Raw genomic sequence first — 109,891 nt, 5'->3', positions numbered from 1 at the left:
GCCTGACCGCATTCCGCCCGGATGCTTTTCTCTCTAAGGTGCGGGTGATCGTTTCATCAGCACACGGTGTCGGGATGCTGCCTTTCAATCGCGCTCGTGCTTGGTTGCCGGTCGCCGTCTCTCTGGCCGGCTTCATCTTGGGACATTCTCCCGCGTGGGCTGATGGGCCGTCCTTTGATTGCCGAAAGGCCGTCTTGCCAGCGGAAAAGACAATCTGCGCGGACCCTCAACTGTCGGCCATCGATCTACTGGTTTCCAAGGCCTTCAAGGATTTCGAGCCGGCATTCGGCGGCGACAAGCGCAAGATAGCGCGCGCGTTGATTGTCGACCGCAACGCCTGCAGGGATGATGCGGCCTGCATCGCCAGCGCGCAGAACAACGCGTTGCAGACCTATGGCAGCGCGCCATCATGGGTGCAGGATTACAACGTTGCTCTCATCGGCAAGAAAGCGCTCGAGACGGCGTCACGCGCGCCCAAAAACGCGGAACAGCCCCTGCCCGGCTCGATCGGGCAATGTGGCCTCACGCACGTCAAGTCGCTGACCGCGCGGCTCGGTGACGACCCGCTGGAGACCGCCGGCCCGGAAAGCGGAAGTGCGGCAACCTTTGTCAACGGTGGCACCGCGGTATCCTATGACCGCGAGCCTGGCCTTGTAAGCTCGAAGGTGAGCGACGCGGTTGTCATGTGCCTGATGTCAATCCCGAGAGATTGCCCCGATGGCGATGAGCGGGGCCGAATTTATTACGGCATCGATCTCGCGGTTAAGGGCTCGTGGGCGTTGCCCGATTCGCAGCATATGTGCGGCGGCGCCTGAGCACGCGCCGGAACCTCCTTGCGCCACTTCGTCTTTGATGGCTGACTGCGCCGGCAACGCACGGGGGTGGGTATGGCGGCCAAACATGTAATCAAGCGCATTCTTTTGATGCTGGCCGGCTATTTCGTCGCCGTGCTCGTTGGCTTGATCGCCATCTAGGCGATCTATCTTATCTTGAGCACGCTGCCCGGTACGCCCGAGTATTTTGGTGTCCTGGCGACCATGACCCCGGTTGCCCTTTTCTTTGTGGCCGCACTCGTCCCGTTCATCTTTCTCCTGGCAATCGCGCTGACCGGGGCCCAAGCCTTGATCTTCGCGCTGATCGCGGAGTTTTTCTCGCTGCGAAAGGTCTGGCTGCACATGCTGTTCGGCGCGGCAGCCTCGGCTGCCGGCTTCGCCCTGATCTGGCCAACGACCGTGTCGGACGTCAATATTTATCGCTGGGCGGACTATGGCGTCATCGCCGGTGCCGGCCTCGTCGCCGGCCTGGTCTATTGGCTGATTGCCGGGCGGGACGCCGGCTTTCGGCGGCCGCTGCCAGAGCTGTAGTTCAGCTCGAGGGCGTACGCACCGCTTCGGTGGCGTCCAGCGCCTGCTTCAGCCGGGAGTCGCGATCATAGACATCGCTGAAATATTCGACATTGCCCGACATGTCCGGCCACGCGGTGAAATAGGCGACATAGACCGGGATCTTGCGTGTCACGTCCTCGGTGGAATGTCCGTGCTTCAGCTTCTCGGCGACATAGTCCACCGATTGTCCAAGCACGGCAGCCGCCATGCCGCGCGGATCTTGCAGCCGCACGCAGCCATGGCTGAGCGCGCGCATGTCCTGCTTGAAGAATGACTTCTGCGGCGTGTCGTGCATGTAGATGGCATGCTTGTTGGGGAACAGGATCTTCAGTTCGCCCAGCGCGTTGGCCTCGCTTGGCTGCTGGCGCACATTGTAAGGAATATTGGCGCCATAGCCGCCCCAATTGACCGCCGAAGACGGGATGCGCTTGCCTTTCGCATCGGTCACTTCGTACCCGGCGCGATCGAGATAGCCGGGGTCATTGCGCAACCTGGGCAGCATCTCGTTGACGATGATCGACTGCGGCACGCCCCAGTAGGGATGGAAGTCGACCTGCTTGATCTGGTCATAGAAGAACGCCGTCTGATTGGTCGTCCTGCCGATGACGGCACGGGTCTTCAGCTTCTCTTCGCCATTGTCTATATAGCTCGCCGTGAAGGCTGGCTGGTTGATGAAGACACGCGGGCTGCCGAGATCGGAAGGCAGCCAGCGCAGTTCTTCCAGCGCCACTTCCACCTTCAGCAACCTGTCGGCCTTGGACGTTCCGGCCAGCGATGCCACGGTGCGCGGCCCGATGACGCCGTCGCCCTTCATGCCGGCTTTCTGCTGCACCATCTTGATGACCGGCACCAGTTCCGGATCGTAGAACTCGCTGGTGCCCAGCCTTGCCAGGATCTCGCCATAAGCGCCGCCCGTATCATCATCGAGATCGCGCGCGATCAGCTTCAGCAACTTTGGCAGTTCAGGGCTGGTTTCGCCGGGCTTCAGCAAAAGCTTGGGGTCGACGACGATTTCGTTCTCGGCGCTGGCCTGCAACGATTCCAGTTCGACGCGCAGCGCCTGGTATTCTGGGTTCTGCGGATGCCGTGATTCGAGATAGGTGCGGACTTCCTGGGTATGGGCCAGCGTCTTCAGCACCCCTTGCAGGTCGAGCGGCTTGGCCGGGAAATCGTAATAGCCGGTCATGCGGTTCGGCTCGACGCGGCCATTCTGCGCATCTTGCGCATAGCGCAGCACGCGCGCCGAGAGCGCCATCTCGAAGCGGACGAGTTCCTTCAGTTGCGCATTGGCGTCAGTCGCTGACGTGCCGGTGGCGGGCACGTCGACGGTGTAGTCGGCTGGCGCCAGACCATAGCTGGCGGCCTCGCCAAGCACGCGCACCGCATCCTGCGCGCGGGCATTGAGGCTGGTTCCCGACAACCAGATGAAATCCGGATTGGCCGAATAATAGGCGACAAGCGCCTTGGCGATGTCTGGTTCGGCATAGAGCTCGTAGTCACTCAAACCGGCAAGCGCGTCGCGGAACGCTGTGCCTGTGGCCGATGGCACGAAAGCGGCATCCTGCGGCGTCGCGGGTTGCGGTGCTGCCGCCAATGCCGAAAAGTCGACGCGCACCAGCTTGTCGGCCTTGTAAGTGTAATAGGACGGGCTGCTGATTTTCACACCGCCGCCGCCCCCTGCGGGCACCTTCGGCTTGTGCTTGGGCGGCGGGGGAAATTCACCTTGCGGTGCGTGTTTCACGCCACCGCCGAAAAGCATGTCGAACAGCCCTTGCGCACCCGCCTGAGGCGCACCGAAAGCCAACGTTGCCGTTATCGCCACGAGCGGCATCACGATTGCTTTTTTTCCGAGGAATTTCATCGATCACCCGCTCCGGCCATAGCCGGTTCCCGTTCCGCGCTGCTAGGAGCCTGTCCGAGTAGTCGCTGTTCAATTGGGCACGAGTCTGATTCTAATTGCGACCATGAGCAAGCATTTTCGCGCGTGGAAGATTGATCAGCCGCAGTTGTTGCCGCCGAGCGTGCAGGATTTTGTGCCGAGGGACCACCTGTCACGGTTCATCGTGGATCTGGTGCGGGAGAGCCTCGATTTGAGCGAGATTACCAGCAGCTATAGGAGTGCGCTTGGCCAGCCGCCGTTCGATCCGCGGCTGATGGTGGCGCTGCTGCTCAACGGCTATGCGAGCGGCCTCTATTCCTCCCGGCGCATCGCCAAGGCGTGCGTTGAGCGCGCCGACTTCATGATGATCGCGGCGCTGGATGCGCCGGATTTCCGTACCATTTCCGAGTTCCGCAAGCGGCACCTCAAACAGCTGGCCGGGCTGTTCGTGCAGGTGTTGAAGCTGGCCGAGAAGGCCGGGCTGGTGCGGCTCGGGCATGTCGCGCTCGACGGCACCAAGATCAAGGCGAACGCGTCCAAACACAAGGCGATGAGCTATCAGCACATGAAGAAGCGCCAAGCCGAGTTGCAGGCGGAGGTCGATCGCTGGCTGGCCGCCGCTGAGGCGGCGGATGCCGAAGAGGACAAGCTGCACGGCAACAAACGAGGTGACGAACTGCCCGGCTGGGTCGCCGACAAACAGAGGCGGATCGCCAGGATCGCCCAGGCCAAGGCTGAACTGGAGGCCGAGGCGAAGGCCGCGGCCGACGAGGAGCGCCGCATCGAGGCCGAGAAGCAGAAGAGCCGCGAGGCCGAGGGCCGCAAGAAGACCGGCAAGCCCGCGGCTGCGCCATCCGACGAGCCCGCCGCGAAGGCCCAGCGCAACTTCACCGATCCTGAAAGCCGCATTCTCAAAACCAAGGATGGTTTCATCCAGGGCTATAACGCGCAGGCGGCCGTCGACGGCAAAGCGCAGATCATCGTTGCACACGGGTTGACGCCGAGCACGAGCGACTATGGCCAGTTGGTGCCGCTGGTCGATGGCATCCAAGCCAATCTCGGCCGCAAACCGGAGCAAGCGTCCGCCGACAGCGGCTATCTGAGCGAAGTCAACCTCGCCAGCCTCGACCAACGCGGGATCGATGGCTACATCGCCACCGGACGCGCCAAACACCCCACCGCCGACAACGGCAAGGGCGGCGGACCGTTGACACAGGCAATGAGAAAAAAGATCGCCGACGGCGGCTTCGAGACCCCCTACCGACTGCGAAAGCAGATCGTGGAGGCGGTGTTCGGGCAGATCAAGCAGGCACGCGGCTTCCGCCAGTTCCTGTTGCGGGGACTGGCAAACGTGCGTGCCGAATGGGCGATTATCTGCACCGCCCACAACCTCGTGAAGCTGGGAAGCCTCCTCAGGGCCTCCTGACCAGGCTATCGTCACCCGAGAGCCTGTCGCAATCAGACTATCTAATGAAATGAACCCGACCGGAACGCTAACTGGACGGGCTCCTAGACGATCTCGCTCTCCGCATGGCGGATGTAAGGCGTGACTATACCGATTCATACTGATTTCGTTAAGCTTCCATAAATTTTGGAACGCCTGTTGCAGAACGGTTTCACAACATCGTGACGGCCGGAGCGGTTATGTTTCCGCCCCGGTCCGGAAATTCCTAGCGGATCAGGCGTTGGCGCCACCATCGATGGTCAAGGCGGCGCCGGTGACAAACCGTCCCTCCGGACCCGCGAGCCAGGCAACCATGCCGGCGATATCATTGGCATCGCCAAACCGCGGCGTCGCCATTTTCCGCCGCTGATGTTCAGCGTGCGGGCCACCTTGCGGGTTCATGTCTGTGTCAGTCGAGCCAGGATGAACCACATTGGCGGTGATGCCGCGTGGGCCGAGGTCGCGAGCCAGCGCCTTGGTCAACCCGACCAATGCCGCCTTGCTGGTCGAGTAGGCGGTCAGGTTGGCGTCGGTCACCCGCTCGGCGAGGTTGCTTCCGATTGAGATGATCCTGCCGCCCTCGCCCATATATGCCGACGCTGCCTTGGAGGCGATGAACGGGGCTCTCAGGTTGACTTCCATGGTCTCGTCAAAATCGGTGAGCGACATGGTTTCGAGCGGGGCGGCTCGCCAGATGCCGGCACTGTTGACCAGGATGTCGAGCCGGCCGAAAGCGGCCACTGTGTCGTCAACGGCTTTCTCGATGGCGGCAGCGTCCCGATTGTCGGCCTTGATCGCGATCGCCGAACCGCCGCCGCTCTTGATCCCGTCGACGACAGCGCGAGCCTGCTCCTCGCCATTCACGTAGGTCAAAGCGACACTTGCACCATTGGCCGCCAGCCGTCGCGCAATCGCTGCGCCTATGCCTCTGCTGCCGCCGGTGACCAGCGCGGCCCTGCCGCTCAATTCATTTGCTGACATCGATGTATCCTTTTCTGTAATAATCGATACATAAATACCTGTCAGGCTTGCCTGGCTGCGTCAACTGATTTATGTATCGATCAACACAGAAAAGAGCGCCATGCCCGAACGAGGCCGCCCCCGCACCTTTGACCGGACCGCAGCCTTGCGGCACGCAGTGGATGTGTTTTGGGCGCGCGGCTATGAAGGAGCTTCAATCAGCGACCTGACCGCGGCAATGGGCATCAATTCCCCCAGTCTCTACGCTGCGTTCGGCAGCAAGGAGGCACTGTTCCTCGAGGCGACCGATCTCTACACGCGCATTGAGGGTGCCGATATCTGGCTTGCGTTGGAGGAAGCACCAACAGCGCGGCTGGCGATCGAACGTTTCCTGCAAAGGACCGCCAGGGCCTATTCGCAGACGGATCGTCCGCAAGGGTGCCTGATTACGCTTGGCGCCCTGCACCAGGACAGCACCCGCGGCGCCATCTGCGACGATCTGCGCCGCCGCCGCGCTGAAAATCACACAGCCCTGCGCCAGCGTCTCGAGCGGGGCGTTGCCGAGGGCGAATTGCCGTCCGGGTTTGATTCTGCCGCCGCCGCCACGTTCTTCGCCACGGTTCAGCACGGCATGTCGATCCAGGCACGCGACGGCGCCTCCTGCACGGCCCTGCTGGCGACGGTAGCCGGAGCGATGGCGGCATGGCAGACAATGGTCGGCACTGGTGCGGCGTGACAAACGCCGGCAGGTATGATCGAAATTCGTCTGCCAGCCAGACACGCTGCCCCAGAGATGCTGCGATCGAGAGGAATGACCGGTGAAAAAGGGATATCGCGAGCTGCTGGACGAGGCCAATGCCGAGATAGAAGTGGTTTCACCGGAAGAAGCTGCTGATCTGCTCGACGATGACGGCACTATTTTCGTCGACCTGCGCGATCCCCGCGAAGTCGAACGAGACGGCAGGATCCCTGGTGCTCAGCACGTCACGCGCGGCATGCTGGAATTCTGGATCGACCCGGAAAGCCCTTACCACAAGCCATTCTTCGCCTCGGGCAAAAGCTTTGTGTTCTTCTGTGCCGGCGGTTGGCGCTCGGCACTCGCCACCAAGACGGCGCAAGACATGGGACTGTCGCCGGTGAAACATATCCTTGGTGGCTACACCGCCTGGAAGGCCGCCGGGCTGCCGGTCGAATCCGCAGCCAGGAAGAAATAGACCTGGTTGTCGGGAGATTCAGTGCAGCAGCGCCGGCTCCCGATGATCGGCTACAAAGCCCACGGCGTGTCCGACAACACTCTTGTCGGCGAGAATACGGCGGTGGCCGAGCCCGTCCGCCCAGTAAAGCCGGACGTGATCGCCGGCGGCGGCGTAGTTCCTAGCATGCTCCGCCGATACTTCGCGGTCGTCAGGTGCATGAATCACCAGCGTCGGCACCAATGTACGGGCCAGTTGGCGGTCGCCAACGAACTCCTTGAGCGGCCGGCCGGCAAGACGCTCAACCCGGTCAGCCATGGCCACCTGCGAGCGCGGCCCGACATTGAGCATGCGGCTGAAGTCAGCGAAGATTGCCGGCAATGAGCTTGGTGCCGCGATCAGCACCAGCCGCTCGGCAGCCAGTGGCGGAATGTCTTTTACCGAACCGACCAACGCATTGGCGGCAACGGCGCCGCCGAATGAATGGCCGACGACCGCCGCGAAGGGTCCGAACCATTCGCCCGCATGGCTCGCCGCATCCACCGCATTGACCATGGTCAGCCGGCGGCCAAGCGAATGGCCATGGCCAGGCAGATCGAGTGAGACGACCCTGTAGCCCGCCGTGCGATAGCCTTCGATCAGCGCGCGCATGTATTCGGTGCGCGAACGCCAGCCGTGAATGACAAGGATGGTGCCAGCCGCCGTCCTGCCCGGCTCCGGACGGAATTCGTGCACCATCACGCAGCCGGTCTTCGTTTTCAGCCGGTGATGACGCGCCTCAGCCATGAAATCGGCGGCGCGGTCGACAGCGCGGCGTTCGCCGTCACTTAGCGCCTTGACATTGGGCGTGCGGCAGAACAGTTCGAACGCAGCGCGCCCTGTCAGGCGCGGCGCGACATGTTCAGCTGCACCGAATACACCCCGGATGACCTTCAATCCGAATGATGCCATAGTGATAATCCATCCATTCGTTCAAGCATGAACATAATAGTTCAAAGATGAACAATAAACAAGAGCTACCTTGGGACAACCCGCGCTTTCGCAACTGGGTCGCGGTGGCGCGCGCCTGCCATGCGCTGGAACGCGCATTGGCGGTGAAGCTCGCGCCGCTGGATCTGAAGCCGGCGCAGCTTGACGTGCTGATGAACCTCTATCGCCATCCCGGCATGTCCCAACACGACCTCGCGCGAAAGCTGCTGGTCGGCCGCTCCAACATCACCATGCTGTTGCCGCAACTCGAGGCACGCGGGCTGCTGCGCCGTGAGGGGGACGAAAAGGACAAGCGTGTGTTGCGGCTGACGCTGACGCAACCAGGCGAAGCGCTGCTGATGCAGGCGCTGAAGGTTCATATGGCGCTGATCGAGAAGGCGATGAGCCAGTCGACACCGGAGCAATGCGACATGATCGGTGAGCAGATGCGCAGGATCACCGATGTGTTGAAGGAGGCGTGACCGTCATCCGGTCCCGGCTCTCCCTACCACATCGTTTTCTTCGCCCGCTCCGGCCATTCCTTGTCGTAGGCCTCGCCGTTGATATTCTTGCGGCTGGTGACTTCTAATATCTGCCCGGCTGTCGGCAGCGACTTCGGGTCGACATGTTTTGCCGGGTTCCACAGGTCCGATCGCACGATGGCGCGGGCGCACTGGAAATAGACCGAATCAACATCGACGACGGTTACAGAACGCGCCGGCTTGCCATCGACAGTGAACGAGCCGCAAAGCGCTGTATCCGTCGAGATATGGGCGCGGCCGTTGACGCGCAGCGTCGTTCCGGAGCCCGGCACTAGGAACAGAAGGCCGACGCGCGGATCGCGAATGATGTTGCGCAGCGAATCGGCCCGATTGTTGCCGCGTCGATCGGGCATCATCAGCGTCTTCGGATCGAGGATACGCACGAAACCGGCAAGATCGCCGCGCGGCGAGCAGTCCAGCCCTTCCGGCCCGCTGGTTGCCAGCGCCACAAAGGGCGAGGCCTCGATGAAGGCGGCATATTCGGGGATTACATGGTCGAGTTCCTTGACCAACGAGGCCTCGCCAGGCACGCCATATAGGGCCTCGAGCTGTTCGATCGTGGTGATGACGGACATTGTTACCTCCGAAGGCTATCCGCCGTTACGCCCCATCCATGACGGTTTCACGACGCCCGCCGGCTAAAAACTAGCGGTCCCTGCTCAGCCCCTTTTCCGCAAGCTCGGCGAGATAGGCGGCCCAACGCGCCTCTTTCTCATGGCCAAGCGTATGCAGGTAGTTCCAGGTAAAAATGCCGGTGTCATGAAAGTCGTCGAAGGTGATGCGCACGGCGTAGTTGCCGACGGGCTCGATCTTGAGGATCGCAACGTTGCGCTTGCCGGGAACCGTCACGCGCTGTTCCGGCGAATGGCCCTGAACTTCAGCCGATGGTGAGGCAACACGCAGCAACTCCGCCGGCAGTTCGAACGGCCGGTGATCGGGAAAGGTGACGGAGAGCAATTTGCGGTCTTTCGAGACCCTAAGTTCTTTCGGCGCCGTCATGCTGTTCCATTCCGCATCAATTCCCCCTTCCCTACGCCGCTTCGCGTTGCGGGAAAAGCGCTTTTGGGCGGGCGACACCGGGTGTCGGCGGCGGGATGTTACCAAAGATCAACACCAGCTATCTTGAATGGCAGGCTGGATCGTATCACATAGCAGTATATAACGACGCCATTCGCGGCCACGGGAAGCGCTTGAAGCATGGACATGATCGATCCATTCGGTCGTACGATCAGCTATCTCAGGGTGTCGGTCACCGACCGCTGCGATTTCCGCTGCACCTATTGCATGGCCGAAGACATGGCCTTTCTGCCAAAGAAAGATCTCCTGTCGCTCGAGGAGCTCGACCGGCTATGCACCGTCTTCATCGAAAAGGGCGTGCGGAAACTGCGCCTCACCGGCGGCGAGCCGCTGGTCCGCAAGAACATCATGCATCTTGTGCGCCAGATATCGCGCCACCTCGAAAGCGGTGCGCTTGAAGAGCTGACGCTGACCACCAACGGTTCGCAGCTGTCGCGCTTCGCCGCCGAGCTTGCCGATTGCGGCGTCAAGCGCATCAATGTCTCCTTGGATACGCTGGACGCTGACAAGTTCCACGCCATCACCCGCTGGGGCCATCTCGGCAAGGTCATGGCGGGCATTGACGCAGCCCAGGCGGCCGGGCTGCAAGTGAAGCTGAACGCGGTGGCGCTGAGGGGCTTCAACGACGCCGAGCTGCCGGAGATGATGCGCTGGGCGCATGGCCGTGGCATGGACCTGACGGTCATCGAAACCATGCCGATGGGCGAGATCGAAGCCGACCGCACCGACCAGTATCTGCCGCTGTCGCTGCTGCGTGCCTCTTTGGAGCGCCAGTTCACGCTGGCCGACATTCCCTACAAGACCGGTGGCCCTGCCCGCTATGTTCATGTTGCCGAGACAGGCGGCCGGCTCGGCTTCATCACCCCGATGACGCATAATTTCTGCGAAAGCTGCAACCGCGTGCGGCTGACCTGCACCGGTACGCTCTACATGTGCCTCGGCCAGGACGACGCCGCCGATCTGCGCGGCCCGCTGCGCGCATCCGAAGGCAACGAGCTGCTTGCCAACGCCATCGATGAAGCCATCGGCCGCAAGCCGAAGGGGCATGATTTCATCATCGATCGCCGCACCAGCCGCCCGTCCGTTTCGCGGCACATGAGCGTCACCGGCGGCTGACGTTTTCGGCGATTCATGCCAGGATCGCTCCGATCATCGGATGGAGCAGTCGATGCAATCGCGCCTTTCCATTTTCGTCTCTCTGCTCGCGACCGCCACGCTGGCGGCTGGCGCCAAGGCCGCGCCCTTCACCTATGTGAACGAGCGCTTTGGCACGGTGTGCACCTTTCCCGACGATATCTTCACCGATCGCCAGCCGGAGCCGGACAATGGCGACGGTCAGCAGTGGCTCAGCGGAGACGGCGCCAGCCTGACCTGCTCCGGCATACTCAACATCGATGATGACACGCCGAAAGGTTTCGTCGCGGCGGAGAAAGCCAGCAAGGAGCAAGGCTACAAGGTCACCTACAGCAAGGCCGGCAAGGACTGGGCGGTGTTGTCGGGCCTCAAGGATGGAAACATCTTTTACGAGCGCCGCCTGTTCGGCAAGGATGGCGTCATCCGAACCGTCTTTGTCGAATATGCGCCGGCCCTGAAGTCGAAATACGATCCGCTTGTTGGTGCGATCGCCGGCAGCCTCAAGGGCCCCTGAGCATTTCGGCAACACCGCGAAGAAACTTTATCGGCGGGTGGCTGACCGATTTACCGGCGGCGTGTTCCAGCCTAGCCTCTGGCGCAGCGACTTCTCAACTCGGTGGGGGAATAAACCATGCGCAAACTCGCTCTTTCTCTGGCATTGCTTGGCTTAACAGTGTTGCCGTCGGCGGCGCAGTCAATCGGCGGTACCTACACAGTCGCGGGAACCAATTTCGACGGATCATCCTATGGTGGTGAAGCAACCATCACACTGACCAGCGAGACCACCTGCACGATCCACTGGGAGACCGGCGGTTCGTCCTCCGACGGCATCTGCATGCGCAACGACGATGCGTTCTCGGCAGGCTACGTCTTGGGCAAGGATATCGGCCTTGTCGTCTACAAGGTGCAGGAAGATGGGTCACTGCATGGCCTGTGGACAATCGCCGGCAAGGAAGGCAATGGCACCGAGGTGCTGACGCCCAAGAAGTAGGCCGACCCTGCTATTCAGGCTCCACGGTTGAAGCCAATCGCGTACCGGGTGTTGCGTGTGGTGAAGCCACCGCACGGGCCGGTGCGTGGCCCAGCCCTTTGAGGTTGCTGTTTCATGCCCGGCTGCTACAGGCTTGATGCAAAGCTCAACCGGTAGTCGCCTTGCCACGTTCACCCAACCTTCGCGGCGCGCTGTTCATGATCGTGGCGATGGTCGGCTTTACGCTGAACGACGCGATCACCAAATTCTCTTCGGAATCGATGAGCATGGCGCAGGTCATGCTCATCCGGGGCGTGTTCGCCTCACTTTTTGTCGGCCTGCTCGCCTGGCAGCGCGGCGCGCTCGCGTCCCCTAGGTCCATGCTGCAGCCGTTGGTGGCGATACGCGTCATCGGCGAAGCCGGCGGCACGGTGAGCTTCCTGATCGCGCTTTCTCACTTGCCGATCGCCAGTGTCTCGGCCGTGCTTCAGGCGTTGCCGCTGGCTGTCACGATGGGAGCGGCACTGGTGTTCAATGAAGGCGTCGGCTGGCGGCGCTGGCTCGCCATCGCCGTCGGTTTTGCCGGTGTGATGATCATCGTGCGGCCGGGCTTCGAAGGGTTTAGTGTCTACTCGCTGCTGGCGCTTGCCTGCGTCGGCTTCTGCGCCGTGCGCGACCTTGCCACGAAGCGCATTCCGCAAGCCATCCCGACACTGCTGGTATCGACTGCGACGGCGCTGGCGATGACTATCGTGGGTGCCGCGCTGTTGTCGCCAATGGGCGGCTGGGCGCCAATGACCGGGAAGAGCGTCGCCTTGTTGGCGCTGGCTGCGGTGCTGGTGCTCATCGGCTATCAGTTCATCATCATGGCAATGCGGGCGGGCGATATCTCCTTCATAGCCCCCTTCCGCTACACTGCCCTGATCTGGTCCATCCTGCTTGGCTTGACCATCTTCGGCGACATCCCCGATCCGCCAATGATCATCGGCGCCACGATCATCATCGCCTCCGGTCTTTATGCCTTGTATCGCGAGCGGATCGTCGGCCGGCGAAAGATCGTCGCCGAAAGTACCGGCCCGGCCATGGCCCCGGATGGGATGTAACGCGGTTTCAAAGCTTGTGATTTCCAGCCGCTGGCGTACAGGCTCCATGCGATGAAGCGGAATGTTGCAGGGGTCGTTCTGGCCGGCGGCCAGTCAAGACGGATGGGCGGTGGCGACAAAAGCCTGTTGCCGCTCGGCAGCGGTTGCGTGCTGGATCAGGTGCTTTCGCGTTTCACTATTCAGATTGAAGCAGTGGCGCTCAGCGCCAATGGCGATCCCGCACGGCTTTCGCGTTTCGGGTTGCCAATTCTCGCCGATTCGGTGGCGGGTTTTGCCGGTCCCCTGGCTGGAATTCTGACCGGGTTGGAATGGGCGTCGGCGAATACGGACTGCAAGGCAATCGTCACTGCCGCCGGCGACACGCCGTTTCTGCCGATGGACCTCGTCGAGCGACTTGTCGAAGCGACGGATCAGAACCCCGGCGCCATCGCGGTTGCTTGCTCGGCTGGCAAGCGGCACCCGACATTCGCGCTCTGGCCGCTACGACATCGTGATGCCTTGCGGCACTTTCTTGTCGATGAGGACAACAGGCGGGTTTCGGCCTTCATCGACCGGCACGCATTCGTCGACGTGGAATTTCCAACCCTGGACCTGGCGGGACAGGCGCTTGATCCGTTCTTCAACATCAACATGCCCGACGATCTTGCCGAAGCCGAGCGTCTGTTGCAGAGCATGACGTCATGAGCAGACGCGTTTTCGGCATCACCGGCTGGAAGAACTCCGGCAAGACGACACTGACCGAGAAGCTGGTCAGCGAACTCGTTGCGCGCGGCTGGAAAGTATCGACTGTAAAACATGCTCATCACGATTTCGATATCGACAAGCCCGGCGCTGACAGCTTCCGGCATCGTCAGGCCGGAGCCATGGAAGTCGCTATCGTGTCCGGCAACCGCTGGGCGCTGATGCACGAACTGCGCGGCGAGGATGAGCCGGTGCTGGAGGCTATCCTGTCACGCCTAGCGCCTTGCGACCTGGTGCTGGTCGAGGGCTACAAGCGCGAAGCGCACCGCAAGATCGAAACGCGGCGACGTGGGGCAAAGGACGGCACCCCACTGTCGGCAAACGATCCTAATATTGTCGCCGTTGCCGCCGACTTCCTGGTCGAAGGCGAGCAACTGCCGGTATTCGATCTCGATGATGTGAAATCGGTAGCCGACTTCATCGAGCGTGCAACCGGACTTGTTGCTTGAGCAAGTAACGCAAGGGCAGAATAGCCTTGCCTATTTTTGTGGTTTTGCAGTTGCTTTTTTCTTGGAAAGAGTGGGAGTATCGCCGTAGCGGGCGGTCAAAAGCACCGCCCCACAGAGCCGTTTTGGAACGACGGCCGGGACCATAAAGAGAGGACTATCATGCGTATTGCACTGCGTATCGCGCTTGCCGCATCGGCTGCGTTGCTGACGCTCGGCGTAGCCCAGGCACAGGAAAAGACCCTGAAGATCGGCACCGAAGGCGCGTACCCACCGTTCAACAACCTCACCTCCGACGGCAAGCTCGTCGGTTTCGACATCGACATCGCCCAGGCGCTTTGCGATCAGATGAAGGTGAAGTGCACCTTTGTCGCCCAGGATTGGGACGGCATCATTCCGGCACTTCAGGCCGGAAAGTTCGACGCCATCGTCGCTTCGATGTCGATCACGCCGGAGCGCATGGAAAAGGTCGACTTCACGCACAAATACTACAACACGCCTTCGGCCCTCGCCGCACCGAAAGACACCACGCTCAAGGGCGTGACCAAGGCGGACCTCGCGGGCAAGACGGTCGGCGTCGCCACCACCACGACCCACTTCAACTATGCTTCGAAGACCTTCACCGACAGCACCGTCAAGGGCTACCCGAGCAGCCCCGAGGAACAGGCTGATCTGGCCAACGGCCGTCTCGACGCCATCGAAGACGATATCGTTGTGCTGAGCCAGTGGCTGGATACGCCGGATGGCGCCTGCTGCAAGATTCTTGGCACGCCGTCGCCGCAGCCGGTTGAAATCTTTGGACCCGGTGCCGGTATCGCCGTACGCAAGGGCGAAACGGATCTGGTCAACCAGCTCAACGCGGCCATCGACGCCATCCGCGCCAACGGAAAGTACAAGGAAATCAACGACAAGTACTTCAAGTTCGACGTCTTCGGCGGCGGTGCCTGATCGATAAGGTCAAGACGGCGGGGAACTTCCCCGCCGTCTTTCATTTCTTCTCAGGAACACCGTGGAGATAAGATCACTCAATGCCAGCCCAAAGCATATGGACGCTTCTCACTTGGGGACCCGACGGCTGGCTTGACGATATAGCGTATGGCGCAATGGTCACCGTCGCGCTCGCGCTCGCCACGCTTCCCATTGGCCTGGCAATTGGGTTTTTCATAGCGCTGGCCAAGCAGTCCGAGGAACCCTCGCTGCGCTTGGCCGCCAACATCTACACAACGGTCTTCCGTGGCCTGCCGGAACTGGTGACGCTGTTCCTGTTTTTCTTCGGCGTGCCGATTCTGCTGCAACATCTCGTCAGATACTTTCGGCCCGATGCGACCATCGACGTCAACGGCTTCGTCGCCGGTATGATCGTGCTTGCGCTGATCTTTTCGTCCTACGCCAGCGAAGTTTTCCTGTCCGCGTTCCGCGCCATTCCAAAAGGCCAGTATGAAGGCGGTTATTCCATCGGCCTCTCCTACGGGCAGACGATGCGCAAGGTGATCCTGCCGCAACTGCTTCGGATCGCCTTCCCAGGTCTTGAAAATTGCTGGCTGAGCCTGCTCAAGGACACATCGCTGGTATCGGTGGTTGGCCTCGCGGAAACGCTGCGCGCCGCCGGTGTGGCCGCGCGCGTCACCAAGCACGCATTCCTGTTTTACAGCGTGGCTTCGCTGGTGTTTCTCGGTCTCGCTGTTGTGTCCTCTTTCGCCACCGGCGCTATCTTGCGCTCGCTCGGCCGTCGGGAGGCGCAACGATGAGCGTCGCAACCACCCTGGTCGAACGTCCACCGCCACGCGTGCGAGGCTGGCCGAGGTCAAGAATCATCGGCTATGCGCTGGTTGGCTTCTGGATTGCGTTCGGGCTTGGCATCGTCTCCTATCTGGTCTTTGCCTGGAATGCCGACTTCTTCGCCAAATATGCACCGGCCTATCTCAAGGGCCTCGGCGTTACCCTGTCACTGGTCGCCATCTCGATGGTGCTTGGCGCGATCATGTCGCTCCCGGTCGCCTACGGGCGTATGTCGAAGAACCGGATTCTGTCCGGTCTGGCCTATTGCTACGTCTATTTCTTCCGGGGCACGCCGCTGCTCGTCCAGACCTACCTCGTCTATTACGGCTTGGGCTCATTCAGGGTGGAACTCCAGGCGGTCGGCCTCTGGGACTTTTTCAAGGACGCGTTCAACTGCGGCGTCTTCGCCTTTGCCCTCAACACCGCGGCTTACCAGGCCGAGATTCTTCGCGGTGCCATCGAAAGCGTTCCCAAGGGGCAATGGGAGGGTGCCGCTTCAATGGGCCTGCACAAGCTGCAGACGCTGCGCAAGATCATCCTGCCCCAGGCGCTGATCGTTGCCTTGCGGCCCTACGGCAATGAACTGATCCTGATGGTCAAGGCTTCCGCCATCGTCGCCATCATCACCGTCTATGACTTGATGGGCATGGCAAAGCTCGCCTTCGCCAACTCGTTCGACATTCAGGCCTATATCTGGGTCGCGCTTGTCTATCTGGTGATGGTCGAAATCCTGCGCCACGCAATCGAATGGATCGAACGCCGGATCACCATACATCTGAAGCGCTGACCGGGCTCACCCGGTCTGCACCAGTCGTTCAGCCCGCGCGTGCCTTGACGAATTCGGCGCAGGGCCTAGAGCTTGCCTCGGCAAATTCCGTTTCCGTCTAAAGGGGCAAGTCCATGGCATCAGTGGCATTTCTCGGTCTTGGCGTCATGGGCTATCCCATGGCCGGGCACTTGAAGAACAAGGGCGGCCATGACGTTACGGTCTACAACCGCACCAAGGCCAAAGCCGAGCAATGGGTTGCCGAGCATGGCGGCGGCCTCGCTCTGACCCCGGCAGCGGCGGCTGATGGCAAGGACTTTGTCTTCTCCTGCGTCGGCAATGACGACGATCTTCGTTCCGTGACGACAGGCGCGCAAGGCGCGTTCCAGGCAATGAAGAAGGGTTCCGTCTTCATCGACAACACCACCGCATCGGCGGAAGTCGCGCGCGAACTGGCGCAAGCAGCCGACGCACACGGCTTTTCGTTTCTCGATGCGCCGGTCTCAGGCGGTCAGGCCGGCGCAGAGAACGGTGTCCTGACGGTCATGGTCGGCGGTGAGCAGCACGCCTTCGACAAGGCGAGGCCAGTCATTGATGCCTTTGCCCGCATGGTCGGCTTGATGGGGTCGGCGGGTGCCGGCCAGCTTACCAAGATGATCAACCAGATCACCATAGCCGGGTTGGTGCAGGGGCTGGCCGAAGGCATTCATTTCGGCAAGAAGGCCGGGCTCGACATCGAAAAGGTGATCGAGGTGATTTCCAAGGGCGCCGCCGGTTCCTGGCAGATGGAAAACCGCCACAAGACGATGAATGCCGGCAAATATGATTTCGGTTTCGCCGTCGACTGGATGCGCAAGGATCTCGGCATCTGCCTGGCCGAGGCCGACCGCAACGGCGCCAAACTGCCGGTGACCGCACTTGTCGACCAGTTCTACAAGGATGTGCAGGCCATGGGCGGCAAGCGCTGGGACACGTCCTCGCTGCTGGCGCGCCTGGAGAAATAGGACTTTGCTTGACCGAGCTTTCGCCCGAATCCAGCGCTGAGGAGATCGTCGCGCACCTGCGCGAGATCGGTTCGGAGGAGAACCGGCTTGGCATGCTGCGCTATGGCATCAAGATCGATCGGGCGCTCGGCATCTCGCATGGTGTGCAGCGGCAGATAGCCAAGCGAATCAAGCGCAATCATGAGCGTGCTTTCACGCTTTGGGAAACAGGCATCATGGAGGCGCAGTTCATTGCTTCCGTCACGGCTGACCCGAAGCGTTTTTCCGCTGCGGATGCAAAGCGATGGGCGGCGACTTTCGACTCCTGGGATATCGTGGATGGCGTCTCGGACCTGTTTGTCGATACGGATTCCTGGAGGCAGCTGATCGACGCCTTCGCGGCCGACGAACGGGAATTCGTTCGGCGCACTGCCTTCGCTATGATGGCTTGGTCGGTCGTCCACCGGAAGAAAGAGCCGGAAACAACCTTTCTAGAGTTTTTGCCAATTATCGAAGCCCATGCCAACGACAGGCGCAATTTCGTGAAGAAGGCCGTGAACTGGGCACTTCGATCGATCGGCAAGCGGTCGACGAGCTTGCACGCCCCTGTCCTTGCGCTGGCGGAGAAACTCGCAAACACCACCGACAAGACCGCGCGCTGGATCGGCAAGGATGCAATTAGGGAATTGAGCCATCCCAAAACGCTTGAGCGGCTGGCGGCAAAGACAAGGCCCAGGACATGACCGAGCTGGATTTTTTTCCTGTCACGCAAAAGACGTGGCCTGATTTCGAGACGCTGTTCGTGCAGCCAGGCGGTCCCAAATACTGCTGGTGCATGAGCTGGCGCGAACTCGCCGATCGTCAGTCGGCCAGCAGCCCGGACAAGAAAAAGGCTATGGCCGCGATCGTGGCTGCCGGCACGCCGGTAGGCATCATCGCCCGCTCGGGTGCCGAGGTCATCGGCTGGTGTTCGGTTGCACCCCGAGAGACCTTTCGGAAACTCTCGCCGCATCAGGATGACAGCGAGAAGGGCATCTGGTCGATCGTTTGCTTTTTCGTTACACGCCCTCATCGCAAAAGCGGCGTTGGTGCCGCGTTGCTCGACGCGGCTATAGAGTACGCCCACAACAACGGGGCTTCCGCCGTGGAGGCCTATCCGGTCGATCCGGACTCGCCGAGCTTCCGCTTCATGGGCTTCAAAGCGATGTTTGCCGCGCGCGGATTCCGGGCAATTGGCATGGCCGGCTCACGCCGGCACGTGATGCGGCTTGAGGGTTGACGTGCGTTGCTCGGACAGTTTTATGTTGTCTTGATGAGAGGAGGCGCTCGATGTGCAAACGTCTCAAATCGACAATCGCCCTGACGAGTATGGTTGTCCTTTCCGTTGCCTCTGCCAACGCTTCCGTCGAGACCATGCACATTTTCTGGAAGGATCTGCGGCCGGCAACGCAGGTGGCGGCGGAAAGTGCCGGACTGCCGATGATCGCGGCAAAAATGCCCGACCATGGCGAGACGCTATCCCTCAACTTTCAGGGCAAAACCATTCAACTGGCCGGTTATGCGCTGCCGGTCGATCGCGAAGGCGATCTCGTCTATCAGTTCCTGCTGGTGCCGTGGACAGGCGCGTGCAGCCACATGCCGACACCGCCGCCGAACCAGATCGTGCTCGTTACCCCTGCCCATCCCTACAAGATGTCACAGGCCTATCAGGCGGTCGCGGTTACCGGTGCACTGACGCCCGACATGGAGAAAAGCCAGCTCTTCATCCTCGATGGCGTCAGCGTCATCCAGTCGGGCTACACCGTGCGTAAGGCTGAGGTGATCAATGTCGACACGGTGCCGGACACCATCATCTTGCCGGTAAACTCGCCTTGGAGTTTTCTCAACAAGAAGAACTGAGCCGGCTGGCTCGCTCATGCGGCGTTGGCGCCGGACTCCTTGTCCAGAACCATGTAATCGAGCGGCATCTCTGTCGTGTACTTGATCTGCTCCATGGCGAAGGAGGACGAGACGTCGCGGATTTCGATCTTCGCGATCAGCCGCTTGTAGAACGCATCGTATGCCGCAATGTCGGGCACCACCACGCGGAGAAGGTAATCGACGTCGCCGCTCATGCGGTAGAACTCGACCACTTCCGGAAATTCCTGAATGACTTCCGAGAAGCGCCGCAGCCATTCGTGGCTGTGCGAATTGGTGCGGATCGACACGAACACCGTGACGCGCACATTGACCTTCTCGTGATCGAGAATGGCAACGCGCCGCTTGATGACGCCCTCTTCCTCAAGCTTCTGGATGCGCCGCCAGCAAGGCGTCGTCGACAGCCCGACTTTCTTGGCGACATCGGCGACGGCAAGTGTCGCGTCCTCCTGCAAAAGGCGGAGAATTTTTCTATCGAGGCGATCCATTTCGTGCTCCCTGCCGGATGTCGCCCCAAATGCGCAGCGGTTTGGGATGACGACATACACAACGCTTGTGGAATAGATTGGGCTTGTGGAATAGATTGGGCTTGTGGAATAGATTGGCTATATTCCGCCTTATAGCCCCCTTTCACAAGAAAGAAATTCTGCCAAATGACACAAATGCGAGCGATTTCTTGCTGAAAGATCAGCCGAGGCGATAGCGGATTTCTGATCTGAGAAACGGCAGCAAATCCATTTCAAACCATGGATTCTGCTTCAACCAGCCGCTGTTGCGCCAGGATGGATGCGGTAGCGGCAGCACTTTCGGACCGGCGGAACTGTCCCAGATGGCGCGCCAGTCCATCACCGTCTCCGTTAATGTAGAGCGGCGCAAGGCACCCATATGCCAGGATTGCGCATAGATGCCGATCGTCAGCACCAGGTCGATCTGCGGCATCAACGCCATCAAGGGCGCACGCCAGGCAGGCGCGCATTCGCGGCGCGGTGGCAAATCACCGCCCTTGGCATCCTGGCCGGGAAAGCAGAAGCCCATTGGAACGATGGCGAATTTTTCGATGTCGTAGAACTCTTCGCTGGTGACATCGAGCCAGCGTCGCAGCCTGTCGCCGGAAGCGTCCGTGAAGGGCATGCCTGAAATATGGACTTTCGTGCCCGGGGCCTGCCCGGCGATCAGGATGCGCGCGGTCGATGACGCCATCAGAACAGGGCGCGGCTCGTGCGGCAGCGGCCGGCCAACCGGGTTCTCCACGCAGATCCGGCAAGCACGAACCGCCGCGGCAAGGTTCTCGAGTTCGGCACGCATTGTCAGGCGGCAGCGCTCGGCCGACCCGACACCGCCAGATACCAGCGCAGCACATTGGTGCATTCATCCGGCACTTTGATGCGTGCCGGCTTCATGAAATCGACAGCGATCATCCCGGTGATGTCGGCGATTGAATAGGCATCGCCGGCAACGAATTCTCGCGTTGCCAGCTCACTATCGAGCAATCGCACGAACTCGACCGCCTTCGGCTTGTTGGCCTCGCCCCATTCCGGGATTTGAGGGATTTCCCACTCCTTCATCGCCGGATGAATGTGGCGAAAGGCTTGCGCGACGCTGCTGAGCAGGTTCAGTTCCATCCGTCTTTGCCACATCTCAACCTGTGCCTTGCCGAGCGCTCCGCGTCCAAACAGGGCCGGTTCAGGATGCAGTTCTTCGAAATAGCGGCAGATGGCGACCGATTCGGTGATGATGGTGCCGTCATCCAGTTCGAGCACCGGCAAGCGCTGCAGCGGGTTGCGCGAGCTGACGCTCTCTCGCTTGTGCTCCAAAGCGCCCATGTCGACGGGCACCAGCGGTACGCTGAGACCTTTCTCGGCAAGGAAAACGCGAACCCGCCGCGGATTGGGGGCACGCCCGCCGTCAAAGAGTTTCATATTTTCCTCCGGGTCGTTTTGGCCTCGATAGACCATGGGATGCTCATAGGCTCGTTCCGTGTCACCAGAAGCGAAATATCTCGCGCAAGGCATCGCCCATGGAAGCCAGCGTACCGTGCTTCCTCTCCACGACGCCACCATGATGGCTGTCGCGCCAGTCTTGCGGCCGCTCGAACGTTCCAGCCCAGATGCCGGCCCTGGCAGCCCGCGCGGCCGCTTCCTCGGCTTCGAAATCACCATAGGCGACCGCCCATCCGGCCTCTACCTGCGCACGATTAAGATCCTTGCCGCCGGCCGAGCAGGTGCCGAGCAACCGGCCGTAGCGGTCATGTTGCCAGCCGGCGCAGGATACGGGGTTACCGGCAATCAACCGCACCAGTGCCTGCCGCGAAAGCTGCCCGCAGGGATAGTCGGCGCTATCCTTGCGGCAGATCTGCGAATATTCCGGCGCATCGATGCCGCGCATGCGGATGCGCTCGGCGCCGAGCGTGATGGAGTCACCGTCGTTGATGACGGCCCTGCCCTCAGCCTTGCGTGTCTCCACGCGGTCGAGGCGCGCCGCTAGGAGGATCAGCAGTCCCAGGAGGACGATTGTCAGGCCATAGTCGAGAAGCTTGTGCCAAAGGCTTCGCGGAGGCGGAGCCGCATACCGCCGGCGCGACCACGAGCGGCTCATATGGCAAACGGTTGGTTAATCATTCGAACGTAGCTTAACACTTTGAAACCGCTGCCTGCATAAATCGAAGTTTCCATGCCCTTGCAACGCTCGAACACAGCGGACAAGTTTATTGTGGACCGCCGAAAACGCCATCGCAACAGCGATGTCGCGCGCGCGGTGCGCAAGACGCGCGACCGTCTTTCGCAGCAGGCGGGCAATCCCGATTTCGACCGTGAGCTCCTGAAACTCCATGCGCGTGCGATGATAAGCGGCGCTATAGCTCTCCCACTTCTCGTCCTCGCGATCGCCGCACTCGGCCGGTTTGCCGGCGTCGGCAACGAAATCGGTCTTTGGGCGCTGTTCACGCTGACCTGCTACACCATCGTTACATTCATGGCGAGCCGCGTTGAACGCACTGCGGCTTCCGAACTCAACCCATTGCAAACGCAAAGAGAATTCTTGGTTGGCCACTTCCTTTGCGGGCTCGGCTGGGCATGGTTTGTCTGGCTCGGCTGCGATGCATGCCAGATCAATCAGCTGCAGGTGGTCAAAGCGGTGGTGCTGATGGTTGCCATGGCGGCAACCGCGGTGATGGCCTCTTCGCTGCGCGGCGCCCTGCTGGTGACCTTTGCGGTGCCCGCGACGTTCTATGCCTATGCGGGAGCCAGACTGTGGATGCCGATCGAGGTAATCATGGTCGTGCTGCTGCTCGTGTCGCTGCCCTTCTTCGATTATGTGGCGCGCCATCTCAACCATTCATCCCTGATGCTCCTGTCGTTCCGCTCAGAAAAGGATGCGTTGATCGCCGAACTGGAGACGGCGAAGTCGATGTCCGATGAGGCGCGGCGTCGAGCCGAAGACGCCAATCTGGCAAAGTCGCGTTTCCTCGCCTCGATGAGCCATGAATTGCGCACGCCGCTCAATGCCATCCTCGGTTTCTCAGAAGTAATGTCGAATGAAGTGCTGGGGCCGATGAGCAATCCCACCTATCGCGACTACGCACACGACGTGCATGAATCCGGCCAGCATCTGCTCGACCTGATCAACGAGATCCTCGACCTGTCGCGCATCGAGGCCGGCCGCTACCAGCTCAACGAAGAGCCGGTGATGCTGCTCAACATCGTCGAGGATTGCTGCCACATGATGGAGCTCAGGGCGCGCAACAAGGATATCCGCGTCATCCAGGATTTTGAAAACGTTCTGCCACGCCTGTTCGCCGACGAACGCGCTGTGCGTCAGATCACCCTCAACCTCCTGTCCAACGCGATCAAATTCACCGCGACCGGCGGCGAAATCCGTGTCCGTGTCGGCTGGACGGCAGGCGGCGGCCAATACATTTCGATCAAGGACAACGGTCCCGGCATTCCCGAGGACGAGATTCCGATCGTGCTTTCCGCTTTCGGCCAGGGTTCGATCGCCATCAAGAGCGCCGAGCAAGGCACCGGACTTGGCCTGCCCATCGTGCAAGGCCTGCTCGCCATGCATGGCGGCGAATTCGAGCTTCATTCCAAATTGCGCGAAGGCACCGAGGCGCTCGCCATTTTCCCGCTGAGCCGGGTGATGGAGGAGTTGCCGGCGCTGCCGACGGCGGTCGTTGCAGCACGGCGGCGTTGACGCCTATCTGACGGCAGCAGCCATGCCCGAACTGGTCAATGCCGCTGCCTTGACCAGACCAGCCGCAAGCGCGGCCCCTACTCCTTCGCCGTGGCTGACGCCAAGATCGAGAACCGGACGAAGGCCGAGCCTCTCCGCTGCCTTGGTATGCGCTGGCTCGCTGGATATGCTGGCGAGCAGGCAGTGATCGAGCACGGCCGGATTGACACAATGAAGAGCCGCGGCGGCGGCGGTCGCCACCAAGCCGTCGAGCAGCACCGGGATCTTCTGCATTCGCGCCGCCAGGATAGCGCCGGCAATGGCCGCGAATTCGCGGCCGCCAACCCGCCGCAACGCTTCGAGCGGGTCGCTGAGATGCGCGCCATGAAAGGCCAAGGCCGCATCGACCACCTCCGCTTTGCGCGCGCGCATAGCCGCATCGGCTCCAGACCCGGCACCAACCCAGTCGGCGCCCTCGCCGCCGAACAATGCAGCAAGCAAGGCGGCGGCGACGGTGGAATTGCCAACGCCAAGATCGCCAAGGCAAAGCAGGTCGGTGCCGCCGGCTATGGCCTCCATGCCAAAAGCCATCGTGGCGGCACAGCCGCGCTCGTCGAGTGCTGCATCCTCGGTGATGTCGGCGGTCGGAATGTGCAAGGCGAGATCGAAGACCTTCAGCCCGAGATCGTTGGCGATGCACACCTGGTTGATTGCCGCCCCGCCAGCGGCGCACTGTTCGACCGCGTTGGCGGTGGCGGCCACCGGCCGTGGCGAAATGCCGTGACGGGTAACGCCGTGGTTGCCGGCAAAGACGGCGACCAGCGGGCGTGTCACCGCTGGCGGCGCACGGCCGCTCCAGCCCGCCAGCCAGGCCGCGATATCCTCGATGAGGCCGAGCGATCCCACAGGCTTGTCGGCTTTGGCAAACAAGGTCCGAACCCGGTTCTCGGCGTCAGCGTCGGCCGGCGGCAGGTTGGCCAGCAGGTTGCGAAAGTCATCGAAAGGCAGCGCGCTGGTCATGTCGTTCCTGATCGTCCTTGGCCTGATCGTCCCTGAAATGCACCAGCGGCATAGCCGCGTTGACCGGCCGGCACAACCTCCTGGCACAACGCCGCGGCATTGACGCGAAAACGGTTGCCCACGGCGCATTCCGGAGGGCTTGCATTGGCTTGGCCGTTGCACCATGTGGAGACAAGAAGGGAATCCTTTGGCGATGGGAGAGCCCGAGAGAACATCATGACGGGCATCGAATCCCCCTGCATCCTGGTCTGTTCGATCGACATGAAAACCGGCTTCTGTTTCGGTTGCGGCCGCACACGCGAGGAAATCGGCGGCTGGATCGGCATGACACCGGAAACACGCCGCAATGTCATGGCGGAACTGCCTGCCCGGCTGGAGACGGTAGAGCGCCGGCCGCGCCGGGAAACACGCCGCACCCGCATGGCGCGAGAGCGCGATTCACTGTCGTGATGGGTGGCTGACATGAACCGACTGTTGTGGATTTTGTTGCTGCTGATCGGGGTGAGTGTCGCCCTGCTCATGTTCAACGATTCCGCCGGTAGCACGCTCGGCGTTGAGAATTACGATTTCGGCCGGCTGGTCTGGCTTGGCGCGATCGCGGCCCTCGTTGGTGCCGGCCTGTTGCGTTCAGGCCGCCCCGTTGGTGCCATGGCCCGCAATCTTGGCGCCTGGGCGGCAATCGTGTTGGTGCTTATCGCCGGCTACCAGTACCGCTACGAATTGCAGGATTTCGCGAGCCGCGTAACCGCAGGCCTTGTTCCAGGCAGCCCGCTTGCGTTGGGCGTGGATGACGGCCATGCCACGGTGACCCTGGACAAGGCCGATAACGGCCATTTCGAAGCGCGCATCCTGGTCAACGGCAAGCCGATCCGCACCGTTGTGGACACCGGCGCCACCAGCACGGTGCTGACCGCCGAGGACGCGCGCGCTGCCGGCTACGATCCGGACACCCTCAACTTCACCATTCCAGTCTCGACCGCGAACGGCATAGCACGCGCCGCTGGCGTGAAAACGAACGAACTCGCGATCGGTGGCATCGTACGCAGGAACATGCCTGTGATGGTTGCTGCACCCGGTGCGCTTGGCCAGAGCCTGCTTGGAATGAATTTCATCAGTTCGCTGTCGGGTTTCGACGTCCGAGGCGACCGCATGATCCTCAGGGACTGAGATCACGCAGCTTCGGCAGCGCCATTCAAATCCAAGGCGGCAAAAGCCGTCCGAAGCACATCCGGCCCAGCGCCAGGTTTGGTTGCATCGGTGGACAGGATTTGCCGATAACGGCGAGCGCCCGGAAGCCCGTGGAACAGCCCAACCATGTGACGAGTGACATGGCCAAGCCGCCCACCCTGTTCGATATGCCGCGCCGCGTAGCCTGCCATGGTGTCGATCAGCCCGGCGAAATCGAACGCTTCCGCCTGTCCGTTGTAGAATGCGGCATCGACGCCAGCCAGGATGCCTGGCGTGTGATAGGCAGCGCGGCCGAGCATGGCACCGTCGACCTGATCAATGTGGCGACGGGCCTCCTCGATGGATTGAATTCCGCCATTGATACCTATGAATTGGTTCAGTTTTCCGGCCTTCAATCGATAGACCCTCTGATAGTCGAGCGGCGGGATGTCGCGGTTCTCCTTCGGGCTCAATCCTTCCAGCCACGCCTTGCGCGCATGCACCCACAGCGCATCCGCGCCCGCATCGAAAACACCATCGGCGAGCGCATCGAGCGCCGGCTCGGGATCCTGCTCGTCGACGCCGATACGGCATTTGACCGTGACCGGGACTTTCACCGCTGCTTTCATCGCCGCGACACAATCGGCGACGAGCACCGGCACCTTCATCAGGCAGGCGCCGAATGTGCCCGACTGGACACGGTCGGATGGGCAGCCGACATTGAGGTTGATTTCGTCATAGCCAAAGGCCTCGCCAATCCGCGCCGCCTCGGCAAGCTTCCGCGGGTCGGAGCCGCCGAGCTGCAGCGCTACAGGATGCTCCGCGTCATCGAAGCCGAGCAGCCGTTCGCGCGTACCGTGGATAACGGCATCGGCCACCACCATCTCGGTATAGAGCAGCGCACGGCTGGTCAGTTGGCGATGGAAGAACCTGCAATGCCGGTCCGTCCAGTCCATCATCGGGGCCACGGCCACTCTATGATCTTGATTTTTCAGCATTTTTTCTTTAACATCAAATCGTTAGTACCTGCCGAGTGCACACGAATTTACGCCAGAATACGACCCTTTTCGCCACGTTTCGATCTCTCAGTGCACATGGAGCGCACACGAAAAAATGGCCACCTACACAAAGCTCTCGTCCGGTTCCTGGCGTGTCCAGGTCCGTCGCAAAGGTCGCTACGTCAGCGAGACCTTCCTGCGCCGAGGCGACGCACGGCGCTGGGCGACCGAAACCGAGCGCCAAGTCGATCGCGGTGAGACGCCGACCAAGTCCCGTATAGCGCGCCTGAAAACTTTCGGCGACCTCATCGACCTTCATATCGGCGACATGAGCGATGTAGGCAAGTCCCCTCGCCGCTCCAAGGCCGCAGCCCTCAATATGCTCCAAAGACATCTGGGGAAGTGCAACGTCGCAACTCTTGATCGCGAGCGCCTCATTCGTTTCGGCCGCGAACGTGCCTCCCAGGGCGCCGGGCCGATGACTCTTGGTATCGACATCGGCTTTATAAAACTCGTCCTGTCTCATGCCGCCGCAGTTCACGGTCTTTCGGTCAAGGTCGAACCGGTCGACCTGGCGCGTATCGCTCTGACAAGACTTGGCCTTGTCGGTAAAGGGAACGAGCGAGACAGGAGGCCCAGCCAAGATGAGATCGACAGGCTCATCGCCCACTTCAATTCAAATCCTAGGCAGATAGCGCCTGTTGATCGCATTATACGTTTTGCCGTTGCTACGGCCATGCGCCAGGAGGAGATTTGCAAAGCGCGTTGGTCTGACGTCGATTCTCGCATGCGGATGCTGCTCATCCGCGACCGAAAAGATCCTCGAAACAAGAAGGGGAACAATCAGCGCATACCGCTGTTCGCTGCAACCGGATACGATGCTTGGGCGGTTGTCGAGGAGCAGCGCGAAAGGCGCAGCAACGACGATGATCGAATTTTCCCTTTCAATCATCGGTCAGTCGGCACCGCCTTCCGCCGAGGGTGCGCTGGCCTTGGCATCCAGGACCTTCATTTTCATGACTTGCGCCACGAAGGGACAAGTCGCCTGTTTGAAGCTGGGTTCACGATTGAACAGGTCGCGCTGGTCACAGGGCACAAAGATTGGAAGATGCTACGACGATACACGCATCTAAAGCCGGAGATGCTTCATACTATCCACGCGACGAAGGCTGCATAGCTAATTGAGGAGTGGCAGCAGCAGTCAACCATCAAGCCTGGATTTGCAGACCGATGTCGGGGGACATCTCGTTCATCCATTTATGCAGGAAGTTAACCCTGCACGTCCTCATTGGGCCATAGTCGCTTAGCGCTGGGTTCTGCTTTTTCCCTCGCCAACCTCTGCTGGCGCAGTCGCGCTGTTTTTGCTTCTCGAACCAAGCGCTCACCTTCAATGGCGATTTTCGCCTCTCGTGTGGCGCGTTCAATTTTTTCTTTGTCGACACGGCGCTGGGTCAAATGAGCCTCCATCATCGAAGGCCGGTAAAATGGCTAAGGCTCACAAAAGTTCCTCGTGGAACGTTGGCAATGTACTTGGTTAGAAACGTACATCAGAATGCCCTTGCGTCATGCGGCTGAGAGAGCATATGACTCCATTTTCATCAGCCTGAGCACTGCAGGTTTCGTAGGAGCTCCGCCATGAACCAGAACCAAAGCTATCCGCTGTTCGCACTTGATTTTGATATCGTTCGTGAGGCCTTCATAAAGTCGGTTGTTGAATTAGCTATCCCAGAGGACCGTTGGGCAGCACAGGCCAGACGGCTGTTGATGGAACTGGCCGATAACGAGCCCGACGAAGAGATGATCGGCAGCATTATTGGCCAGCGGTCGCATTCCTAGACGGCTCAATAACCGCTGCCTCATCAAGCTCGGCCTCCAACTGGTCGCCGACGGGCTTTGTTCTTGAGCCCGGCGCCGACTTCCCGTCAAAGCCGTCGAGCCACGCGCCGGCCTGCTCTTGCCAGAAGTCGGGGACGGCGCGTTCCTTTCCGTCCTTGCGGGCTTGAGCCCCGTACATAGAAGCGTATGTCTCGCGCTCCTGGTCCTTTTTAGCGACCGCCATTTGAGTTCGCCTTTCAATAAATCTGCACCCCTAGGCGCTCGTTCTTCCGCCACCGCACTACGGCACGATAACTCGCCTCATCCGCAGGTACATGTAGGACGAACCGGTCAGGAACGACGGTGCCTGGCCTCACTCGTAGTTCCGCGCCGTGGGCGTGCTGGTTGCTGACCGAGCAAGGGATGTTCGCATCTTCGGTGACGATGATCGCATCCTTTAGCACGATCTCCCGAGAATGGGATCGTCGCTCAATTGGCGGATCCGTGGGGCTCATTCCAATTCCTCCCGAAAATCCTGAAATAAAGCGTGCCGCAGTTCATCCTCGCCGCGCAAGCTCTTTACGCGGCCGATGATCGTGCCGGGCTTGACCCATTCCGTCGGCATTGGCCTGGACGCGGTGCCACAACCGCTCACGGATCGCGCGGCTGGTATTGAGGAAGGCCGAGCCGACGTACTTGCCTGTCTTTCTGTCCGCATCAGTGCGAACGCCGGCTTGCCCATCTCGCGCTCGACGCCCAGCAGGTCGTATTCTTCGACCGCGTAGCTCTTGATCTTCAGCCAGTTCGTCGATCGGCCGCTGCGATATTTGCTTTCGCGCCGTTTCGAAACGATGCCCTCGACACCAGCCTTGTCGACCAGTTCGAATATCGCCTTCGCCTCACTTGGCAACGCCTGGCTGAATTGGACGTGGCTGTCCGGTTGGATGATGCCTTCGAGAACCTCGCGACGGTCCTCCAGAGCCATGTCGCGCAGATCATGGCCGTTGAGATGGAGAAGGTCGAAGGTGACGAAATAGAGGTCGTGCTGCCGGCGTGCAATCGCCTTGCGCAGTGTTGCGAAATCGGACAGGCCTGCCTCGTTGAGTACCACGACTTCACCGTCGATGATCGCGTTGTCGAGCCCAAGCCGCTTTGCGGCGCCGGCAAGGTCACTATATTTGGCCGTCCAGTCGAGGCCATTGCGCGTGAATATCCATACGTCGTGGTCGAGAAGGATCTGGGAGCGATAGCCGTCGAACTTGATTTCGTAAATCCAGTCATCGCACTCGGGCGGGTGCTCCGCGAGCGTTGGCATCAAAGGCTCGATGAATTTCAATCGCATGCACAGAACCCGCAAACCGCGATTAAATTAGCTTGCGCTGAAATGGTTCCCAAAATGCGAAGTGTCAGTTCGTCGGAAGTTGCGAGGCTGAGTTGTTGAAGGCGACGGCCTCTTAATTGAGAAGAACGGGCGCGCGACAACGGAGCCGTCCGGCCTTAGAAGAACCGCCAGAAAGGGCAAGCCGTGCAGAGGCGGCGGTTAGATAACATATGGCGGACCAACCTGCTTTTTAGGTCGCCCCTTCACTCTGGCGAGCCCGGCTCATTGTGCATGATGGCATCGAGCACCGTTTCATAAACGCTGCCGGTTTCCTCCTCAATCTCCTCCATCCCGATGCCGCGCAGTTTCGCAGCACGCGTCATCCTCTGGATCGCGTCCGCGACCGAGATGATATCCGGCCCGGTCATTGTTGGCAGGTTTTCACCCAGCCATTCGTGGAGGAAGTCGGTGCCGCGTGTGCTCATGGCAGAAATAAGCTCGCAACCCTCCGTCGGTTCCAAAATGCAAAACGGCCCGCCACCTTTCGGCAGCGGGCCATGTAGAATTGTGGGCAGCAATCGTAATTACGTAACTTTGACCTGAGAATTGTTCGTTGCAGCCGTCACGGTCGAAAGTCGCTGCCGCTTAGAAAATGCCGGCTTCTGGTATATCTTTTTCATGTGATCTGCTCGATTTTGATTGATAATAATTATGGAAATCAGGCGTTCATCGTCCACGAAATGGGCTGCTCAGCCGTAACGCTGGACAACCGATCCCGCTTTTCGAGTGTCGGCTTGATATAGATCTTCTTCATAATGTATCCCCTAGCTCTACCCTCAACCCCAAATTGTTGCATTTCGATCCGGTGTCAAGCGCATGGCAGCCACACTGGCGTAGCAAAAGCCCGCCGGCCGGAGCCAGCGGGCGGGTATCATTTCGGGTTAGCTTTTTCGGGTGACGAGATGCTGCCAAACGGTGTTTAGTTGGGCACCCGAACCGCTCGTTTGAAGCAAGCCAACGCGTCAAGCGGCTTGAGTGCAGCCCGGCCTATTTGCAGGCCGGCTCGCCCGGATGGCCGCAGACCGGCTTCTTGCCACCTTGCTGTTGCTTCGGCTGCGGTGGCCTTGGCTGTGCCTGCCGCTGCACCTGCTGCATCTGCTGCTTCGGCTGGGCGTGGAACTCCGGCCTCTGCGGCTTCGGCTGTTCCAGCACCTTCAGTTGCGGATTGCCGTTGTTGACCTTGAATTTCTGCTGGACATTGCCGCCACTGTTTCCGTTGGCAGGCAATTTTTGGACTTTCAGCCCGTTGCCATTGGCCTTGGCCCCATTGCCTTGCCCATTGGCCTGACCGTTCGTCTGACCGCTGCCCTGATTGTGAAGCTTCTTGAACTTTCCGTTGGGCGGGTTCTGGCCTGATTTCTCTCCACTGAGCGCCGATGGGTTGTTCACTCCATTCGCCGCAGGCTTGCCGTTCGCGCCCCGGATCTTGCGGAACTTGGCGTCCTTGCCGGTCTTGCCTATGCCGCTCTGACCCTGGCTATTGGCCCCGTTTTGCCCGTTCACCACCGGGGTGTCGGTCGCGGCGTTTCCAGCTGCCGTGCCCTGCTTGTTCAGGAGTTTCCTGGACTTGTTCATGGGCAGGTTCGAGTTGTTGGGCGGGTTCTGTCCATTCAGCACCGGCTTGCCGTTGACGAGCGGCAGCGTCTTGCCGTCGGCACCGGGCAAGGCATGGCCTGTCAGCTTGTCGGCAGGCAGTGTTTTCGACAGCGGCTTGGCACCGCCCGGCTGCTGGCCACCCTGCCCCGGCTTCACCGGCAGGCCGTCCGCGTTATGCTTGGACAGCACGGCCTCCTTTTTCTGCAGGAAGGCCGGCAACGCCACCTTCGTCGCCAGCGCGGCCGCGCCAAGGCCCACGGCGCCGGCAGTCAATTTCTGGCCGGTGGTGAGACCATCGCCCTGGTTGTTGTTCTCGTTGATCGTCGTGTTGTTGACGATGGTGGTGTTGTGGATGTTGTTGAAGATGACGTCGTTCGGCGGCGGGAAGATGTCATGCGGCGGATTCACCCAGGACGGCACAGGTACGAAGACAGGCGTCGGCAGAAGGAAGATTCCGGCCGGCGGCGGCGGTGGCGGCAGTTCGATGAAGTCGCGCGGCCGCGGCTGCAGGAAGATCACCGTTACGGGCGGAGGCGGATCGAAGTCGAACTCGGGGTCGTCGAAATAGAGCACGGGCCGGTCGACATAGACGATCTCTTCGGGCGGCGGTGGCGGCACGTCATAATCATAGACGGCAAAACTCTGTGGCGGCTCCAGCGCGGCGTCGAAATGCTCGAGCCGTCGGCGGGCATCCCAGGCATGGGGGCCGTGCGGATAGCGATCGAGATAGGACCAATAGGCTTCGGGCGTATCCCTGAGCCAGGTCTGGCGCCAGGTGATCGCCTCCCGCCGCGCCGCCAGAATGGCGCGCACGCGCCTGGCCATCGGGTCGTGCGGATAGGCGACGATGAAATCTTCGTAGCCGCGCATCGTGTCGCGATCGAGGGCCGCGATGTAGGCGTCATGCGCATCGAAGTCGCGGATCTCCTTGGTCCGGTTTGTCCGCACCTCGTCGGCCGAAACCTGTGGCCCCGGAGCATCGGGGCCGCGGTCGAAGAAGACAAAAGGACCGGTGATCTTGGAGGCATTCCAGGGCACCTCCGCGCCCTGTGTCACGTCGTTGACGCGCAGCCGCGTGCGGTCGAAAACGTCGCCCAGTTGTAGCCCGCCATCCCTGATCATTTCGGCGAGCGCCTGGGCATAGGCACCATACGGTCCCTTGCCTTCCGGCGCGACCGTACCCGGCGCCGCGTTGAAAGCGATCAGCATGTTCGGGTCGGGATCGACCAAAGCGAGGCCGCCGGCCAGCGGCTGGTTCGAGCGTGCGAAGGAATTCGGCCGCGCCGCGTCGAGCACGACGATGTTGACCTTCGTCGGCAGCGCGGCGAGCGGCTTGATGAGGTCGGAAACCCGCACAGCCGCCATCGGTACGTCTGCGGCGTTTGTGATCTGGGCATCGATGGGCGCAAAATAGTTCTCACCCTCAAACTGCAGACCCTGTCCGGCCAGATAGACAAACACCACCGCGTCTGGACCGGCTGCTGTCACCTTGGCGAGGAAATCGCGGTAGGCGCCCCGCAGCGATTCCTGGTCGACATCGCGCGCACCGACCACGTCGAACCCCGCCGCCTGCAATGTCTGAGCGATCAGACCCGCATCATTGGCGGGCGTCGCCAGCACGCCAGCGGGGTAGGCGGCGTTGCCAATGACGAAGGCAAGGCGTTTTTCGCCTTGCGCCAGCGCCCCGGCCGTCGACCCGAACGCGAAGGCGGCCAGAGTGAAGAAGAAGATGAGGTATTTCGAGATATTCCACATTTCGACTACCTATCGATTGAGAGCGAAAGTGACCGCCGTGACAGTGATTATCGCTCTCAAATTTTGTCCTCGGTATTTCTAGAGCGTAGAATTTTGTTTCTGGATTGCAACGTTTAGAAAGTCGCAACAAGGCGGCTCTGCGGCGCAGTTCGCTCTTTCCACCCGAGGGGCGGGACATTGGGCCTTTAGGGAACGGAACGTGATCGGGCGTGGCCGGGTCGGCTATGGCGTCGATGCCGAAGCAATCACCTGCTTGTGGACTTCGGTCGTCAAGGTCTCGACACGCTCCGTGAGCGCCTTGATCGTCTCAGTCAACTTGGTGTTCTGCCTCACCAGATCGACGAGCATAGTCGTCTGGTGGGCAGCGAGAGCCAGCCGCTCGTCACTGGCGCGTGCGAGATACTCGCGATGCAATGCATCAGCTTCGGCGTGCGCTTTGTCGCTGCCTGACTGGCGCGTCTGCGCAAGCAAATTCATTGGCGCCGCATAGGCGGCCTGAAGGCTGAATGCGAGGTTCAGCACAATAAAGGGGTAAACGTCGAACTGGGTCACGCCGAGTATGTCGACGAGGATCCATGCACCGACGATCGCGGTGCGATAAGGAAGGTTAGCGTGCCGAAGAAGCGGGCGAATCTCTCCGGGCGGATTTTGCCGTTATCTCGTTGATCTCATTTGACGTGTGCCGCGGCACCGCGATGCTGAGCTAAAGCTATTTCTTAGTGTTGGTGGGGGCCTCTGGCTTGGCGGCGGTATTGGTGTCGGTGTTTGTATTGCTGCTGATGCTCTGCGAGACGTTGATACCATCCGCCTCGATCGTGAGCGTCTCATTCAATTCTGAACCACTGGCTTCCAGTGACCGGGCAAAACCAACCAATTTAGCGCCCGGGTCGGAGGGACGTTTCATGCCCGGATTATCGATTATATTAAAAGAGTTTCGGGCGACCCACAACTGTTTATCTGGGCGCACAGATCCCCAAGTATTTGTATTCTTGACGTGCTTGCGTACGTAGTAAGCATTGGTTTCTGCATAATACCAAAACACAGAAAGGTGGAGCGCGCTATCGAATTCGTCACAGCCACCATTGGGAGCCAGTACAAGCCACCCGCGAGACATGAACGAATCATACCCCGGCTGATCATAACCTATAGAAAAGTAAACCGTTTGCGGGAAGTTATTGCATATCTTGATCTCTGCAGAGGCGTGCTCTGCAAACATTGGCAAGGTAAGGGCCAGCGTTAGAACCGAAATGACACGTCGTGAAGCGGACATGCGGACACCATCGGAACGGAGCTACCCCAACAGTCCTACTGTCGTTCCCTTGAGTCAAGAGAGACCAGATCGGCCGCCATCGCCTGGTAGCGCCTACAGTCTGCATGAACGGCCGATCGGTCGGGCCGCTCCGATGGCAGGCTCCCGGCGATTTCCTTCAAGTCATCAAGGACAGACGCTATATGCGGCCAGGGAAAGTCTGTCGGATCGTCGATTTCGCGATCTGCTCCTGCGATCATTTCGAGCTTGGCGACAATGCCAAGAAGCGACAACGCAGGCGTTTGAGGCAGTTTGTCCTGAAGTTTCAAAACCGCCGTCATAGCCTCGAATTCCGCCCGACATGCAATTGAGTAGTTAGCCCTCTCCTCCGTCGCTTCCCGGTGCGCTGCGTCGAGAACGCGCCTCTCCAAACGCTGTTGGAGACGACACAGAATTCGTGAAGCATCCTGCGCCCTCACCCACTCGCTTAGAAGCGTAAAAGCAGGGTCCACTTCGTCCGAGCTACCAGCCCGATGCACGTTCGCCCGACAGCCTGTCTCGCGGGTGACGGAAGACAAAGTCGTGCTATTGTCGGAATCAGCCATGATCCGAGCTCCAGACAGCTTTGGCGTGGTCAGGCTAGGCACGGTGCGTCAACACTGCGTCTAGCCGCCCCCCGACAACAGGCCAAGGGTATCCACTGATACCTTCGGACCATAGCGCAATGATCTAAAGGGATCAACAGAAATTGGTGACAGCAGCACAAATGAGGGCGGCCCGAGCTTTGATAAGTCTGTCACAATCGGAGCTTGCCAATCGGGCTGGCGTTTCTATTCCGACGGTAAAACGCTGTGAGAGCGACAGTGGGCGCGTCGCTGCAGTGTCTGCTGAAACCCAGGACAAAATCCGTGCCGTTCTTGAGGCAGACGGTGTGGAATTCACGAACGGCAATCATCCGGGCGTTAGATTGCGGCGACCCTGACTGACGACAGATCGACGAACGTTTGGTAGCCTTAGGTTTGGTCAGCGTCGGTTTGGCCTGCTGCCGGTTTCGTGGACACAGGCGCGTTGCTAACCCTCTGGTCCCAGGATCGCGTCATTCGTTCCACATCGCCGATCGGAGAACAGCTTGCATCATCAAAGGCCAATGTTGCAGCGAGAGCAAAGCTGGCGAATTCAGCATGCTCTTTTTGCTCCTCACTCATATATTTTCCCCTCCTGCGCAGTATTGACGCGAATTCCGAATGCTCATTGACAACAAAATCGACGAGAATCCAAGCAACCAATATCCGGAAGAAACTAGAAGACATCTCTTTATCGTATACACAACAACTCCGTCATATAAAGATACTGATAGCACAGATTGCGAATTCTCGAAGATGAAAGATAAGAAAAGGAATAATATAAATGACGTAGATGTAATAAGCAGTGTAATAGCCAAAAATTTGCTGCGTAAATTCGCAATTCCGCTCTCATCGTCGCCGGGGAAATAGACACCCCTATCGGACACATCTCTATATATTCTCCAGAATAGCCACAGAATGCAAATAAGACTCGCAAGCCCACAGGAATCGAGTAGAATATTATATCTTTAACTGTCGAATGTGTATGAATTTGATAAATATTTAGCTGCGAAGCGGTGTTGGCATCATAGTATGTTGGCGACCAAAAAAAGGAAAAGCAGCTTACGTCAGCGCATATAGCCGAAAATTATACACATAATACATTTTATAAAATACAAGCAACGCAAAAACTGTGACAATCAATGGAATTATCCACGTTCGTGCAAACACTGTAAATCGATAAACGGTTAGATAACGCTCCTTTCTGCATCCGGCAACCGGTTCGGCGCCGTATTGCTGCCATTCGTGACGAAAGGCATAATCGTTCTATGGTCGGAATCAGCCATGATCCGAGCTCCGCAAAGCGTGTGCGTGGTTAGACTGTCGGAAGCGGGGAATCACTTCCAAAAGCCGAGAGAACTGACTGCACGTGGCCATGATGTGCGGCTGCTGCCGGCACAGTATGTGAAGCCTTATCTGAAGCGGCAGAAGAATGATGCCGCAGATGCAGAGGCGATCTGCGAGGTGGTCACTCGGCCGACCATGCGCTTCGTGCCTGTGAAATCACCCGAGCAGCAAAGTGTGATGATGCTGCACCGGCTCCAGTTTGATGCTCAACCGCCAGCGCACGCAGATATCGAACGCGTTGCGGGCACACCTATCCGAGTTCGGGATCGTAGCGCCGATCGGGCGGAATGAGATTGAGCAACTGCTCGTGGTCGTCAACGACGAGAACGAGACTAGGATACCAGCTGACGCGCGGCTATGCCCAGATCCTCGAGAACGTCGTCGGGTTCGGGCGAATGCGCGTGAGACCGAGCTTGGTCGTAGGTTGATGGAAATCCCAGGCGTCGGCCCGCTGCTGGCAAGTGCATTCGTGGCTACGGTCACCGATGCGCATGCGTTCAAGTCGGGGCGCTCTGTCGGCCTGGATCGGACTCGTGCCGACGCAGAACTCTAGTGGCGGAAAAGAGAAGCTTGGCAGCATCTCCAAGGCCGGCAATCGCTACTTGCGACAGTTGCTCGTGGTGGGTGCGATGGCGGTCATCCGCTATGCCGAGCGCAACGGGACCAGGAGGCCATGGCTCGTGCAGTTGATGGCGCGGCGAACAGCCAAGGTTGCGGCGGTTGCGTTGGCCAACAAGACCACCCGGATGGTTTGGGCATTGATGACGAACGGCGAGCGCTACAGAGAGCCGGTCATCGCTTAAACTGAGACAAGGCGAGCAGTCGCCGACGAAATTGGAAAGGGCGGACAGGAGCTAATGCACAAAGCCGGTTGAAACCGCCGGATCAGGAAAAACCCACTGGGGCCGTGCACTTCGAGTGCGAGCTTTCGATCGGGACCTGAGCCGCGCGAATGGCATTATGGCCAGCGGCATATGGAAGGCCGCACCTACAGGTCGGTTACATGGCCGCACCAACCAGCAATGCAAAGCTCAAAGACCCCCTTGCCAACGGAGAACTGTCCATACACGGCCCCTTTCCAGTCATTGAACTTGCCTCATAGAGAAGTGCTCAACGGTGGCAGCAACGTGCCATTCGACCGCCATTAGCCGCTGTCCTTTCCTCATGCTCTGGTGTGCCATGCAAGAGGATCGGCGATCCACCGATTAACATCGGATTCACGCCAGCCAGCGCCGTTTATGCTGATCCTGATCTGAGCCGGGAACGTCCCTTCGGCGATCTTGCGATAGAGGGTTGAACGGGACAGGCCAGTCCGGGCAAGGACGGTTCTGAGGCGTATTATACGATCCGGCTCGGACATAGCGCGCCTGCTTCTCACTGGTTGTTGCCGGTATCTGTTGGGATAGACACGACGAACCGATCCTAGAGACAATCATGTTTGTCGCTTCGGCTGCCTGCGGCGTGGAAACGGCGGCAAATTGGCATGGCTTAGATCCCAATGCCACGGCCCCTACCGATGCCATGGCTGAATGCGAGTTCCGAGGCGAGGTTACGGCCGGAATCGGTATGAATGCCAAGATCGTGCTTGCGGTTGGCAAGGAGGGATTCAAGCTGCGGATCGCGTTCGAGGCTTTTGGCCATGTCGGACATGGCCGACCGCGTTGACTTGTAGCCGGACATGTCGCCGGCCTGGTATTGATGCTGGCCCGTGCGGTCGAGCTTCTGCCAACGTTCCACGAAACGGTCGGCGCGGCGGCCCGGGTCGGTATCCAGTCCGGTGCGGATTTCCGTTTCAAGCTGGAGAGCAAGCACGATGCGGTTGACGCGGCCGGCGCCGGCCTCACGAACCAGCTCGGGATTTTTCGCGTAGGCCGCTTCGGCATCGCGCCAACCATGCGGCCGAACCTTCTCGAACGCGCCGCGGGCGTCCCTCAATTCGCGCATCTGCTCGGGAGTGCCCTGACCGTGCGCATTTCCGGTTTGGATAACAACATCGAGTGCGCGCGCGTGACGAACAAGCGCGTTCGTGCGCGCGCGGCGCAACGCCGCTTCTGGGTCGACCTGCAAATCCGTTTCGCGTTGCGCTCCCCTGGCGGAAGCTTCTCTTTCAGGCGCGGGACCGGCCTCTGCAATTTGCGCTCCAACATTTTCTCTTCCCGGCCCGTGCCCACGGTCCTGGCTGGGCTCGGCGTCTGCGGGCGAGCGCAATCCGTCCAGCAGCCCGCCGAGCTTGTCGCGCAGCTTCTCCGGAACGATGCGACGCACGATCTCGACCACGCGCTCGCGAAAAGTGATGCCGCGCCGCTCGGCATAGTGTTGCGCCGGGTCGGCTTGCTCGTAATCCCACGCCATGTCCTTGGCGCGCTCGCGCGACAGGGTGCGGACGAGCCGGTCCCGTGTCGCGAAGTCGTCGCCGCCGTAATGCAGGTCCATCCCGTCTCGATGGCGGGACAGGGCGACGTAGCTGCCATGCGCGTCCATGCCCGGCGTCGCGAGCACATGGGTGCGGTCAACCGTCGTGCCCTGGGCCTTGTGAATGGTCGCGGCATAGCCATGGTCGATATGGGCATAGTCTTTCAGGTCGAAGCGCACCGACCTGCCGTCGTCGGTGCGAACGGTCATGCTTTGCGCACTGACCTCGTCGATCACACCAAGCGTGCCGTTCTTGACGCCAAGCCCGCGCTCGTTGCGCAGGAACATGACACGGTCGCCGCTGGCGAAGGCCCTTGCACCTCGTTCAACATTCACCTGAACATCGTCGCTGAGATCTCCCGCAGCGCGCATGCGCTCGCGCGCTGCCTGGTTCAAAGCGCGCACCTCGTCGTTTGTGTGGGTGAGGATGATCCGGCTTGCCTCTGGATGGGCCTGCCTGTCGCGATCCCAGCGCTCGACGAGTTCACCTCGCGCTTGGTCGCGCGTCGCAGCCTGATGCACCATGCCTTGGGCGTCGTAGGCGCTGATCGCGGCGCCGATCCTGCCGGTTGCCAGATCGCGCGTGGCATCGCGCTGCCAGTCCTCGCGCTGCCGACGAACCTGGCCGATTTCGACGCCACCATGACGCTCATGGATGGAGCGGAATGCAGCGCCAGCTTCGATCGCCTGCAGCTGCTGCGGATCGCCGACGAGGACGACTTTTGCGCCAACGTCCGCCGCATGGGAGAGCACGCGCTCCAACTGGCGCGTGCCGACCATGCCGGCCTCGTCGATCACCACGACATCACGCGCGGTGAGCAGATCGCGCCCCTGTCCCCAGCCATGTTCCATGCTGGCGATGGTGCGAGACGGGATACCCGATCCGCTTTCGAGATTCTCGGCCGCAATGCCTGAGAGCGCGGCGCCGCGAACCTCATAACCTGCGGCGGCCCACGCCTGGCGCGCTACGCCCAGCATTGCACTCTTGCCGGTTCCTGCAAAGCCGATGACGACACCTAGACCTCGACCATCGGTGATATGCGCAAGCGCATCGCTTTGTTCGCCCGAAAGGATAAGCCCGCGTTGCGCAGCCCGCGCCAGCGCTGCGTCACGATGTGCGTCACTCACCGCGTGTCGCTCGTCCAAATCCATACGTTCCGCCGCACGATGCAAATGCAGTTCGGTGTCGATCATCTGCCGCGTGGTGAAGCGATCTTCTCCGCGTCCGTCCATGCCGAGTTCGACCAAGTTGGGTGCGTTACTGATGGCTGCCACCACCTTGTTGAACTGCTCCATTCCGTCGCTGTGCCGATGCGAAAATTTGGCGATGTCCTTTCGGGTGAAGGTCGATTGCTGATGCGTGATGGCGTCCAGCGCCACGGCTGGATCCGCAATGATGCGCGCGCCATTGTTGCGCGCGATCTCGCGGTGCAGTTCGGCGCGATCTGCCTCAATGCCGCCAGCGTCAATGCCCGTACCCTCGATGCGTTGCGCCGGTGCACCAATCTGGGTTTGCGGCTCCAGGGCAATGCCTTGTTCTTCCAGACTGCGATGATCGATGCGGGCGTCGATGTCGAGTTCGGCAAGCCGCTCATTGGCAAGCTCCGCCCATCGCTCGCGCCAGCGCTCGACCAGCTCGGTCTGGTTCCATTCGCGCACTTTCGGACCAAAACCGTTCTCGTCCACTGAGCGCATGGTCAGCATGACATGGGCATGCGGTTTTGGACTGCCATCCTCTGCCCTGTCCCAATGCACATTGAGATCGGCGACCATGCCCTTGGTTACAAACTCGGCCTGAACAAAGTCGCGCGCCAGTTCGATGCCCTGTGCCTGGCTGAGTTCACGCGGCAGGGCGAACTCCACCTCGCGGGCAAGCTGGGCATCCTTGCGCACCTCGAAGGCCTCGACATCGTTCCACAGCCGTTCGCGGTCGCTCCAGGCGCAAGGCGCATTCTCCGGCAGCATCACCTCGGAATGGACGACGCCGCGCTTGGCCGAGAAGTCATGGCTGCGTTCGATCCGCTCGTCACGCAGCCGCGAGGCCGAGCGGTAGGCGGCGGATGCCACAGCACTTGACCCTGCCTTGCGGCCAATGACCTTGACGTGAAGATGATAGATCGCCATCGCGACCAGATCATTTGCACGTCAAAGCCCACGTCGGCACGACGTATAAGCGCGCCCTCCCTCGAAAAATTCTCGGGATGGACCAGCCCGTCCCGGGCTGTCTCGGCAACCCCGAAGCCTTCCGGCGGACGCTCAACTATCATCGCCGCATTGACGTCAGATGGAGATGGCCATGCGTAGACCACGGGACTTTGACGCGGAACTGAAGGCGCTGGACGACAAGGCGCGAGAACTCAAAACGCGAAAGGTGCAGCAGCTTGGCGAGCTGGTGATCGCCACCGGCGCCGATCAACTCAGCGCCGACGAACTGGCAGGCGCGCTGGTCGCAATCGCTGAGACGAAAGACACCTCAAAGCGTGAGGCATGGGCCAAGCGTGGAGTGATGTTTTTCGAGAGCCGCTCCCGGCGAACTGCTCCGGCATCTCAGCGCAACCGACGTAGCGTTCCAGCGCAACCGGGCGGCACACAATCGCCGGCAGGCGGCTCTGGCTCGCAATGACATGCGCACCTGGCAGGGGGAGCGCCGCAAGCGCACCCGACATCTGATCGAACTTGGCGGTCTCGTCGTCAAGGCAGGCATCGTTGATTTGACCGCCGATGATCGCGCCACCATATACGGTGCGCTTCTCTGGATCGCCGGCAAGCTCAAAAGTCATGAAGGCGAGCAAGCACAACGATCATGGGTCGCGAAGGGAAAGCAGCGGTTCGATGCGGAACGGCATGAATAAACTTCGACAAAGAGGCCGTGGTTTGATCGAGGTGCTGACCCGACCTGCAGGGACGATACTTCCTGGCAGGCGACCGCCGGTGAATCGCAAAGACTTCGTGCTCTTCCGACCGAGGAATCGCTCAGTGGGTGCTTGTGATAGGTTCTCGCGGTTTGGCCTGAAGATTCCCTCGGCTGAACACCAGCCATCCCAACGCGCATGCCAAGCCAACGTTAATCAGCGCCAGGCCGGAAAGTGCTGCCAGCATACCGTGAGCGCCGAAGCGCTCCAGAAGTAACGCACCAAGGGAGGGCGCGGCCGCTTGGGCAATCAGGCTCGGCATGGCAAGGCGACCCATCAGCTTGGCGTAGCCATTAGAGCCGAACATCGCGAGCGGCAGCGTGCCACGCGCGATGGATTCAAGTCCGATGCCCGCGCCATAGAACGCGAGTGCCAACGGGACGATCGGCATGCCGAGCCAGAGCGCCGAAACACCAATCGCAACGAAGGTTACCGAGGCGAACTTGGTCCAGATCGGGTGATGGAAGCGTGCGATCATCATCTCGATCGTCCGCGCTGCGACCTGGGAGGGACCGACGAGGGCTCCAAGCCCCACGGCCGCGGCAAGTGTCATGCCGCCCTTCTGCAGGATCGTCAGCAAATGCACCGACAGGGTCGACGAGATCACGGCGGCAAGCGTCAGGGTCGCGGCCAGCACGACCATAACCAGGAGATTGGAGCCGGTTTGGAGGGCGGGCGTCACCGCGCCACTCGATGCGGCTTTGACAGCCGGTTGCGGCAGGCCGCGAGGCAAGATCACAAGGTAAAGCGGCAAGGCAAGGCAAAGCTGAAATGCGGCATAAACAAGACAGGTGCCGCGCCATCCGATTTCCCCCAGCAGAAAGGCCGAGATCGGCCAGCAGATCGTGCTCGCAAAACCGCCGAACAGGGTGAGCGTCGTGATGGCTGACCGCGCCCCATGACCGTAAAGCTGGCCAAGTGTCCCGAACGCGGCGTCGTAGAGGCCCGCCCCCATGCCGAGGCCGATAAGCAGCCAAGCCATGGTGTACATGGCCAAAGTGGGAGCGACCGCTAGCCCGATTTGGCCGAGCCCGATGCATCCGGCGCTGAATGCCAGAACGTTGCGGCCACCGTGCCGCTCGATCGAAGACCCGACATGCGGCGAGATGACTCCCGCAGTGAGCAATCCTAGAGACAGGCCTCCAACGACCCAGGCCAGAGGCCAACCTGTGTCCGCAGCGACCGCCGGCGCGATGACAGCGGGGAGATAGTAAGATGATCCCCACGCCATGATCTGCGTCGCGCCAAGCGTCGTGATGATCGTGCGACGACCACGCGCGACGGCGGCCGACGGAGGCGAAGCGGTCATGCTGCGGCGCTGCAGCCGCAGCCGCAGCCAGCCTTGCCCTTCTCCTTGGCTTGCGCGTCCGCAACACAGCAGGCATCAGCCGCCACAGGCGGCGGGCCACCACAGCAGCCTTCGGCCGATGATCCGAAAACCAATGCCGGCACCGTGCACACTCCGGTCTCCGGCAGAACCAGCCTCACCGCGTCGGCCGCCGCCATATCGCCGGCGATCGCCGCAACGACGGAGCGGACCTGTTCGTAGCCGGTCAGCAGCAGGAATGTCGGTGCCCGACCATAGCTTTTGATTCCGACCGTATAGAAGCCCGGTTCCGGATGACTGAGTTCACGGTGACCATGCGGGGGAACGTCCCCGCAAGAGTGCTCGTTGGGATCGATGAGCGGGCCGAGCGCTTTGGCGCTTTCAAGCCATGGATCAAGATCGAGCCGCAACTCCCGGGTCAGGGCGAGGTCCGGGCGCTGGCCCGTGGCCGCAATTATCGCATCGACGGGACCGATGGTTTGAAGACCATCTTTGGTTTGCCCGTCCACAAGCAGGCGACCGTCAACCTCACGGATGGCTGTGGTGGCAAAGCCGGTGACAAGCCGGACGCGGCCACTTTCTGCAAGGTCCCTGACTTCGGAGCCGAGCTCTCCGCGTGCCGGTAACGCGTCAGCATCGCCGCCACCGTAGATCCGGACCAAGTCGGTGCCGCGTGTCGTCCAGATTGCAGAGGTGCCTGGAGCGCTTTCTGAAAGCTTGGCCAGTTCCAGCAAGGCATTGGCAGCGGAATGACCGGCCCCTGCCACGAGCGTCGTGCGACCCGCATAGAGATGGCGGTCCCGGCCGAGGACATCCGGTATGCCATAGGCAATCCGGTCGCTGAACTCCTTCTCGCCTTCAGCGGATAGGCCGCCTGCGCCCAGCGGGTTCGGTGTTTGCCATGTGCCTGACGCATCGATGACGGCGCGGGCCATATCCCGGCGCATGCCGGTCGCGGTTTCAACCATCAGCATGAAGGGCCGCTGTTCACGCCCCTTGCTGACGACCTTGTCGGCACCCCAGCGGGACACGGCGATGACACGGGCATTGGTTTCGATGGACGGTGCGAGTTCCGGAAGCTGCGCGAGCGGACCGATATATTGGTCGACGATTTCATCAGCGGTGGGAAATGCCTCGAACTCGGGCATGGTCCAGCCATGGCCCTCGAGCAACTGCCTGGCGACAGCGTCAACACAATAACGCCATGGCGTGAAAACGCGCACATGACGCCAATCCAGAAGATTCGAACCGGCTTGCGGACCGGACTCGTAAACCTTCACCTTCAGTCCACGGCTGATCAGGTGGGCGGCCACTGCGAGGCCGACGGGACCGGCGCCGATGACGGCCACCGGGAGATTTGCGATGTCGTTCACTTGTTCGATCCTTCCAGCATCTTCGAATTATTCAGGCAAAAAAAACCAGGCGATAACTTTGCTGGCCGACGGCGCACACTTTGCGTCGGCACAGCATTCGTCGGCCAAATAGCCAATCAGCGCATTCATCCCTGGATAGTTGGCGCGGCAGATCAGCGTTGTTGCCTGGCGTTCCTGGGTCACGAGACCCGTATCGACCAGCCGCTTGAGATGGTGCGACAGTGTCGACGAGGGGATCTCAAGTTTCTCCTGGATGCTGCCGACCGGAAGTCCTTCGTCCCCTGCCCTAACCAGTACGCGGTAGAGCTGAAGCCGCGTCGGATTGCCGAGGCTTTCGAGTTGGGAAGCTGCTTGTTCGAGTTTCATGGAAAAATGTATAGGCGCGACTTGGACATCGGTCAAACGAATTTCGAAAGTTATCGAAATAGGAGTTTCGTCGACATCAGATCGACCGCTGGTTGACCCGGTTAGCAACCTCTTCGGCGCTATCGACGTGCTCGGAATGGCGATCGGTCAGGTATCCGGAACGGTCGCGCAGCAACAGGGTAAACTTCATCAGTTCCTCCATAACGTAGACGAGCCCTGTTGTAGTAGGACGAAGGCTTCATCGCAGCGCAGAACTGATCTGCGTCATGACGCGATGCGCGGCCGTCCGGTGGCAGTCGCGACGACGATGGCTTCGACGAAACTGCGTTCACCTTCGATTGTGGCAACCCTTATGTCCCGTGCGATCTCGATCCGTGCCTGGTCGGTCCCGGCGCGCTCGGCGAGACCTGCCGCCAAGGCGCGAATATGGGCTTCGGCGGCCGCCATTGCTTCGTCCTCGGTGTCATAGTCGTCCAGCCGCTCGCCTGAATTCAGGCGGAATAACCCTATCTCCGGCTGGCTGACGCGCGCTTCCGCCGAGATCCGCACCTGCCCGACGACGGCACCCAGTGCGTTTGCGACATCGGCGTGTTCCGCAATGCTGCATTCGTTGCCAATCAAATACGGCAGACCAGCATAGTGCAGCGATGCCGAGGCGCCGAGGCCGATCACCGGTCGGTCGAGTGCGATCGACAGCCGCGCCATGCCACCGCGCCGGCCAACCGCCCGCTGAACCAGCGGATTGGCAACCGAGACGTCGCCATCCATCCCATCCTCGGAAAAGACCGTTTCAAGAATGGCTTCGGCAGAACGTCGGGTCACCGCGGTGAGAACCATCTCGGAAAAAGCTTCAGCACCCTTGGCGACGCGATGTGCCTGGCCGTCGCGCTTGCGTGCGAACAATTCGGCGCCCAGTCGAGCCGCGACAGGATCCCAGTTCCCTTGCCGGCCAAGCACATGGGCCGCGTCGGACGGCGTGAAGCCCACGATATGCACTAGACCACGTGCGACCAGGCGATTGAGTGTCGCGACCTGTGACGTCGACACGAGCAGCCGATCGAGCGCGGCGGGAACTGCCGAAATGTCAGCATAGAGCCGCGCCTCGGTAACCGTCAGGCCTGCAGCTAGACGCTCGGGCAAACCCGTGCGCAACGCGAAACGGCCGTCCAGCCTGCTGGTGTTGGGAGGGAGCAATTGCCGCTTGAGGCCATTGTATATGGCATCGTCGTGCTTCACCGCGGCGAGCGCCAGCGGCACCAGCCGACGGGGCCCGAGCACGATCGTCGATGTCAGCGACCGCTCATGAAGCGAGACTTCCGAATCTCCACCGAGGCCAAAGGTGCGCATGGCGACGGCTTCCACCATGGTTCGCATTCCGCCGACGGTGGCGCCTTCCGGATCGAGCCGCAGGCGGCCGCCGTCGAGGACGGCGACGTCGGTGGTGGTGCCGCCGATGTCGGACACCACTGCGTCATCGATGCCGGTCATGTACCGCGCCCCCACCAGGCTTGCCGCTGGTCCTGATAGGATGGTCTCGATCGGCCGGGCGCGGGCGAATTCAGCGGTAATGAGCGCGCCGTCGCCGCGCACGACCATGAGCGGAGCGACGATCCCGCGTCTTGCCAGAAAGCCCTCGGTGGCGTCGATAAGGCGATCAATCATCGAGATCAGTCGCGCATTGAGGAGCGTGGTCAGCGCCCGACGCGGGCCGCCGAGCTTCGACGACAGTTCGTGCGAACAGGTCACCGCAAGCCCCGTACGCTCGCGGATGACGTCACGTACAGCGATCTCATGTTCGGGATTGCGAACCGCGAAATAGGAGGCCACGGCGACGCCTGAAACCGAGTCGGCGAGAGACGGCAGCGCAGCCACAAGAGCGTCCAGCACCAGTTGACGCGGATCTCCGTGGACGTCATGTCCGCCCGGGCAAAAGATCACGGGATCGGAGCCGAGGGCTTTTGACAATCCGTTCCGGGCAAGATCGGCTTCAGCGAAGCCCACCATCACCAGCGCGACCCGCCCGCCCTGCCCTTCGACGAGGGCGTTGGTTGCGAGCGTGGTCGACATCGAGACGAGCTTGATCGCGCAGGATTCGATGGCAGCCTGGGACAAAACAGCGTCAACAGCGCCGGCAATGCCCTCGGCAAGATCGTGCCGCGTTGTCAGCGATTTGGCCTTGGCTACGATGCCTGCGGATTCCGACCAGAGCACGGCATCGGTGTACGTGCCGCCGGTGTCGATGCCCAGATACAGTGGTGACGGCTGGTGCGTATATGCGTTCATTTTGATCAGTCGCCCAGCCCGGGTTCTGGTGAGAAATATTTCACGAGTTTGTTGGCTTCTCCGTCGAACGCGTTGGCGTCGGCGGGTGGATCACGCTTGATCGCGATGTTGGGCCACAGCGACGCGTACTCAGCGTTCAGCGCGAGCCAATCGTCGAGACCAGGCCCGGTATCGGGAAAAATGGCTTTGGCCGGGCATTCGGGCTCACAGACGCCGCAGTCAATGCACTCGTCGGGATGGATGACGAGCATGTTTTCGCCCTCGTAGAAACAGTCGACTGGGCAGACCTCCACGCAATCCATGTATTTGCATTTGATGCAATTGTCGGTGACGACGAACGTCATAATGCGCTCTCTGGCCACCGCCGATCCGGACGGTAGAACAAGGCGAGCTTCAGGCTCTCGGCGATGCGGACCGCCTTCAACCAGAAGAGTCCCGCTGTCTCCTCGTCCAGCAACTCACCGCAGCTCTCGCCGAACAAATCGAGCCAACGATCGAAAAGACCGATCTCCAATCCTTCGATGCGTTGATGGACGGCGACGGGATTTCCTTTGTATTTGGTAAGCATGACCGAAGACCAGAAATCGTACATCTTCGGCAGATGCGGCACCCAATCGCCCGGGATGGCGCGCTCGAACATCGGGCCAAGATCGGGATCGACGCGGATCTTGCCATAGAAGAAGTCGAAGAGCTGACGAATCTGCTCGTCGGAAATCGGAACTGTTTGCGTCAAGGGCACACTCAGATCCAGCACAGGCTCCCTCAGAGCACGACGTAGGTCATGTCGAGGGGAATGCGATGATCGTCGATAGCCCGTACGCCAGCGATATTTTCAGCCAGAATGAGCGAGGCTTTCCGCTCCTGCTCCGACAGGTAAGCTCCCCAAAAGGTGACCACGCCGTTGGTCACGGTTACGTCCGAACTTCCGGTCGAGGGCCATGATTCGGAGCGCAAGGCGTCGACGATCTCGAGCCTGATACTGCTGTCGTCATGCCAGGTCGGAGCGCGCCAACCTTTCCTGGCAACAACAAGGGCCCGCACCAGATTGGCGCGACTGACGATCCCCACCACCTGGCCGTCGCGGAGCACCGGAACACGCTTGATCCGATTGTGTTCAAGCAGGGTTGCGATCTCGGCGACTGGTGTACTCTCGACCACCGTCGCGACCGGCTGTGTCATGACGTCGATCACATGCTCGGAATGAGACTTGACATAGACTTCCGCCTGGACCGCGTTGTTGGAAAAAAAATGACTCCACCAGGAACGGCCCTGTGGCGCGGTACCGATCTCCGCCCGGCGGATCAGATCTCCTTCACTGACAATGCCCAGCAGCGCACCTCGATCAATCACCGGCACCGCGCTGATCCCGTGCGACAGAAGAACATCGGCGACCTCATCCACCGTACTGTCCGGCTCTACGGAAATGACCGGTGACGTCATGACGTCCTTGGCGATCAGCATTTCGGTCTCCTTCACCTGCCTGCAGGCGACAGGAACGGCGGCAAGGTCGTTCCAGAGGCTTGCCCATTGCCAGCATGGAGGTGGATCGCGCGATAGAACTGCCTTGCATGGAAAGCATAGGCTTCCAGATTGGCTGGATCGCCAGCGAACAGCCCCATGTCCTCGGCTTTCCAGAAGAACCAGGGAGCGGGCAAACCGGGCTCGAGCGCCTTCACGGCAATAGCCGCAACCAATGGCAGGCCTTTGTCCGCATCGTCGTCCATCAGTTCTTCGAGGGCATCCCGGATCACGCCTGTCGCGTGTGAACCAACCATGCTCTCAGCCAGTCTTGCATAGGTGATCGGCAGCCGGGTCTGTGCTTGCAGGAGCAGTTCTTCGCGCAGCCGTATCTTGAGGGTATTGTCATCCGAAGGAGTGATTGGGCCGCGGCCATCTACGTCGAGGCGGTCGGCAGATACCATTCGCCCGACCACATGACGCTGAAGGTCCCTGCCGGAAAGTATTCTGCCGAAATCGTGTTCAAGCCTGTCCATTATCATCGTCGCCGACCCAAAGGTGCCCTTCGCGCGATATCGCCAAGAGCTCCGCCTGGCTTGAGATCTGCTGGCTGGCACCCAATCTGTCAATTTCGCTACGCACGAGCTTCACTCATCCTTATCTGCAAGACCAACGAAATTTATTGCCGCTTTAGCACAATTATTTTGCATCAGAATTTAGTTTGCGGCGCGTAGCTCAGCCCTTCCCTTTTCGAACACGATATGCATTTTTGATTGGGTTAAGCCATCGCGCCCCGGAATGTTCTGGCTCTCAGCAAGCGGCGATTTCGGCCCCGAAAGCGGTAGCAGGAGATTTTACGATGATCACTGGTGCTCAATGCCGTGCCGCTCGCGCGCTGGTCGAATGGACCCGTGACAAGCTCTCCGGCAATTCACGCGTGGATGCGTTGGTCATCGAGGAATTCGAGCGTCGGATCAGCGTTCCCAACCAGGTTGTCTGCGACACGTTGCAAACCGCGCTTGAAAACGCCGGCGCCGTTTTCATCGTCGAGAATGGCGGCGGTATCGGCGTTCGCCTGAAACTCAACCGCTCGGAAGTCAAGCGGATCGGCGTTCTGGAGAATGAAGGCGGCATTGTCGGTATAGATGCCGTTCCATAGGCCCAAGGTCTTCAGTTCTCAAAGAACTCACGGTCACAGCCCGTCGCTGGACAATTCAGAACCCGGATGGTTGCATGACGATTATGTGGGGTGATCTCACCGACGAGGAGCAGACCGCGCTTAAGCGCATGAATCGCGGACCCTACCCGGCTCTGTCGAAAGCATTGGCCGAACGCCTTGTATTCCTAGGGCTGGCGGAAGAGAGATCGCGCGGAACCGGGATAAACAGGACGGGAAGAGAACTTGTGATAGCCACCTTGCTTAGCGCAAGCCGCGACTAGGCCTGCGTCGAACGGACTGAATCACATCTGGCGACAGGTGCCGCTGACCGCGTGCCGGAAGCAGTCGAACGCCATCTTTCGTCAGACTCCGCAGCGGCGACTGCACCGCATAGTGCGTGCCGATGTACTCGAATCCTTGATCGGTGTCGGTGGACTCTCCAAGCTGCTCCTGCCTCGAGTTGAGTGGTCCTCGCAACGCTGATGTTGACCAGCGTGCTGACGATGGCGTCCTCTCGCTTGCACGTCGGCACAAGCCCGGCCCACATTTTCATACGCTCTTCCGCCTTCTTCTGATGGGGGTAAACGTCTGTCATGCAGGCGATACTGATCGCACCATTCGTGACTGTCACGACACCAGTCCGCCTATGCTCTTGGCGCGCGCGGCGCTTTACCGGACCGCAGGGAGGGCAATGGATGGCGTCCCGCCATTCGAGGAGGCTGCGGATTCCAGGACGAACAACGACGATCATCTAACGCATAGGCCTCGATCAACGTCGGATGGGTGGCACCGCAAAAACGTCCACGTCGACCGATCGCAGAATACTTTCTGCTACGCTCCCCAGCAGCACCTTGATGAGGCCCGAACGGCCATGCGTTCCGATCACCAGAAGATCGGGCGTCACCTCCTTGATCGCCTCCATTATCGCTTCGACGGGGCTTCCTTCCTTGATACGCAGTGACCAGTTGTCGACGCCAAAATCGTTCGCTTCCAGAAACGCGACCAGTTCCCTGCCCACCTGCAAACGTTCTGTCGCCACGTAGCGCGCTATCTCGTCCTTGCCTATTCCAGCATTTGACATTTTTCCCTTGGCGAACGCATCGAAACCATGGACCAGCGAAAGACTGGCGTCGCCTATCAGCCCAGTTTCCCTCGCCGTCCTGATTGCGCGCGCGGATGGCTTGGACATGTCCACAGCGGCCATCACCTTTTTGTATGACTGCTCTACCTCTGCATTCACCATGAGTACCGGGCATGGGCCGGTACGGATTACACGTTCGATGGTCGTTCCGACAAAAATATCGCGTAGCAATTGCTTGCGATGCGCGCCCATCACAATGAGATCGATCGAACGCGCCTCGGCCGCCTTCAGAAGGCCGTCGAACGGATCGCCGGCGACAACCGCGAAACTACACTGAAGTCCCTGCAGTTCGGCGATCGAGGCCATTTGTTCTTCAAGATATCTCTGCGCCTCGCGTCTTTCGAGGTCGAGCATGTCTGAGGGTTGGTCATTGTCGACGACATGGACGAGTGTGAGTTCCGCGCTGACCTCCCGGGCCAAAAGGCCGGCTCGCCGCAATGCTCGCTGTGAACGGGTGGAAAAATCTGTCGCCGCAAGGATTTTCATTGTCAGTTCCCTGTTTTTCGTTGGCGCGGTTGTAACTCCGCCGGCAGATTTTGGGACCGGTAGTGATCTCAGTCGATGAGGCTCACGCCTATCCAGCGTGGCATCCTAGGCGGCTGCTCCACCAAGCTGCAAGCGCCGCTGCCCGAATCAGGACGTTGTCGAGATTCCTCTGGAAGTGATCAATCGGCTGGCATCAGGGTTCCGGTTGCCTTGACTTCGCGGATTCCTTCACCAACTATAGGCTTATGTACACCGCCGCCAAAATCCGTCGCGATTTTCTTTTCCGGGTTTGCCCCATAGCGGGATCGTAACCCCCGGCTCGGCTGCCATGCGCGCCCCAGGCCGAGGGGTGAACATGTAAATCGACATGTGACATTGGCGCAGGGTCGCATCAATCCCTGTAGCATCGGCGCATTCAGCTACAAATTTCCGTCGCACTGACAACCGTCGACGATCCCTCAGCGGGTCCAGGGCGGGGGCAGAAACATGAGTATTCAAATGCAAGACAACAAGAAAACCCGGCGCAAGCCGAACATCCACATCTCTCAGTCGGACCACGCACGTTTGTCGCTCCTCGCGAACACCGTTGCCGCCCGGAATCCGGAGGCTTCCGATGAACTGCTCGCCGAACTCGAGCGCGCGCGTATCGTCTCCGACGGTTGGGTCTCCGCCGGCACTGTCCGGATGGGGTCGACCGTGACGTTCAAGCCCGATACCGGCGATCGAAAAACCATCACGCTGGTTTTTCCTGGCGATGCGGATATCTCCGAAGGCAAGGTTTCGATCCTCACGCCGATTGGCACGGCCCTGATCGGCCTCTCGGCTGGGCAGTCGATAACGTGGACCGCACGGGACGGTCGCCGGCACGAATTGTTGGTGGTTGCCGTGAGCCAGCCCGCTCCGAAAGGCTGTACACACGCTCGGCCCGCACCAGCGCCTCAGACGATTGCGGCGGCCGTCTAGGCATGGGCATTTCCATGCGTCTCCTCAATCACGCAGGCAGCCCGATCGCGGGAGTGTGACCCCTGCGCCGGCCTATCCTGGTCCGGCACAGGGGAGCTTTCCAGACCCGATCAATTGCTTGACGCCGGATCCTTGCACAGGACCGGCTGGAGATGCGCGATGCCCAATATCGATAGCTGCCAACTGACCACCAAGGACTACACGGTTCTTGAAGTGATGCAGGAGCGCCGCCCTGGCGGCGATACTTTCTCGGCTATCCTTCAGCGGAAGATTTCGAACGCGGTTGTAATGTTTCGGGAAGACATCCCGGCAACCGTCGTGACACTCAGCACCCGCGTGGCTTATCGGGCAAACGACGGCCCTGCCGAAACCCGCATCGTCGCACATGACGAGATGCGCGGTCTGGTTGGCATGCTTTTGCCTATCACCAACCCGCGCGGCCTGGCGCTGCTTGGTCTGGCCGAAGGTCAGTCCATGTCCATTCCAAGCGCGGACGGCGGCCTTGAAACGATGACCGTGCATGAGGTGGTCTATCAGCCAGAAGCCGCAAGGCGCGAGAGATTGAAGCTGACGGGGAATGCAGCGTCGGGCTCATGGCGGCAGGGCGAACCGGTTCTGCGCGTCGTCCATCGTCCCGATGAACTGCAGGACAAAGCGGAGAACAAGGTCATGGCAGCCTTCGATACCGGGTTCGACGACCCGGGTCCGTCGGCCGCCTGAGGGCTCGACTATCCCGAAAGCTGTGAAGGCGGATAGACAAGCGTTCCGTCGGGCCGTGCCTTCACACCGTCGGTGAGTCTTGCCGGCTCGACCTTGTCATGGCTCATCAGATGAAAAACGGACTCGCCGCGGCTGATCAGGTAGTCCGCGACGATCCTTCTGTGATAGCGCCACGAGAGCGTTTCCGAGCACATTATGGCGCACCGCCGCTGCCTGCCGAGAGACACAAGCCGGTTCAGGCCATCAAGAAACTCCGCCGACAGCGCATAGTCGGCGTAGTTGTGAAAACTCTGGTTTGCCGAGAATGCATTGAGCGTCGGTGGAATGTCGTGCGCCTTGCCGCGCAGGCCGCCGAGCTCTGCAATGTGCTCATATCCGATCCCGAACGCCGCCAAGCTTTCCGGAAGTACCTCGCTGTTGAACTGCGGGTTCGCCCGCGATCGCTGGATGGTCCTTATATCGACCACCAGGGCGATCTCTCCGAACCGCAGCAGGGCGACGAATTCGGCAATCGACCGGGTCGAGTGACCGATGATGTGGAACGGGTAAGGCATGTTCGGTCAATCCGTGGCGATCCATCCTTCCAGTCACGCAAACCATGGCTTCGCGCCTGGAGGGACGATCATTTCACAACTTGCTTCAATCCGCGTAGCGCCTCCTGCACATCGGCTCGCGACTCGCCAGCTTCCGGATAGACTGCATAGGCCGGATAGGTGAATTCCAGCGCGCCTTCTACCACCTCCAACTGCCCCGCCTCGATATGGGGAGCTGCCGCGCCTCTGCGGAAATAACCCATTCCGCCGGCGCGCAGGATATAGCTCAGCCCAAGCGGGCCAAGGCCGACCATCAATCCTGGCTCGCCGAAGGCTGAGGCACTGGCACCATGCTGGGCCGCAAACAGCGGCCCCCAGTCGACATAGACATAGTCCTTCGAGCCGACCGGTTCCCCGTTTCTGTCGGTGGTCCGAACCAGGACGAGTTGCTCCTCGACGAGAAGCTCTACCCTGAAACCCGGCAGCAGCTTCGGCGCATAGAGCACCGCAATGTCCAGAACGCCGGTCCTGAGCTGCTCGAGGAGTTGGTCCGGCACGCCGACCTGGGCATGGATGGCGATTTCCGGCCGGGCCTTCTTCATCCAGACAAGCCAGTCAAGCAACAACGGATTCCAGAGGCTTAATTCACCGCCCAATGCGACGACGCTCGTCCTACCCGAAGGGATAGCGAGCTGGTGTCGTGCGCGTTCCCAGATCTGGACGAACGACTGCGCAAACCGTTCGAATTCCCGGCCGGCCGGCGTCAATTGCGCACCGTTGCGGTTCCGGATGAACAGCTGACGTCCGAGCTCTTCCTCCAGCGTGCGTATCCGTGCGCTTACCGTGGTCTGGGTGACGTGGAGCCGGTCGGCTGCCCTGAGGAAACTGCCGGAATGAACTATTTCCAGAAATGTGCGTGCGCGGTCGATGTCCATCACAATCCCAACGTTCAATGCAATAATATTGCATCAATACAGCATTTAATTCCATTTGCCTTCCTGTTTCGTCAAGCGCAGCTTTTGCGGCGGATGTGCTGCGCTTCAACCGCCCAGCCAGCGCAGAACGGAGTTTTAGAGATGGCCGATGAGAAAGATGTCGATGGCGAATTAAGGCAATTTGCTTCTCCGCCCTGCTCCATGCACGAACTCATGCCCGAATTTGGGATGCTGGCGATCCACTCCGACGGCTGGAGTGACGTCGCATGCTGGCGCAAGACAGAGCGGCAGAGATTAATCGAGGAGCGCCTCGCCATTGACGTCGAGGAGAGAAAGGCTCGTTCGGAAAAGATCGCATCCGCCCTGGACCGGACGATAGGCAAGACCAGCGGGCGGATCATCAGCACATATTGGCCGTTCCGCGGCGAGCCCGACCTTCGCAACTGGGCAATAAGTGTGATCAAGCGCGGCGGGCGGATAGCGCTTCCCGTCGTCATCAAGAAAGGGTGGCCGCTGGAGTTCCGTGTCTGGGCGCCGGGCGACCCCCTGGAACGCGGCGTCTGGAACATTCTTGTCCCCTCCCGCGGACCTTCGGTCCAGCCCAATGTGGTGATTGCGCCGGTCGTCGGCTTCGACGAGGCGAGATACCGCCTGGGCTATGGCGGCGGCTTCTTTGACCGGACTCTGGCCGCGATGCCAAAGAAACCCTTCGTCGTCGGCGTAGGTTACGGACAGGCCAAAATCCGCACGATCTACCCGCAGCCGCACGACATCCCCATGGACACGATCGTCACCGATGCATGAACGACACAGGCAAGGTCTGGTTCTTCAATTGTGACGACGGCCGTCAAACTGCCCTCCGTCACTTAACCGGACCTCCTGGCAGGAAGCAGGGAAAAGACATGCTGGATTCCACAACCGCATTGGATGATCACAAGCCCCGGTTTCTCGTCAGGTGGCTGTTCTCCACCAACCACAAGGATATCGGGACGCTCTACCTGCTGTTCTCGATCATGGCGGGGGTCTTCGGTACCGCGCTTTCCGTGTTGATCCGCATGGAGTTGCAGGAACCAGGTTTGCAGATATTTGGCGATCCGGGTGTCTACAACGTCGTCGTCAGCGCACATGGGCTGGTCATGATCTTTTTCGTCCTCATGCCGGCGCTGATCGGTGGTTTCGGCAATTGGATGGTACCGATCATGATCGGCGCGCCCGACATGGCTTTTCCGCGCTTGAACAATATTTCTTTCTGGCTCCTGGTGATGTCGTTTATCCTCTTCATCACCTCGATGTTCGTTCCAGGAGCGCCCGGCACGCTCGGTCATGGCGGCGGCTGGACGCTTTATCCCCCCTATTCGACCGATGGCCAACCCGGCCCCGCTGTCGACCTCGTCATCCTGTCGATCCACCTTTCGGGCGCCTCCTCGATCCTCGGCGCCATCAACTTCATCACCACCATCTTCAACATGCGGGCACCTGGCATGACGATGCACAAGATGCCTCTGTTCGCCTGGTCGATGTTGGTGACGGCCTTCATGCTTCTGATGTCGCTGCCGGTGCTCGCCGGCGCGGTGACCATGCTTTTGACCGACCGCAATTTTGGAACGACCTTCTTTTCGCCATCCGGCGGCGGCGATCCGATCCTTTACCAGCATCTGTTCTGGTTCTTCGGTCATCCCGAAGTCTACATCATGATCCTACCCGGTTTCGGCATCATCAGCCACGTCATCTCGACCTTCGCCAAGAAGCCGATCTTCGGCTATCTCGGCATGGCCTATGCGATGGTGGCTATCGGCGCGATTGGCTTTGTCGTCTGGGCCCATCATATGTATACGTGCGGATTCCGACGAAACCGGCCACTGATTCCGATCAATCACCGGCCACCCATTCCGATTTCATTCCGGCCGGATTCCGATTTGAAGCCGGCCACCTTTGGAGATCACCTGGGTCGTTGTTGAGGTTTGGTTCGAGTTTCGTTTCGGGTCAAGCCTGAAGGGTTTGCGATGTGGCGATGGCGCGATGTTTTCGCATGCTCTCTCCGGTCAGTTCGATGCGGTAGGCATTGTGGACGAGGCGATCGAGGATGGCGTCGGCGATGGTGGGATTTCCGATGATCTCGTACCAACGATCGACGGGCACCTGGCTGGTGACGATGGTGGAACGCCGCTCGTAGCGGTCCTCGATGATCTCGAGGAGGTCACGGCGCTGATCGTCGGTCAGCTTTTCGGGCCCCCAGTCGTCCAGAATGAGCAGGTCGGTCCTGGCCAGCGCCTTCAACATCCTGGCGTATCGGCCGTCGCCCCTTGCCAGGGCAAGCTCGGCAAAGAGCCGTGGGGCGCGATGATATGCGACGGAGAAGTCCTCCCGGCAAGCCTTGTGGCCGAGGGCACAGGCAAGCCAGCTCTTTCCGACACCGGCCGGGCCGGTCAACAGGAGCCCATGACGCTGTCGGATCCAGTCGCAGCTTGCGAGTTTGAGGAACAGGGAACGATCGAGACCGCGTTCGGCACGGAAGTCGGTATCCTCGACCTGCGCGTCATGGCGTAGCCGGGCCGCGCGGGCACGGGCCTCGAAGCGCTTCTGTCGCCGTAGCGTCGCTTCCTGCTCGAGCAGGATGGCGAGCCACTCGCCGTGATCGAGGGCACGGGCTTCCGTCTGGGCGTCGAGATCCTGGAAGCTTTTGGCCATGCCGTGCAGGCCGAGATCGCGTAGCATGTCGAGGGTGGGATGGGTCAGCATGATCTTGTCTTTCCTCAATGGAAGTAGCCGGGACCACGCAGATTGGCGTGATCGATGATGGCGCCGGGACCGGCAGCAGGCCGGGCGGCTTTGTGGTTGGTGATGAGGGCTGCAATGCTCTTGCAGGTCAGTCCGCCGATCTCGACGGCGCGGGCTGAGATGGCCTCGGCGCGCTCACGATCGAGATCTCGATAAAGGCGCAAGATGCCCAGGCATGTCCGGAAGCCCTGTTCGGGATGCGGTCGGTTCGCCAGAATGGCGATGATCAGCCCCTCGGTCTGCGGCCCTATGGAAGCAGCCCATCGCCGGAAGCGGTCCGGTGTCCACTCGGCATATCGTCGGTGGGAGCTGGGCATATGCTCGGGGTTGGTGCCGTAGCGCCGCCCGCCATATCGGCGCTGGTGAACGGCGACGCGCTTGCCGCGGTGGAATATCTCGATTGTTCTGCTTGTCGCACGGATGTCGACCTGCTGGCGGATGAGGCCATGGGGCACGGAATAGAAGAAGCTCTTGAACTCGACGTGATAGTCAGTGGCGACGCGGGCAATGCGCCATTCGGCAAACTCGTAATCCTGTGCTGGCAGGCTTGCCAGTGCAGGCCGTTCCACGGTCTCGAAGAGATGGCGACGGCTGACGCCAAGGCGACGCATGACATGGTCGTTGATGCGATCCAGCGCCCCGGCGATCGCCGCATTGGCCTCGGCCAGCGAGAAGAAGGTCTGCCGCCGCAGCCGACCCAGAATGCAGGTCTGGGCAAAGCGAACCCCGTTCTCGACCTTCGCCTTGTCCTTCGGGCGTCGTGGCCGGGCTGGCAGAACGCCGACGCCATAGTGCGAGGCCATCATGCCGTAGCTGCGGTTGATCTCCGGGTCGTAGAAGGAGGCATGGTTGACGCCGGACTTCAGGTTGTCCGGCACGATCAGGCGCGGAACACCGCCGAAGAAGTTGAACATGCGCACATGTGCGCCAATCCAATCCGGCAGCGCTTGCGTCCAGGTCGCTTCCGCATAGGTGAATCCCGACGCCCCGAGGACGGCAACGAAGATCTCCGCCTCGCGGATCTCGCCGGTCAGCGGATCGACAATACTGATCTTCTTGCCGGAATAATCCACGAAGACCTTGTCGCCGGCGACATGCTCCTGCCGCATGGTCGGTGACAGCCGCTTCTCGAAGCCACGGAACAGGTCGCAGAAGCGGCTGTAGCCGTAGCCGCCGGGGTGAACGGCGCGATACTCCTCCCACAGGATCATCAGCGTGACGCCCGGCTTCTTCAGCTCCAGCGCCAGTTGCGCCCAGTTCGGCTCAGGAAGCCGGCGCAGGCCCTGCTTCACCCCGGCCCGGGCAAACAGCCGGTGCTCCAGTGCGTCGTCGGTCAGGTCACCCGGCAGCGGCCAGCTCAGTTTCGCCGCTGCCGCTCGCTTCAAATTATCCTGCACAGTGCTGCGCGCTATGCCCAGTCTCTGCGCAATCTCGCGGGCGCTCGTTCCGTCGCCGGCAAGCCGTAGCATTTGTCGTAAGTGTCTCATGGTCAGCCTTCTCTTTGCCGGCATCACGCGTCCCTCGTTCAAAAGGACCGTCATGCCAAAGTTGCTGACCCAGATGTGTTCTCTTTAGCCCCGTTAAAGTGGCCGGATATTGATCGGAATCGTGGCCGGCTTCATTCCGGAATGGTGGCCGGCTTCACGTTGGAATACCCGGCCGGATAACGTCGGAATCCACAGTATACGACCGGCCTGTCCGTGGACACCCTGCGGTACTTCTCATTTGCCTCGATGGTCATCGCCGTTCCAACCGGCGTAAAGGTGTTTTCCTGGCTGGCGACCATGTGGGGAGGATCGATCGAGTTCAAGACGCCGATGCTATGGGCTCTCGGCTTCGTCCTGCTCTTCACCATCGGCGGCGTCACCGGAATCATGGTCGCAAGCCCAGGCATCGACCGCTCGCTGCACGACACCTATTTTGTGATCGCCCACTTCCACTATGTGCTGTCTTTGGGCGCGGTCTTCGCCATCTTCGCCGGCTTCTATTACTGGTTCCCGAAGATGACCGGCTACATGTACAGCGAGACACTGGGCAAGCTGCATTTCTGGCTGATGTTCGTCGGCGTCAACCTCGTCTTCTTCCCGCAGCATTTTCTGGGCATGGCCGGCATGCCACGCCGCTACGCGGACTACCCCGACGCTTTCGCTGGCTGGAACTTCATCTCGTCGATCGGGTCCTACATTTCAACGACCGGACTTGTCGTCTTCTTCATCACGGTGGCGGAGGCTTTCAGCCGCAGACGCCAGGCCGGCGCCAATCCATGGGGCGAAGGGGCGACCACGCTCGAATGGCAACTGCCGTCGCCACCGCCCTTCCATCAGTGGGAAAAGCTTCCGCGCATTCGTTAGCATTCCCCTCCGGTTCCAAATCGGCTTCTGCTGTCAATTCGACATTTGTCGGGAGAGCGTCATGGACGAGACCACAAATCCAAACAACCATATCCTGATCCTGGCGATCATCGCGTTTTATTGGGCTTTGATGGGCAGTTGGGGCCAACGCCAGCCACGCTCAGGCGACGACAAGGCCAAACAAAAGGATGCGCAGACAGATCAACCGGCCGGCAGGGTCGAAGGCATCTCTTCCCCGGATGCTCCCCTGAATGCGACGCAAGTCATCGATCCGGATTTCGACCCCGCCAAGTTTCTGGCCGGCGCAAAGACCGCGTACGAGATTATCTTGCGGGCCTACGCGGATAACGACTTTCAAGCGCTGAAGCGCTTGGTCGGGCCAGAAGTGCTGGAAGTTTTCGAGCGAGCGAACGCCGACCGCAGGAATCGGGAGGAACGGCTGCAACTGACATTCATAAGCACCAGCGAGGCGAGAGTCGTCAGCGTCCTCAAGGAATGTGGAGCAATTGAGATTGTTGTCCGCTTCGTTTCCGACGTCGTCAGCGTTACACGCTCAGCGAATGGCGCGATCGTCGCCGGCGATCCTCACCAGATCGATGAGGTGATTGATGCGTGGACGTTCGCTTGTGACGCGCGATCACAGAAACGCAATTGGATTTTGATCGCAACAGATAGTGGATAATCAGCTTGCGGCTTCCGGTAGTCCTGCGGGTCAGCAGTCAGGGCCATCTTGTTGGCATCCTGCTTCGCCGAATTTTCGGTGCGACATGCTATCGCGAAATGTGATTCAGCGTCGAACGATTTGAGGAGCGCGGCCGGAGTTTGGCGACAGCACCAGCGTACCAAGGGAGAATGCCATTTCCTGTTCGACAGGCACACCTGCCGAGAAGTTAGCTTGGTTACGGCATATACGTCCATCAACGATAACCAACGCACATGACATAGTCGCGCAACAGCGTCTCCTCTTGTTCGACCTCCTGCATGAGAGCCTCGAGCGCCTCGCGCGCGTTGAGCACCCCGATCGGCCGAGATGCTGCGTCGATGACAGGAATGTTTCTCAGCCGTCGCACCTTCATGATCAACCAGATGTCACGTAACCAATCCGTCGGTCGGCAGATGGTGACATCCTGGGTCATCACCAATGATGCGGCGATCTTGCAGGTGGAACCCTGACATTGGCCTATCTGCCTTACGATATCCGTTTTCGTAATCACGCCTTTCAAAAGCCCATCGGAGCCGCAGACGACGACGAGGTCCGGTGAACCGCCAAGCAGTCGCGCTGCTTCAAGCAAGGGCGCATCATATCCAATCGTGACGAGTCTGTTGCAGGCTGCAGGCATGACTTTATCGACGAGCATCTGGTCGTCCTTTCCTGCCTCCGTCGAAAGGGATATCCAGCATGACCAAGCCCGTCAGGGCGAGCAGCGTGTTACCGCCTGTTCCCGCCATCTTAGCTGGCCGAGCCGAATCTGACCGCGAGGGTCGGTGAACGCGTATGCTGTTCGTGCATTGGCCTGCTCGGATTTGTCCGCTGACGATTCCTGTCGACAGTTCGTACCTTAGGATCAATTCGACAAAAAACGATTGAGCCCATCATTTTCAAGCAGCGAACGGGTAGCGCCGCCGAAAATCCATTCCCTGAATCTGCTGTGGCCGTAGGCGCCGGATACAACCAAATCCGCATGCATTGCATCGGCGACATCAGCGATCACTTGTCCATCGGATTTTTCCGGAAATACTTCCGCCTTCGCCTTTACGCCGTGAAAAGAAAGGTAGGCGACAACAGCGGTCAGGCTATTCCAAGTTTCATCCGTTGCATCATCGTCGATCGTGATCACGCGAACTTCCCGAGCCATTTGCAAAAAGGGCATGGCATCGAAGACGGCACGTCTGGCTTCACGCGTGCTCTTCCACGCGACAAGAGCCTTGTTGGCCACGAAATGTTCCTGGTTGGTCGAAGTGACCAGCACAGGTCGCCCCGCCTGGAGGATCAGATTGCCGATATCTGTGGATCGATGAACGTTCCCAGAAGAGGCGCCCTCGGGCGACGCTGTGACGATTAGATCGGCAACGCGCGCCGTGTCTATCCGCAAGCGGGTCGGATTGCCCACAGCCCCACGCCATTCTGTATCAACAGTTGCGCCAGCGAGGCCTTCGAACTCGCAGCGGAGGTCCTCAATTCGTCGCTCGATGTTCTTCCGCTGGCGCATCATGCTCTCTCCTTCGAAGGCCACTCCTCCTTCCATTACAACAGGCGGGGAAACGTCGGCAGCCGAGAGACCTATCAGGCGCGCATCGAAGCGCTGGGCCAGATCGACACCGAACTTGATAACAGGGGCGACCATACCGTCGATGTCGAGATTGAGAACGATTGACTTGTAGCCCATTGGACCTTTCCTTCCATGGGTTGGAGGCGATGCCGGCTCGGCTATGGAAAACGTCAACAGACGTCCTGCCGCGAAACACGGTTTCACAATGCGGCAACCATTAAGAGCCGGAGGGCCGTCCGCCAACGTTTCAAAAAACTTGATGACGAAAGATCCTTGTAGCTAGAAGTGCGCCGGCGGGCGTGATCGCGAAGGTCGCCGCCCTACTCGAACATGATCCGAGCGGTACCGCTTTTGGCGATCAACATTCTCCGTGCCTCCTGGATCCGCTCAGCCTGCTGTTTGGTGTAGGGACCCATTGGCCGGGTCTTTTCATCGCCGCGACGGACCCGGCAGTACCAGTGGCCGCTGTCCGAGAAGATTTCAACCGAGGTCAGCGTCTCATCGGACGCTTCCCTAGCAACCTCCTTGGCGAACTCGACAATCTTTGAATAGTGGTGAGCGGCAACCGGGCGCAATCCGCCAGTAGTTTCAAGTTCCTGTTGCGTAGTCGACATAATTTCGAACTCCTTTCGCTTACGACGACACACCTCTTCGCTATGCTGGTTGCGCGCTCTCCGGTGCCCGAGAGCGTTTGCTAGGTTGCCATTTGGTGCTCCATTTCCACCTCGGCCTCCAGGCTCTCGATGTCGCGGAAGATCGAAGCGACAGCCAGCGTGCGTCCTTCGCGTTTGAAGCGGAGCAGGCAATCCCTGGCTGCGATGTCTCCATCGACCGCGATCTCATCCCATTGCTCGGCATGGCCGACATAGTTGATGGGAACATCGTAATGCTGGCTCCAGAAGAACGGCACGGCGGCGAATTTCTCGCGATGGCCGAGCATGTTGAGAGCTGCAGTTCGCCCCTGTCTTTCTGCAACCACCCAATGCTCGACCCGAATGTTCTCGCCGCTGTGAGGATCGGGCCACCGCGCAATGTCGCCGGCCGCGAAGACTCCCGAAGCGCTTGTTTCCAGAAAGGCGTTCACGACAACGCCGCGATCGAGGCTGAGCCCAGCCCTTTCGGCGAGCCCGATCCGCGGTCGCACGCCGATGCCGGCCACGACGAAGTCCGACGCCACCGTGCCACCACTGCTGAGTTTCACCTTGCTGCCATCGATATCATTCGCTGTGTCCTCAAGATGAAAAACAACACCGTTCTCCTCATGAAGGGCGCGGATGAAGTCGCCCATCTGTGGACCCAGGATCCGCTCCATAGGCCGCTTATCTGGCGCCACGACATGAACGTCGATGCCGCGCGAGCGCAGGGCCGCCGCAACTTCCAGGCCAATGAAGCTCGCGCCAAGCACAATGGCGCGCCGCGCAGTCGTGGCTCGCTCGATGATCGCCTTGCAGTCTGCGAATGAGCGCAGCGTGTGAACGTGTGGCTGGTCGGCGCCGGGGATGGTTAGGCGAACCGGTTCGGCCCCCGTGGCAAGCAGCAGCCTGTCGTAAGGAATCCTGCCTTGATCCGCGAGGACAACCTCGCGGGAATGCAAGTCGATGTGGACGGCCTTCGTATTGAGACGTATGTCTATGTTGTTTTGTGAATAAAACTTCTCCCCCCGAAGCGGAATCCAATCCTCCGGTGCCTTTCCGGCGAGGTAGTCCTTGGAGAGGTTCGGTCGGTCGAAGGGTGGCGCCTGGTCATCGCTGATCATGACGATGATGCCATTGTAATGCTCGCGCCGCAGTGTTTCGGCCGCCGCGAAACCAGCCGCGCCGCCACCGACAATGACGATTTTCCCAGGTATCTGGCCAGCGCTTCCGTCGCGCGGCTTTGGCGCTGTCCACTTGCGCTTCTCGCCAACGAATATCCGATCGTCGCGCTGTTCCACCGACCAGCAAGCGAGTGGATTGAAGGCAGGGGCGTGCAAGGCCTCGCCTGTGCGCAAATCGAAGCACGCGTGATGCCAGGGACAACGGATAGTATCCCCCACCACAAGACCTTCGACAAGCGGCCCGCCGTAATGTGTGCATGTCGCCGCGGTGGCGAAGACCTTGGTCCCTCGGCGCACCAGCAACACCTGCTCGTCACCGCAATGCCCGACAAGCTTTCCGCCATCGGGAAGGTCGGACAACGCGATGCCCTGGACCAGATCCGGTCCGACTAATTTGGTCTGGCCTTCAGCCATTTTCTTCTCCCTTGGCGATCCTGTGTCAAAATCGCTCGTCCGGCGAAGCGGCAATCCCCACTGCTTCGGGATACCTTCTGCCTGGCTAGTGCGCCTTCAGATTTTCAGCACCACTTGCGCCAAACATTCCGAGCACGTCACGCATTGGGCTGAGTGGTTTTCGCACCCCAGTTTCCCGCCATCCCCGGTATCATGCAAACGAATTTAATCGGTAATTGAGTGCAATTTTTATGATGGCTTCCTCAATGATTCCACAGTGGGCAATTACAGGATCGCTTGCCCCGTCTTACGCCAGTCGGCGAGAAAGGAGGCTAAGCCCTTATCGGTGAGTGGGTGTTTGGCGAGGTTTCTGAGCACCGCCGGTGGCACGGTCGCGATATCGGCGCCTGCGATCGCAGCGTGTTTGACATGGAGAGGGGTGCGCATTGAAGAGGCGAGGATTTGCGTCTTGAAGGATTTGTCGTTGTCGTAGATCGTGCGGATTTCTCGGATCACTTCCATGCCATCCAGCCCGAGATCGTCGAGCCTGCCGACGAACGGCGAAATGAAGGTCGCGCCTGCCTTGGCTGCGAGCAGTGCCTGGTTGGCTGAAAAGCACAGTGTGACATTAACCTTGTGTCCGAGCTGACTGAGCGCCCGGCAAGCCCTGAATCCATCCCAGGTCGACGGCACCTTGACGACCACATTGGCGGCAATGCTTGCCAAACGGTTTCCCTCGGCAATCATGCCATCGAACTGGATCGCCGTGACTTCCGCTGAAACCGGGCCCTCAATTGTCTGGCAAATCTCCTTGATCACATCCCTGATCGGCCGACCGGTCTTTGCGACAAGGGATGGGTTTGTGGTCACCCCATCGACAACGCCAGCGGCGGCAAGCTCGCGAATTTCAGAAATATCGGCTGTATCGACAAAGAACTTCATTGTTTCTCTCCTCAACAGAATGCGCCAATCGATGATTGGATGAGTTTTCTCTGGTTTGGCTCCGGTGAGACGAGTTTGTTGTCGCCGTCGTGATCGCACGCGCTATTCCTTTGAAGCCAGTGGCAGTCCGGGAGCGACGTGACGTCTCTATCGATGTCTCAGCAGAACCTCTTTGAGGACGACGGCATCGTTGTGGGCCTCGTCATGAGCCGAGTATACGAGTGTGACGGCGCCCTCCCGTATCAGGTTGCGCAGTCGGTCGAGTTCATCGCGATGCTCACGGATTTCCGCCGCGTATCGCCGACGGAACTCCTCCCAGCGGGCGGGATCGTGTCCGAACCATTTTCGAAGCTCGGTGCTTGGCGCGAGTTCCTTCATCCAATGGTCGATAGCGGCTTCGGTCTTCCTGACCCCGCGCGGCCAAAGCCGGTCAACCAACACTCGCTTGCCATCGTCGGCGGCAGGGCTCTCATATGCCCGTTTCATTTTTACTCTCTCGTTGAATATCTTTTCGGTCATCGACGTCATGTCCCGTCCGTCTCCGTGTCGTCGACAGCATCGAGAAAGCCGGAGAATTCTTTTCTAAGGATTACCTCGTCGGCTTCATCTGACACGAAAACGAAGATGTCACCGCGATATCGCTCGATCCAGTGATGGCCCGTACCATGACTGCGTAGGTAGTCACCGATCTGATGGATCGTGGAATACCCCAGACCCTGATGCAGGAGAAATTTCATCGAGTTATGCTTTGTAGCCGGGACAGGTCGCCCGCCTGACTCAGGGGCCGACCTTCTGGCCTTGAGCGTTGAACTGTTTCAGATAGGCGATCACGTCGGCGATCTCCTGATCCTTGTTGAGACCGGCGAATGTCATCTTTGTGCCGGGCACCAGTTTGCGCGGCGCGTGCAGATAGATCGTCAGCGTCGGCTCATCCCAGGTCAAACCCGAATTCTTGTTCGCCGCGGAATAACTGTAATCTGGATACACACCAGCCGCTCGGCCGACGACCCCGTTCAAGACCGGACCTGCTCCGTTCTTTGCATCAGGACCGACCATGTGGCAGGCCATGCACCTCTTGAAGACGACGGCGCCGGCTTCGGCATTGCCGGATGACGTGTCCTGCGCATGGGCCGAACCGACTGCAATGAAAATCGCGGTCACCAATCGAAGCATGGTCGATTTCATGTTTGCTTCTTTCTATGGGCTAAGGGCCGATTCCGGCCGAACCGGCCCGCGGCAATATGCTAAGCTTGGTGGATTTCCTTGAAGCTTAGTGCTCGCGCTTTCTATCTAGCAAACGAAATTCATTGACATTTAAGCGCAATTTTTATGCTATGTTCGATATGGACATTGAACTCGCCCGCACCTTCATAGAGATCGTTTCGACAGGGAGTTTCATTCGGGCCTCTGAACGTTTGAATGTCGCCCAGACGACAGTGAGCGCACGAATCCGCAACCTCGAGCAGCAACTTGGCCGGGCGCTTTTCGTTCGGCACAAAGGCGGGGCCTCGCTCACCCCTGCCGGCGAGCAGTTCCTGCGTCACGCCCCGATGTTCGTCCAGTTGTGGCAGCGCACCCTTCATCAGGTTGCCGTACCTGAGGGACGTCGGGCTGTTCTGACGGTCGGCAGCGAAGTCAGCCTTGCGCAACCCCTTCTGCTCGATTGGGTCCGATGGATGCGCGGCTCGCTTCAGGATATTGCACTCCGCGTACACGTCGATGTGCCGCAGGATTTGATCAATCAGGTCGCGTCGGGAATGGTTGACTTAGCGATCATGTACGCGCCTCCGCACAGACCTGGTTTGAAGATCGATCTGCTTCTGGATGAAAAACTCGTCCTCGTGACTACCAATGCCGAAGCACGCCTGCTGGACGAATCCGATTATGTCTATATGGATTGGGGGCCGGATTTTGGACTGCACCACGGGATGAATTTCCCGAGTGCCGCGCCCGATCTTTCTTTCGATCTCGGTCCGCTCGCACTGAACTACGTTCTTGCGACTGGCGGCTCGGGATATTTCAGAATGAGCTCAGTGCAGCCTCACATAGCGGCCGGCCGGTTGCATCTTGTCCCTGAAATGCCGCAGTTCTCCTATCCGGTTTATGCGGTGCAATCCGCAAACGCCGACGAGAGCGTGGTAGGTCCTGCCTTGGCAGGGTTGCATGCCGTCGCAGCCGGCGATGTCAAATTATAGGAATTCCTGACGGCGCTTTGGCGTCCGGTTGGATTGACGGGAACAGGAGGTCGACTGTGGTTCCAATCCCTGGTTCACTCGCAATGCGAACATGACCACCAACCATCTGCGTCAATGCATGCACCTGCGACAGCCCGATGCCGGTACCCTTCTCGCCCTTCGTCGTGAAAAAAGGATCGAACGCCTTTCGCAAGACTTCCGCGCTCATGCCGCAACCTTGGTCTTTGACGCGAACACAGACGTAGGTTCCCGGCCCCGGCGGGTCAGGTGCCGCAGTCGTCTGCACCAATCGCTCGGTGACGACCCGGATCTCGCCGCCATTTGGCATGGCATCCCGCGCGTTGACGACGAGATTAAGCACCGCAGCGTCGAACAGTGCGGGATCGATCAGGCAGTCCGGAATACCGGAACCAAGTTCAAGCTTGACGCGTACATCGGGTCCGGCGCCATACCTCAGGAATGGCTCGAAGGACCTGAGGAATTCATTCAAGTCGCCAGCATGAGCATCGAGTTCCTGATGCTTTGCAAAAGCGAGCAGCTGCGAGGTTAATTCGATCCCACGATCGATTCCTTCCCGCGCCATCGCGATGTAGGCCCGCACACGTTCGGGCTTGTCGGCGCTTTTTTCGGCAAACCTCAGTCCGGACTCGATGACTGCCAGGAGGTTTCTGAAATCATGGGCAATGCCGCCCGTCATTTCACCCAACGCGGCAAGCCGATGCGTCGCATGCTCGCGTTGTTCGACTGCGGTTCGGGCATCGAGGGGGGTGTCCGGCACCTGAGAGCGCCCGTCCCGCTCCGTCTGAGATTGTGGCTGTGTTTCGGATGGATACACGCTGCCTTTCATGAAAGCCGTCCCCTACAGGTCATTGACGAAGCCAGGGAAATCGCGCTCCCGCTGTGATCGTCACACTCTGTCCTCCTTGTCCAGCCGAGCCTTTTCGCGGGCATGATCTAAGCGCGGGACGATCCCTTATCGCCATGATGTCTTCGACCATCGCAAATGCCCTGCGGACCTCCTCCAGCAGATCGCCATTCGCGCCGACCCGTTCAGTCTAATCATGCGCTTTGGGTTCGCCGACGATGATTCTCTGACATAACTGGCCACTGTCACGACAACTGCAGGTGCAAGCCTTTTCATCACGGTAGCTTCCTTTGTTGAACCAGAACCGGCGATGACCGAAAAGCCTGGACGACCGTCATAATCCGCTTTCAGATGTTGGCGCGGCCTGTTCGCGCCCAGCCAGCAAGCAGGAGGCGGTTCTGTTCGTCAAGCGAAATTAAATGGGATTTCAGTGCAATATTTCTGCATGCCGATGCGTTCTGTTTAACATCTCTTGGACCAAAGGTTGCGATTATGAATTCTCTTCACGCATTCGATTGCGAAGATTTTGCAATGCTCATTGCCTACACGCCAGGATCATGGACCACGAACCGCCAACCAAGGCACGAGAGGCGCTAATGGGCCGGTCCGGGTTATTTCCTTCTATCGGATAACTCTAAAGCGGCCGCCGCTTTGGGCGCAGCTTGATTTCGAAAAACCTTTCACTACATCCGAGTTGCTATGAATATTTTCAGGCTAAATTTCCGGCGAGAGCCGCAGCGCCTCAAAGCAGGCCTTTAGCCCGGACGCGAAAAGACCCTGGCTTTGCGTCCGGGACAGCCAGGATTCTTCACCATGGTGCTGTGTGAACACCGCCTCGCGTAGGTGGTGTGGCGAAACGCGTTTCGTTATCGCTTTGAATTGTCATGGGGCCGCCACGATGATCTATTCCATCTTGTCAGAAGAAGACATTTCGCTTGACCTCGCGACAAAGGGAAAGCATTCGGCCTTGTCGCGGATCGCCATCAGGATTGCGCGGAGAGCCCGGCTTGTCAATCGGCCCGCAATTGGGACCCTGGATCGGCTCGCAAAAGGGACCCCCTTTTTGAGGCACAATGGTCAGCGCTCGCCGGGCGGAGCTGGTCTGGGTTGCGCAGCCCGGCGAGTGCGGATCGGCGTGATGGGGTGATCAGGCGCGGTTCTTGAAGCGCCAGGATTCGTTTCCGGTCTCGATGATCTCGCAGTGATGGGTGAGACGGTCGAGCAGCGCGGTGGTCATCTTTGGGTCGCCGAAGACGGCGGGCCATTCGCCGAATGCCAGGTTGGTGGTGACGATGATCGAGGTGCGCTCGTAGAGCCGGCTGATCAGATGGAAGAGCAACTGCCCACCGGCTTGTGCGAACGGCAGATAGCCGAGTTCATCGAGCACGACGAAGTCGAGCCGGGTCAGGTAGTCGGCGATGCGGCCCTGCTTGCCGCTGCGGTGCTCAGTCTCGAGCCGGTTGACGAGATCGACGACGTTGAAGAAGCGGCCACGTGAGCCGTTGCGGATCACGGCGCGGGCAATGGCGATTGCCAGATGCGACTTGCCGGTTCCTGTGCCGCCGATGAGCACGGCGTTGCGCTGGTCGGCGACGAAGGTGCCGTTGGCAAGGTCGCGGACCAGCACCTCATTGACCGGCGTGCCGTCGAAGTCGAACTCCTCGATGTCCTTGGCGATCGGCAGCTTGGCGACAGTGAGCTGGTATTTGATGGAGCGGGCCTGCTTCTCGGCGATCTCGGCCGACAGCAGATCACCGACGATCCTCGGCGGCTCGTGCTGGCGCTTGATACCCGTTGCCATGACCTCGTCATAGGCGCTGCGCATGCCATAGAGCTTCAGCGTCCCCATCAGTTCCAGAACCTGCGTGCGTTCCATCAGCTTGCCCTCCTGAGGCGGTCGTAGCGGGCGCAGTCGGCAACCGGCTCATGCGCCAGGCGGAGTGCGTCCGGGGTAAGAATGGTGATTGCCGGCGCCGGATCGCGCTGCCGTGCCAGGATGTTGATGATGACGGCTGATGAGCAGACGTTCTGGTCGAGCGCCTCCTGGCAGGCCGCCTCGACCGCGTCGAGGCCGTCACTGAGAACGGCAGCCAGGATCGCCACCATCTGCCGGTCGCCATCGTCCGCGGACTTCAATCTGCGCCGGACCCGTTCCATTGCCGATGGCAGAACCCAGTCCTGGAACGGCGCTCCGTTGCGCAGCGCTCCGGGCTTGCGGGCGAGCACGGGGACGTAATGCCACGGGTTGTAGATCGTGTCGCCGCGCCCGAATGAGCGCACATGTTCGGCAACAACCACGCCATCCTGGCGAATGACGATGCGATCGGCATAGGCCTGAATCTCGACCGGCCGGCCAACGGCGGTCGACAGCACCGAGTATTTGTTGTTGTCGAAGCGCACCGTGCAGGTCTTCGACACCGAGGCCGGCACCGTATGGAATCCGTCGAAGGGGCCGCGATATTCGACCAGTTTGCCGCGCTCGTCCTCGAACACGTTCCAGATCGTTCGTTCCGGCTGTTCGATGTGACGGTGCGCCTTGGTGTAGGCGATGCATTTGTCGAGCAGCCAGGCGTTGAGTTCCTCATAGGATTTGAAGCGCAGCCGCGGCGTGAAGAAGCGCTCGCGCACCAGCCCGACCTGGTTCTCGACCTGACCCTTCTCCCAGCCAGACGCCGGCGTGCAGGCGACCGGCTGCACCAGATAATGGCTGCACATCTGCAGGAAGCGGCGATTGTATTGCCGGTCCTTGCCGACGAACACCGTCTCCACCGCCGTCTTCATGTTGTCGTAGATGCCGCGCGTGCAGGCGCCACCGAAGAAGGCAAAAGCGCGGTCGTGCGCGTCGAACACCATCTCCTGCGTCTCGCGCGGATAGGCCCTGACGAACATCATGCGGCTGTGGCAGAGCCGGACATGGGCGACCTTCACGGTCACTGTCACGCCGTTGATCAGGACGATCTCGTGGCTCCAGTCGAACTGGTAGGCCTCGCCCGGCGCGAAGAACAATGGCACATAGGCTTCCGCCGTTGCCGATCCTTGCTCCTTCGCCCAGCCCTTCGCGTATCGACGGACCGCATCGTAGCTGCCTTCATAGCCGAGCCCGCGAAGCTCCTCGTAAATCCGGATCAGAGTCAGCCGCTCGCGCCCCGCCTTGCCGTGGTTGCCATCCAAAAGCCCGTCGAGCTGATCCTGCCAAGGGCCGATCTTTGGCATCGGCTGCCGTTCGCGCTCGTAGCGGAACTCCGTCGCGTCTGACCGCAGCACCTTCCGGACAACCTTCCGCGATATCCTCAACTCGCGGCAGATCTCCTTGATCGACTTCCCCTGGACCAGCGAAAGCCGGCGTATCTTCGCTATCGTCTCCACAACCAACATCCAAAACAAATGCCTCCGATGAAACCGAAGGCAGTGTGACAACCCTGCGTTACAGGGGTCCTTTTTGGACGCCGATCACCCCTGAAACGGGGTCCTTATTCCACGCCGAAACACACCCGGCTTGACGAGCAGACGGTTCTTCGTGGCCTTTTGCAGCGTGAGCGCCTTAGTTCGACGGGTATCGGTCGTGGCGTCGCGATCCCGCACGCTCTGTTCGACAGGATCGTTTCGCCGGTCGCATCTTTGACTCGATTAGCACGACCTATCGATTTTCACGGCCCCGATGACGATCCCGTTGATCTCGTTTACACGCTGCTGTGGCCGCGCTCCGCCGTTGCCGCCTTCCTTCCCGCCCTTGCACAGACATGCCGACTGCTCCGCGCACCTGGGACCAGGGAAGGACTCCGACGTGCAAGATCGGCCGACGAAGTTATGGCGATTTTCAAAACTGAATCGTGTCCAGCCGTCGGGACTATATCCACTGATTTGTACACTCTTCACGTCGAATCTAGCGTCGTCATGCCCAAACACCTTGGCAATGCCTAGACCCGGCTAGCCCGGGACATGTTGCCACTGGGTCATGCGAGTTTTCTTCCGCTTGAGGCTTAGGCTTTCCCTCTCGACCTGTCGCGACTGCGTCCATGATCGCTATGAGCACTGAACTGCCCAGCAGCATGGCTGCCGCCGGCTTCCTTCCCAATCTGTCCACGCCTTAAGGATGTCAGGTCAAAAAACGCATGCGGCGAAGTGAAGGTTCTGCGCACTCAGCATAAACTTTGGCGTCAGCAGAACGCGCTCCGAAGCCCGTTTTCTGAACCGCGCTCTATAACATGTATTGACAATATATCTTTTAGCGCGAATGCTAGCTGGATCGGCCAGGACATGATGAGAGTTATCGCAAGGAGCGCGCACATGAGCGAAAATGGTCGGAGCAAGAGGACGATTGTCATAGACGGCGTCCCGTTGCCGGATGTGCTCGATGAGACCATGATCCATGGTGTGGTTCACGGTTTCTATGATGAAATTCGCCGAGATGAGCTTCTTGGCCCCATCTTTCACCACAGGATACAACCCGACGAATGGCCGCGCCATCTGGCGAAGATGTGTGATTTCTGGTCCGCGACGTTGCTGCGAACGTCCCGGTATGAGGGACGGCCGCTGCCGCCACATCTGGCGATAGCCGGTCTTGGTGAGGCGCATTTCCGACGTTGGCTAAAGCTGTTTCGCGTAACAGTGCGCCGGGTCTGTCCGCCCGAGGTCGCGGCACTGTTCATGGATCGTGCTCTGCGCATCGCTCACAGTTTCCGCCTCGCGGTCGCCTTTAGTCGTGGCGAGACCACGATTGGCGTCGAACCTATCGTCGAGAAAGAACTTTGATGCCGAACAGGTCCGTGAGTGGTTCTTGCAACAAGATGGCGATCCACGGGAGGACTCGTCGGTGCGGCTGACCAACTTCTCGGACTATGCCCTGAGAATGCTGATGTACGCGGCCTCTGCCGGCGACCGGCTGATCACCATTGAGGAAGCGGCACGCACCTTCAACGTGTCCAAGACGCACCTTAACAAGGTCGCCAATACATTGACGCGCAATGGCTACCTGAAGGCAATTCGCGGACGCTCCGGCGGGCTTGTTCTCGGTCGCCGGCCCGAGATGATCCGCATCGGCGACGTCGTGCGGCTGACTGAGCCGGATTTCGCGCTGGTCGAGTGTTTCGCGACCGGCAACAAATGCGTGCTCACAAGATCCTGCAAGCTTTCAAGCATGTTTGGCGAAGCGATGGTCTCCTTCCAGAACACCCTTGACCGTTACACGTTGGCCGACGTCTCGCTGATGCCACAGGACTTCCTCAGCGGACCGCCACGTCCACACCCCACCGGCGGGGCGCGAAACGTCAAGTAAGCTCGACATCTATTTGCGCCGAAGGGGGAGAGCGGGATCATCGTCTTCGACATGAGCGTAGGAGAGAGTTGTCACAGCCACTCATGCCGGCGAGGCGTTTCCTGCCTGACTCGTACCGCTTCCTCGAATGGAGATTAGCAATGGTTGAACGAAAGAAGAAGGACAAGCCGGTAACAGGGCAATTCGAGTCGGGCGTTGACCCAGACAACAGCCTGCTGCCTATGCTGATCGGTGGGCTTGTCCTGATCGTTATCGGTGCGATCGTCGTTATGATGTTCGTCTAGCTTTCGCAGTTATGCCGCGCTGCGCGGCTGGCGTGGGCGGGTCGGTCAATAGGCTCGAGTCAGTTTCAGTCTCGCCTCGGAGATTTTCTCGCTCATCGATCCGGCTTCAATGCATCTCGAAACTTTCGATGGCAGCTTTCAATCCATCGCGCTCATGGCTGACGGCTGACGGAGGTGGCGTGCACAGGTTTCCGGAGCCGCCCGATCACGTTGACCTTGGCGCAGCGTTTTGAGGAACTCGGCCAGCGTCGGTTCGCCAACTACGTCACACGCTGCCGCGGCAGACAACCATCGCCTCTTGCGCATGCTCCTTTCCGGCCAAGTGTGCAGTTCAGCCTGGACATACAGTCCGAAGATGGTGACGCTGCAGGGTTCGAAAGAACCATCATCGCGCCGCTTCGAATAGAGGTAGCTTCCGATCGGCTGGGGTCCGATCAGGCCAATGACGCCTGCCTCTTCGAACGCTTCCGTTTCTGCGGACTGCGAGGCGGAACGATGCTTCACCTGCCATCCTTTCGGCACTGTCCATCGGTGGCGGCGACGTGACGTGACCAGAAGCACTTCGAGGAATCCTTCCTGGTTCACGCGCCACGGAAGCGCAGCATACTGCTGCAGTAACGTATCCTGAGGCAGCATCGTCTTCATGACGTCACCCTGCTTCGCACTGGTTCCGATTCATGACGCATTCGCTGTTGCATACAAGGCATCTCCGTCCACGGGAGGAGGGTCGCTCGACCGCACCAGAAACATCTCCAGGCAGCTCTCGGAAGGAATCGATTACATGTGAGGCAAATTCGCCTCGTGCGAGCTGGTGTCATGACATCCTCCATCTGCGCGGCGCCAAAGGCACAGCAGGGAACAAAAACGCAGTTATTGATTCCCCCGAAGCAGCAATGGTACCGAATTAAAAGTACGAGCGCCTGACCCGGGGAAGAATGCGCCCCTTCCCGACAAGCCTTGATATCTTTATCAAATTCACTATACACATACAGTAAACTTAACTATATTCTATTTTGATTCAAGGCGACGCTATGCCACAGAACCTATATTTCACTTTGTTTCAAAATCAATTGACATTCCTCGAGAGTCGACCACACTCGTCACCATGAGCCAGATATATTTCCACGAACTGTCCTTCCGGAAGCGCCCGCAAACGCGCCGCTAGCCCTGGCTTGGCGTTCAGAGACGCTGAGCCAGGGAAACTTCCTATCGTCGCAAAGAGAAGAGAGCCACCGGACGGCTGCGAATTCAGCGCAGCCGTGCGGATGCTCTATCTTAAATGGAAGGAACCGAAATGCCTCCCCAGAAGAAGGGTAACCGCGAAGCTCGCAAGCCCAAGCAGATCAAAGTGAAGTCGTCACAGGCTGCGTCGACCTCCGAACTTGCCATAAAGGGCATCGTGCTCGGTAAGCGTCGGTAAACGTAGGCAACGGGGGGTGGTCGCATAAACACGACCGCTCACCTTGCTAGAGGCGGCCCACCCGAAAGTCGAGTGGGACCGCAAGTTGCATGGGTAGTTCACGTGGCGGATCCGGTTTTGGAAAATGTCAGAGCATTGCGAACGCAATCACCATTAAACCCAACAAGCCTATTGCGATGACCGCTTTTGTGGTGATGTCCAATACTTGTCTCCTACGTCTTAAATTAACACGCGCGTGTCAGGGTGAATGCACATCGCTTCGCGAGAGGCCAGCCTAGGATAACGCCGAGCCAACCAAGCACGGTTAAGCGAGAACCGAGCTACCCAGTGTTTTGTCAGAAATGCTCGCCGAAGGCCGATCAGGCAGGATCTCGAAGGTTGCGTTGGCCCATGCACCGGCCAGGCGGCCAGCCTACGGAGAATGCAGCAACGATCTTGAGCAGCGTCCTTCTGTCGAAGGCGGCGCTCGCGGTTCGAGAAACCGCATGGCGCCGCCTCATTACCTGGGGACCGTCCCTAGGGTAAGAACACCTGTCGCCAGGACGGTAAGACATCATGCCGTATTGCCTACCGCCTGCCGCCATCAACCTTCACGCGGCAGAGGGGCCGCTGGGTCATCAAACCACTCCGGCTCGACAGCGCAAACTTCGGGCTGGGCGTAGTAGGCACCGCGGATCAACCGGAGGGCCGTCTTGCGCGGCGTCAAGACCGCGGCGCGGTCGAGCGCGACCTTTTCCCGTCTCGCCGCTTCAGGCTGGTAGAGTACCTTTTCCAAACGCACAATTTCCTGCTTGCCGTCCTGACCAGGGAGGCTGAACTCCTGGCCTTCGCAGAGACCGACCAAGGCGAGGCCCCGGTAGGCGGTGATCGGGAGAAAGAGGCCAATCGGCGAGGTCATCCGGTCATGCGAAATGACCCGCGTGTCCGGGTCCCTTCCGTCAACGCTGAAGACGACCCGGCTGCTTACCGTTGCGACGTCAGGGGAAACATCGTCGCGGAAGACGACTTGCGCCGAATTGATCTTCCGCGCGAGCAACACCGCCATCGGATCGTCCCTGCCGAGGCTTCGGTCGAGCATGACTTCAAGGATAGTAAAATCCTTGGTGGTGAGGATACAGGAATCACGTGACATCGCAGTTCTCCATCGCTCCGCATTGGGAGCGCTTCCGTTGAAACGACAGTGGAGAATCCCCTGGCCGCACATAAGCGGCGCAGGGGCGGCTATCCTGCGATGAGACAGCCCCCGAACAGCGAGAGGCGACAGAAGATTGGCGCGTCCATCATGACGCCCGAACCAGGTGATTACTCGGAGAAGCGGCAGATTTGCCCAAAAATTGCTCGATACTTTGGACGGTAAGTCGGTGGCTACGCCCGTCCCTTGCAGTCCAAGCGATGGACTGTCCTGACGACAGGCCAATCAGGGCAGCGCCGATCGGGGTAAGGATCGACACTTTCCCTTCGGCGATATCGGCTTCCGCCGGGAACACCAACGTTACGGTCCTGTCCTCGCCTGCGTCCGTGGTGAAACGCAAAGTCGAGCCCATCCGCACGACGTCCAGCCGCAACTGAGAGTCAGCCACCACGCGGGCCCGGTCGAGCTCCGACAATAGCTGGTCCGCAACGGCCGGGTTCTTTCCGGATATCGATTCTGCCAAGCGCAGGAGCGAACCGTGGTCTGAGCGCGTCAACACGATAGAAGGTTTGCTGTGTCTCTTGCTGTCAGGAGCCATTTCTGACCCTCCTCATGCATAGACTGCCAATGCCTTGGGCATACGGCCGTCTCATTCATCTGCTGTGGAATGGATATCGCGTAAGTGGCGTGGATGACCGCAAGAAGCAGGTACCAACCTTTGCCCCACGGCCGGGACGCGACGCGACCGAGCCGGGGGTTAGTTGCCCGCGATGGGGCACGCCCGTTTGACAATCTTGGCAATATGCTTGGCTGCGCTCATGTCTTTAAAAATGGGCATTTGGCCCGACTAAGTCAAGGAGTGACACGTCTGGGCCAGATAGGGAGATGATCTGCGCCAACGGAAAAATTGCTGAAAAGCGCCGCCATTCAGGCGTGTTCGAGAGGTTCGAAGTCAAATCGCCGCGGTAGGTTCGAACAATGTTGGCTTTGGGTTAATCAAAATGTTGAGAGAACTTCGACCATTTATTGCTCTGCTGCTGGGGACTTTCCTTATGATGGTCGGCACCGGTCTGGGCAATATGCTGATTCCTTTGAGGGCGTCAGCCGAAGGCTGGTCGTCCACCGCGATCGCGTGGATTGGCACCTCGTATGCGCTAGCCTTCACGGCGGGGTGCTTGCTGACGCCATTGTTCGTGAAACGGGTCGGGCACATCAGAGTCTTCTCGGTCCTGCAGACACTGCTCGCGGCCTCGCTGCTTCTTCATGCCCTGGTGCCGAATCCGCTCGCATGGGCTGTGTTCCGTGCAGTCGGGGGACTGACGCTGGCGGGCGGTTATATGGTGATCGAAAGCTGGATGAATGAGCGCGTGAGCAATGCCAACCGAGGTGCGGTGTTCGCGGCATACATGATCGTCTCCATGTCGGGCGTGGCGGTCGGACAATTCATTCTCCCACTTGGTAGCGTCATGTCCGAGACACTCTTTATGGTCGGTGCTCTCGCATTCGGCCTGGCCTTGATTCCGATAGCGCTCTCGGTTGCGCCAGCACCACAGCCCCTGACACAAGTCAGGATCAACGCCCGCTTGCTTTTTAGGAAGTCTCCTGTCGCGGTCGTTGGGTCATTTCTCGCAGGCGTGATCTTCGGCAACTGGAGTTACTTCGGCCCGCTTTACGGACAATCGGTCGGGCTCTCTTCAACAGGGATCGCGACCATGCTGACCGCGGCGATGATTGGCGGCATGGTGTTCCAGGTGCCTTTTGGAAAGCTGTCCGACAGGATCGATCGCAGATACGTCATGGCGATGGCAGGCGCAATTGGCGTCGCCGTGTCCGCGTCGATGGCGGTGCTGGCGCCCTCAAGTCCGTTCGAGATCATCTTTGGCATGTTCGCACTCGGTTCTGTCCTCTTCACGATTTACGCGCTCAATGTCGCTCACGCCAACGATCACGCCGAGCCGGCCGAATTCGTTCAGGTGTCGGGCGGACTGCTGATTGTCTACGGCATCGGAAACATGGTCGGCCCTCAACTCGGCGGCCGCCTGATGGATCATATGGGACCGAGCGGCTTCTTCGCCGCCATGGGCGCGGCATACGCCCTTTACGGAATTTACGCCCTTTGGCGTTCGATACGCTCAAAGACAATGCACCCGTCCCTAAAAAGTGACTTCCGCGTCGTCCCGGCGCTACCTTCGCCGACACCCGAGGCAATCACAATGGATGTCAGGTCCAAGGAAGAGGGCGTCGCCGAAGCTATGCAGCTTCCGTGAAGGAGAGAATTGTATGACAATGTTCAATTGCGCAGCGCGGGTTGCGTAGCTTTTCAACCGCGACCGGTAACCGATCCACAGGGTTCCTCGAAACCGGCACCGCGTTGGCTACAACGACTATTTCAAAAGTGCCGACAATCCGCAGTCCCGCGACTCTTGCAATATGTCGTGACCAAAGGCCGCATGCAGCCAGCGTGGGATTGAACGATCAAGTGTTAGTACCATATCGAGATCATGATCTTGTTCAGTCGCCAGAGGAGGCGCCTGCTTCGCGCAGGCTCGTTGCTGAACCGCTCCTAGCCCCGAGCGGAGCGGACTCGATCGTCCGCTCCCGGCTCGGAGAATATTCCTGATCACCAATCAAAGTAAACCCGGACGGCGCGTTCTCGTCGGTCGGGCGATGGATTGCGAACAGTCCACTACGAAGCTGCCTCTCAGCAACTGGCGGGTGCCACTTCGTTGCTTGTCAGCAACTGGCGGGTGCCACTTCGTTGCTTGGATGCGGCAACCTCAACATTTTCGACAATGGAGCATGACATGTCAGATCATCTGGCAAGACAGACGAAGAACCGCTTGGCACGCCGACAGCGAGCAGCCAAAAAATTGGAATTCCTGCGTTGGCTGATCCTGGTTCCGTTCGAAGGCCGCCAACGGCGCAAGGCAGTAGCTGAGCTTGAACGCCTGGACGACAGAATGCTTGCGGACATCGGAATCTTGCGCAGTGAGATCCCACAGGTGATCGACGGGATAGGCTCTCAAAAAGTCGAGTTGGCCTTTCCAAAACCGTCGAACGGCACGCCGCAATACGCACGCAATCCGACCAGGGCGGCGGCGTAACGGCCACTGTGTCCACGTGATTGAAATGCGCAAATGGAGACCACCCCATGATTTCTGCTGAAGACTTTTCTGAAGTATTTCCATCCATGGTCGAACGACCTCGCCCGAAGCTGGAAGAGAACGAACAGGCGTATAGTGCCTGCATTGCCCGCTGGGAGGATGATGGAGGCCAAATCCCGATGCGTCAGTCTGCCGGGCCGTTTACGCAAACCCGATGCGTTGTGGAGGCACTGACCGTTTTCTGGACCACTGCGGCAATGCTCTCAATCACCAACAGAAAACACCGAGACGGCTCCCCGAGGTGAGGCGAAAGGAGAGTGACGACTCCGATGATGCCGCCGCGTTCGCACACAACGAAGAGATCACAGTATGGGGTGCTGACATGAGCGCAGCCGCTTCACTCATCGGGCTGCGGTTTGATAACCGCCAGGGCGTGGCAACATTTGTTCGACAAGCATCATCTGCATCGACTTGGCCGATCAGATTGGCATCCGATTCCCGTAGAACTCATGGTCTTCGTTGTAACCGCCCTGGCCCGCGCCTAGATCGGCGAAGTCGTCTACAAACTCGATGGCTGTGATCCACTTGACCATTTTGAAGCCGAGTTCGTTTTCACAACGCAGCCGCAAGGGCGCGCCGTGGAGCACATTCAACGGCGCGCCGTTCATTTCGTACGCCAGGAGCGTGAGTGCGTGGCGCATGTTCTCGATGCTGTGTACGTCGTAGTAGCGTCCGCCATCGGCGCCATCTGCCAGTGAATAGAATACGACGTAGCGGGCTTGCGGCATCGGTTTCACCAAATTCAGGATGTAGCGCATGGGAACCCCACCCCATTTGGCGACACCCGACCAACCCTGAATGCAAAAATGCGTCGTGATCTGTTCCTGCTTCCTCATCGCCTTGAGCGTGGCCAGCGATAGGTCCTGCGGGCGCTCGACCAGGCCACTGATGCGCAGACGATAGTTGACGAAACCGTCCGCAGCCAACTCGCCGAACTCCTTTGACTTTGGCATCGTGCCGTTCGGCCAGAAGAAGGGTGATATGTCTTTTTCCGTGAGCTGGGAGCGTGGGTCCCACCCCTCGCCCAACCTCATGAGCCAGCCGATCACCAATCGCCCGGCGCGCTGGACCAAGCGGGCGTGGCGGATGGTCAAGGGCGATACGACCAGCCAAACCGCAATGAGGGTAGCCATCGCAAGCACGAACAACGGAAATCCCGCCCAAGACGCGTTGTCGACGCCTTTGAACATGTGATTGGTGTTCTGCCTGATGCCGGTGATGAACACCATGACACCATGCGCCAAGATGAAGATCACGAACCAGGCGAACGAGATAAAGTGGACTGATCGCATTGCCTGACGATTGAACAGTCTGCCGAACCAGCCCAGCGCATTGGAGATCGCCGGCGACTGCATCAGACCGGTACCGATCGAGACGGGCGCGGCGACGAACACGGTGATGAAATAGGTGAGCTGCTGCAGGCCATTGTAGCGTGTCCAGCCTTCATCGACCGGGAAGTTCAGCGAGGCGTACTGGATCGCCGTCGAAAGTGCTGCCGGAAACACCTCCCAGGTCAGTGGCACCAGCCGCCGCCATTGATCCGTGGAAAACAGCAAGGCGTAGAACGCGACACCGTTGACGAGCCACAGTAGATTGACTGAGAAATGCCACCATCGTGCCAGTCCGAGTGTATGGCGCAGGCCGGGGATCCCCAGCCATTTTGGCAGGCTGACCGAATCGTCCTTGGCTGTCCATATACGTCCTTCTGGCACCGGCGTCTGAAAGCGAAACCAGTCCGTTCCAGGCGTGCAATCTCTCGCCCAATAGAGTCGCGGATGGTCGGCCAATATCTGCAGGCCGGCCCGCATAATAAACAACATGAAGAGCATGTTCAGGAAATGCTGGAGTTGCAGCCACCACGGGAACCCAGAAGCGACCGACGGCGCGGACTGCGCGATGCCAGGATGCTCTCGGATGAAGGCAGCCATCATGGGCAACTCGCGCAAACTTTGAGCGAGCGCGATCAGACACAGCAGCGCGGCGGCTCCAATTGGAATAGCCCATAGGGTGTTGAACCAGCGTCGGCCAATCCGGATACGGGGGACGATCGCCTTTTGCGGCTGCATCCAGCGACCCACGACCAAGCTGTCATCGGCGCCACTGAGGTGGGTGCGGAGCGGTTCAGAGGCAGTCGTTTTTGGTGAGCCTCGCCGACGATTTTCCGTCATCGCCGAGGCGACACCTTTGTCAGTGCCGAGCCCTTGTGGAAGGCAACATGCTCGGTCTTGCTGCTCTTTATTTCATATTGCGGATCGTCTGGACTCGCATGATGTGTATAGCCATGGACATCGAAATCGCGCGTGTGCTTACCGATGATCGTGCCACTGACACGCCCGGCCTCTGAATTCCAACTCACCCGATCGCCGATTTCATATTTATCCGTCATGGGGTTAACACTGGTCTTAAAAGTCCATCTGTTTCAGACTAAAGCAGCTAATGACATCGTGGTTCCAGAAAATCGTGCGAGGTCAAAGATCATTCGCGACGCCAAGTGATTTCCGGCGACGGGCGCCAAATCCCAGCAAGGTTGAGCGATCGTGCTCCTCAGCCAGTTTGTTCGACCGGACGCGCATAAGGTCCTTCCAGCCGACATAGCCGACCAGTTGCGCGTCTTCGCGCGCCACCACTGGAAGATGAGACACATTGGCCGTCAGCAGCTTGTCGGACAGGCCTTCGAGATATTCATCGGGGTACGCTACCGTGACCTTGCTCCCGGCCAGCAGTTCGCCGAGCATCGTCGTGCGGTGCTTGCCGGCACGCCTCCAGCGCAGGATAGCCGGCGGGTCGATGAGGCCGATCACATGCCCCTGCGAATTCACCACGGGAAAACTGGGATGCCGCGTCTCGGGCGCGGTCAGGAAGGCCGCGGCGCCATGCAACGTCATCGTCGCCGGCACGCTCTCGACTTTAGCCGTCATCACTTCGCGCACCCTGGTCAACGCGAAGGGATCGACGCGATACTCTCGCACCAGATGATGCCCCCTTCTGGCGATCTTCTCGGTCAGGATCGAGCGCTTCATCAACAGCACGGTCACCGCATGCGCTGTCGCGCAAGCCGCGATCAGCGGCAGCAGGACATGGGTGTTGCCGGTCAGCTCGACTGCGAAGAAGGTGGCGGTGAGCGGAGCGCGCATCGTCCCGCCCATCGTCGCCGACATCGCCAGCAGCGCCCAGAAGCCTGGATCGGCAGCAGGCAGGAACCCGGCAAGCACCGCGCCCATCGCGCCACCCATGATCAGCAGCGGCGCCAGCACGCCGCCTGACGTTCCCGACCCCAGCGCCACCGACCAGATGATGGCCTTCACCACAAGCAGGATGAGTGCGGCGGTGGCTATCGTGCGTCCGTCCAGCATGTTGGCGATGTTGTCATAACCGACGCCGAGCGCCTGTGGTTCGATCAGCCCGCCAATGCCGACCACCAGACCGCCGAGCATCGGCCACCACATCCAGTGGATGGGCAGTTTCTGGAAACCGTCCTCGCAGGCATAGACCATCTGGGTGAGCAATCCTGACAGCAGGCCGGCGGCAACACCGATCGCGACCCAGCCGGCAAGGCCGACAAAGGACACCTCCATGCCGCCCTGAAACGGAAATATCGGTCCGGGAAGGTGCAGCATGGTGCGCTCGACCTCGGCAATGATGGCAGCGACGGCAACAGGAATGAAGCTGCGCGGCGTCCATTCGAACAGCAGCAATTCCACCGCCAGCATGATGGCGGCGATCGGTGTTCCGAATACGGTGGTCATGCCGGCCGCGGCACCCGCCACCAGCAACGTCTTGCGTTCGTTGTCGCTGACCGGCAGCATCTGGGCGATCAGCGAACCGATGGCACCACCGGTCATGATGATCGGCCCTTCGGCGCCGAACGGTCCGCCTGAGCCGATCGAGATCGCCGACGACAGAGGCTTCAGGATCGCCACCTTGGCATCAAGCTTGGAGCGTCCGAGCAGGATCGCCTCGATGGCTTCGGGAATTCCGTGCCCGCGGATTTTCTCGCTGCCGAAGCGCGCCATGATGCCGATGATCAACGCGCCGATGACCGGAACGATGACGGCGGCATAGCCAAGCGGCGTATCCTGCAATTTGAGATCAGCGAGCGAGAACTGGCCAAAATAGGCGATGTTGGTGGCAAGCCGGATCAGTTTCAAAAGGCCGATGCCCGCGAATACCGCTGCCGTCCCAACCACGACGGCAATGGCTGCTATGGTGAGCACTCTCGCATCGGTCGTGAAATCACGGAGATGGGCGGGTTTGGCGTGGTCGGATTTCATTGCAAGCTCTGCTTTCTGACGGCGTGCCGTATCTCGGATATGCAGCATGGACGAACAGGCCAGCCGCATTTGTCACCTTGCTCTGTATCGTAATACGATATAAATATTCAAGAGTGTTTTTAGCCCTCAGAAAGGAACCGATGTCCGACAGATCAGACCCGCAGAAGCGGCGGGCAACGATTGGACAAGCCGACTACCAGCGGCTGTCCGAGTTCCGCTACCTGATCCGCTGCTTCCTCGAATTCAGCCAGGTCCAGGCCGAGGATGCCGGCCTGACCGCGCGCCAGCATCAGGCGCTGCTGGCCATCAAGGGCTTTCCTGGAGGCGGGCCGGTGACGATCGGCGATCTGGCGGAGCGCCTGCGCATCCGCCACCATAGTACCGTGGAACTGGTCAACCGCCTTTGCGAGGCCGGGCTCGTCGTCAGGGACCAGGATAAGGCAGACCACCGCCGCGTGCTGCTGCAACTGACCGAGCGCGCCGACGACTGCCTTGCGGAACTGTCAGCCACGCATCTCGACGAGCTTTCACGTATCGAACCAATGCTTAGAAGTGTGCTGGCGCGGAAGGCCGGTCATGAACTCCCGAAATAATCTTCGTTATTCCAGAAGTGCGAGGCGATGCTATGTATCACGCGTGGTTTTCCAAGCCTGTTCCAGTTTCCACTGGAATTTCTGGCGATATTCGCAACCTGTCCAACGTTGAACAAGCCGTTGAGCTTCTCACCAACCACTGGCGAGATGGAGGAAGCGCCAAGCATCGAGCGGCACTTCGGGCCTGTCGCCAAGCCATGAACGGTGGCATTTCAGCCGACATCGCCAGAGACGCCTTCGTCGAGGCTGCGAGGGAAGCACGTATTCTTGTTGAGTGATTTAGAGCGGTTTTCCAGAGGCAACGGCGGAAACTGGGCTGAAAGCCGCAGAAGGATGCGCCGTTACACTGAGACGACAGGCGGTTGGTGTCTTTTGGCATGATCTTCACACCTTCACCAGTGATTGATAAGGCCGCGCGCTATGCCTCGGAATGCACCCCGCTTCGCAACCAGCATCTACAAGATGCGCCCAGGCACCAAAGCACCTCGACATCGACTGAACTGACTGCGGCTCGGAATGATGTGTCCGATTGCCGCACGGATATCTAGTGTCGGACGAAAGTGGCGCCAGCGCGTTGAGTTGGCGACGTACGTCCATCTCAATGCGAGCAAGAATTCCGAATGACTTTTCCGAAACCGCTGGCGGGTCAAAAAGCGCTCGTAACGGGCGCCAATTCCGGGATCGGAAAAGGTGTCGCGATAGCTCTGGGTGTGGCGGGCGCGGACGTTGTCATCAACTATGAGACAGATAAGGACGCCGCAACGGAGGTTGTCGATACAATTCGCGCTGGCGGAGCGAATGCCATTGCCTTGCAAGCCGACGTTTCCAGCCCGAGCGAAGTCGATGCGATGTTTGCCAGAGCGATCGAAGAGTTTGGCACACTCGACATTCTCGTTGCGAATGCCGGCCTGCAACAGGACGCTCCCTTTACCGAGATGACGCTGGAAAAGTGGAGCAAGGTTCTCGATGTCAATTTGACGGGGCAATTCCTTTGCGCGCAGGCCGCGACACGGGAATTTCTTCGACGCGGTGTTGTACCGTCCGTTTCGCGCGCCGCCGGCAAGATTATCTGCATGAGCTCGGTCCATCAGGTCATCCCCTGGGCCGGCCATGCCAACTACGCCACGTCGAAAGGCGGTATCAAGCTTTTGATGGAGAGTATGGCGCAAGAACTCGCGCCCAAGGGCATCCGTGTCAACGCTATCGCGCCGGGAGCGGTCCGAACGCCAATCAACACGTCGGCCTGGAGCACGGCCGAAGCGCTCAAGTCTTTGCTCACGCTGATCCCCTATGGCCGCATAGGCGAGCCGGAAGATATCGCCAGGGCCGCAGTGTGGCTGGCGTCCGACGAGTCCGACTATGTGATCGGCACGACACTGTTCGTGGACGGCGGCATGACCTTATATCCAGGTTTTGCTACTGGCGGCTGAACCGAGAAAGGAAATTCCGATCATGGTTGTGAACTTTTCCGGGGATCTCGGCGCGCGATCGACGCCCTTGCCGCACTTCTGGGAACACACAATCGGAAGCGGCCATGCGACGCTCGGGCTGCGGGCCGATTGGCAAGCGCAGCTCAAACGCGCACATGACGAGCTCGGCATGCGGCATGCGCGCTTTCACGGCATCCTGGACGATGACATGGGAACACTGATCGAGCAGGGTGGAGAATTCATCTATTCGTTCTTCAATGCCGACCAGGTTTTCGACTTTTTGCTGTCGATTGGTATGAGGCCGTTTGTCGAGCTCAGCTTCATGCCGACGGCGCTGGCGTCAGGAGATGAGACACAGTTCCATTACCGCGCCAACATCACCAAGCCGCGCGATCCAGCGCAGTGGTCCGTTCTCATTCGCAACCTGGTGGAGCATTGGGTCGAACGCTACGGTCTGGCCGAGGTTCGGCAATGGTTTTTCGAAGTCTGGAACGAACCTAATCTCAAGGCTTTCGGGTCTGGCAAACAATCGGACTATTTCGAACTCTACCGGTACACCGTCGAAGCCATCAAATCGGTCGACGGAAAGCTGAAAGTCGGCGGCCCGGCCACTGCGGCAAATGCATGGATCGACGACTTCCTGGCATTCTGCAAATCAAACAAGCTGCCGGTCGACTTCATCAGCACGCACCACTACCCTACCGACGCATTCGGCAATCCAGGCGACGACACCGAGGCCCAGCTTGCCGCTAGCAAACGCAGCGTGCTGCGGGACCAGGCACGTGACGTGCGCAAGAAAGCCGGCCGGCTTCCAGTCTATTACACGGAATGGTGCACCTCCTCGAACCCGCGCGATTTCATGCACGACGACCCCTACGCGGCTGCCTTCATCGTCAAGACTGTGCTCGAGGCCAACACGCTGGTCGAGGGCTACAGCTATTGGACATTTTCGGACCTCTTCGAGGAAAATTATTTTCCATCAGTTCCTTTCCAGGGCGGATTCGGACTGATGACCATACAAGGCATCGCCAAGCCGTCCTTCCGCGCCTACCAGTTGCTACATGGGTTGGGAACCGAGATGCTGCCTGTCGGCGGATCACACGAAACGGTCGATGCCTGGCCCGTGCGCGGTGAAAGAGGGGCAACGCTGATGCTGACGAACTTCGCCCTGCCCCGTCACGATATCGGTGATGAGAAGGTCTCTTTTACCATGACCTGCCCCGAGCCGATGACCAAAGCGACCATCCAGCGCATTGACGTTGACCACGCCAACGCGAAACGCCGTTGGGAACTGCTCGGCAAGCCAAAATATCCAAATGGTGAAAATCTCGCCGCCCTGAACGAGGCTTCGCAACTGGAGGAAGAGGCGGTCGCCTTTACGATGGACGGCCATGTGCTGAAGCTCGACCTGGTCATACCGCCCCAGGCGGTGGCTGCAATCCGCTTCAGCTTCTAGATCCATGACCGACTTCGGCGACCTCGACGACGAAGCGCTCGTGAAGCATCTGCAACGGACGGCGTTCGGTTATTTCAGCGATTTCTTCGAGCCGGATACAGGATTGGTCGCCGACACCTCTCGTGATGGCTCGCCCTGTTCCATCGCGGTCGTTGGCTTTGCGCTTTCTTGCTATCCCATAGCCGTCAAAAACCAATGGATCACGCGGACCGAGGCCGCCAGGCGCACACTGCTGGCATTGCGTTTCTTCAAGGAAAGCCGGCAGGGCGAGGAGCCCGACGCGACAGGCTACAAAGGTTTCTACTATCATTTCCTTGACATGAAATCAGGGAAACGGGTCTGGAACTGCGAGCTTTCGCTGGTCGACACCGCATTGTTGATGGCTGGCGTATGCGTAGCCGGTACGTTCTTCGACAAACGCGACGAACAGGAAATACGCGATCTGTCGAGAGAGCTTTTCGACCGGGTTGACTGGCGATGGGCACAGAACGGACGCGAAACGCTATCGCAGGGCTGGCGGCCCGATTGCGGTTTCCTGCACTATGGCTGGGAAGGCTACAACGAAGCGACGATCCTGTACGTGCTGGGAGCGGGATCGACCACCCACCCGCTGACAGACAAGAGCTTTTCGGGATGGACCTCGACGTATCAATGGGAACACCTGCTGAGCCAGGACGTGCTTTATTCGGGACCGCTTTTCACTCATCTCTTCTCGCATGCATGGATCGATTTCCGAGGTATACGCGACGCCTTCATGCGACAGGCCGGTAGCGACTACTTCGACAACACACGGGCGGCGATCCGCATTCATCGAGAGTATGGGGCAAGAAACCCTCAAGCCTATTCTGGCTACGATCGCGATTTCTGGGGTGTGACGGCTGGCGATGGGCCTGGCGACCAGGATATGCGCGAGAACGGACGCGACCGGCGCTTCTTCGGTTATATGTCGCGCGGCGTCCCTTACGGGCCGGACGACGGCACTATCTCGCCTTGGGCCATGCTTGCCTGCCTGCCATTCGACCATGAAGCAGCGCTCGCCGGTACGAGGCACCTGATCAGACGCTATCGCCAGGTGATCCCTGGTGACCGGTTCTCCAGCGGCTTCAACCCAACCTTGGTCGTCGATGGCGCCGGCTGGCTATCAAAGGGTTGGTACGGGCTTGATCAAGGTTTGCTGGTCATGAGCATCGAGAATGCGCGCAGTGGGTTTGTCTGGGATATCATGCGCGACTGCCCGCCAATCGTACGCGGCCTTAGACGATCAGGCTTTGCGGGCGGATGGCTTGCGCCATGAGGAAGGCTGCGCGGCCGACCGAGTGGGACAGAGAGAGCGAAGCGCTGTTCATTGAACGGGTGCGCCCGTTGAACTGGCAAAATCCAAAGCCCCGAGAAATATATGACCTCGTCGTCATCGGGGCGGGACCAGCCGGGCTACAGGCCGTTGAGGAAGCGCGTCGTATGGGGTTCAGCGCCGCGCTCATCGAACAGGACCGGCTCGGCGGAAACTCATTGAACGTCGGGACAATTGCCTCAAAATCGCTGATCCATTCCGGGCGCGTGGGTGCCGCCCTGAACGAGGCGGAGGACATCTGGGGCGTGGATGGCAGGAAATCGGCTCAACTCGATTTCTCGCTGGTATTGGCCCGCATGCATCGGGCGCGCGCACGCATCGCCGCATATCATTCGGCCAGCCAGCTTGCACGAGCGGATGTGGATATCTTCTTTGGCGCGGCCAGCTTCACCGGAGCAAATGAGGTTAGCGCTGGAGAAAGTGCTTTGCAGTTCCGCAAGGCGTTGATTGCCACCGGCGCGCGTCCGGACGCTCCAGATATTGCGGGGCTTGAAAGTATCAAATACCGCACGAGTTCGACCATCTTCGGACTGACTGCGCTTCCAAGGCGGCTTGCGGTAATCGGCGGCGGCCCACTCGGCTGCGAAATGGCGCAGGCCTTCAGCCGCCTTGGCTCGCAGGTTTCGATCATCGAGATTGATCCGAAGTTTCTGCCCGGTGAAGAGCGGGACGCCGCGGAACTTTTATCGCGCGCCATGGCACGTGACGGAGTTACAATTCGGCTAAACACCACCATCACGGGGGCGCGTATTGAGGCCGGCGTCAAAATTCTTGATACGATCAATGCCGGGATGAAGGACAGTGTCGAAGCCGATGAGGTTCTTGTCAGTGTCGGCCGGGTTGCCAACGTCGAGATGCTTGGGCTGGATGTCGCCGGCGTTGAGATCGGAAGCAACGGCTGTGTGACTGTCGACGAGCGATTCCAGACCAAGAATCCAGACGTTTACGCAGCCGGTGATGTCTGCATGGAACTCAAGTTCACCAACGTAGCGCAAGCCACGGCGCGCATCGCCGTCGCCAATGCACTTGGAGACAGCACGCGTAGCTGGAACGATCTCCTGGTCCCCTGGTGCACCTATTGTGATCCGGAGATCGCACATATCGGCATGCAGGTCTGGGACGCCAGGATGCAGTCGATTGCTGTAAAAACGTTCACTGTCATGATGCAGGATGTTGACCGCGCGATCGTTGATGAACAGGATCTCGGCTTCATAAAAATCCACATCCAGGACGGCACGGACCGCATACTGGGTGCAACTATCGTGGCCGAACGCGCCAGCGAACTGATCAATGAAATGTCTGTCATCATGCGGGCCGGCATCGGCATGTCGGCACTCGCCGAAACCATCCATACCTACCCGGCACAATCGGAAGGCATCATGTTGGCTGCTCTCGAGTTTGCGCGCCAGAGTTTGGTCTCCGGTTGATGTTCGCGCGGGCCAATAATCAGACAGGCGATGTTGCCGCTCAGTATCAAACGGAGCCGCAACCGGTCCGAGGCCACCTCAAGTTTCGAGTTTGAAGCCGTTGCCAACGCGCCGAACCCCGAAAGAAATCGATACAACTCAAATGCCCCGGTCGGAGATTATGGGAATACCGCCGACCGCTGCCGTCTTGGTTAAGACCTAAATGCCTGCATCTAAAAGATCGGTGCCAGTTTCTCCCTAAGGGTCCTTATTGCGGCTTTTATCGAAAGCGCGCCACCACGGTGAATGCCTATTGCGAGATCGATCTTGATAGGCCGGCTTGCAGTCGAGCTGGGTGATGACGTCACCGGCAGTGATGCCGGCCTTCGCAATGCCTGCGAGCAAAACGACGCGAGGCGCGAATAGGTGGCACGACTTTCGATAGTCAGGTACATGCAAATCTCGTTTGAAGACGATCACATCGGCTTGTCCAGATCGTCGTCCATCAGGATACGCGCGGCCGCTCCGTCCAGATCCTCGTACTGCCCATGCCTTAGTGTCCACATGAATGCCGCCAGGCCCAAAAGCCCAAGCAGGATTGCAACTGGCACGAGAAAGGCTAGGTAGCTCATGTTGCTGCTGCCGATATCGCGGCCACTTGCGGTTTCAACGTTCTAAGTCCTGCGGGTTCGCGGTGGCCCAAACGCATGGCATTGGCCACTACCATTACGGACGAGATGGACATGGCAGCTGCAGCCATCAGCGGAGTGACATAGCCGAACACAGCAAAGGGGACCGCAATGGCGTTGTAGCCAACCGCCAAAACGAAATTCTGCCGGATGAGTTTTCCTGCGTTGCGCGAAATCTCGTAGGTATCCGCAACGCTGGTAAGGCTTTCTTTCAGGAACACGAAGTCGGCTGCATTACGGCCGACGTCTGCCGCCGTCGCTGGCGCCATGGAGACATGCGCGGCTGCGAGAGCTGGTGCGTCGTTAAGACCGTCTCCCACCATCAGCACCTTGGCGTGGGCCGCGGTGAGCGCCGCGATCCGTTCAACCTTGTCAGCTGGAAGCATTTCGGCCGTGAAATCATCAATGCCGAGGTTTGAAGCGAGCACCGCCACGGCGGATCCGCGGTCGCCGGACACAATCCCGACGCGAAGGCCCTGCCGATGCAATCGATCGATCGTCTGACGCGTGCCGCTTCGCACAATATCTTCGAATACAAACCGCGCCAACTCTCGCCCGTTCTGGACAAGCAGCGACACCGAAAGCGAGTCGGCCGTGCCTTCCGGCATCTCGCGGCCGAGCGCCCAGTCTGGTCGACCCAGCCGGTAGAGTGTGGTTCCCATCCTGGCTTCGAGGCCCTGGCCGGGATATTCGGCGAGGTTCTTCAAAGAACTGGCTGCAGCCGGGCCTGGCGATGCGGCGGCCAGAATGGCGGCGGACATCGGATGCCTCGAGCCAGAAGCCATCCTGGCTGCAATCGCCAACGAATCGGGATCAACATTGGACCTGTTGACGAGATAGGGCCGGCCGAGCGTCAGCGTGCCGGTCTTGTCGAACAGTACGGTGTCAACTTCGGCGAGGCGCTCGAGGGCAGACCCGTCCTTGACCATCACGCCGCGTTCGAACAGCCGCCTTGCAGCGACGACCTGCACGATTGGAATCGCAAGACCGAGCGCGCACGGGCAGGTTATGATCAGAACGGCGATGGCGATCGAAACCGCTGCGTGCCAATCCCTGGCGACGAACAGCCATCCCAGAAAAGACAGCAAGGCGATGCTATGCACGACCGGCGAATAGAGCGCTGACGCGCGGTCGGCCAGTCTGCGATAGCGCGCCCTGCCGCCCTCGGCCGCTTCCATCATTCTGACCATTTCCGCCAGAAACGAGTCCTTCGCCTCGGCCGTAGCTGTTATCGTCAGCGGCCCGGTCAGATTCAGCAGTCCGGCCTGGACCAAAGTTCCCGCAGAGGCCGGCTTGGGCGCCGCTTCACCCGTCACCACCGAACAGTCGAGCTCCGAAGCGCCTTGCGTGACGACGCCGTCGACAGGGATGCGGTCGCCGGCGGCGATCAGGATGGAGGTTCCCGGCCGGATCCCGGCAATCGGCACATAGCGCTGGCCGTCACCGTCCAGCACCGTCGCACCCCTTGGTGCGAGGTTGGCAAGCCCGGCGACGGCCGAGCGCGCCTTTTCGCGCATGACGTGGTCAAGCGTGCGGCCGATCAACAGGAAGAACAGGAGCGATGTCGCCGCATCGAAATAGGCGTGCGGCCCGCCATGGATCGTATCGTAGAGACTGAGCCCGAACGCCATCAACACGCCGATGGAAATCGGCACGTCCATGTTGGTCCGGCCGTGTCGTAGCACGGACCATGCCGAGGAAAAGAATATCCGCCCCGAATAGACGACAGCGGGAAAGGCGAGAGCAGCGGAAATCCAGTGGAACGCCTGACGGGTGCCGCCTTCGGCTCCCGACCACACCGACACCGACAGCAGCATGATGTTCATGGCGCAGAAGCCCGCGACCGCGAGGGCTTTGATGAGCCTGCTATATTCGGGGCTGCGCTGGTCGGCTTCCATAGTGAAGAAATGCGCCTCGTAGCCCGCAGTCGTAAGCGCGCGGACAAGATCCGGCGCGCCGTCGCCAAGCAGACGCCATTTCACGGTGGTCCGCTTCATGGAAAGATTGGCTCGAGCATATTCGACGCCGGGCAAGGCTGACAAGGCGCGCTCGACCGTGGCCATGCAGGACGCGCAATGGATTTCCGGCACAGAGAGATCGGTTTGGAAAAGTCCGCCGCCAAGATCGCGACTGAGAAGCAAAAGCTCTTCGCGCGGACTGGAAGCCCGACCTGCCGGGCCGATCTCCAAGGCAGCCTCGGCCCCGGGCGCACAGCAGCTCATGACCCTATGCCTTCTGCCCTGGCTGGGTGGAGATCGCCCTGTAGGCATGCCACGTCGCATGCCCGAGCAGCGGAAAGGTGATGATCAGCCCTAACAGCCCGGTGGCAAGACCGAGAAGCGTCAGCAAAAGCACGATTGCACCCCAGGCGATCATCACTGGACGATTGTTCCAGACCAGCGAAATGCTGGTGCCCATCGCGGTAAAGGCGTCCGTCCGCTGGTCGAGCAGCATCGGGATCGAAAAGGCGCTGATGGCGAACGAGAACGCGGCGAACACGCCGCCAACCACAGTACCGACGGCCAGCATTGCCCAGCCGATCGGAGTGGTGAAAAGCATCGGCGCCAGATGGTCAAGACCGGGAAACGGCCGCCAGCCGAAGAACAGGGCAAAGATGATGACGGCGGCACGCATCCATAGCAGCGCGAGGCCGAGCATGATGAAACCGACGAAAAGTACCTGGGCGCCGGAGGCCGGCCGCACGAAGATCATTCTGGCGAGAGAGACTGATCCGCCCAGTTCCAGCGACCGGCTCTTTTCATAGAGGCCGACCGCTATAAGCGGGCCGACCACCAGGAACGCGGCGGTTGCCGGAAACAGGATGTAATCGAGCCGAAACAGGAAAAGCCCACCGACGATCCCCGCGGACACGGCAAAGACGGCCAGCCCATAAGCGAGACTGGGGATGGGTGCCGATATGAAGTCGTGCCAGCCGGCGCGCAGCCAACCGAACGCAGCCTTGACCGGGAAACCTCTGTTGCGCGATCCGACGCGGACGAATTCTTCGCCATTGGCCAGATTGAGATCACTCATTGCCATGGTCCTTCCTGCCGTTTCGTCAGGCCGTGCATGTCGAGCGTCAGCACGAAGAGCTGGCCGCGGCGTAGCCATTTGTTGTGGTGTCACCGGGTTCCTTCAAATGCGGCACGCAGTCGGCTTGCGAGGTGAAGGACACGTACACCAGATGGAGATTGGCGGCGGCGACCAGCGCCAACCCCGCCGTGACCAGAATGAGCGCGGCAATTCGCGAACGGGAACGCGGGCGGGCCCTCCGCGGCAGAACGGAATCCTGGCTCACTGCCCCTCCTCCCGCAGAGAAAGCACATAGAGCGCGAGTATCTTGCGCTGGGTCGCGGTGAGGCGCTGCTCCCAAGTAGGCATGATGCCCTGCCGGCCGTCGAAGACTGTCGTGGTGACTGACTGAAGGTCGCCGCCATAGATCCAGTTGCTGTCCGTCAGGTCAGGCGTACCGAGGTCGAGTTTACCTTTGGCATCATCACCATGGCAGGCGACGCAGTTCTGTTTGAACACCTCTTGTCCGGCAGCAATGCTTTGCGGATCGGCACCCCGGCCATCGGTGGTGCCGCCCAGAGAGCGGACATAAGTGACAACGTCCGCAAGTTGGTTGCTGTCCAGCACCCCTTCCCGGCCGAAGGCCAGCATTTGCGAGGTCCGTGTTTCGGGATGGGTCGAGTTGATGCCGATCCGCAGGGTTTCAAAGATTGTTTCCGGCGCGCCACCCCAGAGCCAGACGCCGGCGGTGAGGTTGGGAAACCCGGGACCGCCCGTGGCTTTAGTCCCGTGGCAGGCCGCGCAATTGTCGCCAAACAGCGTGTGGCCGGTTTCGCCGACGATCTTCATCATCTCCGGGTCGGCCTGAATTGCCGCAAAATCCATTTGATCGATCTTTTGCGTCCAGGCGGAACGCTCCAGCGTCGCGTCCTTTACCAGGCGGTCGACGCTGGTCTTCTGGTCAACGCCAAGCAGGCCCTTGGTGTAGGTCCTGCCGAGTGGCCAGGCGGGCATGAGGACCCAGTAGCAGACGGCAAAAAGGATGGTGACGGCCAGGAAGAAAAACACGATGCGTGGCACCGGCGTGTAGAGTTCCTTGATGCCATTCCACTCATGACCGGTCGTGACCTGTCCCGTGACGGGATCGCGCTCGCCTATTTCCATGGCTTGTCATCTCCGTCGAGAATGCTGTCTTTCGCCCTTTCAAACCGCTTCTTGTTCGACGGCCAGAACGTATAGACGAGAACGCCAACTGCCATCGCGATCAGATAGAAAAGGCCCCAGCTTTTGGAGAAGCCGACGACGGCTTCGTGTTCCCAGCTCATTCGCCGTCCTCCGGCTGGACGACAACCTCGGCCTGGGCGGCGCCGGTCAGGTGGCCAAGGATCTGCAGATAGGCGACCAGCGCATCCATTTCGGTAACGGTCGCCGGATTGCCGTCAAAGGCCCTGACCTGAGTTGCTTGCCCGTAGCGTTTGATAACGCCGGCGGCGAAATCACCGTCCGGTGCGGTCTGGCCGAGCGCATCCTGTGTCGCGTTGGCGATCATGTCGTCGGTGTAAGGGACACCGACCTTCCGGAGAGCGGTTAGATGCTCGCCGAGATCCTCGATGCGCAGCGGATTGTCGCGCAGCCAGCCAAATTTGGGCATGATCGATTCCGGAACCACCGCTCGCGGATTGATCAGGTGGGCGACCTGCCAGGCGTCGGAATATTTTCCGCCGATGCGGGCCAGATCCGGGCCCGTGCGCTTTGATCCCCACAACATCGGATGATCGTATTTCGATTCAACGGCGAGCGAGTAAGGACCGTAGCGTTCTACTTCGTCGCGCAATGTCCGGATCATTTGCGAATGGCAGGCGTAGCAACCTTCGCGCATGTAGATGTTGCGGCCGGCCTGCTCCAGCGGGGTGTAGACCCGCATGTCCGGCGCGTTCTCGACCGTGTTGTCGATGGTGAACAGCGGAGCGATTTCCACGAAGCCGCCGATGCTGGAGACGACGACGATGGCAAGGACGAAGCCGATGGCGCTGCGTTCGATTTTGCGATGGAACTCGGGCATGATCCTCACTCCGCCGGCTGTGCGACAGGCGTCAGACGGCGCTGCGGCGTGTCATCGCCCGGTTGCAGCGCGGCTTGCGAATGGCCACGGATCGTCATCAGCATGTTGTAGGAGCCGGTGATGGCACCGAGCAGAAACAGCAGCCCGCCAAAGGCGCGCGCGATGTAATAGGGATGCATCGCGACCATGGATTCGATGAAGGAATAGCTAAGCGTTCCGCTTTCGTTGTAGGTCCGCCACATCAAGCCTTGCAGGATGCCGGAATTCCACATGGCGAAGACGTAGATGACCGTTCCCGAGATCGCTAACCAGAAGTGCACCTCGATCAGGCTGGCCGAGTACATCCGCTCGCGCTTCCACAGGGCTGGAACCAGCACGTAGAGCGAGCCGAAGGTGATCAGCGCCACCCAACCCAAGGCACCGGCATGGACGTGGCCAATGGTCCAGTCGGTATAGTGGGACAGCGCATTGACCGGACGGATCGCCATGAACGATCCCTCAAAGGTGGTCAGACCGTAGAAGACCGCCGCCGCCATCATGAAACGCAGCGTGGCGTCGTCACGCACCTTGTGCCAGGCACCGTTCAGGGTCGCGAGCGCATTTCCCGCCGAGGCCCACGATGGCACCAGGAGAGCCAACGAGAACGTCATCCCCAGCGTTTGGACCCATTGGGGCAACGCCGTGTAATGCAGGTGGTGTGACCCGGCCCACATGTACATGAACGTAATGCCCCAAAAGCTGATGATCGACAGCCGGTAGGAATAGATCGGCCGGCCGGCCCGCTTCGGCAGGTAGTAATACATCATTCCGAGGAAGCCGGAGGTGAGGAAGAACGCCACGGCGTTGTGACCGTACCACCACTGGGTCATCGCATCCTGGACGCCGGAGAAGGCCGAATAGCTCTTGGCGTGGCCGAACGACACGGGCACGGCAAGATTGTTGACGATATGGAGCACCGCCACGACCAGTATGAAGGCCATGTAATACCAGTTGGCGACATAGATATGCGGCTCCTTACGGCGAGCCAGTGTGCGGATGTAGATGGCGAAATACACCACCCAGACGATGACAAGCCAGATATCGGCGTACCATTCCGGTTCCGCATATTCCTTCGACTGCGTGACGCCCATGAAGTAGCCGGTGGCGGCGATGACGCAGAACAGATTGTAGCCAATCAGCACGAACCACGGGCTGAACTGGTCGGGCAGCCGGGCGCGCGAGGTCCGCTGCAGCACGTGGAAAGACGTGGCGATCAGCGCATTGCCGCCGAAGCCGAAGATCACCCCGCTTGTATGAACCGGCCGCAAGCGCCCGAAACTTGCCCAGGCCGCATCGAAGGTCAGATCCGGCCATGCCAGCAGGCTCGCCACCCAAAGACCGAAGAACATCCCGACCATGGCCCAGATCATGGTGAGGATGACGCCCACCTTGCTCGGGTCGTCATAGTAGTGATCCAGACGTTCAGCGGAGGGTTCCGGGGCGTAAAGTGCCGAAAGCACAAAGAAGATCATCGCAATGCTTGCGGCGAATATGATGAAGCCATGCACCGCGATCGGGTCGCCACGACCAGCAGCCGCCATAGCCAGCCCCACGACGGCCATGAGGATGAGCACGACAAGAGAAAGTTGCCGTTCGCCGGATGTGAGTTGAGCGAGCATATGCGTCCACCGTTAGATGCCCGTCGGGGCGAAATCGTCTTTAGGTTTTCGCATGGCTGCGCGGCGCTGGATTTGATCTGGCGCAAACTCCAAGCTGATTGCACGCGTTTCTAGCGGGGCGCGCCTGACAAGGTCAAGCTCAGTTGCCCCGGTGAACCGGAAGGCGAAAGAACATTGGCAGCTAAAGGCTTTTCGCGATGCGTTCAGCTCGATCAGGAAACACCGCAGCCGTTTCCGGGGCAAAGTCGTTGGCGGCTGTCTCGGCAAACAGGCCGACCCAGATGTCGAAATCGGCCACGGTCACATTCCAAGTTTCAGCGGCACCGGGCGTCAGTGATAGTCGCCGGTCTTGAGAATGACGGAGCATCAGAAGTCGGCCATATTCTCAAGATGCGGCTCCCAGTCGCTGGTGACCCCGCGCGAAGATCGGCCCGAGCCGCTCATTGTTGCGCAGTCTGAAGTAGAATTCGCCGACCGCCGCGCCAATGCTCTTCCGGTCGACCGCGGGATCGGCGCGAGACAGTTCGGCCGTTGGTCGCGCCGGGTCGGAAGAGAACGCGCTCATGTCGGGTCTTTCGGCGAGTATGTTTCTTCGTGCCTCCCACCGTAGCGAGCGGCGTCCAAAGTCAAGAAACCCCAAGCCTCAGTAGAGTGACGCGCAGGATATTGAGGTGTTCGTGGACAAGACGGAAACCAAGATTGTCGGGCGGAGTGCCAACCGAGCAGCCGCCACTCTTCCCATCGCGGATGAAGTTCGACATGTAGGTGCGGTGGAAGCCTTCGACGACGTGCACGCCGCAATTGTCGATCGAACTGGCAATGCTGATGCCGTCGGCGGCTACCGTCGCGTGGACATAGCAGGTCGATGTCCATTCCCAGACATTGCTGGCAACGTCCGCCAAGCCCTTTGAGTTGATCCCAAAAGCTCCTCGAAATCTAGGCTCGGGATCGGAAACCCGCCCGAGGGCAGCCTCGATACGATATTGGGCGAGCCAGCGCAGCGCCGGATTATTCGGATCGGTGGCGCCGCCCTCGATGTCGCTTCGAAAACGTTCGCCGGCTGCATAGGCCCATTCCGCGTCTGTCGGCAGCCGCCATCTCGCGCCCATCTGGACCGAGAACCAGGCCGCATAGGCTTCGGCATCGATGTGGCTTACGCCGGTAACGGGAAAATTCCCGTCGCCCGCGCTGTCGGCAGGTTTGCAGGCGCCGGCCGTCACGCAACGTCCGTATTCCGATCTGCTCACCTGGTATTTCATGATTTCCAAGGGAACACCGACCGTTGCCAGGATCAACGGCGCCGCAATGGGGTGGCTCTGGCTCATGAATTCGCCTGGCTGCGGATGGCGAAACGATCCGGGCGCAAGCGTTACCAGTTCGACGATCGCCAACGGTTGGCGTTCGGTCGCGGAGAACCAGTCAATCGTTGTGATCGCACCCATGACGATCAGCGCAGCGACCGCGATGCCTCCAAGGGCGACGATGGGATTGAAAGCCATGGCATCTGTCCAGTGCGTGAACCCGCCCTCGCGGAGATTCCACAAAACGCGTTCAGGATCGGATCCTCGTAACGAAGACGTAATAGCCCTTGAGCTTCGGCCTGTTTTGTCAGGTCGTCATCCCATGGTGAAATGCAGCATTTGCGCATCGCCACCTAGCTATTCTGCTACCGGCGAAAGGGACGTGAATTACCGGAAAATCGAGCTAACGGACGATCTGCCGCTATTTTGTTTCACCGCGAATAGTCTTGGCGAACAACTCGAACATGCGCGCTTGTGCGCGCGGCGGAAGCCGAACCCCGACAAGAGCATTGAGGTTTTCGGTGTCGTGACCAACCTCAATGAGGCCCACCATCCCCATGGCGAAATGCGGTTGGCACTTGAACCCGTATAACCCCGGTACGGTAAAGGTCACGGTAATCTTCTCGTTCGTCCTTCCCTTCCAACTGGAACCGCCGTCCGGTGTCATATCCAGGATTGATTCCGAGTTATGGCCCTTGTCGGTCGGCAGGAAGGTGACGGTGTCGCCTGGCATGACGCTGACGAATGCTGGCTCGAAATGCATGAGTTGGCCGCCTGGCCCCTGGTTTACCATCTGCACCTCGTAGTCTGCGGCGGACGCGGGAGCCGCGAGCATGAGTCCGCTGGCGAGAAAGGCGAATTGTGCGAACTTGTTCAATATTTCCTCCATTGTGAGTTCGCCGGAGCACGCGCGGCGCCCGGCGTTGTGAAGCACGCGTCAGGCGGTCTTGGTGAGTACGAAGAAGGCCTCCGGTGCCGGAGCGCGTCCACGGAGCGACACGGCCGCCCCGGCAGTGATGATCGTCTTCATCGTCGAGGATCTCCCTTCGAGAAGGCCAATGCTCAAGGCCTGATGGTGGCTTCCTAGCAAGGCGGTTGCACGTCGTCTTTGAGGTAGATCAAAGACCACATCACCTTGAGCCTTTATGCATCGGAATTCGACGGCCAATCGCGGCCAAGGGCAACGGAGATCGACGATGACTGAGTTTATGCATGCCAGCCGCCGGCAATTCATGATGGGAACGGCCATGCTGACGGGGGCAACAGTGCTGGCGTCGAGTTCTGACGGGATGGCGGCCAAGGCGGCGGAAGCTCAGGTCGACGGCCCCGCACCCGACCTTGCCAGCATGCAGCGCGAAAAGGTGGCGCTGGTGGACCCTCCCTTCGTGCACCCTCATGAGCAGGCGACCAAGGCGACACCCGGGATAAAGGAGTTCCGCCTGGTCATAGAGGAAAAGCCGCTGGTCATCGACCAGGACGGCACCACTTATCCAGCCATGACCTTTAATGGCACCGTGCCGGGCCCGTTGATGGTGGTGCACGAGGGCGACTATGTCGAACTGACGCTGGTCAATCCGGACACCAACGCGATGCAGCATAATATCGACTTCCATGCCGCCACCGGAGGTCTCGGGGGCGGCGCTTTGACCCTCATCAATCCGGGCGAGCAGACAGTTCTGCGCTTCAAGGCGACGCGTGCCGGTGTATTCGTCTATCATTGCGCGCCAGGCGGCCCGATGATCCCCTGGCACGTCGTCTCCGGAATGAACGGCGCCATAATGGTACTGCCGCGCGAAGGCCTCAAGGATGAAGCCGGCAATTCCCTGCGGTACGACCGCATCTATTATATAGGCGAGCAGGATTTCTACCTGCCTCGCGACAGCAAAGGCGTGTTCAAATCCTATGCGTCCCCCGGCGACGGTTATGAGGAAATCATGGAGGTGATGACCAAGCTCGTTCCCTCCCATGTGGTTTTCAATGGCGCGGCTGGGGCGCTCACCGGCGACAAGGCCATGGCGGCAAAGGTTGGAGAAACCGTCCTTATTGTCCATTCACAAGCCAACCGGGACAGCCGCCCGCACCTCATCGGAGGGCATGGAGATCATGTTTGGGAGCAGGGCAAGTTCGATAATCCACCGGCAAAGAACCTCGAAACCTGGTTCGTGCGCGGCGGTTCAGCGGCCGCGGCGCTCTACAAGTTCCGTCAGCCGGGTATCTATGCATACGTCAACCACAATCTGATCGAAGCGGTGATTCTCGGCGCCACAGCGCATTTCACGGTGGAAGGCGACTGGAACGACGACCTGATGAAGCAGGTCAGCGCCCCTGGGCCGATACCCGCCTGAAGCCAATGCTTGGGAGGTAGAGTTTATTTAGTCCGCTGCCGAATGCGTTTGGCCCGACAGGTTTGTCGCGATGATTAAATGTCTTGGCATCAATCCGGCAACGCATTTTGGGCGCGTGACTTCATTGAGAACCCGCGCTGCCTCAAGGTTGCTTGTGCGCTTTTCCTTCTTCCCGGTTCGATCATCCGAAGACCGGCGAGTTCCTGAAAGACGAACGCCCGGAAGGCACTCCCGTAACGGCAACTGATCGCCTGCCGAGATCATGACCTATCAAGTAGCGCGACCGTCTATAAGACCTGTGTCGAGGCTGGCCGCTGTCAGCCAACGGCAGAGGGGACACGCGCGATGCTGATGGAAATAGCTGTGCCAGCCGTTGGCTCACCAGCTACAGGCCGAGGTGGACCTCAGTCGCAAACCGGACCCGTTGCCCAGGAGCCGTGGCTCTTTTGGTTTGAATTCCCTGGGCCTCGCCGACTTTTCTGGTAACGTCTGGGAGTGGACCTCGACCTGCTATGTCCGCACCACGTTGGCTGCCGATGGAAGCGGTGTTGCGAGTCGGTCGACAATTGCGGCGTCCAAAGAAGGACTTCACAGAGCCTATATGTCGAACTTCGTCAGCGATGGAAAGAGCGGCGGCTGTGCCGTTGGCACGCATCCCGACAATCTGGGATTCAGGCTGGTCCGGGACCAGCGAGGATGGGTGAACCGTATCCTCCGCTACCTCGGCATTGTCTGATGAATATGGAGTGGCTGCTCCATTCGCGTTTCGACGGTCGCCGGCTCTCCCCGCCGGCTCACCGCGCCTTTGGTGTCATCAATGCGTTGCCGTAGACTAGGACGAAGCCTGCAAATGCCGCCACCCAGGCGGCGCCGGCAATGTCGATCATCACGCCAACGGGGACGAAGGCGGCCAGGATTCTCGATGATCCCGCGAGAAGGACGGCTACGAAGATAAACAAGGCGCCTGTTCCAGCCTTGAGCGCCCGCCCGGTGTGCCCGAGCGTTGCGCGGGTCATCACGGCAAGCGTCATCGCGCCGACCGCACCCGTTCCGAGCGCGTGAAGTCCCGCCGCTGCTGGTACGGCATCAGGGAAGAAGATCGATGCCGAGACGAGGGCGAGACCAACCGGCACAAAGGCATATGCAAGATGGAGTACAAGCACGAGCGGATCCCGCAATGTGCGCTCGCCAGCCCAGCGCGACAGACGGCACGTCTGGCAGATTGCGGCGACGGCCATAAGCATTCCTGAGACACTGTTGTCGGGGGCGAACGACCATGCTCCCAGCGCGACGGCTGAGATGGCTAGCGATGCAATGTCAAAACGGTCGAATGGAGCGGGCAGCCTGCCAGGATTTTCGCGGACGAGCCAGTTGCGCGTGAAGCTCGGAATGATGCGCCCACCGATCAGCGAGATGAGCATGATCGCCGCTGCCATGCCGAGCCTGCGGCTGTCGGATGTGCCTTGAAGGTGCGCCTCGATGTGGAACGCGCCGTTGGCGCCAGCCAGGACTGCAAGCGGCAGCAGCACCTTGAGATTACGCCAGTTCCGTCCCGCGACGATTTCGTGTGCCGCCGCCGCGGCGACCGCAAGCAGAAAGGCGCCATCAATCACGGCGGCGGCTTGCCAGCCGATATCCGCCGAGAAGAAGACAGAGGCGCGGCCAGCAAGCCACAGGACAACCAGCGCCAGCAAGGGCAGTCCCTGCACGGGCAGCCGGCCCGTCCAGTTAGGGATGGCGGTGAGCAGGAACCCGGTAACGATCGCCGGCAGATAGCCGAACAGCATCTCGTGGATATGCCAGTCGACCGGGGCAAACGCACTGTGGACAACAAGCTCGCCTGCATACATCGGCAGCCAGAGTAGAATGGAGAGCGCGGCATACAGCGGCCCGAGGAGGAAGAAGGGCCTGAATCCATAGGAGAGAACCGCAGGTCCGGAATAGCTCCGCAGGCGTGAAACTGCCATGACTGCATCCTCAAATGAAAAGGGCCGGATGAACCGCCGCCCTCGGTCCGTCTGGCCCGTGCCCCGCCCCCTTACGGCAGGCAGACTGTATGGTGGTCAGTTGGCCGGAACCTGGGTGAACAGGTCGGCGAACACCGTTTTTGCCTTGCCAGGATGCTTGACCGCCTTGGCGGCATCGAGATTGACCGGCTTGCCGACAACGATGAGCGCGACCATCCCCATGCCGTAATGGGGCGCGCATTTGACGCCGTAAACGCCCTCCTTCGTCAGCGTAACGGTGATTTCCTCGCTGGGCTTGCCCTTGAAAGGCTCAGCGCCATCCGGAAGCATACCCTTAATCGACTCGGCGTCGTGGGTCTTGTCGGTGGGGACGAACTTGACGGTGTCGCCAGGTGCTGCCTTGACGAAGGCCGGCTGGAAAACCATGGCGCCCTTTTCGCCCTTGTTGAGCATTTGCACCACGTGCTCTTCCGCACTTGCACCGCCGGCGAGCGCGAGGAGGGAGATTGCGGCAGCGAGGATGGAGAGTTTCATCGATTTGTCCTTTGTTTCGTCTTCGCGGCGTTGCGCCGTTCCATGCCCATTTAGCCTGATGCGGCAGAGGACAATTTGCGCTGGCGCAAACTCGGGATAAGAAAGGGCTCCCGCACGATTGACGCGGAAGGGTTCTGAGGAAATTCGCTTGGTTGCGCTGGACCGATCGCTGATATCGCGGCTGCCCCTTTTTCAGGGGATGGCGCCCAAAGAGCAAAGCGAGCTTCTCAGAGGCGCTCGATCGTCACGCTATGCCAAGGACTCAACGATCTTCGAGCAGGAAGCCGAGGCCCATTCCTTCTTCGTGCTGATCGCCGGGCACATACGGGTGGTCCGCACCACGCCTGACGGACAGCAGGTCATCGCGAGATACATAAGCGAAGGCGAGATCTTTGGCGTCGCCGCAGCGCTAGGCCGGACGACCTACCCCGCCAGCGCTGTCGCGGCGGTGGATTGCGTGGTGCTGGCCTGGGCCAATGCTCTATGGGCGGAACTGGCGCGCCGGTTCCCGGTGTTTGGGGCAACCACATACAAGACGGTTGGAACCAGGCTGCAGGAGACCCAGACGCGGGTGGTCGAGATGTCCACGGAACAGGTGGAGCAGCGGGTCGCGCATGCACTATTGCGGCTGGCAAACCAGACCGGCCGCAAGACCGACAGCGGCATCGAAATCGATTTCCCGATCTCAAGGCAAGACATCGCCGAGATGACGGGGACGACACTGCACACGGTCAGCCGCCTGCTCCAGCAAGTGGAAAGACAACGGAATAATCCTCAGCGGGCGCCAGAAAGTCACGGTCAAGGATGCGCATCGCCTTGTGGTTCTGGCCGAGAACCGGGACAAGGGCTGACCGTCACCATTTTCCTCGAACGGCCGCTTCGAGTTCGACCAGAAAGTCGCCCTCATCGATCCGATGTTCCCGGCACGCCTCGGTTACTGTATGGAATGTGCCGATCGGACAGCCGACGCAGAGCATCTTGTGTCTCAGCATCACCGCCACCGTTGCCGGCCATTTCCTCATGATTTCGTCGACGACCATATCGGGGTTGATCGAACCGCGCTGTTTCACGATGAAGTCTCCGCGATTTGCGAAGCGTCTTCATAAATCCGGCTCTGGCTTCCTTCGTTGCGCTTTCGCAACTTCGTAGTGCTGACTCCTCAGGGCCGGATTGTTTTGCGCAAGAAAAGGCGCTCGTGGAATCTACCGAGATCGAAGCCGGACCAGGTCAGATGGCGGCACCAACCACGGCGCCAATGCCGGCCGTCAGCGCCATTGCCAACGCACCCCAGAATGTGACGCGAACGGTTGCCCTCATCACATTGGCGCCGCCGGCTTTCGCGCCGATGGCACCCAGCACCGCCAGGAATAGGAGCGAGGCAACCGACACGGTTGCTGCAAGCTAGGCTGCCGGTGAAACAAGCACCATCGCCAATGGCATGGCCGCGCCAACCGAAAATGCAGCCGCGGACGCCAGCTCGGCCTGGATCGGTCTCGCCGTCGCCGCATGCGAAATACCGAGTTCGCCTGGTTAAACAGGAAGTCATGATGCGCCTGTCTATCGCAAAAGATCTCCCAGAACGCAGCCGCTCGGCCTCCGATGTGCCGACCTCGATGCCCAGCACCTCGCGCCGGCCGTCCGCGTTGACTCCGACCGCGATAATGACAGCCACGGATACGATGCGGCCGCCGCAGCGGACCTTTAGGTAAGTCGCGTCGATCCAGAGATACGGCCAGTCGCCCTCGATCGGGCGTTCGAGGAAGGCCTTCACCTTGCCATCGATCTCCTCGCACAGCCGAGAGACCTGGCTCTTGGAGGTGCCCGACATGCCCATCGCCTTGACCGGATCATCGACCGATCGCGTCGAGATGCCCTGAACATAGGCTTCCTGGATGACAGCAGTCAGCGCCTTCTCGGCCATCCGACGCGGCTCCAGAAAGCCCGGAAGTAGGAGCCTTTCCTGCGCTTCGGGATGCGCAGCTCGACGGTGCCTGCCCGCGTCTCCCAATCCCGATCGCGATGTCCGTTGCGCTGGGCCTGCGGGGTTGGTGTCGACAACCGGACCCTACCGGAAAGCGCCGATGACCACCGCGAAACCCAGACTGGAAAATATTGAAGCTCTACACCCATCTGAAGCCGGAGGCTCTCCACGCGCTGTTGGCAGCGCGGGCCGCATAGATGGGAGCGTCAAAAGGTTTTCACGATAGAACATAGAAAAAGTCGCTTTGGTCACGGGGCACAACGATTGGAAGACGGCGCGTCGATATACGCATCTCAAGCCGGAAACCCTGCACAAGATCCGTGTTGCGAGGGCAGCCTAGCCGGCGCAAGTGCGATCTGCTGTGAGCTACCAATAAAAACTTCAATGTCTGCCGCATCCTGAGGAATACCTATCAACCTCTCGCAGGCGGCTCCGTGGAAAACGCGGCGATGAGCGTATCGAGCGAGACCTTCAATGTGTTGGAAAGGTCCTGCCCTTCTGCCAAAGCGCAACATAGTGATAGAGCGCGGACGGTTCCACCGGCTTTATTCCCAGGTGAAACGCCGCGTATTCACGCGCGATGATTTCATTGGTTATCGAAATGCCCAGGCCAGCCGAAACGTATCCGGCTTCGTGACCGTTGCAATCGAATTCCACCAGGATGTCCGGCTCAACGCCGGCGAAGCGCAAGGCATTGAAGTTCATCTTGTGGGCGGCGAACTGCGGATCGATATCGACGATCGTTTCGCCTGCCAGGTCGTGAGCCTCGATACAGGTCTGTTTTGGGAAGCGATGGTCGGGATGGAAAATGCATACGTTTCGTGCCGACCCAAGCGGCGCCCATTCAAACAGACTTGGGTCCAGCGGCAGTCTCGAGATTCCGAGATCCGCCCGCCCAGCCAGGATGTGCTCGCCGATCTGCTCGCAGCTTCCCGAAATCGACCGGACATTCGAAGCGGTCTTTGAGTGGATGATCGCCACGACCTTGGGGCAAGGTCACGAAACCGAAAACAGAAGGCGCGGCAATCGCAATCCGTTGCTTTTCCTCGTTCTTCATCGCGAAGATCGACGCTTCCAGCCGATCCAGGGACGTCAGGGCAATTTCCACGTTTCGCAGGAGTTCCCAGGCCTCCTGCAAGGGGACGATGCGGTTGGCCGATCTCTTGAAGAGTGTGATGCCGAGCGTGGTCTGGAGTTGCTTCACATGTTGACTGACGGCCGGCTGGCTTATCCCGAGCGCTGCCGCTGCTCGCCTTGCCGAACCGGCGCGCAACACTTCTCTGAAGACCTTCAGTTGACGGAGCTTCAGTTCGATACCGTCCAAGCCACGGTGTACGGGACATTGGCCGTCGCTGCAGTGCAGGGTTCTTTGGGCGGGCTCATGTTCTGGATCCTCGGTTTGCCGACGCCCCTTCTTTGGGGCCTGGTGATGAGCCTGCTTTCTGTCGTGCCAGTGCTGGGTGCATTCATCGTGTGGATACCGGCGGCAATCCTCCTCCTGCTGATGGCGACTGGGCCAAGGACCCGATCCTCGCGGCTTGGGGCGGCATCGTCGTAGGCGGCATCGACAATGTCCTTCGTCCGATGTTTGTGGGAAACCAACTGAGGCTCCATACGATTCCCGCTTTCATATCGATGATAGGTGGGCTCGCTCTTTTCGGTGCTCCCGGATTCATACTCGGACCCCTGGCAGTTACAGTGACGATGCTGCTCGTCGAGGTATGGGCTTCGCGCGATAAACTCAACAATCGCAAGCAACAGGAATGACCCGTACCGAAGTGTCCTGCGGACCACCGCACGGGGCAAACGCACAGATCGAGACCAGTCGGATCCTGGGCCGCCGCTGCCCTAGACGGCGGTGCCGACCAGCCCGCCGATGCCGGCGGTGAGCGCCATGGCGAAGGCGCCCCAGAAGGTGACGCGCAGCGTTGCGCGTAGAATGTTGGCGCCGCCTGCCTTGGCGCCGACGGCACCCAGCAGAGCAAGGAAAAGCAGGGATGCCACCGAGACTGCCAGTACCAGCATGGAGGCAGGCGATATCAGCACCATGAGCAGCGGCATCGCAGCGCCGACGCTGAAGGTCGCCGCCGAGGTCAACGCCGCCTGAATCGGGCGCGCCGTGGTCATTTCGGAAATGCCGAGTTCGTCATGGGCATGCGCAGCCAGGGCATCCTTGGCCATCAGCTGGTCGGCGACCTGCCGCGCCAGACCAGGCTCCAGCCCGCGCTTGACGTAGATCTGCGCCAGTTCCTCGCGCTCGAATTCCGGCTGGGTCCTGAGTTCCTCGCGTTCGCGGGCGAGGTCGGCATTCTCGGTGTCCGACTGGGAGCTGACCGAGACATATTCACCGGCCGCCATCGACATGGCGCCCGCGACCAGCCCTGCTATGCCGGCGACCAGAACCTGCGAAGTCGGCGCGGCGGCCGACGCCACGCCGACGATCAGGCTGGCGGTCGAGACGATGCCATCATTGGCCCCCAGCACGGCGGCGCGCAGCCAGCCGATGCGCGACACAAGATGATTTTCGACATGCAGGCGGCTCATGCTTTTATCCTGATCGTGCCTTCGAGTTTCGTGGCGGCGGCGACTGTATTGGAAATCGTGCCGTACTTGCGGACGTTCTTGTGCAACAGCTCCAGCCGCTGGTCGGTTTCATCGGTGTCGATGACAAGCTCGTAGTCGATCGAGGCAATCCCCCGCGGGCTGTCGCGCCGAACCGCATGCAACGCGACCTCGACGCCGCGTAGCTTGAAATTGAGCATCGGCGTGACGCGCTCGATGCCCTTGATCATGCAGGCGGCAATCGCCGCGAGAAGCAGTTCGGCTGGATTGAAGGCGTCGGCCCGGCCCTCGAGACAGGTGTCGAGAACAAGCGCGGCGTTCTTGGTCGTGGCGACGCTGCCTTGTGCATCGGTCCGTCTGGCTTCGACCCTGTATTCGAACATTCCGTGGCCTTTCTCGCTGGCCTTGCCTGCTTGGTACAAGCGACGCCTGAGCTCTTCTGGCACCAAATCGGATGCCCGGTATTGATCGAGGTCAGATCGCGGCTGGCCGCCAAACGTCCTAGCGAACCACAAGGACCGGGATATCGGTATAGGAAAGCACTTCGGCGGTCTGGCTTCCCAAGAGCAGCTTTCTCATTCCCTGGCGCCCGTGCGAGGCCATGACGATGAGGTCGCAGCCTTCTGCCTTGGATAGCTCCAGGATCGCCTGCGCTGGTCTCTTGTTCTCTAGATGCACGACCTTGGCGTCCACGCCCAAGTCCAAAGCCGACGCCTTGCATCGATCGAGGATCTGCCCGGCAAGGCGTCGCCCTTCTTCGAGATAGGCACGGAAATTTTCGCCAGCCGAATAGCCTGACATCGGGTCTCGCCAATCGAAGAGAGGGAACGGTTCGGTCACATTCAAGAAGACAATCTTTGCCTTCAGACGGCTGGCAAGAGACAGCCCGTGCTTCACGCCGATCTCGGCCAGTTCAGATCCGTCCGTGGCGACTAACAGGTGTGCATACATCTCAATGCCTCAAAGGCCTTCGATCGCGTCTCGCAGCATGGTGCGCACCTGCTCGGCCGGACCGCGCAACGCCACGTTCTCGATCGCAGCCATCGAGGCAACCGGGTCGATCGCAGCGACTTCCACCTGCCCTTCGCCCAATTCCTGAACGATGACGTTGCAAGGCAACATCGTGCCGACCTTGTCCTCGATCGACAGCGCCTCAAGCGCCATTTTGGGATTGCAGGCACCAAGAATACGGTAGTTGCGGTAGTCAATTCCAAGTTTCTTCTTGAACGTCTCCTTGACGTCGATCTCAGTAATGATGCCGAAGCCGGCATCCTTCAGAACGGCCGTCGTGTGTTCGACCGCCGCATCGAAGCTGGAGTCCAGCGTCTTGGAAAAATGGTAACTCATGATCTTGTCCTTGTTGGTTCAGGCGAGAGCCGAGGTTGGTTCATCGGTCGTTGTGGGCTCTGCCGGCGCGCCGCTATCGGTGTCCTGCGGCGAGCCGCCGCGTAGCGCCACGTAGATCGCGGGAATGACGAGCACCGTCAGCAGCGTCGACGAGGCGAGGCCAAACAGCAGCGAGATCGCCAACCCCTGGAAAATCGGGTCGGTCAGGATAACCGCCGCCCCGATCATCGCTGCGATCGCGGTCAGCAGGATCGGCTTGAAGCGAATGGCGCCGGCCTCGAGCAGCACGTCGACCAGAGGCCTGTCAGTGCCCTTGGAGTGGCGAATGAAATCCACCAGCAGGATCGAGTTGCGCACAATGATGCCGGCAAGCGCGATGAAGCCGATCATCGAGGTGGCCGAGAACGGCGCGCCGAAGGCCCAATGGCCGAGCATGATACCGATCAGGGTCAGCGGGATCGGCGTCAGGATAACCAGCGGCAGCCTGAACGAACCGAACTGCGCGACGACGAGAATGTAGATGCCCAGGATAGCCACTATGAAGGCCGCGCCCATGTCGCGGAA

Annotated in this window: 121 protein-coding genes and 7 pseudogenes (1 of these 128 cut by a window edge); 53 read left to right on the top strand and 75 right to left on the bottom strand. The window is 59.9% G+C overall.

What is annotated here, in order from left to right:
* The first annotated feature begins 38 nt into the window (after window positions 1–38).
* Together GA829_RS21885 and GA829_RS21880 are read left to right on the top strand one after the other, a co-directional pair.
* Window positions 39–815, top strand: a complete 777-nt coding sequence (locus GA829_RS21885; RefSeq protein ID WP_258051820.1) for a lysozyme inhibitor LprI family protein — start codon at window positions 39–41, stop codon at window positions 813–815.
* Between the two features lie 162 nt (window positions 816–977).
* A complete protein-coding gene (locus GA829_RS21880; RefSeq protein WP_258052354.1) occupies window positions 978–1,364 on the top strand; it encodes a hypothetical protein in 387 nt (128 codons plus the stop codon).
* Window position 1,365: 1 nt separating this feature from the next.
* Here the strand turns inward: GA829_RS21880 and GA829_RS21875 are convergent, their stop codons facing one another.
* Complete coding sequence (locus tag GA829_RS21875) at window positions 1,366–3,246, bottom strand: L,D-transpeptidase family protein (protein WP_195174726.1); 1,881 nt, start codon at window positions 3,244–3,246, stop codon at window positions 1,366–1,368.
* A 103-nt stretch (window positions 3,247–3,349) separates the two neighbouring features.
* Here GA829_RS21875 and GA829_RS21870 point away from each other — a divergent pair, with 103 nt between their 5' ends.
* Complete coding sequence (locus GA829_RS21870; RefSeq protein ID WP_195174571.1) at window positions 3,350–4,690, top strand: IS1182 family transposase; 1,341 nt, start codon at window positions 3,350–3,352, stop codon at window positions 4,688–4,690.
* A gap of 252 nt (window positions 4,691–4,942) precedes the next feature.
* Here the strand turns inward: GA829_RS21870 and GA829_RS21865 are convergent, their stop codons facing one another.
* On the bottom strand, window positions 4,943–5,689 hold the full coding sequence (locus tag GA829_RS21865) for a 3-oxoacyl-ACP reductase family protein (RefSeq protein WP_195174725.1): 747 nt from the start codon (window positions 5,687–5,689) through the stop codon (window positions 4,943–4,945).
* Between the two features lie 100 nt (window positions 5,690–5,789).
* On the opposite strand from GA829_RS21865, the gene GA829_RS21860 reads away from it, so the two are divergent.
* Both GA829_RS21860 and GA829_RS21855 read left to right on the top strand, forming a co-directional pair.
* Window positions 5,790–6,404: a TetR/AcrR family transcriptional regulator gene (locus tag GA829_RS21860; RefSeq protein ID WP_195174724.1), complete on the top strand. Its 615-nt coding sequence runs from the start codon at window positions 5,790–5,792 to the stop codon at window positions 6,402–6,404.
* 82 nt (window positions 6,405–6,486) lie between these two features.
* Entirely contained in the window at window positions 6,487–6,882 is a 396-nt protein-coding gene (locus GA829_RS21855; protein WP_195174723.1) for a rhodanese-like domain-containing protein, read from the top strand.
* 18 nt (window positions 6,883–6,900) lie between these two features.
* On the opposite strand, the gene GA829_RS21850 is transcribed toward GA829_RS21855, so the two are convergent.
* Window positions 6,901–7,812, bottom strand: coding sequence for an alpha/beta hydrolase (locus tag GA829_RS21850; RefSeq protein WP_195174722.1), 912 nt, complete (start codon window positions 7,810–7,812; stop codon window positions 6,901–6,903).
* Between the two features lie 47 nt (window positions 7,813–7,859).
* Here GA829_RS21850 and GA829_RS21845 point away from each other — a divergent pair, with 47 nt between their 5' ends.
* On the top strand, window positions 7,860–8,312 hold the full coding sequence (locus GA829_RS21845; protein ID WP_195174721.1) for a MarR family winged helix-turn-helix transcriptional regulator: 453 nt from the start codon (window positions 7,860–7,862) through the stop codon (window positions 8,310–8,312).
* 23 nt (window positions 8,313–8,335) lie between these two features.
* Here GA829_RS21845 and GA829_RS21840 read toward each other — a convergent pair whose 3' ends face one another.
* Both GA829_RS21840 and GA829_RS21835 read right to left on the bottom strand, forming a co-directional pair.
* Entirely contained in the window at window positions 8,336–8,947 is a 612-nt protein-coding gene (locus GA829_RS21840) for a pyridoxamine 5'-phosphate oxidase family protein (RefSeq protein ID WP_195174720.1), read from the bottom strand.
* A 70-nt stretch (window positions 8,948–9,017) separates the two neighbouring features.
* Window positions 9,018–9,371, bottom strand: coding sequence for a gamma-butyrobetaine hydroxylase family protein (locus GA829_RS21835; protein ID WP_195174719.1), 354 nt, complete (start codon window positions 9,369–9,371; stop codon window positions 9,018–9,020).
* 198 nt (window positions 9,372–9,569) lie between these two features.
* On the opposite strand from GA829_RS21835, the gene moaA reads away from it, so the two are divergent.
* The 13 genes from moaA to GA829_RS21770 all read left to right on the top strand — a co-directional run bounded on the left by moaA (window position 9,570) and on the right by GA829_RS21770 (window position 19,270).
* Window positions 9,570–10,565 (top strand): GTP 3',8-cyclase MoaA, encoded by a 996-nt coding sequence (gene moaA / locus GA829_RS21830; protein ID WP_195174718.1) that lies wholly within the window; start codon window positions 9,570–9,572, stop codon window positions 10,563–10,565.
* Between the two features lie 52 nt (window positions 10,566–10,617).
* Window positions 10,618–11,097, top strand: a complete 480-nt coding sequence (locus tag GA829_RS21825; protein WP_195174717.1) for a hypothetical protein — start codon at window positions 10,618–10,620, stop codon at window positions 11,095–11,097.
* 117 nt (window positions 11,098–11,214) lie between these two features.
* Entirely contained in the window at window positions 11,215–11,574 is a 360-nt protein-coding gene (locus tag GA829_RS21820) for a hypothetical protein (RefSeq protein WP_195174716.1), read from the top strand.
* Window positions 11,575–11,735: 161 nt separating this feature from the next.
* On the top strand, window positions 11,736–12,656 hold the full coding sequence (locus GA829_RS21815; RefSeq protein WP_195174715.1) for a DMT family transporter: 921 nt from the start codon (window positions 11,736–11,738) through the stop codon (window positions 12,654–12,656).
* A 51-nt stretch (window positions 12,657–12,707) separates the two neighbouring features.
* The gene (mobA, locus tag GA829_RS21810; RefSeq protein ID WP_195174714.1) at window positions 12,708–13,340 is read left to right on the top strand and encodes a molybdenum cofactor guanylyltransferase MobA; all 633 of its coding nucleotides are present in this window, start codon (window positions 12,708–12,710) and stop codon (window positions 13,338–13,340) included.
* On the top strand, window positions 13,337–13,846 hold the full coding sequence (gene mobB, locus GA829_RS21805; RefSeq protein ID WP_195174713.1) for a molybdopterin-guanine dinucleotide biosynthesis protein B: 510 nt from the start codon (window positions 13,337–13,339) through the stop codon (window positions 13,844–13,846). The genes mobA and mobB overlap by 4 nt, the downstream gene beginning before the upstream one ends.
* A gap of 159 nt (window positions 13,847–14,005) precedes the next feature.
* Window positions 14,006–14,791, top strand: a complete 786-nt coding sequence (locus GA829_RS21800) for an ABC transporter substrate-binding protein (RefSeq protein WP_195174712.1) — start codon at window positions 14,006–14,008, stop codon at window positions 14,789–14,791.
* An 80-nt stretch (window positions 14,792–14,871) separates the two neighbouring features.
* Window positions 14,872–15,591 (top strand): ABC transporter permease, encoded by a 720-nt coding sequence (locus tag GA829_RS21795; protein ID WP_195174711.1) that lies wholly within the window; start codon window positions 14,872–14,874, stop codon window positions 15,589–15,591.
* A complete protein-coding gene (locus tag GA829_RS21790) occupies window positions 15,588–16,409 on the top strand; it encodes an ABC transporter permease (protein ID WP_195174710.1) in 822 nt (273 codons plus the stop codon). The genes GA829_RS21795 and GA829_RS21790 overlap by 4 nt, the downstream gene beginning before the upstream one ends.
* Window positions 16,410–16,522: 113 nt before the next feature.
* Complete coding sequence (locus GA829_RS21785; protein ID WP_195174709.1) at window positions 16,523–17,392, top strand: NAD(P)-dependent oxidoreductase; 870 nt, start codon at window positions 16,523–16,525, stop codon at window positions 17,390–17,392.
* An 8-nt stretch (window positions 17,393–17,400) separates the two neighbouring features.
* Entirely contained in the window at window positions 17,401–18,114 is a 714-nt protein-coding gene (locus GA829_RS21780) for a DNA alkylation repair protein (protein ID WP_195174708.1), read from the top strand.
* Window positions 18,111–18,650 (top strand): GNAT family N-acetyltransferase, encoded by a 540-nt coding sequence (locus GA829_RS21775; RefSeq protein WP_195174707.1) that lies wholly within the window; start codon window positions 18,111–18,113, stop codon window positions 18,648–18,650. Before GA829_RS21780 ends, GA829_RS21775 begins: the two co-directional genes overlap by 4 nt.
* A gap of 50 nt (window positions 18,651–18,700) precedes the next feature.
* Window positions 18,701–19,270 carry a DUF3299 domain-containing protein gene (locus GA829_RS21770; RefSeq protein ID WP_195174706.1) on the top strand — a complete coding sequence of 190 codons (570 nt, stop codon included), beginning with the start codon at window positions 18,701–18,703 and terminating at the stop codon, window positions 19,268–19,270.
* A gap of 14 nt (window positions 19,271–19,284) precedes the next feature.
* On the opposite strand, the gene GA829_RS21765 is transcribed toward GA829_RS21770, so the two are convergent.
* The 4 genes from GA829_RS21765 to GA829_RS21750 form a co-directional block, all read right to left on the bottom strand.
* A complete protein-coding gene (locus GA829_RS21765; RefSeq protein WP_006333679.1) occupies window positions 19,285–19,776 on the bottom strand; it encodes an Lrp/AsnC family transcriptional regulator in 492 nt (163 codons plus the stop codon).
* Between the two features lie 199 nt (window positions 19,777–19,975).
* Complete coding sequence (locus GA829_RS21760) at window positions 19,976–20,656, bottom strand: uracil-DNA glycosylase family protein (protein ID WP_195174705.1); 681 nt, start codon at window positions 20,654–20,656, stop codon at window positions 19,976–19,978.
* Complete coding sequence (locus GA829_RS21755; protein ID WP_195174704.1) at window positions 20,596–21,207, bottom strand: glutathione S-transferase; 612 nt, start codon at window positions 21,205–21,207, stop codon at window positions 20,596–20,598. Before GA829_RS21755 ends, GA829_RS21760 begins: the two co-directional genes overlap by 61 nt.
* 61 nt (window positions 21,208–21,268) lie before the next feature.
* Complete coding sequence (locus tag GA829_RS21750) at window positions 21,269–21,883, bottom strand: thermonuclease family protein (RefSeq protein WP_195174703.1); 615 nt, start codon at window positions 21,881–21,883, stop codon at window positions 21,269–21,271.
* Window positions 21,884–21,958: 75 nt separating this feature from the next.
* On the opposite strand from GA829_RS21750, the gene GA829_RS21745 reads away from it, so the two are divergent.
* Window positions 21,959–23,479 (top strand): sensor histidine kinase, encoded by a 1,521-nt coding sequence (locus GA829_RS21745; protein ID WP_195174702.1) that lies wholly within the window; start codon window positions 21,959–21,961, stop codon window positions 23,477–23,479.
* 3 nt (window positions 23,480–23,482) lie between these two features.
* Here GA829_RS21745 and GA829_RS21740 read toward each other — a convergent pair whose 3' ends face one another.
* Window positions 23,483–24,478 carry a nicotinate-nucleotide--dimethylbenzimidazole phosphoribosyltransferase gene (locus tag GA829_RS21740; protein WP_195174701.1) on the bottom strand — a complete coding sequence of 332 codons (996 nt, stop codon included), beginning with the start codon at window positions 24,476–24,478 and terminating at the stop codon, window positions 23,483–23,485.
* A gap of 216 nt (window positions 24,479–24,694) precedes the next feature.
* On the opposite strand from GA829_RS21740, the gene GA829_RS21735 reads away from it, so the two are divergent.
* Window positions 24,695–24,928 carry a DUF1289 domain-containing protein gene (locus tag GA829_RS21735; protein ID WP_195174700.1) on the top strand — a complete coding sequence of 78 codons (234 nt, stop codon included), beginning with the start codon at window positions 24,695–24,697 and terminating at the stop codon, window positions 24,926–24,928.
* Window positions 24,929–24,940: 12 nt separating this feature from the next.
* On the top strand, window positions 24,941–25,645 hold the full coding sequence (locus tag GA829_RS21730) for a TIGR02281 family clan AA aspartic protease (RefSeq protein WP_195174699.1): 705 nt from the start codon (window positions 24,941–24,943) through the stop codon (window positions 25,643–25,645).
* A 2-nt stretch (window positions 25,646–25,647) separates the two neighbouring features.
* Here GA829_RS21730 and dusA read toward each other — a convergent pair whose 3' ends face one another.
* Window positions 25,648–26,643, bottom strand: coding sequence for a tRNA dihydrouridine(20/20a) synthase DusA (gene dusA, locus GA829_RS21725; protein ID WP_195174698.1), 996 nt, complete (start codon window positions 26,641–26,643; stop codon window positions 25,648–25,650).
* A gap of 115 nt (window positions 26,644–26,758) precedes the next feature.
* On the opposite strand from dusA, the gene GA829_RS21720 reads away from it, so the two are divergent.
* Window positions 26,759–27,820 (top strand): tyrosine-type recombinase/integrase, encoded by a 1,062-nt coding sequence (locus GA829_RS21720; protein WP_195174697.1) that lies wholly within the window; start codon window positions 26,759–26,761, stop codon window positions 27,818–27,820.
* A 92-nt stretch (window positions 27,821–27,912) separates the two neighbouring features.
* Here GA829_RS21720 and GA829_RS21715 read toward each other — a convergent pair whose 3' ends face one another.
* Complete coding sequence (locus GA829_RS21715; RefSeq protein ID WP_195174696.1) at window positions 27,913–28,098, bottom strand: hypothetical protein; 186 nt, start codon at window positions 28,096–28,098, stop codon at window positions 27,913–27,915.
* Window positions 28,099–28,278: 180 nt separating this feature from the next.
* On the opposite strand from GA829_RS21715, the gene GA829_RS21710 reads away from it, so the two are divergent.
* Window positions 28,279–28,479, top strand: coding sequence for a hypothetical protein (locus GA829_RS21710; protein ID WP_195174695.1), 201 nt, complete (start codon window positions 28,279–28,281; stop codon window positions 28,477–28,479).
* A gap of 490 nt (window positions 28,480–28,969) precedes the next feature.
* On the opposite strand, the gene GA829_RS21705 is transcribed toward GA829_RS21710, so the two are convergent.
* The 7 genes from GA829_RS21705 to GA829_RS21670 all read right to left on the bottom strand — a co-directional run bounded on the left by GA829_RS21705 (window position 28,970) and on the right by GA829_RS21670 (window position 35,749).
* Complete coding sequence (locus tag GA829_RS21705) at window positions 28,970–29,773, bottom strand: ATP-dependent DNA ligase (protein WP_463671729.1); 804 nt, start codon at window positions 29,771–29,773, stop codon at window positions 28,970–28,972.
* A 269-nt stretch (window positions 29,774–30,042) separates the two neighbouring features.
* On the bottom strand, window positions 30,043–30,264 hold the full coding sequence (locus tag GA829_RS21700) for a DUF768 domain-containing protein (RefSeq protein ID WP_195174694.1): 222 nt from the start codon (window positions 30,262–30,264) through the stop codon (window positions 30,043–30,045).
* 562 nt (window positions 30,265–30,826) lie between these two features.
* A complete protein-coding gene (locus tag GA829_RS21695) occupies window positions 30,827–33,190 on the bottom strand; it encodes a caspase family protein (protein ID WP_195174693.1) in 2,364 nt (787 codons plus the stop codon).
* A gap of 222 nt (window positions 33,191–33,412) precedes the next feature.
* Window positions 33,413–33,742 (bottom strand): DUF1003 domain-containing protein, encoded by a 330-nt coding sequence (locus GA829_RS21690; RefSeq protein WP_258051818.1) that lies wholly within the window; start codon window positions 33,740–33,742, stop codon window positions 33,413–33,415.
* 157 nt (window positions 33,743–33,899) lie between these two features.
* On the bottom strand, window positions 33,900–34,460 hold the full coding sequence (locus tag GA829_RS21685) for a DUF1036 domain-containing protein (protein ID WP_195174692.1): 561 nt from the start codon (window positions 34,458–34,460) through the stop codon (window positions 33,900–33,902).
* A 35-nt stretch (window positions 34,461–34,495) separates the two neighbouring features.
* Entirely contained in the window at window positions 34,496–34,780 is a 285-nt protein-coding gene (locus tag GA829_RS36775) for a hypothetical protein (protein WP_258051817.1), read from the bottom strand.
* Window positions 34,781–35,452: 672 nt separating this feature from the next.
* Window positions 35,453–35,749 (bottom strand): hypothetical protein, encoded by a 297-nt coding sequence (locus tag GA829_RS21670; RefSeq protein ID WP_195174690.1) that lies wholly within the window; start codon window positions 35,747–35,749, stop codon window positions 35,453–35,455.
* A gap of 663 nt (window positions 35,750–36,412) precedes the next feature.
* Here GA829_RS21670 and GA829_RS21665 point away from each other — a divergent pair.
* Window positions 36,413–37,212, top strand: a pseudogene (locus GA829_RS21665) (IS110 family RNA-guided transposase); the annotation flags it as partial.
* Window positions 37,213–37,571: 359 nt separating this feature from the next.
* On the opposite strand, the gene GA829_RS21660 reads toward GA829_RS21665, so the two are convergent.
* A complete protein-coding gene (locus GA829_RS21660) occupies window positions 37,572–37,769 on the bottom strand; it encodes a helix-turn-helix transcriptional regulator (RefSeq protein WP_195174689.1) in 198 nt (65 codons plus the stop codon).
* Between the two features lie 128 nt (window positions 37,770–37,897).
* Complete coding sequence (traA, locus tag GA829_RS21655) at window positions 37,898–40,945, bottom strand: Ti-type conjugative transfer relaxase TraA (RefSeq protein ID WP_195174688.1); 3,048 nt, start codon at window positions 40,943–40,945, stop codon at window positions 37,898–37,900.
* Between the two features lie 172 nt (window positions 40,946–41,117).
* Here traA and GA829_RS21650 point away from each other — a divergent pair, with 172 nt between their 5' ends.
* Window positions 41,118–41,444: a conjugal transfer protein TraD gene (locus GA829_RS21650; protein ID WP_195174687.1), complete on the top strand. Its 327-nt coding sequence runs from the start codon at window positions 41,118–41,120 to the stop codon at window positions 41,442–41,444.
* Between the two features lies 1 nt (window position 41,445).
* Window positions 41,446–41,673 carry a conjugal transfer protein TraD gene (locus GA829_RS21645; protein WP_195174686.1) on the top strand — a complete coding sequence of 76 codons (228 nt, stop codon included), beginning with the start codon at window positions 41,446–41,448 and terminating at the stop codon, window positions 41,671–41,673.
* A 121-nt stretch (window positions 41,674–41,794) separates the two neighbouring features.
* Here GA829_RS21645 and GA829_RS21640 read toward each other — a convergent pair whose 3' ends face one another.
* The 8 genes from GA829_RS21640 to GA829_RS21600 form a co-directional block, all read right to left on the bottom strand.
* Window positions 41,795–43,042, bottom strand: a complete 1,248-nt coding sequence (locus GA829_RS21640; protein WP_195174685.1) for an MFS transporter — start codon at window positions 43,040–43,042, stop codon at window positions 41,795–41,797.
* Window positions 43,039–44,433 carry an NAD(P)-binding domain-containing protein gene (locus tag GA829_RS21635; protein WP_195174684.1) on the bottom strand — a complete coding sequence of 465 codons (1,395 nt, stop codon included), beginning with the start codon at window positions 44,431–44,433 and terminating at the stop codon, window positions 43,039–43,041. Before GA829_RS21635 ends, GA829_RS21640 begins: the two co-directional genes overlap by 4 nt.
* A 27-nt stretch (window positions 44,434–44,460) precedes the next feature.
* On the bottom strand, window positions 44,461–44,799 hold the full coding sequence (locus GA829_RS21630) for an ArsR/SmtB family transcription factor (protein ID WP_195174683.1): 339 nt from the start codon (window positions 44,797–44,799) through the stop codon (window positions 44,461–44,463).
* Window positions 44,800–45,063: 264 nt separating this feature from the next.
* A complete protein-coding gene (locus GA829_RS21620) occupies window positions 45,064–47,082 on the bottom strand; it encodes a hydantoinase/oxoprolinase N-terminal domain-containing protein (protein WP_195174682.1) in 2,019 nt (672 codons plus the stop codon).
* 5 nt (window positions 47,083–47,087) lie between these two features.
* Complete coding sequence (gene fdxA / locus GA829_RS21615; RefSeq protein ID WP_195174681.1) at window positions 47,088–47,426, bottom strand: ferredoxin FdxA; 339 nt, start codon at window positions 47,424–47,426, stop codon at window positions 47,088–47,090.
* On the bottom strand, window positions 47,423–47,815 hold the full coding sequence (locus GA829_RS21610; protein WP_258051816.1) for a group III truncated hemoglobin: 393 nt from the start codon (window positions 47,813–47,815) through the stop codon (window positions 47,423–47,425). Before GA829_RS21610 ends, fdxA begins: the two co-directional genes overlap by 4 nt.
* Before the next feature lie 29 nt (window positions 47,816–47,844).
* Window positions 47,845–48,543, bottom strand: coding sequence for a CBS domain-containing protein (locus tag GA829_RS21605; RefSeq protein WP_195174680.1), 699 nt, complete (start codon window positions 48,541–48,543; stop codon window positions 47,845–47,847).
* Window positions 48,544–48,554: 11 nt separating this feature from the next.
* Window positions 48,555–49,076, bottom strand: coding sequence for a hypothetical protein (locus GA829_RS21600; RefSeq protein ID WP_195174679.1), 522 nt, complete (start codon window positions 49,074–49,076; stop codon window positions 48,555–48,557).
* 323 nt (window positions 49,077–49,399) lie between these two features.
* On the opposite strand from GA829_RS21600, the gene GA829_RS21595 reads away from it, so the two are divergent.
* Entirely contained in the window at window positions 49,400–49,699 is a 300-nt protein-coding gene (locus GA829_RS21595) for an XRE family transcriptional regulator (RefSeq protein ID WP_195174678.1), read from the top strand.
* Between the two features lie 769 nt (window positions 49,700–50,468).
* Here the strand turns inward: GA829_RS21595 and GA829_RS21590 are convergent.
* Window positions 50,469–51,326 (bottom strand): universal stress protein, encoded by an 858-nt coding sequence (locus GA829_RS21590; RefSeq protein WP_195174677.1) that lies wholly within the window; start codon window positions 51,324–51,326, stop codon window positions 50,469–50,471.
* A gap of 498 nt (window positions 51,327–51,824) precedes the next feature.
* Between GA829_RS21590 and rnk (GA829_RS21585) the strand changes: the two genes are divergently transcribed.
* Complete coding sequence (gene rnk / locus GA829_RS21585) at window positions 51,825–52,289, top strand: nucleoside diphosphate kinase regulator (RefSeq protein WP_195174676.1); 465 nt, start codon at window positions 51,825–51,827, stop codon at window positions 52,287–52,289.
* Window positions 52,290–52,448: 159 nt separating this feature from the next.
* Window positions 52,449–53,009, top strand: coding sequence for a nucleoside-diphosphate kinase (locus tag GA829_RS21580; protein WP_195174675.1), 561 nt, complete (start codon window positions 52,449–52,451; stop codon window positions 53,007–53,009).
* Between the two features lie 8 nt (window positions 53,010–53,017).
* Here the strand turns inward: GA829_RS21580 and GA829_RS21575 are convergent, their stop codons facing one another.
* Both GA829_RS21575 and GA829_RS21570 read right to left on the bottom strand, forming a co-directional pair.
* Window positions 53,018–53,563 carry a DUF488 domain-containing protein gene (locus GA829_RS21575; protein ID WP_195174674.1) on the bottom strand — a complete coding sequence of 182 codons (546 nt, stop codon included), beginning with the start codon at window positions 53,561–53,563 and terminating at the stop codon, window positions 53,018–53,020.
* A 68-nt stretch (window positions 53,564–53,631) separates the two neighbouring features.
* On the bottom strand, window positions 53,632–54,477 hold the full coding sequence (locus GA829_RS21570; RefSeq protein ID WP_195174673.1) for a LysR family transcriptional regulator: 846 nt from the start codon (window positions 54,475–54,477) through the stop codon (window positions 53,632–53,634).
* A gap of 141 nt (window positions 54,478–54,618) precedes the next feature.
* Here GA829_RS21570 and GA829_RS21565 point away from each other — a divergent pair, with 141 nt between their 5' ends.
* Both GA829_RS21565 and GA829_RS21560 read left to right on the top strand, forming a co-directional pair.
* Entirely contained in the window at window positions 54,619–55,281 is a 663-nt protein-coding gene (locus GA829_RS21565) for a 5-formyltetrahydrofolate cyclo-ligase (protein WP_195179764.1), read from the top strand.
* A 98-nt stretch (window positions 55,282–55,379) separates the two neighbouring features.
* Window positions 55,380–56,318: pseudogene (locus tag GA829_RS21560) on the top strand (cbb3-type cytochrome c oxidase subunit I); the annotation flags it as partial.
* Window positions 56,319–56,460: 142 nt separating this feature from the next.
* On the opposite strand, the gene istB (GA829_RS21555) reads toward GA829_RS21560, so the two are convergent.
* Both istB (GA829_RS21555) and istA (GA829_RS21550) read right to left on the bottom strand, forming a co-directional pair.
* A complete protein-coding gene (istB, locus tag GA829_RS21555) occupies window positions 56,461–57,216 on the bottom strand; it encodes an IS21-like element helper ATPase IstB (RefSeq protein ID WP_195174672.1) in 756 nt (251 codons plus the stop codon).
* Window positions 57,217–57,230: 14 nt separating this feature from the next.
* Window positions 57,231–58,742 (bottom strand): IS21 family transposase, encoded by a 1,512-nt coding sequence (gene istA, locus GA829_RS21550; protein ID WP_374940361.1) that lies wholly within the window; start codon window positions 58,740–58,742, stop codon window positions 57,231–57,233.
* Window positions 58,743–58,937: 195 nt separating this feature from the next.
* Between istA (GA829_RS21550) and GA829_RS21545 the strand changes: the two are divergent.
* Window positions 58,938–59,606, top strand: a pseudogene (locus GA829_RS21545) (cbb3-type cytochrome c oxidase subunit I); the annotation flags it as partial.
* A gap of 61 nt (window positions 59,607–59,667) precedes the next feature.
* Window positions 59,668–60,288: a Tim44/TimA family putative adaptor protein gene (locus GA829_RS21540; RefSeq protein WP_195174671.1), complete on the top strand. Its 621-nt coding sequence runs from the start codon at window positions 59,668–59,670 to the stop codon at window positions 60,286–60,288.
* 235 nt (window positions 60,289–60,523) lie between these two features.
* Here GA829_RS21540 and GA829_RS21535 read toward each other — a convergent pair whose 3' ends face one another.
* The 8 genes from GA829_RS21535 to GA829_RS21500 all read right to left on the bottom strand — a co-directional run bounded on the left by GA829_RS21535 (window position 60,524) and on the right by GA829_RS21500 (window position 66,212).
* A complete protein-coding gene (locus GA829_RS21535) occupies window positions 60,524–60,964 on the bottom strand; it encodes a CBS domain-containing protein (RefSeq protein WP_195174670.1) in 441 nt (146 codons plus the stop codon).
* A 207-nt stretch (window positions 60,965–61,171) separates the two neighbouring features.
* Entirely contained in the window at window positions 61,172–61,993 is an 822-nt protein-coding gene (locus GA829_RS21530) for a universal stress protein (protein WP_195174669.1), read from the bottom strand.
* A gap of 203 nt (window positions 61,994–62,196) precedes the next feature.
* Window positions 62,197–62,490 carry a hypothetical protein gene (locus GA829_RS21525; RefSeq protein WP_195174668.1) on the bottom strand — a complete coding sequence of 98 codons (294 nt, stop codon included), beginning with the start codon at window positions 62,488–62,490 and terminating at the stop codon, window positions 62,197–62,199.
* An 80-nt stretch (window positions 62,491–62,570) separates the two neighbouring features.
* Window positions 62,571–64,106 (bottom strand): FAD-dependent oxidoreductase, encoded by a 1,536-nt coding sequence (locus tag GA829_RS21520; protein WP_195174667.1) that lies wholly within the window; start codon window positions 64,104–64,106, stop codon window positions 62,571–62,573.
* 264 nt (window positions 64,107–64,370) lie between these two features.
* The gene (gene fsa, locus GA829_RS21515; RefSeq protein ID WP_195179762.1) at window positions 64,371–65,027 is read right to left on the bottom strand and encodes a fructose-6-phosphate aldolase; all 657 of its coding nucleotides are present in this window, start codon (window positions 65,025–65,027) and stop codon (window positions 64,371–64,373) included.
* 147 nt (window positions 65,028–65,174) lie between these two features.
* Window positions 65,175–65,546 carry a DUF488 domain-containing protein gene (locus tag GA829_RS21510; protein ID WP_195179761.1) on the bottom strand — a complete coding sequence of 124 codons (372 nt, stop codon included), beginning with the start codon at window positions 65,544–65,546 and terminating at the stop codon, window positions 65,175–65,177.
* Between the two features lie 5 nt (window positions 65,547–65,551).
* Entirely contained in the window at window positions 65,552–65,764 is a 213-nt protein-coding gene (locus tag GA829_RS21505; protein WP_195174666.1) for a hypothetical protein, read from the bottom strand.
* Window positions 65,765–65,804: 40 nt separating this feature from the next.
* Window positions 65,805–66,212, bottom strand: coding sequence for a c-type cytochrome (locus GA829_RS21500; RefSeq protein ID WP_195174665.1), 408 nt, complete (start codon window positions 66,210–66,212; stop codon window positions 65,805–65,807).
* Between the two features lie 122 nt (window positions 66,213–66,334).
* On the opposite strand from GA829_RS21500, the gene GA829_RS21495 reads away from it, so the two are divergent.
* Entirely contained in the window at window positions 66,335–67,222 is an 888-nt protein-coding gene (locus GA829_RS21495) for a LysR family transcriptional regulator (protein ID WP_258051815.1), read from the top strand.
* On the opposite strand, the gene GA829_RS21490 is transcribed toward GA829_RS21495, so the two are convergent.
* The 3 genes and pseudogenes from GA829_RS21490 to istA (GA829_RS21480) all read right to left on the bottom strand — a co-directional run bounded on the left by GA829_RS21490 (window position 67,212) and on the right by istA (GA829_RS21480) (window position 71,462).
* Window positions 67,212–68,069 carry an ATP-binding protein gene (locus GA829_RS21490; protein WP_195174664.1) on the bottom strand — a complete coding sequence of 286 codons (858 nt, stop codon included), beginning with the start codon at window positions 68,067–68,069 and terminating at the stop codon, window positions 67,212–67,214. The genes GA829_RS21495 and GA829_RS21490 overlap by 11 nt on opposite strands.
* 1,165 nt (window positions 68,070–69,234) lie before the next feature.
* Complete coding sequence (gene istB / locus GA829_RS21485; protein WP_195174663.1) at window positions 69,235–69,963, bottom strand: IS21-like element helper ATPase IstB; 729 nt, start codon at window positions 69,961–69,963, stop codon at window positions 69,235–69,237.
* Window positions 69,896–71,462: pseudogene (gene istA, locus GA829_RS21480) on the bottom strand (IS21 family transposase). The gene istB (GA829_RS21485) and the pseudogene istA (GA829_RS21480) overlap by 68 nt, the downstream one beginning before the upstream one ends.
* A 150-nt stretch (window positions 71,463–71,612) precedes the next feature.
* Between istA (GA829_RS21480) and GA829_RS21475 the strand changes: the two are divergent.
* The 4 genes from GA829_RS21475 (at window position 71,613) to GA829_RS21460 (ending at window position 73,646) form a co-directional block, all read left to right on the top strand.
* Window positions 71,613–72,008 (top strand): PTS sugar transporter subunit IIA, encoded by a 396-nt coding sequence (locus tag GA829_RS21475; protein WP_258051814.1) that lies wholly within the window; start codon window positions 71,613–71,615, stop codon window positions 72,006–72,008.
* Window positions 72,009–72,374: 366 nt separating this feature from the next.
* Window positions 72,375–72,839 carry a group III truncated hemoglobin gene (locus tag GA829_RS21470; protein ID WP_195174661.1) on the top strand — a complete coding sequence of 155 codons (465 nt, stop codon included), beginning with the start codon at window positions 72,375–72,377 and terminating at the stop codon, window positions 72,837–72,839.
* Window positions 72,840–72,900: 61 nt separating this feature from the next.
* Window positions 72,901–73,362 (top strand): RrF2 family transcriptional regulator, encoded by a 462-nt coding sequence (locus GA829_RS21465; RefSeq protein WP_195174660.1) that lies wholly within the window; start codon window positions 72,901–72,903, stop codon window positions 73,360–73,362.
* Between the two features lie 140 nt (window positions 73,363–73,502).
* A complete protein-coding gene (locus GA829_RS21460) occupies window positions 73,503–73,646 on the top strand; it encodes a hypothetical protein (protein ID WP_195174659.1) in 144 nt (47 codons plus the stop codon).
* A 138-nt stretch (window positions 73,647–73,784) separates the two neighbouring features.
* On the opposite strand, the gene GA829_RS21455 is transcribed toward GA829_RS21460, so the two are convergent.
* The 3 genes from GA829_RS21455 to rnk (GA829_RS21445) form a co-directional block, all read right to left on the bottom strand.
* The gene (locus GA829_RS21455) at window positions 73,785–74,291 is read right to left on the bottom strand and encodes an NUDIX hydrolase (RefSeq protein ID WP_195174658.1); all 507 of its coding nucleotides are present in this window, start codon (window positions 74,289–74,291) and stop codon (window positions 73,785–73,787) included.
* Window positions 74,292–75,649: 1,358 nt separating this feature from the next.
* Complete coding sequence (locus tag GA829_RS21450; RefSeq protein WP_195174657.1) at window positions 75,650–76,198, bottom strand: nucleoside-diphosphate kinase; 549 nt, start codon at window positions 76,196–76,198, stop codon at window positions 75,650–75,652.
* A 148-nt stretch (window positions 76,199–76,346) separates the two neighbouring features.
* Entirely contained in the window at window positions 76,347–76,796 is a 450-nt protein-coding gene (gene rnk / locus GA829_RS21445) for a nucleoside diphosphate kinase regulator (protein WP_195174656.1), read from the bottom strand.
* A 403-nt stretch (window positions 76,797–77,199) separates the two neighbouring features.
* Between rnk (GA829_RS21445) and GA829_RS21440 the strand changes: the two genes are divergently transcribed.
* From GA829_RS21440 to GA829_RS21430, 3 genes are all read left to right on the top strand, one after another.
* Window positions 77,200–78,465, top strand: a complete 1,266-nt coding sequence (locus GA829_RS21440; RefSeq protein ID WP_195174655.1) for an MFS transporter — start codon at window positions 77,200–77,202, stop codon at window positions 78,463–78,465.
* 537 nt (window positions 78,466–79,002) lie between these two features.
* Complete coding sequence (locus GA829_RS37340) at window positions 79,003–79,302, top strand: DUF1127 domain-containing protein (protein WP_195174654.1); 300 nt, start codon at window positions 79,003–79,005, stop codon at window positions 79,300–79,302.
* Between the two features lie 47 nt (window positions 79,303–79,349).
* A complete protein-coding gene (locus GA829_RS21430) occupies window positions 79,350–79,607 on the top strand; it encodes a hypothetical protein (protein WP_195174653.1) in 258 nt (85 codons plus the stop codon).
* 174 nt (window positions 79,608–79,781) lie between these two features.
* On the opposite strand, the gene GA829_RS21425 is transcribed toward GA829_RS21430, so the two are convergent.
* From GA829_RS21425 to GA829_RS21415, 3 genes are all read right to left on the bottom strand, one after another.
* Window positions 79,782–81,428, bottom strand: a complete 1,647-nt coding sequence (locus tag GA829_RS21425; protein WP_258051813.1) for a molybdopterin-dependent oxidoreductase — start codon at window positions 81,426–81,428, stop codon at window positions 79,782–79,784.
* Window positions 81,429–81,526: 98 nt separating this feature from the next.
* Complete coding sequence (locus GA829_RS21420) at window positions 81,527–81,748, bottom strand: hypervirulence associated TUDOR domain-containing protein (protein ID WP_195174651.1); 222 nt, start codon at window positions 81,746–81,748, stop codon at window positions 81,527–81,529.
* 82 nt (window positions 81,749–81,830) lie between these two features.
* The gene (locus tag GA829_RS21415; RefSeq protein WP_195174650.1) at window positions 81,831–83,633 is read right to left on the bottom strand and encodes a chloride channel protein; all 1,803 of its coding nucleotides are present in this window, start codon (window positions 83,631–83,633) and stop codon (window positions 81,831–81,833) included.
* 140 nt (window positions 83,634–83,773) lie between these two features.
* Between GA829_RS21415 and GA829_RS21410 the strand changes: the two genes are divergently transcribed.
* From GA829_RS21410 to GA829_RS21385, 6 genes are all read left to right on the top strand, one after another.
* On the top strand, window positions 83,774–84,226 hold the full coding sequence (locus GA829_RS21410; RefSeq protein WP_195174649.1) for a MarR family winged helix-turn-helix transcriptional regulator: 453 nt from the start codon (window positions 83,774–83,776) through the stop codon (window positions 84,224–84,226).
* A 32-nt stretch (window positions 84,227–84,258) separates the two neighbouring features.
* Window positions 84,259–84,504, top strand: coding sequence for a DUF982 domain-containing protein (locus GA829_RS21405; protein ID WP_195174648.1), 246 nt, complete (start codon window positions 84,259–84,261; stop codon window positions 84,502–84,504).
* Between the two features lie 342 nt (window positions 84,505–84,846).
* Window positions 84,847–85,656, top strand: a complete 810-nt coding sequence (locus tag GA829_RS21400; RefSeq protein WP_195174647.1) for an SDR family oxidoreductase — start codon at window positions 84,847–84,849, stop codon at window positions 85,654–85,656.
* A 22-nt stretch (window positions 85,657–85,678) separates the two neighbouring features.
* The gene (locus tag GA829_RS21395; protein WP_195174646.1) at window positions 85,679–87,112 is read left to right on the top strand and encodes a GH39 family glycosyl hydrolase; all 1,434 of its coding nucleotides are present in this window, start codon (window positions 85,679–85,681) and stop codon (window positions 87,110–87,112) included.
* 4 nt (window positions 87,113–87,116) lie between these two features.
* Window positions 87,117–88,406, top strand: a complete 1,290-nt coding sequence (locus GA829_RS21390; protein ID WP_195174645.1) for a glucoamylase family protein — start codon at window positions 87,117–87,119, stop codon at window positions 88,404–88,406.
* Window positions 88,403–89,890, top strand: a complete 1,488-nt coding sequence (locus GA829_RS21385; protein ID WP_195174644.1) for a mercuric reductase — start codon at window positions 88,403–88,405, stop codon at window positions 89,888–89,890. Before GA829_RS21390 ends, GA829_RS21385 begins: the two co-directional genes overlap by 4 nt.
* Before the next feature lie 455 nt (window positions 89,891–90,345).
* On the opposite strand, the gene ccoS is transcribed toward GA829_RS21385, so the two are convergent.
* From ccoS to GA829_RS36760, 12 genes are all read right to left on the bottom strand, one after another.
* Complete coding sequence (ccoS, locus tag GA829_RS21380) at window positions 90,346–90,501, bottom strand: cbb3-type cytochrome oxidase assembly protein CcoS (RefSeq protein ID WP_195174643.1); 156 nt, start codon at window positions 90,499–90,501, stop codon at window positions 90,346–90,348.
* Entirely contained in the window at window positions 90,498–92,780 is a 2,283-nt protein-coding gene (locus tag GA829_RS21375) for a cation-translocating P-type ATPase (RefSeq protein WP_195174642.1), read from the bottom strand. Before GA829_RS21375 ends, ccoS begins: the two co-directional genes overlap by 4 nt.
* Before the next feature lie 4 nt (window positions 92,781–92,784).
* Window positions 92,785–93,591 (bottom strand): DUF2189 domain-containing protein, encoded by an 807-nt coding sequence (locus GA829_RS21370; RefSeq protein WP_195174641.1) that lies wholly within the window; start codon window positions 93,589–93,591, stop codon window positions 92,785–92,787.
* A gap of 46 nt (window positions 93,592–93,637) precedes the next feature.
* Window positions 93,638–93,856 (bottom strand): hypothetical protein, encoded by a 219-nt coding sequence (locus GA829_RS21365; protein WP_258051812.1) that lies wholly within the window; start codon window positions 93,854–93,856, stop codon window positions 93,638–93,640.
* Window positions 93,853–94,734 (bottom strand): cytochrome-c oxidase, cbb3-type subunit III, encoded by an 882-nt coding sequence (ccoP, locus tag GA829_RS21360; RefSeq protein ID WP_195174640.1) that lies wholly within the window; start codon window positions 94,732–94,734, stop codon window positions 93,853–93,855. The genes GA829_RS21365 and ccoP overlap by 4 nt, the downstream gene beginning before the upstream one ends.
* Window positions 94,725–94,895, bottom strand: coding sequence for a cbb3-type cytochrome c oxidase subunit 3 (locus tag GA829_RS21355; RefSeq protein ID WP_195174639.1), 171 nt, complete (start codon window positions 94,893–94,895; stop codon window positions 94,725–94,727). Before GA829_RS21355 ends, ccoP begins: the two co-directional genes overlap by 10 nt.
* Window positions 94,892–95,632, bottom strand: coding sequence for a cytochrome-c oxidase, cbb3-type subunit II (ccoO, locus tag GA829_RS21350; RefSeq protein ID WP_195174638.1), 741 nt, complete (start codon window positions 95,630–95,632; stop codon window positions 94,892–94,894). The genes GA829_RS21355 and ccoO overlap by 4 nt, the downstream gene beginning before the upstream one ends.
* Before the next feature lie 5 nt (window positions 95,633–95,637).
* Window positions 95,638–97,290, bottom strand: a complete 1,653-nt coding sequence (gene ccoN / locus GA829_RS21345) for a cytochrome-c oxidase, cbb3-type subunit I (RefSeq protein WP_195174637.1) — start codon at window positions 97,288–97,290, stop codon at window positions 95,638–95,640.
* A 385-nt stretch (window positions 97,291–97,675) separates the two neighbouring features.
* The gene (locus tag GA829_RS36765) at window positions 97,676–97,855 is read right to left on the bottom strand and encodes a globin family protein (protein ID WP_258051811.1); all 180 of its coding nucleotides are present in this window, start codon (window positions 97,853–97,855) and stop codon (window positions 97,676–97,678) included.
* Between the two features lie 61 nt (window positions 97,856–97,916).
* Window positions 97,917–98,789 carry an SUMF1/EgtB/PvdO family nonheme iron enzyme gene (locus tag GA829_RS21335; protein ID WP_195174636.1) on the bottom strand — a complete coding sequence of 291 codons (873 nt, stop codon included), beginning with the start codon at window positions 98,787–98,789 and terminating at the stop codon, window positions 97,917–97,919.
* Between the two features lie 223 nt (window positions 98,790–99,012).
* Window positions 99,013–99,426, bottom strand: a complete 414-nt coding sequence (locus GA829_RS21330) for a pseudoazurin (RefSeq protein WP_258052353.1) — start codon at window positions 99,424–99,426, stop codon at window positions 99,013–99,015.
* A gap of 102 nt (window positions 99,427–99,528) precedes the next feature.
* Entirely contained in the window at window positions 99,529–99,657 is a 129-nt protein-coding gene (locus GA829_RS36760; protein ID WP_258051810.1) for a hypothetical protein, read from the bottom strand.
* 181 nt (window positions 99,658–99,838) lie between these two features.
* Between GA829_RS36760 and nirK the strand changes: the two genes are divergently transcribed.
* Together nirK and GA829_RS21320 are read left to right on the top strand one after the other, a co-directional pair.
* The gene (gene nirK / locus GA829_RS21325; protein ID WP_195179757.1) at window positions 99,839–100,936 is read left to right on the top strand and encodes a copper-containing nitrite reductase; all 1,098 of its coding nucleotides are present in this window, start codon (window positions 99,839–99,841) and stop codon (window positions 100,934–100,936) included.
* A 397-nt stretch (window positions 100,937–101,333) separates the two neighbouring features.
* Complete coding sequence (locus GA829_RS21320; protein ID WP_195179756.1) at window positions 101,334–101,672, top strand: SUMF1/EgtB/PvdO family nonheme iron enzyme; 339 nt, start codon at window positions 101,334–101,336, stop codon at window positions 101,670–101,672.
* Window positions 101,673–101,730: 58 nt separating this feature from the next.
* Here the strand turns inward: GA829_RS21320 and GA829_RS21315 are convergent, their stop codons facing one another.
* Window positions 101,731–102,903, bottom strand: coding sequence for an NnrS family protein (locus GA829_RS21315; protein WP_195174634.1), 1,173 nt, complete (start codon window positions 102,901–102,903; stop codon window positions 101,731–101,733).
* Between the two features lie 96 nt (window positions 102,904–102,999).
* The gene (locus tag GA829_RS21310; RefSeq protein WP_127259130.1) at window positions 103,000–103,437 is read right to left on the bottom strand and encodes a pseudoazurin; all 438 of its coding nucleotides are present in this window, start codon (window positions 103,435–103,437) and stop codon (window positions 103,000–103,002) included.
* 148 nt (window positions 103,438–103,585) lie between these two features.
* On the opposite strand from GA829_RS21310, the pseudogene GA829_RS21305 reads away from it, so the two are divergent.
* A pseudogene (locus GA829_RS21305) lies at window positions 103,586–104,288 on the top strand (Crp/Fnr family transcriptional regulator).
* 3 nt (window positions 104,289–104,291) lie between these two features.
* On the opposite strand, the gene GA829_RS37335 reads toward GA829_RS21305, so the two are convergent.
* The 5 genes and pseudogenes from GA829_RS37335 to GA829_RS37325 all read right to left on the bottom strand — a co-directional run bounded on the left by GA829_RS37335 (window position 104,292) and on the right by GA829_RS37325 (window position 106,694).
* Window positions 104,292–104,429 carry a hypothetical protein gene (locus GA829_RS37335; protein ID WP_308462345.1) on the bottom strand — a complete coding sequence of 46 codons (138 nt, stop codon included), beginning with the start codon at window positions 104,427–104,429 and terminating at the stop codon, window positions 104,292–104,294.
* A gap of 235 nt (window positions 104,430–104,664) precedes the next feature.
* Window positions 104,665–104,961, bottom strand: a pseudogene (locus GA829_RS36755) (VIT1/CCC1 transporter family protein); the annotation flags it as partial.
* Window positions 104,962–105,025: 64 nt separating this feature from the next.
* A pseudogene (locus GA829_RS21295) lies at window positions 105,026–105,471 on the bottom strand (IS256 family transposase); the annotation flags it as partial.
* A gap of 418 nt (window positions 105,472–105,889) precedes the next feature.
* Window positions 105,890–106,321, bottom strand: coding sequence for a LysR family transcriptional regulator substrate-binding protein (locus tag GA829_RS37330; RefSeq protein ID WP_308462344.1), 432 nt, complete (start codon window positions 106,319–106,321; stop codon window positions 105,890–105,892).
* Window positions 106,263–106,694 carry a LysR family transcriptional regulator gene (locus tag GA829_RS37325; RefSeq protein ID WP_308462072.1) on the bottom strand — a complete coding sequence of 144 codons (432 nt, stop codon included), beginning with the start codon at window positions 106,692–106,694 and terminating at the stop codon, window positions 106,263–106,265. Before GA829_RS37325 ends, GA829_RS37330 begins: the two co-directional genes overlap by 59 nt.
* On the opposite strand from GA829_RS37325, the gene GA829_RS36750 reads away from it, so the two are divergent.
* Together GA829_RS36750 and GA829_RS36745 are read left to right on the top strand one after the other, a co-directional pair.
* Complete coding sequence (locus GA829_RS36750; RefSeq protein WP_258051808.1) at window positions 106,623–106,976, top strand: AI-2E family transporter; 354 nt, start codon at window positions 106,623–106,625, stop codon at window positions 106,974–106,976. The two genes, GA829_RS37325 and GA829_RS36750, sit on opposite strands and share 72 nt — an antisense overlap.
* 26 nt (window positions 106,977–107,002) lie before the next feature.
* Entirely contained in the window at window positions 107,003–107,185 is a 183-nt protein-coding gene (locus GA829_RS36745; protein WP_258051807.1) for a hypothetical protein, read from the top strand.
* 81 nt (window positions 107,186–107,266) lie between these two features.
* On the opposite strand, the gene GA829_RS21280 is transcribed toward GA829_RS36745, so the two are convergent.
* The 5 genes from GA829_RS21280 to GA829_RS21260 form a co-directional block, all read right to left on the bottom strand.
* Window positions 107,267–107,962: a VIT1/CCC1 transporter family protein gene (locus GA829_RS21280; protein WP_195174633.1), complete on the bottom strand. Its 696-nt coding sequence runs from the start codon at window positions 107,960–107,962 to the stop codon at window positions 107,267–107,269.
* A complete protein-coding gene (locus GA829_RS21275) occupies window positions 107,959–108,363 on the bottom strand; it encodes an OsmC family protein (protein WP_195174632.1) in 405 nt (134 codons plus the stop codon). Before GA829_RS21275 ends, GA829_RS21280 begins: the two co-directional genes overlap by 4 nt.
* A 118-nt stretch (window positions 108,364–108,481) precedes the next feature.
* Entirely contained in the window at window positions 108,482–108,931 is a 450-nt protein-coding gene (locus tag GA829_RS21270; protein ID WP_195174631.1) for a universal stress protein, read from the bottom strand.
* A gap of 9 nt (window positions 108,932–108,940) precedes the next feature.
* Entirely contained in the window at window positions 108,941–109,327 is a 387-nt protein-coding gene (locus GA829_RS21265; protein ID WP_195174630.1) for a DUF302 domain-containing protein, read from the bottom strand.
* Between the two features lie 18 nt (window positions 109,328–109,345).
* A protein-coding gene (locus tag GA829_RS21260) for an efflux RND transporter permease subunit (RefSeq protein ID WP_195174629.1) crosses the window boundary here: on the bottom strand, window positions 109,346–109,891 show its final stretch. The gene runs 2,721 nt beyond the window's last position; only the last 546 of its 3,267 coding nucleotides appear in the window; its start codon lies off the right edge, out of view — the gene reads right to left on this strand; it ends in the stop codon at window positions 109,346–109,348.

This window comes from Mesorhizobium sp. INR15 (assembly GCF_015500075.1).
Classification (GTDB): domain Bacteria; phylum Pseudomonadota; class Alphaproteobacteria; order Rhizobiales; family Rhizobiaceae; genus Mesorhizobium.
Note: the sequence above shows the minus strand (reverse complement) of the source record. Positions and strands in the feature narration are given on the sequence as shown.

Bases quoted from the DNA above. Each gene is read 5' to 3' on its own strand.
- GA829_RS21400 (WP_195174647.1), top strand. From the start codon at position 84,847: ATGACTTTTCCGAAACCGCTGGCGGGTCAAAAAGCGCTCGTAACGGGC.
- GA829_RS21575 (WP_195174674.1), bottom strand. From the start codon at position 53,563: ATGCCTTACCCGTTCCACATCATCGGTCACTCGACCCGGTCGATTGCC.
- GA829_RS21310 (WP_127259130.1), bottom strand. From the start codon at position 103,437: ATGAAACTCTCCATCCTCGCTGCCGCAATCTCCCTCCTCGCGCTCGCC.
- GA829_RS21570 (WP_195174673.1), bottom strand. From the start codon at position 54,477: ATGGACATCGACCGCGCACGCACATTTCTGGAAATAGTTCATTCCGGC.
- GA829_RS21645 (WP_195174686.1), top strand. From the start codon at position 41,446: ATGCGCACCTGGCAGGGGGAGCGCCGCAAGCGCACCCGACATCTGATC.
- GA829_RS21500 (WP_195174665.1), bottom strand. From the start codon at position 66,212: ATGAAATCGACCATGCTTCGATTGGTGACCGCGATTTTCATTGCAGTC.
- GA829_RS21860 (WP_195174724.1), top strand. From the start codon at position 5,790: ATGCCCGAACGAGGCCGCCCCCGCACCTTTGACCGGACCGCAGCCTTG.
- GA829_RS21330 (WP_258052353.1), bottom strand. From the start codon at position 99,426: ATGCTCGCGGCTCCCGCGTCCGCCGCAGACTACGAGGTGCAGATGGTA.
- moaA (WP_195174718.1), top strand. From the start codon at position 9,570: ATGGACATGATCGATCCATTCGGTCGTACGATCAGCTATCTCAGGGTG.
- GA829_RS21850 (WP_195174722.1), bottom strand. From the start codon at position 7,812: ATGGCATCATTCGGATTGAAGGTCATCCGGGGTGTATTCGGTGCAGCT.
- GA829_RS21430 (WP_195174653.1), top strand. From the start codon at position 79,350: ATGATTTCTGCTGAAGACTTTTCTGAAGTATTTCCATCCATGGTCGAA.
- GA829_RS21765 (WP_006333679.1), bottom strand. From the start codon at position 19,776: ATGGATCGCCTCGATAGAAAAATTCTCCGCCTTTTGCAGGAGGACGCG.
- GA829_RS21490 (WP_195174664.1), bottom strand. From the start codon at position 68,069: ATGAAAGGCAGCGTGTATCCATCCGAAACACAGCCACAATCTCAGACG.
- GA829_RS21670 (WP_195174690.1), bottom strand. From the start codon at position 35,749: ATGTCTTCTAGTTTCTTCCGGATATTGGTTGCTTGGATTCTCGTCGAT.
- istB (WP_195174663.1), bottom strand. From the start codon at position 69,963: ATGGAACGCACGCAGGTTCTGGAACTGATGGGGACGCTGAAGCTCTAT.
- GA829_RS21730 (WP_195174699.1), top strand. From the start codon at position 24,941: ATGAACCGACTGTTGTGGATTTTGTTGCTGCTGATCGGGGTGAGTGTC.
- GA829_RS21405 (WP_195174648.1), top strand. From the start codon at position 84,259: ATGTATCACGCGTGGTTTTCCAAGCCTGTTCCAGTTTCCACTGGAATT.
- GA829_RS21875 (WP_195174726.1), bottom strand. From the start codon at position 3,246: ATGAAATTCCTCGGAAAAAAAGCAATCGTGATGCCGCTCGTGGCGATA.
- ccoN (WP_195174637.1), bottom strand. From the start codon at position 97,290: ATGCTCGCTCAACTCACATCCGGCGAACGGCAACTTTCTCTTGTCGTG.
- GA829_RS21335 (WP_195174636.1), bottom strand. From the start codon at position 98,789: ATGGCTTTCAATCCCATCGTCGCCCTTGGAGGCATCGCGGTCGCTGCG.
- GA829_RS21280 (WP_195174633.1), bottom strand. From the start codon at position 107,962: ATGAGCCGCCTGCATGTCGAAAATCATCTTGTGTCGCGCATCGGCTGG.
- GA829_RS21865 (WP_195174725.1), bottom strand. From the start codon at position 5,689: ATGTCAGCAAATGAATTGAGCGGCAGGGCCGCGCTGGTCACCGGCGGC.
- GA829_RS21535 (WP_195174670.1), bottom strand. From the start codon at position 60,964: ATGCTCGTCGATAAAGTCATGCCTGCAGCCTGCAACAGACTCGTCACG.
- GA829_RS21385 (WP_195174644.1), top strand. From the start codon at position 88,403: ATGAGGAAGGCTGCGCGGCCGACCGAGTGGGACAGAGAGAGCGAAGCG.
- GA829_RS21605 (WP_195174680.1), bottom strand. From the start codon at position 48,543: ATGCTGATCGCCAAGGACGTCATGACGTCACCGGTCATTTCCGTAGAG.
- GA829_RS37335 (WP_308462345.1), bottom strand. From the start codon at position 104,429: ATGCTGAGACACAAGATGCTCTGCGTCGGCTGTCCGATCGGCACATTC.
- GA829_RS21735 (WP_195174700.1), top strand. From the start codon at position 24,695: ATGACGGGCATCGAATCCCCCTGCATCCTGGTCTGTTCGATCGACATG.
- GA829_RS21695 (WP_195174693.1), bottom strand. From the start codon at position 33,190: ATGTGGAATATCTCGAAATACCTCATCTTCTTCTTCACTCTGGCCGCC.
- GA829_RS21825 (WP_195174717.1), top strand. From the start codon at position 10,618: ATGCAATCGCGCCTTTCCATTTTCGTCTCTCTGCTCGCGACCGCCACG.
- istB (WP_195174672.1), bottom strand. From the start codon at position 57,216: ATGCTGACCCATCCCACCCTCGACATGCTACGCGATCTCGGCCTGCAC.
- ccoP (WP_195174640.1), bottom strand. From the start codon at position 94,734: ATGGAAATAGGCGAGCGCGATCCCGTCACGGGACAGGTCACGACCGGT.
- GA829_RS21650 (WP_195174687.1), top strand. From the start codon at position 41,118: ATGCGTAGACCACGGGACTTTGACGCGGAACTGAAGGCGCTGGACGAC.
- GA829_RS21775 (WP_195174707.1), top strand. From the start codon at position 18,111: ATGACCGAGCTGGATTTTTTTCCTGTCACGCAAAAGACGTGGCCTGAT.
- mobA (WP_195174714.1), top strand. From the start codon at position 12,708: ATGAAGCGGAATGTTGCAGGGGTCGTTCTGGCCGGCGGCCAGTCAAGA.
- GA829_RS37340 (WP_195174654.1), top strand. From the start codon at position 79,003: ATGTCAGATCATCTGGCAAGACAGACGAAGAACCGCTTGGCACGCCGA.
- GA829_RS21510 (WP_195179761.1), bottom strand. From the start codon at position 65,546: ATGACCGAAAAGATATTCAACGAGAGAGTAAAAATGAAACGGGCATAT.
- GA829_RS21820 (WP_195174716.1), top strand. From the start codon at position 11,215: ATGCGCAAACTCGCTCTTTCTCTGGCATTGCTTGGCTTAACAGTGTTG.
- fdxA (WP_195174681.1), bottom strand. From the start codon at position 47,426: ATGACGTTCGTCGTCACCGACAATTGCATCAAATGCAAATACATGGAT.
- GA829_RS36775 (WP_258051817.1), bottom strand. From the start codon at position 34,780: ATGACGGCGGTTTTGAAACTTCAGGACAAACTGCCTCAAACGCCTGCG.
- GA829_RS36750 (WP_258051808.1), top strand. From the start codon at position 106,623: ATGTTGACTGACGGCCGGCTGGCTTATCCCGAGCGCTGCCGCTGCTCG.
- GA829_RS21710 (WP_195174695.1), top strand. From the start codon at position 28,279: ATGAACCAGAACCAAAGCTATCCGCTGTTCGCACTTGATTTTGATATC.
- GA829_RS21630 (WP_195174683.1), bottom strand. From the start codon at position 44,799: ATGAAACTCGAACAAGCAGCTTCCCAACTCGAAAGCCTCGGCAATCCG.
- istA (WP_374940361.1), bottom strand. From the start codon at position 58,742: ATGAGACACTTACGACAAATGCTACGGCTTGCCGGCGACGGAACGAGC.
- GA829_RS21375 (WP_195174642.1), bottom strand. From the start codon at position 92,780: ATGAGCTGCTGTGCGCCCGGGGCCGAGGCTGCCTTGGAGATCGGCCCG.
- GA829_RS21440 (WP_195174655.1), top strand. From the start codon at position 77,200: ATGTTGAGAGAACTTCGACCATTTATTGCTCTGCTGCTGGGGACTTTC.
- GA829_RS21745 (WP_195174702.1), top strand. From the start codon at position 21,959: ATGCCCTTGCAACGCTCGAACACAGCGGACAAGTTTATTGTGGACCGC.
- GA829_RS21395 (WP_195174646.1), top strand. From the start codon at position 85,679: ATGGTTGTGAACTTTTCCGGGGATCTCGGCGCGCGATCGACGCCCTTG.
- GA829_RS21525 (WP_195174668.1), bottom strand. From the start codon at position 62,490: ATGTCGACTACGCAACAGGAACTTGAAACTACTGGCGGATTGCGCCCG.
- GA829_RS21785 (WP_195174709.1), top strand. From the start codon at position 16,523: ATGGCATCAGTGGCATTTCTCGGTCTTGGCGTCATGGGCTATCCCATG.
- GA829_RS21390 (WP_195174645.1), top strand. From the start codon at position 87,117: ATGACCGACTTCGGCGACCTCGACGACGAAGCGCTCGTGAAGCATCTG.
- GA829_RS21640 (WP_195174685.1), bottom strand. From the start codon at position 43,042: ATGACCGCTTCGCCTCCGTCGGCCGCCGTCGCGCGTGGTCGTCGCACG.
- GA829_RS21505 (WP_195174666.1), bottom strand. From the start codon at position 65,764: ATGAAATTTCTCCTGCATCAGGGTCTGGGGTATTCCACGATCCATCAG.
- dusA (WP_195174698.1), bottom strand. From the start codon at position 26,643: ATGCTGAAAAATCAAGATCATAGAGTGGCCGTGGCCCCGATGATGGAC.
- GA829_RS21750 (WP_195174703.1), bottom strand. From the start codon at position 21,883: ATGAGCCGCTCGTGGTCGCGCCGGCGGTATGCGGCTCCGCCTCCGCGA.
- mobB (WP_195174713.1), top strand. From the start codon at position 13,337: ATGAGCAGACGCGTTTTCGGCATCACCGGCTGGAAGAACTCCGGCAAG.
- GA829_RS21355 (WP_195174639.1), bottom strand. From the start codon at position 94,895: ATGAGCTGGGAACACGAAGCCGTCGTCGGCTTCTCCAAAAGCTGGGGC.
- GA829_RS21740 (WP_195174701.1), bottom strand. From the start codon at position 24,478: ATGACCAGCGCGCTGCCTTTCGATGACTTTCGCAACCTGCTGGCCAAC.
- traA (WP_195174688.1), bottom strand. From the start codon at position 40,945: ATGGCGATCTATCATCTTCACGTCAAGGTCATTGGCCGCAAGGCAGGG.
- GA829_RS21770 (WP_195174706.1), top strand. From the start codon at position 18,701: ATGTGCAAACGTCTCAAATCGACAATCGCCCTGACGAGTATGGTTGTC.
- GA829_RS21270 (WP_195174631.1), bottom strand. From the start codon at position 108,931: ATGTATGCACACCTGTTAGTCGCCACGGACGGATCTGAACTGGCCGAG.
- GA829_RS21420 (WP_195174651.1), bottom strand. From the start codon at position 81,748: ATGACGGATAAATATGAAATCGGCGATCGGGTGAGTTGGAATTCAGAG.
- GA829_RS21415 (WP_195174650.1), bottom strand. From the start codon at position 83,633: ATGAAATCCGACCACGCCAAACCCGCCCATCTCCGTGATTTCACGACC.
- GA829_RS21790 (WP_195174710.1), top strand. From the start codon at position 15,588: ATGAGCGTCGCAACCACCCTGGTCGAACGTCCACCGCCACGCGTGCGA.
- GA829_RS21595 (WP_195174678.1), top strand. From the start codon at position 49,400: ATGATCACTGGTGCTCAATGCCGTGCCGCTCGCGCGCTGGTCGAATGG.
- GA829_RS21540 (WP_195174671.1), top strand. From the start codon at position 59,668: ATGGACGAGACCACAAATCCAAACAACCATATCCTGATCCTGGCGATC.
- GA829_RS21795 (WP_195174711.1), top strand. From the start codon at position 14,872: ATGCCAGCCCAAAGCATATGGACGCTTCTCACTTGGGGACCCGACGGC.
- GA829_RS21530 (WP_195174669.1), bottom strand. From the start codon at position 61,993: ATGGGCTACAAGTCAATCGTTCTCAATCTCGACATCGACGGTATGGTC.
- GA829_RS21705 (WP_463671729.1), bottom strand. From the start codon at position 29,773: ATGCCAACGCTCGCGGAGCACCCGCCCGAGTGCGATGACTGGATTTAC.
- GA829_RS21265 (WP_195174630.1), bottom strand. From the start codon at position 109,327: ATGAGTTACCATTTTTCCAAGACGCTGGACTCCAGCTTCGATGCGGCG.
- GA829_RS21520 (WP_195174667.1), bottom strand. From the start codon at position 64,106: ATGGCTGAAGGCCAGACCAAATTAGTCGGACCGGATCTGGTCCAGGGC.
- GA829_RS21845 (WP_195174721.1), top strand. From the start codon at position 7,860: ATGAACAATAAACAAGAGCTACCTTGGGACAACCCGCGCTTTCGCAAC.
- ccoO (WP_195174638.1), bottom strand. From the start codon at position 95,632: ATGCCCGAGTTCCATCGCAAAATCGAACGCAGCGCCATCGGCTTCGTC.
- GA829_RS21410 (WP_195174649.1), top strand. From the start codon at position 83,774: ATGTCCGACAGATCAGACCCGCAGAAGCGGCGGGCAACGATTGGACAA.
- GA829_RS21600 (WP_195174679.1), bottom strand. From the start codon at position 49,076: ATGGACAGGCTTGAACACGATTTCGGCAGAATACTTTCCGGCAGGGAC.
- GA829_RS36765 (WP_258051811.1), bottom strand. From the start codon at position 97,855: ATGAGCGCGTTCTCTTCCGACCCGGCGCGACCAACGGCCGAACTGTCT.
- GA829_RS21660 (WP_195174689.1), bottom strand. From the start codon at position 37,769: ATGTCCGAGCCGGATCGTATAATACGCCTCAGAACCGTCCTTGCCCGG.
- GA829_RS21590 (WP_195174677.1), bottom strand. From the start codon at position 51,326: ATGAAAATCCTTGCGGCGACAGATTTTTCCACCCGTTCACAGCGAGCA.
- rnk (WP_195174656.1), bottom strand. From the start codon at position 76,796: ATGGCTCCTGACAGCAAGAGACACAGCAAACCTTCTATCGTGTTGACG.
- GA829_RS21755 (WP_195174704.1), bottom strand. From the start codon at position 21,207: ATGAAACTCTTTGACGGCGGGCGTGCCCCCAATCCGCGGCGGGTTCGC.
- GA829_RS21870 (WP_195174571.1), top strand. From the start codon at position 3,350: ATGAGCAAGCATTTTCGCGCGTGGAAGATTGATCAGCCGCAGTTGTTG.
- GA829_RS21620 (WP_195174682.1), bottom strand. From the start codon at position 47,082: ATGAACGCATATACGCACCAGCCGTCACCACTGTATCTGGGCATCGAC.
- rnk (WP_195174676.1), top strand. From the start codon at position 51,825: ATGCAAGACAACAAGAAAACCCGGCGCAAGCCGAACATCCACATCTCT.
- GA829_RS21455 (WP_195174658.1), bottom strand. From the start codon at position 74,291: ATGAAGACGATGCTGCCTCAGGATACGTTACTGCAGCAGTATGCTGCG.
- GA829_RS21800 (WP_195174712.1), top strand. From the start codon at position 14,006: ATGCGTATTGCACTGCGTATCGCGCTTGCCGCATCGGCTGCGTTGCTG.
- nirK (WP_195179757.1), top strand. From the start codon at position 99,839: ATGCTGACGGGGGCAACAGTGCTGGCGTCGAGTTCTGACGGGATGGCG.
- GA829_RS21470 (WP_195174661.1), top strand. From the start codon at position 72,375: ATGAGCGAAAATGGTCGGAGCAAGAGGACGATTGTCATAGACGGCGTC.
- GA829_RS21580 (WP_195174675.1), top strand. From the start codon at position 52,449: ATGCCCAATATCGATAGCTGCCAACTGACCACCAAGGACTACACGGTT.
- ccoS (WP_195174643.1), bottom strand. From the start codon at position 90,501: ATGAGCTACCTAGCCTTTCTCGTGCCAGTTGCAATCCTGCTTGGGCTT.
- GA829_RS21565 (WP_195179764.1), top strand. From the start codon at position 54,619: ATGGCCGATGAGAAAGATGTCGATGGCGAATTAAGGCAATTTGCTTCT.
- GA829_RS21835 (WP_195174719.1), bottom strand. From the start codon at position 9,371: ATGACGGCGCCGAAAGAACTTAGGGTCTCGAAAGACCGCAAATTGCTC.
- GA829_RS21425 (WP_258051813.1), bottom strand. From the start codon at position 81,428: ATGCAGCCGCAAAAGGCGATCGTCCCCCGTATCCGGATTGGCCGACGC.
- GA829_RS21275 (WP_195174632.1), bottom strand. From the start codon at position 108,363: ATGTTCGAATACAGGGTCGAAGCCAGACGGACCGATGCACAAGGCAGC.
- GA829_RS21460 (WP_195174659.1), top strand. From the start codon at position 73,503: ATGGTTGAACGAAAGAAGAAGGACAAGCCGGTAACAGGGCAATTCGAG.
- GA829_RS21370 (WP_195174641.1), bottom strand. From the start codon at position 93,591: ATGAGTGATCTCAATCTGGCCAATGGCGAAGAATTCGTCCGCGTCGGA.
- fsa (WP_195179762.1), bottom strand. From the start codon at position 65,027: ATGAAGTTCTTTGTCGATACAGCCGATATTTCTGAAATTCGCGAGCTT.
- GA829_RS21450 (WP_195174657.1), bottom strand. From the start codon at position 76,198: ATGTCACGTGATTCCTGTATCCTCACCACCAAGGATTTTACTATCCTT.
- GA829_RS21700 (WP_195174694.1), bottom strand. From the start codon at position 30,264: ATGAGCACACGCGGCACCGACTTCCTCCACGAATGGCTGGGTGAAAAC.
- GA829_RS36745 (WP_258051807.1), top strand. From the start codon at position 107,003: ATGTTTGTGGGAAACCAACTGAGGCTCCATACGATTCCCGCTTTCATA.
- GA829_RS21315 (WP_195174634.1), bottom strand. From the start codon at position 102,903: ATGGCAGTTTCACGCCTGCGGAGCTATTCCGGACCTGCGGTTCTCTCC.
- GA829_RS21840 (WP_195174720.1), bottom strand. From the start codon at position 8,947: ATGTCCGTCATCACCACGATCGAACAGCTCGAGGCCCTATATGGCGTG.
- GA829_RS21760 (WP_195174705.1), bottom strand. From the start codon at position 20,656: ATGCACCAATGTGCTGCGCTGGTATCTGGCGGTGTCGGGTCGGCCGAG.
- GA829_RS21685 (WP_195174692.1), bottom strand. From the start codon at position 34,460: ATGTCCGCTTCACGACGTGTCATTTCGGTTCTAACGCTGGCCCTTACC.
- GA829_RS21720 (WP_195174697.1), top strand. From the start codon at position 26,759: ATGGCCACCTACACAAAGCTCTCGTCCGGTTCCTGGCGTGTCCAGGTC.